Source organism: Streptomyces griseomycini (genome assembly GCF_014203535.1).
Classification (GTDB): domain Bacteria; phylum Actinomycetota; class Actinomycetes; order Streptomycetales; family Streptomycetaceae; genus Streptomyces; species Streptomyces griseomycini.
Map to the genome: position 1 here is coordinate 506051 of NZ_JACHJI010000003.1, position 115343 is coordinate 621393.

Below are 115343 nucleotides of genomic sequence, written 5' to 3' on the forward strand. Positions count from 1 at the left end.
GCCTGCTCGGCCTGCTCGGCCTGCTCGGCCTGCTCGGCCTGCTCGGCCTGCTCGGCCTGCTCGGCCTGCTCGGCCTGCTCGGCCTGCTCGGCCTGCTCGGCCTGCCCGGCCTGCCCGGCTCGCCTCGGTCCGCCCGGCCTGCCCGGCTCGTCTCGGCTCGCCCGGCCCGCTTCGGTCCGCCCGGCTCGTCCAGCCCACCCGGCCCACCCGGCCCACCGGGGCCGGGCCGGAGGCGGTCGCCGCGAGGCCCTACGACCCCGCCCGCTCCCGCCCCCTGCGCCCCAGCAGCTCCGCCAGCCCCCGCCGCGTGGCGGCCAGCACCACGCGGTCCTCGGCGTGCAGCACGTACGTGTCGGGCAGGTCCCACACCAGCCCCGACCCCGGTACCCCCTCCGCGGCGCCGGCCCTCTCCTCGTCCCGCTCCCCGCCGGAGGCGGACGCCGCCGTGTCCAGGGCCAGCACCCGCCACGCCCCGGCCCGGAACGCCTCGCCGACCGTCTTCCCCTCCAGCTGCGGATGCCCGCCCACGACCACCGCCGCGAACAGCAGCACCCGCCGCTCGACCGGGATCGCCCCCAGGATCTGCCGGCCCATCATGGCCCCGGCGAACGCGGGCGCGGCCAGGTGGGACACGCTGCGGCTCCGGGTCAGCGCGCCGGGGTGCGCGGTCCGCAGGGTGCGGTACACCGCCGTCGCGAAGTCGTCGTCGTACAGCCGCAGTACGACCCGCAGGTCGGACCGCACGGACCGGGCGTACAGCACCGCCTCGAGGTTGGTGGTGTCCACGCTGGTCAGCGCGAGCAGCACGTCCGCCCGGTGGATCTTCGCGGCCTCCAGGACTCCCTCCTGCGTGACGTCCCCGAGCACCACCGGCACCCGTAACCGCCGCGCCGTCGCCATGCCCCGCGCCTCCGGATCGGCCTCGACGCACACCACCGGGATGTGCAGCTCCCGCAGCCGCGTCAGCACCCGCGTCCCGATCTTGCCCAGCCCGAGCAGCACCACGTGCCCGCTCAGCCCGCGCGGTGGCTTCCGCAGCGCCGACGCGGTGCGGAACGTCCCCAGCGCCTCCAGCACCGCGGCCAGCAGCACCGGCAGCAACAGCAACCCGACCAGCCCCGACAGCAGTTGAAGGACCTGCCGGCCCCTGGACTCGTTGTGCGCGGGCTCGTTGATGGAGAAGAGGTCGAGCAGGGTGACGTAGGTGGCGTGCAGCGGGTGGTCCTCCGTGACCACCGTCAGCGCGACGGCGAGCGCGACCACGGCCGCCACCAGCCCCGCCAGCGACCAGCGCAGCCGCCGCGAGAACAGCGAGGCGAACGGCGGCACCCGGGCCCGTCCGGCCGGCAGCGGCGGCCCCGAGTAGGACACCTGCTCCAGCACCACCGTCCCGCGTCCCGTCGCCGCCGCCACCGCCGCCGCGTCGGGCAGCAACTGCGGTCCCTGGTCCCCGCTGTCCTCCGAACCCTCCGCACCGGCCGGGTCGTTGCTCGTGGCGGACAGCAGCGCCAGGGTGCACAGCCCGGGATCGGCCACCTCGCCCGGTCCCGGCGGCCGGCGTTCCACGGCCCGCAGCAGCAGGCCCTCGGCGTCGACGACCTTGCTGGTGCCGACGAGCGCGGTGCCGACCAGCGCGGGCGCGGCCGTGTCCGCGTCGGACAGCACGGTCGTGGAGGCGTCGACTCCCGGCCCGGTCCTCCCCTGCGCTCCGGGAACGGCCAACTCTGCTGCCTGGTCGAGCAGTTCCTCGATGTGCTGGCCCAACCGCCGGTTGTAGAGCCTCAGGACGATCCGCAGCCGGGGATTGAGCCGACGGGCGGTGAGCGCGGCGCGGATGTTGGTCTCGTCGTCGTCGTACACGAGCGCCAGCGCGGCGGCCCGTTCCACGCCCGCCTCGGCGAGCACGTCCTCGGTCGGCTCGGCGGCCTCCACCACCCGCCCGCCCGGGGCCGGGACCCCGTCGGAGCCACCGCCGCCCCCGTTCCCCCGGTTGACGGCGGTCACGACCCGGTCCAGCAGGGCCGCGGAGGCCGCGCGGGCCCGCCCGACCACCGGCTGCCGCACCTGGCGCCCGGCCGGCGGCACGACGAGCACGACCTGTTCGCGGTACACGCCCCGGAGTTCGGCGGCGAGCCGGTGCGCCAGCCCGTCGTCACCGCACACCACCATGGGCGCGGACGGATCGCTGGGCAGGGCCGGATTCGGAAGGAGGCTCACCACGGGGGAAGAGACTGCCCCATCCGCACGGGTGGTTCCAGGCATGACCGGCGGCGGGCGGCGGGCGGCGGTCCGAACGGTGAGCGGCGAGCTGAACGGCCGTACCGGTCGCGCCGTATGGAGGGGAGGGCCCGGCGGCCCCGCTTCGTCGTGCGCGCGTTCTCCGGAGGTGTACCCGGCTCGTGTCCCCCACCAAGTCGGCCCCGGACGTGTCCCCCACCAGGTCGGCCCCGGACGGGTCCCCCACCAGGTCGGCCCCGGACGGGGCGGGGCCCGCCGAGGAGCCCCGTCACCTCGACCCCTCCCTCCTGCTCGTCCTGACGCTGCTCACGGCCGTGATGCTCCAGGGCCCGATCCGCCGTGCCCTGGCCGCCCCGGTGATGCAGAGCTGGATGACGGTGTTCGTGGCGGTGGTCGTCCAGGCCCTGCCCTTCCTGGTGCTCGGCGTCCTGCTGTCGGCGGCGATCGCGGTCTTCGTCCCGCCGTCCTTCTTCGCCCGCGCGCTGCCGGAGCGCCCGGTGCTGGCGGTCCCGGTCGCGGGCGCGGCGGGCGCGGTCCTGCCCGGCTGTGAGTGCGCGTCCGTGCCGGTGGCGGGCGCACTGGTGCGCAGGGGGGTGACCCCGGCGGCGGCCCTGGCGTTCCTGCTGTCCGCCCCCGCCGTCAACCCGGTCGTGCTGACGGCCACCGCGGTCGCCTTCCCCGACGACCCGCGGATGGTCCTCGCCCGCTTCGTCGCGAGCCTGCTCGTGGCGTGCGCGATGGGCTGGCTGTGGCACCGCCTCGGCCGCGCCGACTGGCTGCGTCCCCCGTCCCGCCCGGTCCCCGGGGGCCGGGGCGGGGGCGCCGCGTTCTGGGGCTCGGTGCGGCACGACGTGATGCACGCGGGCGGCTTCCTGGTGGTCGGCGCGATGGCCGCGGCGACGCTGAAGGCGGTGGTCCCGGCCGAGTGGCTGAGTGCGGCGGCCGGGCATCCGGTGCTGTCGGTGCTGGCGCTGGCGGTGCTCGCCGTGCTGCTGTCCATCTGCTCGGAGGCGGACGCGTTCGTGGCGGCGTCGCTGACCCAGTTCTCGCTGACGGCCCGGCTCGCCTTCCTGGTCGTGGGCCCGATGGTCGACCTCAAACTCTTCGCCCTGCAGGCGGGCACGTTCGGCCGTGCCTTCGCCCTGCGCTTCGCCCCCGCGACCTTCGCGACGGCGGTGGCGGTCTCGGCCCTGACGGGAGCGGTACTGCTGTGAACCGGAGCACCCGGAGCACCCGGAACGTACGGGTGCGTCCGAACCGGCAGGCCCAGGCGGCGCTGCTGTTCCTCCTCGGCGCGACCGTGCTGCACGCCGGCTGGACCGACCTCCACCTGCGCTACGTCAAGGCCGGCCTGCGCCCGCTGCTCCTGCTGTCGGGAGCGGCACTGATCGCGACGGCGGCGGCGACGGTCTGGTACGAGCGGCGCCACGCGCCCCCGGAACACCACCCGGAGCACCACCACCCGGACGACCTCCCCGGGGACCACCATCCGGAACCCCGTGTCTCCTGGCTGCTCGCCCTCCCCCTCCTCGCCCTGATCCTGGTCGCCCCGCCGGCCCTCGGCTCCTACAGCGCCACCCACACGGGCACGGCCCTGCAGGAACCCCTCGGTTTCCCCGACCTCCCCGCCCGGGGCCCCCTGCGCCTCGGCGTGGGCGAGTACGCGGCCCGCGCGGTCTACGACGACGGCCGTCACCTCCGCGGCCGCCCCGTCACCCTCACCGGTTTCGTGGCCCTGGACGGGTCCGGCACCCCGTACCTGGTCCGCATGACCCTCAACTGCTGTGCGGCGGACGCCCAGCCGGTGAAGGTCGCCCTGACCGGCGGGGTCCCCCCGGTCCTGCAACCGGACAGCTGGCTGGAGCTCACCGGCACCTACACCCCGCGCCGCACGAAGGACCCGGTCAACGACGGCCCCGTCCCCTACTTCGAGGTCACGGCGGCCCGGCCGGTGCCGCCCCCGGCCGACCCGTACGACGACACGGGGGCCGGCTGAGGACACTCACCGCCGGTGCTGGTCCCCCTCGGACGAGGTGTCCCGGGAGACGGTCTCCCCCTGGATGACGCGCGGCGCGTCCCGCTGGTCCTGCTCCTTGGCCGCCCGGGCCTCGGCCTTCAGGATGCGGGCGGACTTGCCCGCCGACCGGGCGAGTTCCGGCAGTTTCCTGATGGCCAGGACAGCTATGACGACGATGAGGATGATCGCGAGTTCGCTCAGTCCGAACATGGGGTCCGTCCCTCTTGTGTGCCGGTGCCGGTGCCGGATGGTGGGTGCCGGTGGCGGGTACCGCCAATAGAATCTACAGCAATGTAGAGAATTTGACGGCGTCCGTTCATCTATACGATGACCGCCCGGGAAACATGCAGCGGCGGAAGGGAGACAGGCCGTGTCGGAGCACGGGCAGCGTCCCCGGCGGCGGGGACAGGGCGAGCTGGAGGCGCTGGTCCTGTCGGCGCTGCGGGAGGCGGACGGACCGGCGACGGCCGGCTGGGTCCAGGAACGCCTGGGCGGCGACCTCGCCTACACGACGGTCATCACGATCCTGACCCGGCTGCTGGCCAAGGGCGCGGTCACCCGGGAGCGGGCGGGCCGCTCCTTCGCCTGGACCCCGGCGTCGGACCACGCGGGCCTGGCGGCCCACAAGATGCGCAAGGTCCTGGACGCCGAGAACGACCGGGAGGCGGTTCTGGCCAGCTTCGTCACCGGCCTCGGCCCGGACGACGAACGGCTGCTGCGCGAACTGCTGGGCCGGTCCGGGAGCGAAGGGGAAGACTGATACCTCATGGGGGTGTTCGTCTTCCTGCCGCTGGTCCTGCCGCTGACGGCCTGGCCGGTCGCACGCCTGGCCGAACAGCATCTCCACCCGCGCACCGCGACGCGGATGCTGACCGCGGTGGCCGCGACGATGGCGACGTGCAGCACGCTCTGCCTCGGCCTGGTGATGGTGGTCGGCACCGCCCAGCTGCCCGGCAACCCGCTGCCCGACGGCTGGTCCGACCCGGAGGTGCGGGCGGCGGTCCCGTACGACGAGGTGGCGGGCAGGGCGGCGATCCCCGCCCTCTGCGCGGTCGTGCTGGCCTGCGCCCGCATCCTGTGGCGGCACGTCCGCACCCGCCGCCGCGCCCACCGCGCCCTGGCCGGCCTGCCGGACACGGAGGTGGCGGTCCTCCCCGACGGCACCCCGTACGCGTACGCGCTCCCGGGCACTGTCTCCCACCGCGACCGCGTGGTGGTCACCACCGCCCTCCTCGGCCACCTCGCCCCCGCCGAACGCCGTGCCCTGTTCGCCCACGAGCGGGCCCACCTGACCGGGCGTCACCACCGCTTCCTGCTGGCGGTCCGGCTGGCCGCCCACGCCAACCCGTTCCTGCGCCCGCTGCACACGGCGGTGTCGTACACGACGGAACGCTGGGCCGACGAGGAGGCGGCCCGCACCGTCGGCAGCCGCCGCACGGTCGCCACCGCCATCGGCCGGGCGGCCCTGGCCTCCCGCCCGGCCCCGCTGCCGACGGCCTTCGCGTCCCCGGGCCCGGTCCCGCGCCGGGTGGCCGCCCTCCTCGCACCGCCCCCGGCGCCGGGCCGCTGGCCGGCCGTGTTCACCTCGGTGGGCCTGGCGGCCTGGGGAGCGGCGGCGGGCACGGCCGTGTCGGCCATGTCCTCGGCGAACTCCGCCCTGACCCTGTTCTCGATCCTCCGCGCGGCGACGCCACTGTGAGGACCGTCCGGGCCGTCCGGGCCGTCCGGACCGCCCGGGCCGTCCGGGCCGTGCAGACCGTCCGGACCGCCCGGCCCCGAGGGCTCAGGACTGGTAGGGCTGCTGCTGGGGCTGCCCGTACCCCTGGCCGCCCGGCCCGCCGACGGCCTGCGCCTGGAGCTGCTCGGCCTGCTCCTTGGTCACGCTCTGCTCCGCGCCGCAGAAGGTGCACTGCGTCGCGTACTTCGTCGAGAACGGGAAGAGCGGCACGAAGAACAGCGTGAACTTCGTGACCCGCTTCCTGAGCGTGTGCGCGGACGGATTCCCGCACTGCCCGCACACCAGCGTCAGTATCGCCAGCTGGTACAAGTACCCCTTGGTACCAAAGATGATCATGTCGCCCATCCTTCCCGAGCCGCGGTCCACCGAACCGCCGCGCCGCGTGCCACTCCACTGAGAACCATGCCACCCGGCTGCCCGGTCGGCAGTCGGCAATGTGGCGGGCCGGAAAACTGCCGCATCCGGCACAAGCCCCCGCCCCCCGGCCGTTGACAGGATGCTGCACATGAACGACACCCGGGAAGTGATCTGCCGCCCCCGGTGGAAGGGCGCCTGGTGGTTCTTGGCCGGACTCGGGGCGATCGCGACGACCGCGGCCGTGGCGCTCTGGGCCGTTTCCGGCGTGTGCGCCTGGCTGGGCACCGGCCTGCTGTCCGTGCCGGTGGGCCTGCTGTCCCTGCACCGGGCCACCGTCCGCGTGCACGCCGACGCCCGCGGCCTGCACGTCCGCACGCTGCTGCGCCACCGGAGCCTGCCCTGGAGCGACGTCGCCGACCTGCGCGTACGCCTGAGGAACGGGAACGCCTCGCGGGGCGAGGAGAGCCGCCGCGTCATCGCGGTACTGCGCGACGGCCGCAGGCGGCGCCTGCCCCTGCCCCTGGGCTGGACCTCCCACGACCCGGACTTCGACGACACCCTGGACGCGCTGCGCACCCTGCACCGCCGCCACGGCACCCCGGTGTCGGCCCACCTCCCCGTCGTCTCGCACCGCACCGTCGGCCGCGGCTGGGCGGGCTCCCTGGCGCTGTGCGCGCTGCTGCTGGCGGGCGCGGGCCTGGCCGCGCGGTCCGTGCCGGACGCCGGGGCGACGGAGCGGGCGTGGAAGTCGGCCGTCCCGTGCACGGCCTCCACGCCCGCCGCGGACCGGTCCGAGTGCCTGACCTTCCTCCCGGCGGTGATCGAGCGCACCGAGCTCAACCGGAGCAGGCACGACAGCAGCCTGCTGTACTTCACCGACGCCCGTCCGATGAGACGGCAGGGCGTCTCCGACGAGGCCGCCCTGGAGTTCCGCCCCGGCGACCGCGTCCGGCTGACCCTGTGGCGCGGCGAGGTGCGGACGGTGGCGGGGGACCGCCACGTGTGGCACGGTCACATTCCCGGCGCCGGGGAGACGGCGGTCCTCGCGGCCGTACCGGCCCTCCTCGCGGGCTACCCCGCCGCCCGGGTGCTGATCCGCCTGCGGGGCCGCCACCGCCCCGACGACGAGGTCCTCCCGTCCGCCCTCCCCTTCGCCGCGGCCCTCACCGTGACGGGCCTGTGGCTGCTCCCCCTCTGCCACTTCTACTTCGCGGTGCCGCTCGGTCGGCCCGCGGCGCTCACCTGGGCGGCCGCGGGCACCCTGACCAGCCTGGCCCTCCTGGCCTGGGCGTGGCGCGCCACCCGCATCCGCGTGCCCGGAGCGGCGGGAGCGCCCGGAGCGGCGGGGGCAGCCGGTGGGCCGCCCGCCGCCGACGACGGGGAGGCGGATGACGGGGAGGTGTTCGTACGGGCCCGCTTCCTGGAACCCACGGACTACAACCCGCACTGCTTCGGCACCCACATCGTCCTGGGCGGCGGCGCCCCGCCGGCGGTGGCCCCGCACTCCGGTCCGGGCCGCTACGCGGCCAGGCCGATCCCGGTGGACCGCCTCACCCTGCGCGGGGTGCGCCGGGCCAGGGGCAGCGACGGCGACACGGTCCCCACGGGCTGGCACGTGGCCGAACTCGACGACGGGGGAACCCCGGTCCGCCTGGCGGCGGCCCCGGCCGACCTGACCCGCGTCCTCGACCGGCTGACGTAGCCCTCCGGAGCCGCCCGTGACGCGGGGCGGTGTCCTCGCCGTCGCGGGGATCGGCTAGGTTGCCCGGATGACCGACACGGATCCGCTGGTGACCGCCCTCGCCGGACTGGTCGTCGACGTCGTCCGGTTCCTCGACGACTGCGACGACGACGAGGTGGACCCCGACTCCGCCGTGAAGATGACGGAGAGCGTGTCCTGGGTGCTGCTGCAGCTCCCCCCGGACCAGCGCGAACGGCTCCTGCGCGTGCTCGCGGACATGGCCGGGGCGGAGCCCGATCCCGGACGGCGGGAGTTCCTGGAGTCGTTCCCCTTCACCTGCGGCCTGGTCGAGGACCGGGAGCGCTGAGCGCCCCCCACGGACCGCTGAGCGGCCCCTCACGGACCGGAGACGGCCGTGGCCCGGGGCGCCGGTCGCGTCCTGGCCGGGGGGCGCCGGACGGCACGAGCGGATGCCAGGATGCCGTCATGCATCCCCACCTCGAACGCATCGCGCTGATATCGGACGTCCACGGGAACCTGACGGCACTGGAAGCGGTGCTGGACGACATCGACGCCCGCGGGATCAGCCGGATCTACAACCTGGGCGACTACGTGGGCAAGGGACCGCGCGGCCGGGAGGTGATCGACGTGTGCCGCGAGCGCTGCGAGGTCAACATCCTGGGGAACTGGGACGACTTCCTGCCGGATCCGGACAGGACGTTCGACAGCGAGGCGCTGTCCTGGTGGCTCGGTCAACTGTCCGAGGGCCAGGGGGAGTGGCTCCGCGGCCTGCCGTTCAGCCACGACTTCCTGATCAGCGGTCGTCGGGTGCGCCTGTTCCACGCCTCTCCGACGTCGGTGCACCGAAGGGTCCGCTTCGACCACGACGAGAGCGAGTTCCTCGAGATGTTCACGAACACCCCGGCCACCGGCGACGGCCCGGTGCCCACGGTCGTGGGTTACGGGGACACGCACGACGCGTACTACGAGGTCGACCGGGAACGCCGCACGCTGTTCAACACGGGGAGCGTCGGCAACAGCATGGACGACCCGACCCCCGTGTACGTGATCGTCGAGGGAGTCCTCGACTCCACGGCCGAGGCGCCGTTCTCCCTGCAGTTCGTGCGGGTCCCGTACGACGTCGAAGCCGAGCTCGCGGTGGCCGGGGCGATGGGCATGCCGGAGTTCGCCGGCTACGCCTCCGAACTGCGCCACGGCGTCTACCGCGGCGACCTCGGGAGCGGCGAACCGCCGCGCTACCACCGCCGGAGCCCGGACGCGGCGGCGTCGTGACCGACCAGGGCGGACGAGGACGCGGACGTCCGCCGACCGGCCGGGGTCGCCGAAACCCCCTCCCCGTCCGCACGGGTCAATGGAGGGCGGGCCGGTGGACGAGCTCCTGGATGTCACCGTCGAGCGTCCGCTTCCCGACCAGCTCCAGGTCGAAGTCGGCCGCTCCCCGGAAGACCGGGTCCAGCCCGGTCCGACCGGTGATGACCGGGAAGAGCGTCACCTGCAGGCGGTCGACCAGGCCGGCGGCCATCAGCGCCCGGTTCATCGACAGGCTGCCGCGTGCGAGCGCAACGGCACCTCGGACTCCTCCTCGAGCCGGGCGACGACGTCGACGGCGTCTTCCGCAACCCTCCACTCACCCGGATCCCATCCCGACTGCCGTCGACCCGCACATCGTGGAGCGGGCGTGGTTCCTGGCGTCCAGGGGAAGCGCGCCACTGTACGAACGACCTGGACGGCCGGATCCGCGTCGACCGCCGCACGACCGGCGTCCCGGCGCGTGACGTGAAAGCCGATGAACCCCGTGAAGTTTCCGATGCTGTCCGGGCCCACCGTCAAGCACCAGGCGGGACCGGAGCGTCAGGCATCAACTGGGACCCGGCGTCCGACACCTTGGCCGGCACGGCAGAGCGTCTGCCGGTGAGGGGGTCACCTGAACAGGGCGATCAGTCCGTTCACCCAGATCCCCAGCATCACCAGGACCACCACCAGGCAGCCGGCTCCCGCCAAGAAGCCGCTGAACTTCCCGGTACCGGAGTCCGGTTCGTCGTCCGGGGCGGAAGGCATCGAGTCCCAGTCCACCGGGCGCCCCAGGGCTTCGGAGCAAGCGGTCCGTACCGCTGTCAGCTGCTCCGCGGCGAACCTGGAGTGGGCAAGGGACTCGGGGCCGCGCCACGCGAGTGCCCTCATGCGCTCCTGGGGCGTCCGGTACCTCGCCTCGAAGGCGGAGGTCTCGCCCGCGTCCCGGTCCTCCTCGAGGTACATCCAGCGCCCTGCTTCCGCGGGCTCACCGTACAGCCGGTACACCTCCGCCAGGCGACGGCGGAGCGTCAGGTCGGTGGGGTAGGAGGAGACCAGCCCGCGCAGGCGTTGACGCGCCATGGGCACGCGACCGGCTGCCAGGTCCGCGTCGACTCGGGCGAGGGTGGCTGTCAGTGGCATAGCTGCATGATCGATCAGGACGATGGGACGTCTCGACTCCTTTTCGTCGAGCGACTGGTCAGCCCCGGCTCGGTGAGGCAGGAGGGCCCGGTTGACGTGAGCGCGGAGGACGTCGACCGTTCGCTTGCCGCCCAGGCGAAGACGCTCGGCACGCGCACCCTCCGGGCGATCCACTCGTTTCGCTCGGGCCGAGGCTGTGCTGAAGGGTGCCGAGGGACCCCGGTGTGCGCGTACATCGTCGGCGCCCTGCTGACCGGTGCCCGGACCGAGGAGCTGCGGGCGCTCACCCGGGACCACGTCTTCCTCGGGGGCAAGCCGGACGCCGACCCGCCGCAGCCTCCGCACATCGCGGTGCGGCGCTCGGTCCGGCGGGACGGGAACGCCAGGACCCGGAGGTCCCGGAGCACGCTCGCTCGGCCGGCGGCAAGCGGGTGGACACTCGGGAAGCGGTAGTCGCGCAGATGGACACGCAGACGAAACGGGCCGGCCACCTACTTCACTGTCGGGGTGGCGGGATTTGAACCCACGACCTCTTCGTCCCGAACTCTCGGCTGGAGGGTCATCGAGGCTTAACGGGCTGGCCGGTCGGCCATGGACGGCTGTTGGCAGTCAGCTGCGGTCGCGGTGGTTGCTGTACTCCGCTGCTGTACAGCAACCACGGCCCGCTCACAGACGTAGAACTCCTGGGCCTGTACTTGAGGGATGTGGGTCAGCCCTGGCCTGAGGCGGAATCTTGGGCTGCGTTGAGCGTTTCTTCGATGGTGATGTCGATATACCGGTCTCGGTCGGCGCTGCTGAGCGCCTGTGGGGGTGCTTCGGATTGGTCGAGCCGGATGCGGACGTGGCGAGTGATGACGTCGCGGTGGGGGGCGGAGGTTTGCTTTTTGAGGTCGCTGTAGACCGTCCAGGCAAGACTGGCGACGCTGACGATGAGCGCACCGAGCGAGATCGGGTCCAGGTACTGCTCGGGGCGGGTGGTGCTCTGGCGGGCGTGGAGGGCTGCTTCCACGTCGCTGGCGAGGTGGGGGCTGTGCGGGGTGGTGAGGCGCTGTGCTGCAGCGCGTGCGCCTAGTTCGACCGGGTTGGCCATGCGGTTTTCCTTATGCGGATCAGACAGCGGTGGACGGGTCCGTGAGGACGTGGTGGCGTACTGCAGGCGGGAGATCATTGCCAGTGATGTTCTGCCAGGTCTCCTCGAGCGCGGCGATTCCCAGTGTGTGCGTCATGCGCTGGAGATGAGCCGGGGCTGGGCCAGTCGCCGGGTGCGGAAACTGATCAAACAACGCTACGCACTGGACTACCCATGCCAAGGCCTCTCTGGCCTGATGCCGTGCCTCAGCAAGTAGACCGAGCTGTCCATAGGTGATGGCCATGCCGGGCCGGTTGTTGAGGTCCTCGTTGATGGTGAGGGATCGGCGGTGCCAGTCCTCGGCCTCCTCCAGCCGCCCCCGGTCCCGGGCAACCCTGCCGAGCAGGTGGTAGGAGCTCGCCATGCCGGGCCGGTTGTTGAGGTCCTCGTTGATGGTGAGGGATCGGCGGTGCCAGTCCTCGGCCTCCTCCAGCCGCCCCCGGTCCCGGGCGACCATGCCGAGCTGGTTGTAGGTGATGGCCATGCCGGGCCGGTTGTTGAGGTCCTCGTTGATGGTGAGGGATCGGCGGTGCCAGTCCTCGGCCTCCTCCAGCCGCCCCCGGTCCCGGGCGACCATGCCGAGCTGGTTGTAGGTGATGGCCATGCCGGGCCGGTTGTTGAGGTCCTCGTTGATGGTGAGGGATCGGCGGTGCCAGTCCTCGGCCTCCTCCAGCCGCCCCCGGTCCCGGGCGACCATGCCGAGCTGGTTGTAGGTGATGGCCATGCCGGGCCGGTTGTTGAGATCCTCTTTGATGGTGAGGGATCGGCGGTACCAGTCCTCGGCCTCCTCCAGCCGCCCCCAGTTCTGAGCGATTATGCCGAGCTGGTGGTGGGCCGTGCCGAGATGGGCGCGTTGCTGGGGTGTGGTGGGCTGCTGTTGCAAGGCGTCGAGGATGTCGCGGTAGGTGCGCTCGGCTTGGTCTAACTGGCCCGCGCCTACTAGTCGGTTGGCTTGAGAACCGGTCAAAAACAGCCACAGGGAGCCGGCTGGAGCGTCCAGATCCGGCGGGCTACCGCCGGCGGTTTCCAGGACCAGCCGTGCCCGATCGACCCAAGCACGGGCCTCTTCCGTCAACCCCCGTGCGTCCCAGTAGTCATTCAACGGCTCTGTGATGTATTGGGCTTGGGCCCACAGGCCGTGGTCGAGGGCCTGGCCGAGCAGGCTGCCCAACGTCCGCTGCTGATAGCTGATCAATGCCATGGCGAGTTCGGCGTCACCACTGTTGATCTGTGCCATGAGCCAGTTACCGAAGGCGGCGTGGGCGTCGAGGAGGGCGCGGGTGGTGGCGGTGTGCTGGTCGCGGTAGGTCTTGGGGGCCTGGGTTTGCCAGTGGTTGGTGAGGTAGGCGGGCAGGGCCGGGTGAATGCGGTACATGCCCGCCCCCAGCGGCGTCAGCAGCCCCACATCCGCGGTCCGGTCCAGTAGATGTCTCCACTCGGCGGCCGTGCGGCCGCGAAACGGCTCGGGCACGTCCGGGTCCGCGGAGAACACGGCCAGGACGTGGGCGTCGGCGACGCCGTGGAGGAGGCTGAGCGCGGTCAGGGCCTGCTGGTCGGCGGTGGGCAGGTGGGTGAAGGAGTAGGTGATGCTGGCGGCGAGGGAGGTGGTGCGCTCGCCGGTTACGCTGTCGTACAGCGCGGTGGCGCCCTGGAGGCCAGCCAGCAGGTCCTGCGGGCTGGTGGTGTCCAGGTGGGGCAGGAGGATGCGCATGCTTAGGGGGTGCCCGTCCAGCCACTGCATCAGCTCCCCGAACGCCTTCAGTTCGCGGCGCGGCTGGGCATCGGGGTAGGGGGCCAAGAGGTGGTCGGCGTACTGGCCGGCCTCCTCGCTGTCCAGGCCGGATACCTCCACCCGGCGCGTTTGGGGGCCGAGCCAGGTTTCCGGGGTGCGGCTGGTGACGATGACCGCGCTGGTGCCGCGGGTGGCAATGCGAGTCAGGAAGTCGCGCAGCTTGTTGCGGTCCTGCTCCAGCAGGGGCGGGGTGGCCCGCGTGGGATCGGGCATGGTGTGCACGGATTCGAAGTTGTCCCACACCAGCAGCAGCCGGTGCTTTTGCAGGACCGCTTCCACTAGGGCCTGGCGCTTGCCGGGGTCGAGCCGGGCGAACTGGGTACCGAACAGGCGCAGTCCGATGCTGGTGATCACGCCGTCCAAGCCGAAGGAGGCGACGCCGGGTTCGAAGGAGTGCCAAATCACCCCGTCCGGATGATCCAGCGCCCCGGTGTCGCGCCACCATCGGCCGAACGCCTTGGCCAGCTCGGTCTTGCCCGTTCCCCCGGGCCCGTGCAGCACCACCACATGCTGCAGCCGGGCGGCTAGGTCCAGGGTGTAGAGCAGGGCGTCGCGGCCGATGAACTCCCCCACCGCTTCCAGCGCCGCCTCCGGAGGTGTCTCGCCGGTGTGGAGGCTCTCGCGGATCCGGTCCAGCATCTCCTCCAGTGACTGGCGGGCCTGGCGCTCGGTGCGCAGGCCGGGAAAGTGCACCTCGCTGCGTGCGTACAGCACTGGCACGACCCAGTCCGCCAGCGGCATCATGCCCTTTGGTGACGGTCGCAGATCCTGCTGGGCCAGGCGGCGCCGCCCGGCGGCCACCGCTTCAGTCACCCGGTCACCGGCGAACAGCCGCTCGTAGAAGGCCGCCATGAACTCCGCGGCCGCCACCGCATACACGCTGTAGGCCATGGCCACCACGACAGCGGTGCCCTCCTGCAGCAGCCGGGTGGCCACCGCTGCCTCGACTTGCGAGCCCACCACCGCTGACTGGCACGCATTGAGCACCACCACCGGCACCTGGGCCTGCTTGAGCACGCGCGCCACTTCATCCGCGGCTACCAGGTCGGATCCGCCCTCCGGCTTCTCGAACGCCAGCATCCCCTGCGGCCCTGGGCCCCGGAACATCACCGGCCGCCCCGCCCCGCCCAACGGGCCGGGCGCCTGGCCGAACACCCCGTGTCCGTCGAAGTGCACGATCTGGAACGGCTCACCCGCCTCCCGCGCCTGGGTCAGCACCTGCTGCAGGTGCTCCAGGGTCGGCGGGCGCAGCACCACCACCTCTACCTGTCCGCGCACCGCCGCCAGGCGACCCAGTAGCGGGCGGGCGATCATCTGATATCCCACATCCTGGGTGCCGCGCGGCCGGGAGATCACCATCAGCACCCGCAGCCGCGACCCCCCAACCCTGAAGACCTCCCCCAGATTCGCCGTCGGCATGGTGCGTGAGACGGTCACCCGTGTATCCAGCGCCAGCGGCGTCGGCCGCCCCGGATCCGCCATCAGCTCCCACGGCCATCCCAACGGCTCCGCCGCCCCCGACGCCACCACCAGCTCTACCCGGCCGCCCCGCGCCTCCGCCCGCGCCCGTGTCCGAAGATAAGCATCCCGGGCCGGCCCTGCGCCGAACACCGCCTCGAAGACCTGCTCGCCCCACCCCGGGAGCTGGGCCGCGACTTTTGGGCCACGCTCGCCGTACACCCCGAACGGTGCCCGCAGATATTGCTCCAGATACCAGCGCAACTCCTCCAGCACCGGCCCGTCCAACGGCCACGCCAACGTCACCGGATCACCCACTCGACTGGGATACGACTCACCCTCCGGCCACGCCAACACCGTTACCCGGCCGTCCCCGGTGATCTCCAGCAACAGACGTTCCGACACCGCCACCGCCCCCGTATCGACCTGCGGTGAGCCACCACGCCCCATCACACCAGTGACCGTAGCCATCCCGACATCCCCTCGACGGCAAACCCCCAAACCGGTGCCGAGCGCGTGCTCCTGTCACCCTCCGATAGAACACCCCCCAGCAACGGTGCGCTCGGGTACTTCCCGCCTTGCCGGTCTGACCAGTAAAGAATCCCGGGCCACCGTTCTGACAGGCTGGCCGGAGTGGGTGACGAGAATCGAACTCGCGCTCTCAGCTTGGGAAGCTAAGGACATCTAGGGCTTGCTCCAGGCCTGACCTGCGGCGGAGGGGCGCAGGCGCGCGGTACACGGTCGACTGGTCCCCGCTGTTCCCCGTGATTCCCCGTACGATCTGGCACGCGTCTGGCATGAGTCATTCGTCGTCACGGTCATTGACGGAGCAGCGCGGATTCCACTCCTAGAGCCGCTGCACCACGTCGATCGCTTCAGGCCCCACGTACAGCGCCAATGCCACGGCGCTGACGCTCAGAGTCCTGCGGAACGCGCGGGCTGCAGACTCCACGGCCTCAATCCAGGTGCCAGACCTTTCACGGACGATGATCACTTTCAGCAGGGCCGCAACCACCGCCAAACCGAGCACGCCGAGGAGGAGGACGAGTCCGGACATGAAAAGAAGCCCTTCATGTTGTCGTGAAGGGCCCTAACCCAGGCATGCCTCAGGAAGGTACCTTCACCTTCCTGATTTCCAGAGGCTGTGCTCCGAGGAGCGCAACGAGCACGACGCTACCACAGCCTGTCACTAGTTAAGTACTCGGTGTTGATGTCCCCGTTGGCTACCTGGACGGCGCTGCGAGTCGTGTTCTCGACAGACGGATGTACACGCCGAGCGTCCCCGTGGAGACACGCTCTGGGCTCTCTCTCCGCGGTCGAGCCAAGACCTGTCTTCTTGCCCTGGGTCTGGGGGGCCCGTCTTTTTGACCAGGTCAGCGGGACACGAACTCCCACTGACCTGCGAACGGTCGGTCGCCGTTGGTCGTTGTTGACCGTTGCTCGCCGCCCTCGGAGGGCCCGGAGAGGGCCCCGCAGTCGCCTCGGCCCTCAGTCAGAGTGTGACCACGGTTGGTCGCACCGTGACGGCGCTCAGAGCTTCCCGCCGATCTCGCACGCGCGGCACGGGGGCTGGCCGCAGGTGCACTGCATGAGGGCCTCGACGACCCCGCGGTCGTGGTAGAGGCACTCGTCCTTGCAGGTGTGCCGAGGAATGAACCCCGCGGGGATCTCGCCGGGCCACGGCTCGTGGCCGTCCCTGCAGCGGGCGAACCGCTCGGGATCGGTGGAGTGCAGGTCGTGCATCTTCGACCGCGCCTCGTCCTCCAGCTGCCGCACGCGCTCCGCCAGACCCTTGAGCTCGGCGGCGATGCCGGCGTAGTGGTCGGTGCCGGTCCTCACGTGTGCGGCCCGCAGCGCCATGGCGGCGTTGCCGAGAAACCTGCTCGCGTCCTGGAGGTCGGTCACGTGATGCATCTGAATGCCGTTCACGCCACGGACCCATACGGCGTCCATGCTGCTCACTGATCCACCTCCGAGAATGAAAACCTTATTTAAGGACATTAAAGAACCCGGGTTACGCCAGTCCAGGGTCTGAAGGGTGAGTCGGCTCACAGGAAGCGGGAAGCGTGGTTGAGATGGATCTTCCTCCGTTCATCATCCACTTGACACGAAGATTTACGAGACGTCTCCTGGAAGGGCAAAGGAGAGCGTCGGAGGCTGCTGATGGCAACCTATGAATATCGATGCGTCCGCTGCGGAACCTTCGATGTGAAGTTGCCGATCGGCACGGCACCCAAGACCTCGGGCTGTCCCGTTTGCGGGGGCGCCGCCCGGCGTGTGTACTCGGCCCCCTCTCTCACGCGGACCCCGAATGCGGTCGCCGCCGCCCATGCCCGCGAAGAGCAGTCACGAGAGGCCCCGGATGTGGTCTCCGAGGTGCCGCCCGGCAGGAGAGTGCGCAGGCAACCGCACCCCGCGCTCTCCAAGTTGCCCCGTCCCTGAAGGACTTGGGAGGTGCGTCCTGTGGCGAACGTGGGACTGCTCTTCGTCGGTGCGGTGCTCTTCCTGAACGGACTGCTCCTCCTCAAGAAGGTCGATCCCCGCTCGGCAGCGGTGTTCAACCTTTTCGTCGGTGCACTCCAGGTACTGACGCCGACGTACCTCATCTTCGCCGCCGGCAACGACCCCGAGAAGATTTTGGCGGCGTCCGGCATTTATCTCTTCGGATTCACCTACCTCTATGTGGGAATCTGTCTCCTGGCCGGCATCGAAACCGATGGCGTCGGCTATTACTCGCTCTTTGTGGCAGTCGCCGCCCTGGGGTATTCGTTCGTCAATTTCCACCTCGCCAAGGACAACCCGTTCGGGGTGATCTGGCTCTACTGGGCGTTCCTGTGGTTCCTGTTCTTCCTGCTGCTCGGCCTCAAGTTGGACAGGCTCGGCAGCTACGTCGGCTGGGTCACGGCGATCCAGGGCTGGGTCACCGGCGTGATCCCCGCCGCTCTGCTGCTCTCCGGCTACTGGAAACACCCCGACGAGACCGCCATCGCGCTGGGCGTCTTCGCCGTCGTCGTCTTCGCGGCGCTGTGGCCGCTCACCCGCGCATCGCGGCAACCGGCGCCCGCCACCAGGACGCCGACCGGCCCGGGCGCATCCGCGTGACCGATTCAGAAGGACCAAGGAAGCCGTCATGCCCGAAGTCAAGTTCACAGTGGACCAGAGCAAGTCCATGCGCGATCAGACCGTTCCCGGACACAACAGGTGGCATCCGGACGTCCCGGTCGCCGCCATGGTCCGCCCGGGGGACGAGTTCCGCCTCGAATGCCGCGAATGGACCGACGCGCAGATAGGCAACAACGACTCCGCCAACGACGTACGCGATGTCGACCTGAAGGCCACGCACATGCTGAGCGGGCCGATAGGCGTCGAAGGCGCGGAGCCGGGCGACCTGCTCGTCGTGGACATCCTCGACCTGGGGCCCGTACCGCAGCAGGTCGGGGCCGCACCCGGTCAGGGCTGGGGATACACCGGCGTCTTCGCCAAGGCCAACGGCGGAGGATTTCTGACCGACTACTTCCCGGACGCCTACAAGGCGATCTGGGACTTCCACGGTCAGCAGGCGGTGTCCAGGCACCTGCCCGGTGTCCGCTTCACCGGCATCACCCACCCCGGTCTCTTCGGCACCGCCCCCTCCGCGGACCTGCTGGCGAGCTGGAACAGGCGCGAGCAGGCGCTGATCGACACCGACCCCGACCGGATCCCCCCGCTGGGGCTCGCGCCCGATGCCGACGGGGGACTCGCGGGAAAGGCGACCGGATCCGATGCCCAGCGCATCCTCGGGGAGGGAGCACGCACCGTTCCCGCACGGGAGAACGGCGGCAACCACGACATCAAGAACTTCACGCGCGGCGCCCGGGTCTTCTACCCCGTACACGTCAACGACGCCAAGCTGTCGGGCGGTGACCTGCACTTCAGCCAGGGAGACGGGGAGATCACCTTCTGCGGCGCCATCGAGATGGGCGGCTACATCGACTTCCACGTCGACCTGATCAAGGGCGGCATGGAGAAGTACGGAATCAGCACCAACCCCGTCTTCATGCCGGGCAACGTCGAGCCGCGGTACTCGGAGTTCATGTCCTTCATCGGGATCTCCGTGGACCACGACACCGACACGAACTACTACATGGACGCGACGGTTGCCTTCCGCCGCGCCTGCCTCAACGCCGTCGAGTACCTGAAGAGGTTCGGCTACTCCGGAGAGCAGGCCTACCTGATCCTCGGCGCGGCCCCCATCGAGGGACGCATCAGCGGGATCGTGGACATTCCCAACGCCTGCTGCTCGCTGTACCTCCCCACCGCCATCTTCGATTTCGACGTCCGGCCCACCACCGCCGGCCCCACGACGGCCGACCGCGGCCAGTGCGCGGTCTCCACGGCCTGACCGGACACCGACGCCCGGCCGGAGGGCACTCTGATCCCAGGCCATGAAGATGCCCCTGAGCCGCGCCGTCCGCGCAGCTCAGGGGCATGATCACGAAATCTGCTTCTTCTTGCCCTGGGTCTTGCCAGGGATCTTGGTGACCTGTGTTTTCGCTGGTCAGGGGCGGTGGGCTCGCGCTCCTGGTGGTCGTCGTTGGTCGTCCTTGGCCGCTGTTGAGCGGCCTCGGACGGCCCAGGGACGGCCCAGACTCGTGCGCAGTGTCCAGCCATAGAGTGCTCAGGCCGCGTAAAGCGCCACGTCGTGCAGGAATCGGTTGTGCATCTATGCCACAAGGCTGAGTGAGCCGTACGCGATGTCGGCGAATTCATCGCGGACTGCCTGAAAACGTTCCATCAGTGGGTCTCGGATGAAGCCACCGATCATCTCGTCCCAGGACGCAACATTGTTGACCACTTCAAGTACGTGCTTGACCTGCTCCGCATCCAAGGCTTGTCTCTCCTGCAAGGTGAACTCCAAGAGGTCGAGCTTCTCCCACCGCTCCTCATTCTCCAGACGCCCCCACTCACATAAGAGTTCCCAGGCCACGTGCGCTGAGTTGTGGTGTGGGGCCTGACACCACTCGGCGTTACGAGGACACCAGGCGCTCTCCAAAGCACTGATCGCCGATCTAAGAACAGCTCTGCGGAGTGCCAACTTCTCCAACCGGGCACACTGCTTGGCCACCTTCTCCGCCTGCCCGAGAACTGGCGCCGGCCCCAGAACTGCAACTCCAGCCCGTGCCTGCACCACTGCGGTCGCCTTCTGATCGAGCAGCTCCCGCCGGGAAGCGCGAGGAATATCCGGTAGCTCGGTGACGATCCGAACGAGAAGGTCTACTGCGCTCAGAAACCCGGCATAAGCCGAGCGACGTGCACTCTCTAGCGACTGCTCGCGTACGGCGCGCTCCTGGAGTTGGGCAGCCGCCACTGCGGCCTGAGATTGATCAATGCCTGCCACCATCGTGGCATCAGCGGCCCTGTCTGCGCTGCGTCTGTTCCAGTGGGCAGCGAGCAGTGTGACCGGCACGGTGATGAGGGTGGTTAGGGCGCTCGTTGCCGCTACAGCTTGTTCTAGTTGCACGAGACGCATAGTGGTGCCAGAGCCTGTCCGCCAGGGCAAAAAAAGGGTCTGCCGCACGATCGGGTGACATCTGAACTGGCTTGCCCTGTGGGGCGGGTGGGAAGGATGTCGCTGTGCCCAAGCCTTATCCGGAAGAGTTCCGCCAGGACGTCGTGCGGGTCGCGAGGAACCGCGGGCCGGGTGTGACGGTCGAGCAGGTGGCCACCGACTTCGGAGTCCATCCGATGACATTGTGGAAGTGGATGCGACGGGCGGACATCGACGACGGGACCAAGCCCGGGGTGACCAGCCAGGAGAGCGCCGAGCTTCGGAAAGCGCGTCGGCGGATCAAGCTGCTGGAGCAGGAGAACGAGGTCCTGCGGCGGGCCGCGGCCTGTCTGTCGCAGGCGCATCTGCCGGGAAAAGGATCTACCCGCTCGTGAAGGAGCTGGCCGGGGACGGTGTGCCCGTCACGGTTGCGTGCCGGGTGCTCGAGCTCGCCAGACAGCCCTACTACCGCTGGCTGGACCAGCCGGTGACCGACGCCACGCTGGAGGAGGCGTATCGCGCGAACGCGCTGTTCGACGCGCACCGTGACGACCCGGAGTTCGGCTACCGCTTCCTGGCCGACGAAGCACGCGGCGCCGGGGCCGTGATGGCGGACCGGACTGCATGGCGGATCTGCCGGGACAACCGCTGGTGGAACGTGTTCGGCAAGAAGCGCGGCAAGGGCAAGAGGGCCGGCCCGCCAGTGCGCGACGACCTGGTCCGCCGTGACTTTACTGCGACCTGCGCGAACCGGTTGTGGCTCGCCGACATCACCGAGCACGCCACTGGCGAAGGCAAGCTCTACCTCTGCGCGATCAAGGACGCCTTCAGCAACAGGATCGTGGGCTACTCCATCGATGCGCGGATGAAGTCCCGCCTGGCCGTGGCCGCCCTGGACAACGCAGTGGCCCGGCGTGGAGACGTCGACGGGTGCATTCTGCACAGTGATCGCGGATCGCAGTTCCGCTCCCGGAAGTTCGTCCGGGCACTCGACCGCCACCGGATGGCCGGATCGATAGGGAGGGCCGGAGCTGCCGGCGACAACGCGGCCATGGAGTCCTTCTTCAGCCTGCTGCAGAAGAACGTCCTCGACCGCCGTGTCTGGACCACCCGCGAAGAACTCCGGATCGCGATCGTGACCTGGATCGAGCGGACCTACCACCGACGCCGCAGACAAGCCTCACTCGGCCGGCTGACTCCCGTCGAATTCGAGACCGCCATGACCACGCCGACCCTCCAGGCCGCGTGACCGAAACCTGTCACCCGAACCTGCATCAGACCCTTATCCCTCGGCGCTCGCAAGCTCCGCGACCTGAGCGCGGAGGACGTAGACCGCTGGCTGGCCGCCAAGGCGAAGACGCTCAGCACGCGCACCCTCCAGGCGATCCACGCGTGCCTCAACCGCGCGGTCAAGCGGGCCATGGCCCGGGACAAGGTGAAGCGCAACGTCGTCGAGCTGTGCTCGGTGCCCCAGGGACAAGCCGGGCGCCCCTCCAAGGCGCTCACCTTCGCTCAGGCTGAGGCCGTGCTCAAGGGGGCCGAGGGGACCTCGATGTACGCGTACATCGTCGTCGCCCTGCTGACCGGTGCCCGTACCGAGGAACTGCGGGCGCTCACCTGGGACCACGTCTTCCTCAAGGGCAAGCCGGATGCTGACCCGCCGCAGCCTCCGCACATCGCGGTGTGGCGCTCGGTCCGGCGGGGCGGGGACACCAAGACCGGGAAGTCCCGGCGCACGCTCGCTCTGCCGGGGCGCTGTGTCGAAGCGCTCTGGCAGCAGTTCGAAGACCAGGGATGGGATCGGCTGGCGGCCGGCGACAAGTGGGAGGAACACGGGCTCGTCTTCTCCTCGGCCGTGGGCAAGCCACTGGACGCGGCCAACGTCCGCCGCGCCTTCCGCCAGGCGCTCAAGGGCATCGACGGGATCAACGCCGATGAGTGGACGCCCCGGGAGCTGCGGCACAGCTTCGTGTCCCTGCTGTCCGACCGTGGCGTCCCGCTGGAAGTGATCTCCCGGCTCGTCGGGCACTCCGGGACGGCCGTGACCGAGGAGATCTACCGCAAGCAGATCAGGCCCGTGATCCAGACGGGCGCCGTGGTCATGGACGGGATCTTCGGCGCTGATCCGCAACGGCCGTAGACACGCGGGAACCGGTAGTCACGCAGATAGACACGCAAACGAAGCAGGTCGTCAACCTACTCACGTGAGTAGGTTGACGACCTGCTGTTTCTCTGTCGGGGTGGCGGGATTTGAACCCACGACCTCTTCGTCCCGAACGAAGCGCGCTGCCAAGCTGCGCTACACCCCGATCGTCGCTGCTGTCGCGGCGACGACGTTTACTTTAGCCCACTGGTGGCCGGAGACGAAATCCGGTTTCTCAGCGGCGGAGGACCGGCTTCGGGCGGGTGTGGTCCAGGGCCACCAGGAGGACGGCGGCGGCGTAGAGGGAGAGGCCCAGGAGGAGGGCGTTGGCGAGGACGCTCCTGTAGCCGTGGTGGGCGACGTCCAGGAAGGGGTAGAGGTAGCGGTCCGGGGAGCCGGCGAGGAGTTCGCCGCGGACCAGGGAGAAGAGCAGGTAGGCCAGGGGGTACAGCAGCCAGGGGGCGGCCTGGCGGAGGTGCGTGCGGGCCGGTGGGGACAGGAGGAGCCAGTCCAGGAGCGCGGCGACGGGGATCACCGTGTGCAGGAGGTGGGCGGTGAGTGTCGCCGGCCACGAGGACGCCCCGCCCGTCACCGAGAAGTGAGGGGCCGCGTCCGACAGCAGTACGTGGTGGACCAGGGAGGCCGTCGTCACGTACAGCAGGGCCGCGCCCGTCAGGGCGCCCGGGAGGGGGTGGCGGGGCGTCCGGGCGCGGCGGGCCGAGGCGAGGGTGACCAGGGCCAGCAGGATCGTGCTCTGGACCGTGAAGTGGCTCAGGACCCGGGCCGGACCGCCGAGGAGTACCGCGGCGGTCACCGCCGCCGTCGCCGTCAGCGCCAGGAGCAGGCGGTACGCCGCTGTGAGCGGGCGGCGCACCGGCGGGACCACGGCTCGGGCGGGGGCGGGGGAGGACAGCAGGGCGGGCGTCGTCCCCGGAGGGTCGGGGAGGGCGGGGAGGCCCGGGATGTCCCTGGGTATCGGGGCGGTCATGCCCTCATCGTGGGCGGGTGTCCCGTTCGGGGCCACGTGGGTGGGCCATGCGGGTCATGCGGCGGTCCGGGGGCGCCGCATCGGCCGCGTCCGCCGCGCCCCGGCACCGGCCCGGCGGTCCGCCGCCCGCGGTCCGCCGCCCGTGTCCCGCTAGTCCCGGCCCACGAGCGTCAGCAGCGTCGCCTCCGGGGGGCAGGCGAAGCGGACCGGGGTGTACCTGTTCGTGCCGCAGCCCGCCGACACGTGCAGGTACGAGGTACGGCCCTCCGAGGTGTGCGTGGACAGGCCCTTCACGCGGTCCGTGTCCAGGTCGCAGTTGGTGACCAGGGCGCCGTAGAAGGGGATGCAGAGCTGGCCGCCGTGGGTGTGGCCGGCCAGGACCAGGGGGTATCCGTCGGCCGTGAAGGAGTCCAGGACGCGCAGGTAGGGGGCGTGGACGACGCCCATCGAGAAGTCCGCCGAGCCCGACGGGCCGCCCGCCACCTCCGCGTACCGGTCCCGCTTGATGTGCGGGTCGTCCAGGCCGGTCAGCTCGATCGACGTGCCCTCGATCTTCAGCGTGCCCCTGGTGTTCGTCAGGTTCAGCCAGCCCGCCGCGTCGAAACCGTCCCGCAGGTCCTCCCACGGGTTGTGGATCGCGCCGACGGCCGGGGGGTTGCCGTTCAGGCCGTGGCGGCCCTGGATCCTCTCGACCAGGTAGCGGGCGGGGTTGCGCAGCTTGGGGCCGTAGTAGTCGTTGGAGCCGAAGACGTAGGCGCCCGGGAACTCCATCAGCGGGCCCAGCGCGTCCAGGACCTCCGGTACGCCCTCGGGGTCGGACAGGTTGTCGCCCGTGTTGATCACGAAGTCGGGGCGCAGGCCCGCCAGGGAACGCAGCCAGCGCTGCTTCTTGCGCTGGCCGCCGACCATGTGGATGTCGGAGACCTGGAGCACGCGCAGGGGACGCATCCCGGAGGGCAGGACGGGGACGGTCACCCGCCGGAGGCGGAAGGAGCGGGCCTCGAAGCCCGCCGCGTACAGCAGTCCGGCGGCACCGGCCGCCGTGATTCCCAGGGGGATTCCGTATCGCGCGCGCATGCGTCCATCGTGTCAGACCCGCGGGGTCGGCCGTGCTCCGCGGTCGTCTCCGCGCACCGGGCGGTGCGGCCGTCGGGGGGACGTGAACGGCCCCTGGAACGCGGGCCCTTAAATCAGCAGGCGTCCCTCCTTCCGCACCTGCGACAATCAAGCCATGACCACGCTCAAGTCGAAGCTGCAGGATGACCTCAACGCCGCGATCAAGGAGCGCGACGAGCTCCGCTCCTCGACGCTCCGGCTGACGCTCGCCGCGATCACCAAGGAGGAGGTCGCGGGGAAGGAGAAGCGCGAGCTCTCCGACGACGAGGTGCAGAAGGTGATCACCCGGGAGGCGAAGAAGCGCCGTGAGGCGGCGGAGGCCTTCGCGCAGGGTGGTCGTCCCGAGCAGGCCGAGCGGGAGAAGGCGGAGGGCGAGGTGCTGGCCGCGTACCTGCCCAAGCAGCTGTCCGACGAGGAGCTGAACGCGATCGTCGCCCAGGCGGTGGAGGAGGCCAGGGCGGCCGGTGCCGAGGGGCCGCGGGCCATGGGTGCCGTGATGAAGATCGTGAACCCGAAGGTGGCCGGGCAGGCCGAGGGCGGCCGGGTCGCGGCCGCGGTGAAGAAGCTGCTGGCGGGCTGAGAGCGGCCGGCCGACCGGGGCTTCCGGTGGGCCGGGGGCTGCCGGCGGGCTGAGGCCGCGGTCCCGGTGCCGCGTACGCCGTGCGCCGCGTATGCCGTGTACGGCCGGGTGGCTCCGGACCCCCTCGCCCACGACAGCGAACGGCCCCTTCCTCCCGCGTACGGGGAGGAAGGGGCCGATGTCGTGTCCGGGCCGGGCGGTGGGCCCGTGGTCAGCGGCGTCCTTCGGGGCCGTTCCCCGGACCCTGGACGAAGCCCCCCGGGAGGGTGAACCCCGGGTCCGGCTCGGTGCCTCCCGTGCTGCCGCCGACGTCGCCGCCGCCACCGTTGCCGCCGACGTCGCCGCCGCCACCACCGTTGCCGTTGCCGCCGCCGATCAGGCCGCCGATGAGACCGCCGCCGTTGTCGCCGTCACCGCCTTGGTCCCCCCCGTTGCCACCGCCGTCGCCGTCGCCGTCGCCGTCGCCGTCACCGCGCTCGCGGTCTTCCGGGATGTGCACGAAGTTGAAGGGCGGGGCCTCCTTGCCCGCCAGGGCGCCGGTCATGGCGTCGCGCCAGATCGGGCCCGGGACTCCGCCGCCGTAGACCAGGGGGTGGTACTGGCCGCCGATCGTGATGTTCTTCATCTCGACCTTCTGCGAGGCGCTGCCCACCCAGACGGCTCCCGACAGGTTCGGCGTGTAGCCGACGAACCAGGCGTTCTTGCGCTCGTCCGTCGTACCCGTCTTGCCGGCGTTGGCGCGGTCCGTGAGGCCGGACTCCCGGCCCGTACCGGAGTCGACCACCCCCTGCAGCAGGGTGTTCACCGTGTCCGCGGTCTGCTCGCTCATCGCCCGCGAGCACGTCGACTTCGGCACCTCCAGCGACTTCCGCTGGTTGCCGATCTTCTGGGTGATCGATTCGATGGCGATCGGCGTGCAGTACATGCCCCGGGAGGCGAAGGCGGCGTACGCGCTCGCCATCGTCAGCGGGGAGACGCCCTTGGAACCGAGGGAGACGGCGGGCACCTCCGGGAGCTTCTCGCCGTTGCCCTGCACGACGTGCAGGGCGTCCGTCATCTTCATCACCGGGCACAGGCCTATGTCGGAGATCATCTGCACGAAGTAGGTGTTGACCGACAGCTCCATGGCCTTCCGCAGCCGGTACGGACCGACCTCCGACTCGGTCTCGTTCTCCAGCCTCTCGCCGCGCGTGTTGACCCACGGCTTGCCGTCACACGTCTGGACCGGGCTCGGGTACTCCATCTCGTACGGCGACGAGTACTCCTGCGTCGGCGGGCGGCCCTCCTCCAGCGCGGCCGCCGCCACGAACGGCTTGAACGTCGAACCGGTCGGGAAGCCGAAGTTGGATCCGCCCTTGTCGCTGCCGACCGAGTAGTTGATCTCGGTCTCGTTCTTGCCGTAGCCGTACGGCTTCGACTGGCCCATCGCGACGATCTTGCCGGTGCCGGGCTCGACCAGCGTGGACGCCGCGGCGACCGAGTCCGACTGGTGGACGTGGTCCTTCAGCGACTTCTGCACCGACTCCTGCGCCTGCGGGTCGAGCGTCGTACGGATCGTCAGGCCGCCCTGGTTCCAGATCTTCGCCCGGTCGGCCTTGGTCTTGCCGAAGACCGGGTCGCTCAGGAACACCTCGCGCACGTAGTCGCAGAAGAAGGACGCGCCGTCGACCGCCGTGATGCAGCCGTTCTTCGGCTTGCTGACGTTCAGCCCCAGCGGGGACCTCGCCGCCTCGTCGGCCTGCTCCCGGGAGATGTCGCCGACCTCGGCCATCCGCCGGAGGACGACGTTGCGCCGCTTCTTCGCCTCCGTCTCGTCGTTGACCGGGTCGTAGCGGCTCGGGGACTGGACGAGGCCGGCGAGGAGGGCGGACTCCTGGAGGTTGAGGTCCTTGGCCGACTTCGAGAAGTAGCGCCGGGCGGCGGCCTCCACGCCGTAGGCCTGCTGACCGAAGAACGTGATGTTCAGGTAGTTCTCGAGGATCTTCTTCTTGCCCAGCTCCTCCTCGACCTGGATCGCGTACTTCAGTTCGCGGATCTTGCGGCCGATCGTCTGCTGGGTGGCCTGCGCGACCTTCGTGGGGTCGTCGCCGGCCTCCTCGACGAAGACGTTCTTGACGTACTGCTGCGTGAGCGTGGACGCGCCCTCGGAGACCTCGCCGCTGCGCGCGTTCTTGTTGAGCGCGCGCAGCACGCCCTTCAGGTCGACCGCGCCGTGCTCGTAGAACCGCGAGTCCTCGATCGCGACGATCGCCTTCTGCAGGTACGGCGAGATGTCCTTGAGGTCGACCACCGTGCGGTCACGCGAGTAGACGGTGGCGATCTGGCCGCCGTCGGCGTCCAGGATCGTGGTGCGCTGGCTCAGCGGCGGGGTCTTGAGGTTGGCCGGGAGCTCGTCGAAGCTCTCGACCGATCCCTTGGCCGCCAGCCCCAGCGCGCCCACGGCGGGCAGCGCGATGCCGGCCATGACGGCTCCCGCGAGGACACTGACACCGAGGAACTTGGCGGCCTGTTGCGTTGGCGACAGACCACCGCCCGAGCGCTTCTTTGGCATGGGAGCAGCCTACGTTCTCATTCGCCGGACAAGCGTATATGCCTTGGCCTAAGCTGCTCTCAACTGTCACAGCGGTGAGGCCACGTATCAATACGTCCGGCGACCCCGAATCGTTCCGGATCTTCTCGACTTTCTTGGTCGGGCGTGATGGGTGCGTGTCCGGATCCGCCTCGTGTGTCACGCGGTGCCCGTTGTGGCGCAGCTGGACTGACCCCAAATGCCGGGATCGCCGCGCATGTCGCCACCTCACTCCCCCGGGTGATCTGCCGCTTACCCATAGTCCGTTCGGACCATTCAAGATTGGGCCCGCTGGGGGTGTTGCGCCGTGCCCACCTTCCGTAACGTCCTCAACTGGCGGCGGTGAATATGCCGCTGCCGCCGTGGGGGAGCCTCGATTCGGGAGAGGACGGCGCCGGTATGGGCTGGGTTACCGACTGGAGTGCGCAGGCTGCCTGCCGCACTACCGATCCGGATGAACTGTTCGTTCAGGGAGCAGCGCAGAACAGGGCCAAGGCGGTGTGCACCGGATGTCCGGTACGCACTGAATGTCTGGCCGACGCGCTGGACAACCGCGTCGAGTTCGGCGTGTGGGGAGGCATGACGGAGCGTGAGCGCCGCGCACTGCTGCGCCGGCGGCCGACCGTGACCTCCTGGCGCAGGCTGCTGGAGACCGCGCGCTCGGAGTACGAGCGGGGGACGGGTGTGGTGCCCCTCGACGACGAGGTGTACGAGAGCTACGCGGCGGTGAGCTGAGGGGCTTCGGGGTCTCGGTCCCGCCGCCGGGGTTTCCCGGCGCCGGGTGTCGCGTCCCGGACGGACGCCCCGGTCGTTCCGGGCGCTCAGGACGCTTCGGGTGCTCAGGACGCCTCGGATGTGTCGGGTGCTTCGGACGGGTCGGGCAGCTCCGGCCGGTTGGTCGCGAGCCGGTCGCCGACGTCCCGCAGCCCCGCCAGGTCGTGCACGTCACCGGGCAGCGCGGCCACTTCCGTCACCGCCACCTCGGGGTGGAGCGCGGTGAAGCGGTCACGCGTGCGCTGCTCGCGTGCGAGCAGCTGCATCCGCTCGGCGTGCAGCCTCAACAGGCCCGCGGTGAGCCGGTCGACGGACCGCTCCGCGTCCGCTTCCGTGTCCTCGGCGTCGTCCGCGGTGGCGGGGGAGCCTCCGTCGGGAACGCTCCGATCCGGTGTCCCGGAAGCGGGAGGTTCTGAACTGCCGTACGTATCGGGAGAGTTACGAAGTCCAGCTTTCCCGTCCTCCTGATCCACAATGCGGGAGTCCTCAAGATTTTCCGCGGCGGCGAGTGCCCGCTCGGCCGACAGCCGGTCCGCGCCGCTGCCGTGGACCCGGTTGAGCACCAGACCGGCCAGCGGCATGTCCTCCGCGGCCAGCCGTTCCACGAAGTACGCGGCCTCGCGCAGCGCGTCCCGCTCCGGTGCCGCCACCACCAGGAACGCGGTCCCGGGCGCCTGGAGCAGCTGGTACGTGGCGTCCGCGCGCGTACGGAACCCGCCGAACATCGAGTCCATCGCGGCCACGAACGTCTGCACGTCCTTCAGCAACTGCCCGCCGAGCAGCTTGCCCAGGACGCCGGTCATCATCGACATGCCGACGTTCAGGAACTTCATCCCCGCGCGGCCGCCGACCTTCGCCGGCGCCAGCAGAACGCGGATGAGCTTGCCGTCGAGGAAGGACCCGAGCCGCTTGGGGGCGTCCAGGAAGTCCAGCGCGGAGCGGGAGGGCGGGGTGTCGACGACGATGAGGTCCCACTCGTCCCGGGACCGCAGCTGGCCCAGCTTCTCCATCGCCATGTACTCCTGCGTGCCCGCGAAGCCCGCCGAGAGCGACTGGTAGAAGGGGTTGCCCAGGATCGCGGCGGCCCGCTCGGGATCCGCGTGCGCCTCGACGATCTCGTCGAAGGTGCGCTTCATGTCGAGCATCATCGCGTGCAGCTCGCCGCCCGCGGAGTCGTCGATGCCCTTCACCCGGCGCGGGACGTTGTCGAGCGAGTCGATGCCCATGGACTGGGCGAGCCGGCGGGCCGGGTCGATGGTGAGGACGACCACCTTGCGCCCCCGCTCGGCCGCGCGCAGGCCCAGCGCCGCGGCGGTGGTCGTCTTGCCGACCCCGCCCGAGCCGCAGCACACCACGATCCGGATGTCCGGATCGTCGATCAGCGGGTCGACGTCGAGCATGCGTGTCGGGGAGAGGCGGTGACGGGCGGCCGGGTCGTGCGCCTGCGCCGGTTCCGGACGACGACTCATGACATCCTCTGCTTCCCCTGTTTCCGGTGCTGACGGCTTGTGACGGGGCTGGTACGGCGACTCGGAGCGGGACCGGTGCGGCGGTGCGGGGCGGGACGGGGCCCGAGCGTCGCGCCGCCGGACGAGGCGGCGGGACGGGGCCCGCGCGTCGTGACGGGCCGGACGGGCCGGGCGGGGCGGAGGGAGCGTTTCCCGGCCGTGCGGGCGCAGGCCGTCATGACACGCCCTGTTCGCGGAGCTCCTTGGCCAGTTCGTACAGACCGGCCAGGTCCATGCCCTCCGTGAGCAGCGGGAGTTCGTGCAGCGGCAGGTCGAGGTCCGTCAGCACGGCGCGCTGCTCGGTCTCCAGCGCGTGCCGCTCGACGTACTCCTCGGCCTGCGCGAGCAGCGGGTCCACCAGCCGCTCGGCGTGTCCGCCGCGCCGCGCCCCGCCGAGACCGGCGGACGACAGTGCCCGCGCGACGGAAGAACGCGGGACCGTCCCCAGGAGTTCCAGGTCGGCCGCGTCCAGCACCCCGGGCCGCACCATGTTCACGATGACCCGCCCCACCGGCAGCCGTGCCGCGCGCAGCTCGGCGATGCCGTCCGCGGTCTCCTGGACCGGCATCTCCTCCAGCAGGGTCACCAGGTGCACGGCCGTCTCCGGCGACTTCAGCACCCGCATCACGGCCTGCGCCTGATTGTGTATCGGTCCGATCTTGGCGAGCCCGGCGACCTCGTCGTTGACGTTCAGGAAGCGGGTGATGCGGCCGGTCGGCGGGGCGTCCATCACGACGTAGTCGTAGACGAACCGCCCGTCCCGCTCCTTGCGCCGTACCGCCTCGCACGCCTTGCCGGTCAGCAGGACGTCCCGCAGGCCGGGCGCGATGGTGGTGGCGAAGTCGATCGCGCCGAGCTTGCGCAGGGCCCGTCCGGCGCCCCCCAGCTTGTAGAACATCTGGAGGTAGTCCAGAAGGGCCAGTTCGGGGTCGATGGCGAGGGCGTACACCTCGCCGCCGCCCGGTGCGATGGCGATCTTCCGCTCTTCGTACGGCAGCGCCTCCGTCTCGAAGAGCTGTGCGATGCCCTGGCGGCCCTCGACCTCGACGAGGAGCGTCCGCTTCCCCTCCGTGGCCAGGGCCAGCGCGAGGGCCGCGGCCACCGTGGTCTTGCCGGTTCCGCCCTTGCCGCTGACGACCTGGAGCCTGCTCACGTCATCGAGCCTAATTCCTTCCCGCGCACCCCGTCGGCTCCGGGTGGCGGTTCCCGGGATCCGCGCCCCGTGTGCGGCGGGCGGACCACGTGGCCGCGGCCGGTCGCGGTCGCCGCCGGGACCGGCCGCGGCAGCGGCTAGAGTCGGCCACATGACCAAGTGGGAATACGCGACTGTGCCACTGCTCGTCCACGCCACGAAGCAGATCCTGGACACCTGGGGCGAGGACGGCTGGGAGCTCGTCCAGGTCGTGCCCGGGCCGAACAACCCCGAGCAGCTGGTGGCCTACCTGAAGCGGGAGAAGCAGGGATGAGCGCCGTCGAGGCGAAGCTGGCCGAGCTGGGCCTGAGCCTGCCCGAGGTCGTCCCGCCGCTGGCCGCGTACCAGCCGGCCGTGCGGTCGGGGCAGTACGTCTACACCGCCGGCCAGCTCCCCATGGTGGACGGCAAGCTTCCGATGACCGGCAAGGTCGGCGCGGAGGTCACGGCGGAGGAGGCGAAGGAGCTGGCGCGCACCTGTGCGCTGAACGCCCTCGCCGCGGTCAAGTCCGTCGCCGGTGACCTGGACCGCGTCGCGCGCGTGGTGAAGGTCGTCGGCTTCGTCGCCTCCGCCGCGGACTTCACGGGCCAGCCGGGTGTCCTCAACGGCGCGAGCGAGCTGCTGGGCGAGGTCCTCGGCGACAGGGGCGTCCACGCGCGCAGCGCGGTGGGCGTCGCGGTGCTGCCGCTGGACGCGCCGGTCGAGGTCGAGATCCAGGTGGAGCTCACGGAGGCGTAGGCCTCCGGTGGCCGGGCGCCGCCCCGCCCCGCCCTGCCGGAGGGTCCGTCGCTCCGTCACCGGCCCCGTCGGCCTGCTGCCGGGGCCGTCGGCCCGCCACCGGGGCCGTCGCCCGTCGGCGTCGGGCCCGTCGCGTCGGCGTCCGGGCATGCCGGCGTGCGCGTGGTGGCCCCGTCGCGGGTCCCCGCCGCCCGGGCGGGTCCCGCCGGCGTCCGGCGTGAGTGCGCCGTACCGTCCCGCCGCCGCCCGGCGTGAGCGCCCTGCCGCTCCGTCGCCCTGCCGCCCGGCGTGAACGCCCTGCCGCTCCGTCGCCCTGCCGCCCGCCGGTGCCGCGCCGCCGAGGCGACGGGGCCCGCCCGGCCCTCCCGCCGACGCGCCGCCCGGAGTGCCGGGGCGGCGGTTCCCGCCGCTTCCGTCCCGGCGGGCACTCGAACATCCGCCCGTCACGGGATAGCCTCCGGCCATGGCGAATGCGCAGGCTGGCGGGCAGTGGTACCCGCCGGAATGGCCGGACCGGATCCGTGCGCTCGCGGACGGCACGCTCACGCCGGTCGCGCCGAAGCGCGCGGCCACCGTCATGCTGCTCAAGGACACCGGTGACGAGCCCGCCGTGCACATGCTGCGCCGACGCGCCTCCATGGCCTTCGCCGGCGGCGCGTACGCCTATCCCGGCGGTGGCGTCGACCCGCGTGACGACGACCGGAGCGTCCGCTGGGCGGGCCCCACGCGCGCCTGGTGGGCGGACCGGCTCGGCGTCGACGAGTCGGTGGCCCAGGCGATCGTCTGCGCGGCCGTACGGGAGACGTACGAGGAGGCCGGCGTCCTGCTCGCCGGTCCGACACCCGACTCCGTGGTCGGCGACACCACGGGGGAGGACTGGGAGGCGGACCGTGCCGCGCTCGTCGCGCGGGAGACCTCCTTCGCGGAGTTCCTCGACCGCCGCGGACTGGTCCTGCGCTCGGACCTGCTCGGTGCCTGGACGCGCTGGATCACCCCCGAGTTCGAGCCGCGCCGCTACGACACCTGGTTCTTCGTCGCCGCGCTCCCCGAGGGGCAGCGCACCCGCAACGCCTCCACGGAGGCCGACCGCACCGTGTGGATCACCCCGCGCGAGGCCGCCGCCGCGTACGACCGCGGTGAGCTGCTGATGATGCCGCCGACCATCGCGACCCTGCGCCAGCTGACGGCGTACGGGACGGCGGCCCAGGCGCTCGACGCGGCGACCGCGCGCGATCTCACGCCGGTGCTGGCCACCGCGCGCCTGGAGGGCGGCGGGATCGTGCTCTCCTGGCCGGGACACGACGAGTTCACCCAGCACATCCCGACCGGTGGAGCCCCCGCATGACGGACGCAAGCGCCCTTCCCGGCCAGCCGCGCGGCGGAGCCCTCTCCGGCCGCGCCACCCCGCGCGCCGTCAACGTCCTGGCCCCCAACGCCTCGGCGATGACCCTGGACGGCACCAACACCTGGATCCTGGCGGAACCGGGCTCCGGCCTCGCGGTCGTGGTCGACCCCGGCCCGCTGGACGAGGGACACCTGCGGAACGTCGTCGACACGGCCGAGCGGGCCGGACAGCGCGTCGCCCTCACCCTGCTGACGCACGGTCACCCCGACCACGCCGAGGGCGCCGCCCGGTTCGCCGAGCTGACCGGCACGAAGGTGCGGGCCCTGGACCCGGCGCTGCGGCTCGGGGACGAGGGACTGGCCGCCGGTGACGTCGTCACCGTCGGCGGCCTGGAGCTGAGGGTCGTACCGACCCCCGGCCACACCGCCGACTCCCTCTCCTTCCACCTCCCGGCCGACCGAGCGGTCCTGACCGGCGACACCGTCCTGGGCCGCGGCACGACCGTGGTGGCCCATCCCGACGGGCGCCTCGGCGACTACCTGGACTCGCTGCGCCGGCTGCGTTCCCTCGCGGTCGACGACGGCGTCCGCACGGTCCTGCCCGGCCACGGACCCGTCCTGGAGGACGCCCAGGGCGCCGTCGAGTACTACCTCGCCCACCGCGCCCACCGGCTCGCCCAGGTCGAGACGGCCGTCGAGGACGGCTACCGCACCCCGTCCGAGGTCGTCGCCCACGTCTACGCGGACGTCGACCGCTCCCTGTGGCCCGCCGCGGAACTGTCCGTACGGGCCCAGATGGAGTACCTGCAGGAGCACGGGCTGATCTAGGGCCCCGGGGCCCGTCCGGCGGAGGTCCGGACACGACGGAGCCCCGCCTCCCGGGGCGGGGCTCGTGGGCGCGATGCGTCGCGCCGGGTGTCAGCGGGAGCGCTTCGCGAGGCGCTCGACGTCCAGGAGGATCACCGCGCGGGCCTCCAGCCGGAGCCAGCCGCGCTGGGCGAAGTCCGCCAGGGCCTTGTTGACCGTCTCACGGGACGCGCCGACCAGCTGGGCCAGCTCCTCCTGAGTGAGGTCGTGCACGACGTGGATGCCCTCCTCCGACTGCACGCCGAAGCGGCGGGAGAGGTCGAGCAGGGCGCGCGCGACACGGCCCGGGACGTCCGAGAAGACCAGGTCCGACATGGCGTCGTTGGTCTTGCGCAGCCGGCGTGCCACCGCCCGCAGCAGCGCCGTGGCCACCTCGGGGCGGGCGTTCAGCCAGGGCTGGAGGTCGCCGTGGCCGAGGCCGAGCAGCTTCACCTCGGTGAGGGCCGTGGCGGTCGCGGTGCGCGGACCCGGGTCGAAGAGCGACAGCTCGCCGATCAGTTCGCCGGGGCCGACGACGGCGAGCATGTTCTCGCGGCCGTCGGGGGACGTGCGGTGGAGCTTGACCTTGCCCTCGGTGACCACGTAGAGGCGGTCGCCGGGGTCGCCCTCGTGGAACAGGGAGTCGCCCCGTGCCAGGGTCACCTCACTCATGGAGGCGCGAAGCTCCGCGGCCTGCTCGTCATCGAGCGCCGCGAAGAGCGGGTTCCGCCGCAGAACGTCGTCCACGAGTTCTCTCCTTGTCGACCTGCTCAGGGGAGCTTGCTCCCCCACGTACCAGGGGACCGTGGTGCCCATTTTGCCGGACGGTCCAAACAGTGTGATCTGTCACAAGGATGCCGCACGGGCCTGCCGGGGTACGCGGCAGGGGTCCAATTGGACGCCGATCTTCGGGGTCCGGGGCGGATGTCGGTGCCGGGTCGTAGGCTGGCCGGGTGTCCAAATCGCCGGTGAGAGCACAGGCCGAGGAGGCTGAGCGGGTGGTGGTACGTCGCGATTCCGCTGTGGGCGAACAGGACTCCGATGGCGGTAGGGAAACGGCGAAAGCGGCAAAGAGGGCTTCGGTGGAAGAGGAACCGACGGCAGGTACGAGCGGCGCGGCCGAGGAGAGGCCCGCACCGCCGGGGAACGCCGCCGGGGAGGCCGTGCCCGCCGGGGGGTCGGCGTCCGCGGACGAGGCGGCCGCACCGCAGACGCCCGAACGGAAGGCGTCCGCGCGGAAGGCGTCCGCGCGGAAGGCGCCCGCCGAGAAGTCCGCCCCCGCCGGAAAGGCCCCGGCCGCCGGGAGGCCCCTCGTCGCACCCGGGAAAGCCACCGCCGCGCTGAAGGGCGCTCCGGTGAAGAGCGTCGTCGAGCCGGCCAAGGGGGAGTCGCGCATCGCGCTCGTCCGCCGCGCGCGCCGCATCAACCGCGAGCTCGCCGAGGTGTTCCCGTACGCGCACCCCGAGCTGGACTTCGAGAACCCCTTCCAACTCCTCGTCGCCACGGTGCTCTCGGCCCAGACCACCGACCTGCGCGTCAACCAGACGACCCCCGCCCTCTTCGCGCAGTACCCCACCCCCGAGGACCTGGCCGCCGCCGACCCCGAGGAGGTGGAGGAGATCCTGCGCCCGTGCGGCTTCTTCCGCGCCAAGACCCGCTCGGTGATGGGGCTTTCCAAGGTGCTCGCGGAGGACTTCGGCGGCGAGGTGCCGGGCCGGCTCGAGGATCTCGTGAAGCTGCCCGGCGTCGGCCGCAAGACCGCCTTCGTCGTGCTCGGCAACGCCTTCGGCCGCCCCGGGATCACCGTGGACACCCACTTCCAGCGCCTGGTCCGCCGCTGGCGGTGGACGGACGAGACCGACCCGGACAAGATCGAGGCCGCCGTCGGCGCGCTCTTCCCCAAGAGTGACTGGACCGACCTCTCGCACCACGTGATCTGGCACGGCCGCCGCATCTGCCACGCCCGCAAGCCGGCCTGCGGCGCCTGCCCCATCGCCCCGCTCTGCCCGGCGTACGGCGAGGGCGAGACGGACCCGGAGAAGGCGAGGAAGCTGCTGAAGTACGAGAAGGGCGGCCTCCCCGGCCAGCGCCTGAAGCCGCCGCAGGCCTACCTGGACGCGGGTGGCCGGCCGGCCCCGCCGCTGAGGGCCGGATGACGGGGTGGCGCAGGCGCCCGCGACGGCCCGCGGAACGACCGGAACGATCTCGGGTACGCCGGGCGTTGGACCCGTGGGACGTGGCGCGCGACGGGACGTGGGACGGGACAGGACGGCGGGGTGGCGATGACGCGTGCGAGTGATACCCAGGACGGCCGGGTGACGCTCGACAAGGAGGGCCTGCCCGCCTGGCTGGACCCGGTGGTCCACGCGGCGGAGACGGTCGCGCCGGGGCAGCTGAGCCGTTTCCTGCCCCCGGAGGACGGCGCGGGGCGCCAGTCCGCCGTCCTCGTCCTGTTCGGCGAGGGCGAGCGCGGCCCGGAGCTGCTGCTCATGGAGCGGGCGAGCTCGCTGCGCTCGCACGCCGGCCAGCCGTCCTTCCCCGGCGGCGCCCTCGACCCCGAGGACGGCGATCCGCAGGGCGACGGGCCGCTGCGGGCCGCCCTGCGCGAGGCCGAGGAGGAGACCGGGCTCGACCCGTCCGGGGTCCAGCTCTTCGGCGTCCTGCCGAAGCTCTACATCCCGGTCAGCGGCTTCGTCGTCACACCCGTGCTGGGCTGGTGGCGCGTGCCCAGCCCGGTCGGTGTCGTGGACCCGAAGGAGACCGCCCGGGTCTTCACGGTCCCCGTGGCGGATCTCACCCACCCGGACAACCGTGCGACGGCGGTCCACCCCCGCGGCCATCGCGGTCCGGCATTCCTGGTCGAATCGGCCCTGGTGTGGGGCTTCACGGCCGGGGTCATCGACCGACTGCTGCATTTCGCCGGGTGGGAGCGCCCCTGGGACCGGGACAAGCAGGTCCCGCTGGACTGGCGGGCGTGACAGGGTGGGCGCCGTGCCGTGCGCTCCGGGGGCCGGTGGCGACGGCGGTTCGCGCCGTGTGTCCCCGGGGCCCGGCCGAGCGGGAGCGACCGGAACGACGAGGCGAGGCGTGAAGCGGTGAACGTGCTGGACATCCTGTTGCTGGTCGCCGCCGTCTGGTTCGCGGTCGTCGGCTACCGCCAGGGGTTCGTCGTCGGCATCCTGTCGGTGATCGGGTTCCTGGGCGGTGGTCTCGCCGCCGTGTACGTGCTGCCCGTCGTCTGGGACGTCCTGACGGACGGCTCCGAGGTCAGCACGGCCGCCGCCGTCGTCGCGGTCATCGTGGTCATCGTCTGCGCCTCCGTCGGCCAGGCCCTGACCACCCACCTCGGCAACAAACTGCGCCGCTACATCACCTGGTCCCCGGCCCGCGCGCTGGACGCCACCGGCGGCGCCCTGGTCAACGTCGTCGCCATGCTCCTGGTCGCCTGGCTGATCGGCTCGGCCCTCGCCGGTACGACCCTGCCGACGCTCGGCAAGGAGGTCCGCAGCTCCAAGGTGCTGCTCGGGGTCTCCCGGGCGCTGCCCGACCGGGCCGACACCTGGTTCGCCGACTTCTCCTCCGCCCTCGCGCAGAACGGCTTCCCGCAGGTCTTCAGCCCGTTCGCCAGCGAGCCGATCACCGACGTCCGGCCCCCGGACCCGGCCCTCGCGAACAGCGCCGTGGCCGCCCGCGCCCAGCGTTCCATCGTCAAGGTCACGGGCACCGCCACCGGCTGCGGCAAGGTCCTGGAGGGCACCGGCTTCGTCTTCGACGACCGCCGCGTGATGACCAACGCGCACGTCGTGGGCGGCGTCGACGAGCCGGTCGTGCAGATAGGCGGCGAGGGCAGGAAGTACGACGCGACGGTCGTCCTCTACGACTGGAGGCGCGACATCGCCGTCCTCGACGTGCCGGACCTGAAGGCGCCCGCGCTGCGCTTCACCACCGAGGACGCGAGCAGCGGCGACAGCGCGATCGTCGCCGGCTTCCCGGAGAACGGGGCGTACGACGTCCGTTCCGCGCGCGTGCGGGGGCGCATCACGGCCAACGGCCCGGACATCTACCACCGGGACACGGTCCGCCGCGACGTGTACTCCCTGTACGCGACCGTCCGTCAGGGCAACTCCGGCGGCCCGCTGCTGACCCCCGAGGGCAGGGTCTACGGCGTGGTCTTCGCGAAGTCCCTGGACGACGCGGAGACCGGGTACGCGCTCACCGTGGACGAGATCCAGGAGGACATCGCCAAGGGCCGTACCGCGAACCAGCAGGTGGACAGCGACAGCTGCGCGCTCTAGGAGGGGCTGCGGGCCGCCCTGCCGTACGGGAGGGGACCGTACGGGCCGTCAGCCGCGCGGGTGGCGCAGACGTACCGAGACCCAGCGGGCCCGGCGGCGGAGGATGCGCGGAATTCCCACCCTGGGGTCCGTACCTGCCATCTGCGGTGCACCGCCTCGCTGGTGGGAACCCATACCGCCCGCCGAGCGGCGAGTGCGGCTTGCGTCACTGTAGTCGTGCGTCCAGCCCATACCCCGACCTCTGCCCCCACCTCATGGTCGATAACCGCCTCGCGGGCTCCCAATTGGCCTATGCGCCGGGCAAATGGCCGTTCGGGGGACGGGCGTTCAGGCGCGTGTACCGGGAGCGTCCGTCCGGTCACCGATCCGGTTCGGGATCCTTCAGCCAGTTGACCAGTTCGGTCGAGAAGGCGACCGGGTCCTCCTCGTGCGGGAAGTGCCCGAGCCCGTCGAACAGGCGCCAGCGGTACGGCGCTTCGACGTACTGACCGGACCCGGCGGCGCTGCGCGTGCGCACCACGGGGTCCAGCGAGCCGTGCAGGTGCAGCGTCGGCACCCGCACCGGCCGCTTCATCCGGCGGTTGAACTGGAAACCGTCCGGACGGGCCAGGGAGCGCACCATCCAGCGGTACGGCTCGATCGAGCAGTGCGCCGTGGACGGGACGCACATGGCGCGCCGGTAGACGGCCAGCTCCTCCTCCTCCGGTTGCCGCGGCCCGGACCAGTCCCGGATGAGCCTGGCCACCAGCGCCCCGTCGTCCGCGGTGAGCCGGCGCTCCGGGATCCAGGGCCGCTGGAACCCCCAGATGTGCGACATGGCGGCGGACTGCCGGGCGTCGGAGAGCATCGCCGACCGCCAGCGCCGCGGATGCGGCATGGACGCGACCGCCAGCCGCCGTACGAGCTTGGGGCGCATCGCCGCCGCCGTCCACGCCAGGTATCCGCCCAGGTCGTGGCCGACCAGCGCGGCGTCCGGCTCGCCGAGGGAGCGGACCACCCCGGTGATGTCCAGCGCGAGGTTGGCCGGGTCGTAACCGCGCGGGGTGCGGTCGCTGCCGCCGACGCCCCGCAGGTCCATGGCGACGGCCCGGAACCCGGCGTCGGCGAGCGCCGTCAGCTGGTGCCGCCAGGTCCACCAGAACTGCGGGAAGCCGTGCAGCAGCAGCACCAGCGGACCGTCGCCCAGTTCCGCGATGTGGAAGCGGGCGCCGTTGGCGGCGACGTCCCGGTGGATCACCTCGGCGCCGCCGGGGACGTCGAGGCGTACGGCCGAGGTGGGGTGCGCCGGGGGGGATTGCCCCGAAGGGATGGAGGAGCCCGTCATGAGGACGAGCGTGCCACAGCCTCGATGGCCTGGGGGACCCGGTCCTCCGGCAGCTCGGGACGGGGGTGCGGCTTGGCCTTCTGCAGCACGCCCGCCGTCTCCTTCACCGAGGCGGCGACCTTCTGCGGACCCCGGCCCTTCTTGGCCTTCTTCGCGAAGACGACGCCGATCAGCGCGAGGGCCAGGGCGATCAGGACGTTCGCCGCGAAGGACAGCAGGAAGCAGAGCGCGAGGTTCCAGTCGCTCCAGGTGTGGATGCCGTAGGCCAGGGCGAAGTTCAGCATCGGCAGGGAGAACAGGAGCAGCACGCCCGCCGCCATGAACGCGCCACCGCTGGTCGCGCCCCGCTTGACGTCCTGCTTGAGCTGCGCCTTCGCCAGCGCGATCTCGTCGTGCACCAGCGCCGACATGTCCGCCGTCGCCGAGGCGAACAGCTGGCCGATGCTGCGTTCGGCGCCGACCGGGCTGCCGTCGGGTGCGCTCATCGCGGTCTCCCTCTTCTGCGTACTTCTGCGTGCCTGCGCGTACGGTTCAGTCTGCCGTCTGACGGCCCGTGTACGACTGCCCGTGAGCGGGCGGTTCGTGCCCGCCCGCTCGCGTCCGACCGCCACGGTGCCGTCTTTTGTACCGTCTCGTCAGATCATGCCGGACCGTCGTGGTCCTCGCCTGCCCTGCCCGTCACTTCGGCAAGCCCGTCCCGCTCGGCGGCCTTCTCCCGGGCGAGTCGCCGGTGCTCGGCGGCCTTGCGCTCGTGGATCTCCGCCATGCGCAGGTGGTACGCCGGGTCGTCCTGCTCGTAGACGTCCGGTACGCCGCTGAGGTCCTCGTCGCGCTCCTCGTCCTCGGTCAGCCTGCGGTACTTGGCGTTCCGTACCTTCAGCAGCACCGTCGCGAGGGCGGTGGCGATCAGCGAGCCGGTCAGCACGGCGGCCTTGCCGCTGTCGGTCATGGCCGCGTCGCCCTCGAAGGCGAGTTCGTCGATGAGCAGCGAGACGGTGAAGCCGATCCCGGCGAGGGTCGCCACCGCGAACACGTCCGCCCAGGCGAGGTCGTCGCTGAGCGAGGCCCGGGTGAAACGGGCCGTCAGCCAGGTGCCGCCGAAGATGCCGACCGTCTTGCCGACGACGAGTCCGAGCACGATGCCGAGCGCCTCGGGCCGGGTGAACACCTCCGCGAGCGCGCTGCCGGAGACGGCCACGCCCGCGCTGAACAGGGCGAACAGCGGGACCGCGAGACCCGCCGAGAGCGGCCGGACGAGGTGCTCGATGTGTTCGCCGGGGGACTGCTCCTCACCCTCGTGGCGGTGGCAGCGCAGCATCAGGCCCATGGCCACGCCGGCGATGGTGGCGTGGATGCCGCTGTTGTACATCAGCCCCCACACGACGAGCGCGAGCGGGACGTACACGTACCAGCCGCGTACGCCCTTGCGCAGCAGTACCCAGAAGACGGCCAGGCCCGCGACCGCGCCGCCGAGCGCGGCGAAGTCCAGGTCGTCGGTGAAGAAGACCGCGATGATCAGGATCGCGAACAGGTCGTCGACGACGGCGAGGGTGAGCAGGAAGGCGCGCAGCGCACTCGGCAGGGAGGTGCCGATGACGGCGAGCACGGCGAGCGCGAAGGCGATGTCGGTGGCGGTGGGCACGGCCCAGCCGGCCAGCGAACCGCCGCCGACGACGTTGGTGAGGGTGTAGACGAGCGCCGGTACGGCCATGCCGCACAGGGCCGCGACCACGGGCAGCGCGGCTGCCTTGGGGTCCTTGAGGTCACCGGCGACGAGTTCGCGCTTGAGCTCGATCCCGGCCACGAAGAAGAAGACCGCGAGCAGTCCGTCGGCCGCCCAGTGCGCCACGGACAGGTTCAGGCCGAGGGCCTCGGGGCCGAAGTGGAAGTGGCTGACGCTCTCGTAGCTGTCGTGCAGCGCGGGCACGTTCGCCCAGACCAGCGCGGCGACGGCGGCGAGGAGGAGCAGGACACCGCCGACGGTCTCGGTGCGCAGCGCGTCCGTGACGAACGTCCGCTCGGGCAGGGAGAGGCGCCCGAAGACCTTGCGGGGGGTGGGGGTGGAGGTGCGGGGGGCGTTCACGGGTGGATCCTCTGGTCGGCGGGGCAGCACGAATCGCGTGCCGACCAGACTTCCCGGCGCTCCATGAGACAGCTTTTACCTTTAGCCTACCTAACGTGCTCCTGGGGCGCACCAGGAGCGTTCCCGGTGCGCACCGGGAGCACGCCGGGCGGGGCACCCGGTGTGTGCCGGGTGCCCCGCCCGGCGGTGATCAGCCGGGTGCCCCGTCCGGTGGTGATCAGCCGGGTGATCAGCCGGGTGACCGGCCCGTGCCGCTCAGTCCTCGCTGGGCGCCTGGGGCAGCTTGGCCTGGATGAGATCCATGACCGTGGAGTCCGTCAGCGTGGTGACGTCCCCGAGCTGGCGGTTCTCCGCCACGTCCCGCAGCAGACGGCGCATGATCTTGCCGGAGCGGGTCTTCGGCAGCTCGGCCACCGGCAGGATCCGCTTGGGCTTGGCGATCGGGCCGAGGGTGGCGCCCACGTGGTTGCGGAGGTCGGCGACCAGGTCCTCGGTCTCCGCCGCCGTACCGCGCAGGATCACGAAGGCGACGATCGCCTGGCCGGTGGTCTCGTCCGCCGCGCCGACCACGGCCGCCTCGGCGACCGACGGGTGGGAGACGAGCGCGGACTCGACCTCGGTGGTGGAGATGTTGTGCCCGGACACGAGCATGACGTCGTCGACCCGGCCGAGCAGCCAGATGTCGCCGTCGTCGTCCTTCTTGGCGCCGTCACCGGCGAAGTACTTGCCCTCGAAGCGCGACCAGTAGGTGTCGATGAACCGCTGGTCGTCGCCCCAGATGGTGCGCAGCATCGACGGCCACGGCTCGGTGAGCACCAGGTAGCCACCGCCGCCGTTGGGCACCTCGTTGGCCTCGTCGTCGACGACGGTCGCCGAGATGCCGGGCAGCGGGGTCTGGGCGGAGCCCGGCTTGGCGTCGGTCACGCCCGGCAGGGGGGAGATCATGATGCCGCCGGTCTCGGTCTGCCACCAGGTGTCCACCACCGGGGTGCGGTCCGCGCCGATGTTCTTGCGGTACCAGATCCACGCCTCGGGGTTGATCGGCTCGCCGACGGAACCGAGCACCCGCAGGGAGGACAGGTCGAACTTCGCGGGGATGTCGTCGCCCCACTTCATGAACGTGCGGATCGCGGTGGGCGCCGTGTAGAGGATGGTCACGCCGTACTTCTGCACGATCTCCCAGAAGCGGCCCTGGTGCGGGGTGTCGGGCGTGCCCTCGTACATGACCTGGGTGGCGCCGTTGGCGAGCGGACCGTAGACGATGTACGAGTGCCCGGTGACCCAGCCGACGTCGGCCGTGCACCAGTACACGTCGGTCTCCGGCTTGAGGTCGAAGACGGCCCAGTGCGTGTACGCCGTCTGGGTGAGGTAGCCGCCGGAGGTGTGCAGGATGCCCTTCGGCTTACCCGTCGTGCCCGAGGTGTAGAGGATGAACAGCGGGTGCTCGGCCCCGAACGCCTCCGGGGTGTGCTCGGCGCTCTGCCGCTCGACCAGGTCGTGCCACCACACGTCGCGGCCCTCGGTCCAGGCGACGTCCTGGCCGGTGCGGCGGACGACGAGGACGTGCTCGACGTTCTCCACGCGGCCGACGGCCTCGTCCACGGCCGGCTTGAGCGCGGAGGGCTTGCCGCGCCGGTAGCCGCCGTCTGCGGTGATGACGACCTTGGCGTCGGCGTCCTGGATGCGGGTCGCGAGCGCGTCCGCGGAGAAGCCGCCGAAGACGACGGAGTGCGTGGCGCCGACGCGGGCGCAGGCCAGCATCGCGATCGCCGTCTCCGGGATCATCGGCATGTAGACGGCGACCCGGTCGCCCTTGCGGACCCCCAGCTCGAGCAGGGCGTTGGCGGCCTTGGAGACCTCGTCCTTGAGCTGGGCGTAGGTGAGGGCGCGGCTGTCGCCCGGCTCGCCCTCGAAGTGGATGGCGACCCGGTCGCCGTGGCCGGCCTCCACGTGCCGGTCGACGCAGTTGTAGGCGACGTTGAGCTCGCCGTCCTGGAACCACTTGGCGAACGGCGGGTTCGACCAGTCGAGGGTCTCCGTGGGCTCCTTGGCCCAGGTCAGCCGGCGGGCCTGCTCGGCCCAGAAGCCGAGCCTGTCAGCCTTGGCCTGTTCATACGCCTCTGCCGTGACGTTGGCGTTCGCGGCCAGGTCGGCGGGGGGCGTGAAGCGACGCTCCTCCTTCAGAAGGTTGGCCAGGCTTTCGTTGCTCACGGCATCTGCCTTTCCCGGGGTGTCCGTTGTGTCCCAGGCCACAGCTCATCAGACCTGGGGGTGCGCTGACAAGGGTTGACGGCGAATTGGTTTAGACCTGTTGGTGGATGATCTGGGTCACCGTCGTCCCGGTCATCCGTTCCCACGGACCCCGGGGCAAGCCGGTTCAAGGGGTGTAACGCCTCTCACACCCGGACGGGCCCCTCACACCGCCAGGTCCACCGCCCGCACCCGGTCGAACACGCCCTCCCCGTCCCGCTCCGTGAGGAGGTACGCCTGGGCCTCGCCCACGTGGAAGTAGAGGCCGTGCAGCTCCAGGGTCCCGCCCTCCAGGGCCCGGGCCACCGAGGGGTGGGCGCGCAGGTGCTCCAGCTGCTGGACCACGTTCGTCAGGCACAGCTGCTCGACCGCGTCGGCGGGTGCCCGTCCGGCCAGTCGCGCCCGGGACCCGCTCGCGTCGCCCATGCGCTCCAGGCTCGGCAGCCCGTGCCGCAGCCACCGGCTCAGCGGTGTGTCGGCGTCGCCCGGCTCCGAGTCGAGCAGCGCCTGCATCGCACCGCACCCCGAGTGACCGCACACGGTGATCGACCGCACCGCCAGCACCTCCACGGCGTACTCGATGGCGGCCGCCACCGAGTCGTCGCCGCTCTCCTCGCCGGGGGGCGGCACGAGGTTGCCGACGTTGCGCACCACGAACAGGTCCCCCGGACCGCTGGACGTGATCATCGAGGTGACCAGCCGGGAGTCGGCGCAGGTCAGGAACAGCTGCGCGGGCTGCTGTCCCTCGCGCGCCAGCCGGGCCAGCTCACCGCGCACCAGGGGAGCGGTGTTGCGCTGGAACGCGCTGATGCCCCGCACCAGTTCGTGCCCACCGGTGCCGGACGGATCCGGTTCGCCTCCGTCGGGCACGCCCGCGCCTTCGTCCTTGCCGGGCACGGGCTGCGGACGCTCGCACTGGTGGTTGCGCCAGGCCGTCCAGGGCCGGCAGCGGCAGTCGGCGCCGGACACGTCGGCCTCCTCGTCCCCGTCCGCCGGATGGTGGCCGGTGAGGACCGCGGGCTCGGCGATCCGGACCCCGGCACGACGGCCGGTGATCTCCACGGTGCCGCCCCGCGCGGTGTGCGTGCTCTGCCAGTCCTGCAGCGCCTCGTACGCCGCGTGGTCCATGAACGACCCGTCCAGCGCCACCACGGCATCGGTTCCATGGGGCACGAGGTGCAGGGCGCGGCTGAGCCGCGGCACCGCGAGGAACGTCAACTGTCCTCGCACGCGGACGTGATGGACTCCCTCCTTCTCCTCGTGCGTGATGCGGGTGCGGGTGAGGCGGTGCAGGGCCACGCCGACGGCCGCGGCGATGCCCAGCGCCACGCCCTCCAGGACGCCGAGGGACACCACGCCGAGGGTGGTCACGGCGTAGACCAGGACTTCCCGGTGGCGGGTCACCGTGCGGATGTGGTGCAGGGACACCATCTGGATGCCGACGGCCATCACCAGGGCGGCGAGCGAGGCGAGCGGGATGAGCTCCAGGAGCGGGACCATCAGCAGCGCGGCGATCACTACGAGAACGCCGTGCAGCATCGTGGAGTTCCGGCTCACGGCACCCGCGTGCACATTCGCGGAACTGCGGACGGCCACTCCGGCCACGGGCAGTCCGCCGAGGGAGCCGGAGGCGATGTTGGCCGCCCCCTGCCCGAGCAGTTCGCGGTCCAGGTCGGACCGCCCGACGCGGGCGGGACCGGGGCGGCCGGACGCCAGCTTGTCCACGGCGACCGCGCCGAGCAGCGACTGCACGCTGCACACCAGCGTCGTCGTGAGCACGGCGGCGGCGAGGCCGAGCACCGGACCGTCGGGCAGGCCGGCCAGGGCGTGGCTGCGCCAGGACGGCAGGTCCACCTTGGGCAGGACGAGGCCGACCGCGGCGGCCACCGCGGTGGCTCCGGCGACGGCGACGAGCGCGGCCGGGACCGTGCGGGCGACGCGTCCGACCCGGCCGGGCAGCCGGGGCCAGAGCAGCAGCAGCGCCAGCGTCAGCACGCTCACCGACAGGGCCGCGGGGTGCAGGTTCGCCAACTGGGCGGGAAGCGCGCGGAGGTTGTCGGGGACGGAGCTCTGCGGGGTGCCGCCGAGGACGATGTGCAGCTGGGCGACGGCGATGGTGATGCCGATGCCGGCGAGCATGCCGTGCACGATCGCGGGGCTGACGGCGAGCGCGCCGCGCGCCACCCGCAGACAGCCCAGGCCGAGCTGGGCGAGCCCGGCGAGGACGGTGACGGCACAGGTCGTCCGCCAGCCGTACTGCTGGATGATGTCGGCGGTGACGACGGTGAGTCCGGCGGCCGGGCCGCTGACCTGGAGGGGTGAGCCGCCGAGCCGTCCGGCGACGAGTCCGCCCACGGCGGCGGCGACCAGTCCGGCCTGGAGCGGCGCGCCGGTGGCGAGGGCGATGCCGAGGGACAGGGGGAGGGCGATCAGGAAGACCGCGATCGAGGCCGACAGATCGGCGCCCGCGATGCGGAAGCGCCGCGGCCCGGTCGGCGGCGGGCTGTGGGGCGGATGGGCGCGCTCGGTCCGATCCGAGTCGGCGGCGCGGGCGGGAACGCAGGCTGACATGGTCTCCCGTCTCCTCCGGGTCTGCGCGGTCGCGGAAAGGGTGGGGCCCGCACGGTGGCGGGGCGGTCGCGGCCATGGGGCGCGGCATGAAAAACGGCGGGATGTATCAACAATCAGTAAACGGATCGTAATTCAGAGTAAAGGGCAAGCATAGACTTTCCGGGCAAATGGGGGAATCAATCATCCTCTTGGGTGAAGAGGTCATTTCATCGGCTTGTCGTACTTATTCCTTCTCGCTTCCGTGCGACGTTGGCGGCGCTGTCGGCCCGGACCGGCACAGCACCAGACATCGCCCCGTCGGGGCCGGCCCGAGGGAAGTCGGGGTCGGCCCGAGAGAAGGAAGAAGGTGGGCGGATGGCCGCCACCCACAGGATCACCGCGGGCGCCGTGATCGCCGCGGTCTGCATCGCCCCGCTCGCCAGCTGCGGGACCGGCACCGACGGCACCACCGAGGGGAAAAGGGACCAGGAGAAGGCCGAACCGGCTCCCGCGCCGAAGAACGTCGTCCGGTTGATCGGCGACGGCTCCACCGCGTACACCGGGGCGCAGCCGCGCCTGCTCCGGCCCGAGCGGCTGAAGCCGGGTGAGAAGCCCCCGCAGTTCGTCGTCTTCTCCTGGGACGGGGCGGGCGAAGACGGCCAGAAGCTCTTCTCCCGCTTCCGCAAGGTCGCCAAGGAGAACGACGCGACCATGACGTACTTCCTGAGCGGCGTGTACCTGCTCCCGGAGAGGAAACGCGACCTGTACCACCCGCCGCAGCACTCCCCCGGCCGCTCCGACATCGGCTTCAACGACCGGCGGGGCATCGCCGACACCGTGAAGCAGCTGCGCCTGGCCTGGCTGGAGGGCAACGAGATCGGCACCCACTTCAACGGGCACTTCTGCGGCAGCGGCGGCGGGGTCGGCGAGTGGTCGGTGGCGGAGTGGAAGGACGAGATCGCCCAGGCCAAGCGCTTCGTGAAGACCTGGAAGACCAACGCCGGCATGAAGAACGCGGCCCCGCTGCCCTTCGACTACGACAAGGAGCTCATCGGCGCCCGCACCCCGTGTCTGGAGGGGCGGAAGAACTTCCTGAAGGCCGCTCGCGACCTGGGCTTCCGCTACGACACCAGCGGCGTCAACAACCAGGTGTGGCCGAAGAAGAAGCGCGGCCTGTGGGACCTGTCGATGCAGCTCGTGCCCTTCCCCGGGCACTCCTTCGAACAGCTCGCCATGGACTACAACTTCATGGTCAACCAGTCCGGCACCACCACCCAGGGCGACCCGGCCAAGCACGAGCTGTGGGGCGACCAGATGCGGGACGGTCTGCTCAAGGGGTTCAAGCGGGCCTACAAGGGCAACCGTGCGCCCCTGATCATCGGCAACCACTTCGAGTCCTGGAACGGCGGCACCTACATGCGCGCCGTCGAGGAGGTCATCGAGGCGGTGTGCACCAAGTCCGGGGTGCGCTGTGTCTCCTTCCGGCAGCTCGTGGACTGGCTGGACGCCCAGGACCCGAAGACGCTGGCGAAGCTGCGCACCCTGGACGTCGGCGAGGCCCCGGAGCAGGGCTGGAAGTCCTTCCTGGCCGCCGCCCCCGCCCCGGCCCCCAAGGGCGTGCCCGGGGCGCCGGCGGCGAAGCGGTGAGCGTCAGGCGGACGCCGTGACCCTCTCGGTCCCCTCGATCCTCTCGCCGAGCACGAAGCCCGGGTCGACCTGCGCCGCCAGGTCGGTCCCGGTGCGCTCGTCGCCCCACGACCGGGCGTTCTTCAGGTGGAAGTGCACCATCTGGCGGGTGTAGCGCTCCGCGTCGCGGAGGGGGTACGTCGCATCGGCGGCCCTGTGCAGCAGGCGCAGGGCGTGGCGGTTCGGCTCCTCCAGGAGCGCGAACCGGGGCGGTCGGCCCTTCTCCATGGCCCGGACCCAGTCCGAGTGCCCCACCGTCACGAGCAGGTCGTCCCCGACCTCCGCGCGGAGGAAGTCGAGGTCGTCCGGCCCCTGCACCTTGTTGCCGACGACCTTCAGAGTGACGCCGAAGTCGCGGGCGTACTCCTTGTACTGGCGGTAGACGGAGACCCCCTTCCGGGTCGGCTCGGCCACGAGGAACGTGATGTCGAAGCGGGTGAACATGCCGGAGGCGAAGGAGTCCGAGCCGGCCGTCATGTCCACCACGACGTACTCGCCGGGGCCGTCCACCAGGTGGTTCAGGCACAGCTCCACCGCTCCGGTCTTGGAGTGGTAGCAGGCGACCCCCAGGTCGGCGTCCGTGAAGGGGCCGGTGACCATCAAACGGACGGCCCCGCCGTCGAGTTCCACCGGCCGTGCGCAGGCGTCGTAGAGCGGGTTGTCCTCGCACACCCGCAGCAGCCGGGAGCCCGCACCGGGCGGCGTCGTCTTGATCATCGTCTCGGCGGACGCGATGCGCGGGTTGGTGCCGCGCAGGTAGTCCTTGATCAACGGGAGGTGCTCGCCCATCGAGGGCAGCGCGGCCGCCTCCGCCTCGTCGAGCCCCAGCGCGGCTCCCAGGTGCTGGTTGATGTCGGCGTCGACCGCGACGACCGGGGCGCCCTCGGCCGCGAGGTGACGGATGAACAAGGAGGACAGGGTCGTCTTTCCGCTGCCGCCCTTCCCCACGAAAGCAATTTTCATGTTCACCAAGCGTAGTGGCCTGATAGCTGTAGGTGGCAGCGGGGCGTGAAGAAGACCACTCCTTCGTGGGTGCGGGGCCCGGGGTGCGTAGTGTCGTACTCATGAGTACGACAGGCGCGACCGCCGATCCCCTTGCGGCCCTGGGCTCCCTGCCCGGAGTGGCCGACTCCGTGGAGTCCGTGCGCAAGGCCGTGGACCGGGTCTACGGACACCGGGTCATGCGTCGGCGCAGCAACGAGATCACCTCCGAGGCGGCGCTGCGCGGCGCCCGCGGCTCGGCGGCGCTCTCGGGCGCGGACTGGGCCCTGGAGGAGGTGCGCCGGCGCAGCGACTTCGGCAGCGACGCCGAGGCGCGCACGATGGGCGCGGCCCTGCGCCTGACCGCCGAGGCGGGCCAGCTGCTGTCCATCTGGCGGCAGTCGCCCCTGAGGGTGCTGGCCAGGCTGCACCTGGTGGCGGCGGCCGACAAGGCCGAGCAGGTCGGGCGGCCCCGGCAGGAGGGCGAGCAGGTCGACGAGCCCCTGATCGGGCTCGGGGTGCCGAGTGCCGCGGAGGCGCACGGCCGGCTGGAGGGGCTGTCCGAGCTGATCGTCGCGGGCGGTTCCGCCCCGGCGCTGGTGACGGCCGCCGTCGTCCACGGAGAGCTCCTCGCCCTGCGCCCCTTCGTCTCCCACAACGGCCTGGTCGCGCGGGCCGCCGAGCGGATCGTCCTGATCGGCAGCGGTCTCGACCCGAAGTCGGTCTGTCCTGCCGAGGTGGGGCACGCCGAACTGGGGCACGAGGCCTACCTGGCGGCCCTGGAGGGCTATGTATCCGGTACGCCCGAGGGCGTGGCCGCCTGGATCGCCCACTGCGGGCGGGCGATCGAACTCGGGGCGCGCGAGTCGACGGCGGTGTGCGAGGCGCTCCAGCGCGGGGCGGCGTGACGCGCGCGTGGCGTGACGCGCGCGGTGTGAGAAGCGGCGTGGGAAAGAAAAGGGCCCCTTGAGGGGGCCGGGCAGAGATGCGGCGGTACGAGAACTCGTACCGCCGCTGGCATGGCCACCGGGTTACCAAGCGTCCTCGATACATGCCCATCAGGTCGGGGACTTTGCCCGTCACCTGGTGCGGCTGGCCCGTAATCGACGGGTCGACGTCGCGTGGGTGCCCGGTGTTCATGCGCGGTCCGTGGGGCCAAATGCGTTGTGAAGGTGATCCTCTCGGATGTCCTTGGTCTCGCGGGCCGTTGAGTCCTTTGTACTCCAGGAATGAAGCAAGCGGAAGTCCCGGACCTGCTTCTTTACTTTTAGGTTCAAATACGCGTCAAACGGGCAGCGGTGCGCGCGACGGCGGCCGGTGGCGGGTGGAACGTTTTCCGAGGTGCGGTCAGGCCACCGTCGCGCGGCGCCGGCTGGCGTACCAGACGAGGCCCGCGGTGGCCGCCGCGGCCCCTATGGCGGCTGCCGCGACCAGGGCGGGGCGCGGCGGCACGGAGAACGCGGGGAAGCGCTGCTTGAGCCGGACGGGCCGGTGGAAGTCCAGGATCGGCCACTCGCGCGCGAGGGCCTCCCGGCGCAGCGCGCGGTCCGGGTTCACGGCGTGCGGGTGGCCCACGGACTCCAGCATCGGCACATCGGTCACCGAATCGCTGTAGGCGTAGCAACGGGCCAGGTCGTAGCCCTCGGACTCGGCCAGCTCCCTGATCGCCTCGGCCTTCGTCGGGCCGTACGCGTAGTACTCCACCTCGCCGGTGAAGCACCCGTCGTCGCCCACGACCATCCGGGTGGCGACGACCCGGTCGGCGCCGAGCAGCTCGCCGATCGGCTCGACGACCTCGGCGCCGGAGGTGGACACGATCACGACGTCCCGGCCGGCGGTGTGGTGCTCCTCGATCAGGGTGGCGGCCTCGTCGTAGATGATCGGGTCGATCAGGTCGTGCAGCGTCTCGGCGACGATCTCCTTGACCTGCTGCACGTTCCAGCCGCGGCACAGTGCGGACAGGTACTTGCGCATCCGCTCCATCTGCTCGTGGTCGGCGCCGCCGGCCAGGAAGACGAACTGGGAGTACGCGGTACGCAGGACCGCTCTGCGGTTGATCAGACCGCCTTGGTAGAACGACTTGCTGAACGTGAGTGTGCTCGACTTCGCAATGACCGTCTTGTCCAGGTCAAAGAAGGCGGCTGTGCGGGGCGACGAGTGGTTTTCCACGCCCTTGAGCATAGGCGCAGCCCATTCGGCGTAAGGTGGGGCGTGTGGGTTTGCCTGAGAGGGCTCTCGGGTACACCATGGAAGTCACGGATCGTTCGCGACCGTGCTAACCCGGTCCGACTCCTCCCCCCCCGAGTCGGCCGTGGGGACGACCCCCGCTCTCCCCCCCGGCGGGGGTCGTCGCATGTCCGGGTGGGTTTTTCCCCTCTCTCCGTGACCGGAGCGCCGTTGGGGTGCCGCAGGCGAGAGATGATTGTCATGTTCATGAACTGTAACCGTGGGTAGCTGTCGGACTGCTCTGCGGAAGTCGTACAGGAGATGTGCGGGGCTCGCCGGTATGGGTGACGGCGATATTCACAACGGCCGTGGCATCCACAGTTTTCGACCAAGATCCACGCGATTTTCCCGAGCGCTGCACCGTGATTCCAGCGCGTCCCGCTCGCCGCGAGTTCACTCCCGGTTTGCCGTTTGTCGGGTCGCGCACGGCCGGTTTCCGTCTGCCTTCCGCAGGGAGACCGCTTGCCGGCACTTCACACCTGGGAATCGCGGGGCCCTCGCGGCTGCGCGGGAGACACAGCAAAGGGGACGAACATGGCCGGGACCGTCACGCGCGATCCGCTGCCCGACGCCGGAGGTGGCCGGCAGGGCGCACCGCTGATCGTCACCGAGGACGCCGGACTCCTCGACGATCTGCTGCGCCTGTGCGCGGCGGCCGGCGCCACACCGGAGGTCCATCACGGGGTTCCGGAGCCGAGGGGCGGTTGGGAGGCCGCGCCGCTCGTCCTCGTCGGCGACGACGCCGCGCGGCGCGTGCGCGGGGCTCCGCGACGGCGAGGAGTGGTGCTGGTCGGCCGCGACCAGGACGATCCGGGGGTCTGGCGGCGGGCCGTCGAGATCGGCGCCGACCACGTGCTGATGCTGCCCGACGGCGAACAGTGGCTGGTGGACCGCATCGCCGACGTGGCGGAGGGCGTCGGACGGCCCGCCCTGACGGTCGGCGTCATCGGGGGCCGGGGCGGGGCGGGAGCGTCCACGCTCGCGTGCGCGCTCGCCGTCACCTCCGCGCGGGAGGGTCTGCGCACGCTCCTCGTGGACGCGGATCCGCTGGGCGGCGGACTCGACGTGGTGCTCGGCGGCGAGACGGCCGAGGGACTGCGCTGGCCCGCGTTCGCCGCCTCACGCGGGCGGGTCGGCGGTGGAGCCCTGGAGGAGTCGCTGCCCGAACTGCACTCCCTGCGGGTGCTCAGCTGGGACCGCGGCGACTGCGTCGCCGTACCGCCCCAGGCCGTCCGCGCGGTGCTCGCCGCGGCGCGGCGCGGCGGCGGCGCGGTCGTGGTCGACCTGCCGCGCCGCGTCGACGACGGGGTCGCCGAGGTCCTCGCCCAGCTCGACCTCGGACTCCTCGTGGTCCCCGCGGAACTGCGCGCCGTCGCGGCGGCGGGGCGTGTCGCCTCCGCCGTGGGCATGGTCCTGCGCGACCTGCGGGTGGCGGTCCGCGGGCCGTACGCGCCCGGCCTGGACGACCGCGAGGTGGCCCGGCTGCTCGGGCTCCCCCTGGCAGGAGACGTGCCCGTCGAACCCGCTCTGCAGCGCCCGCACGGGACGGGGCAGCCACCCGGGGCGTCGGGCCGGGGCCCCCTGGCCCGCTTCTGCAAGGAGTTCTGGGAGCGGGCGCTGGTGGAGGCGAGGGCGGCATGAGGAGGCCGACGGTGACCGGAGCGGGGATGCCGCCCGCTCTGCTCGACGGAGTGCGGCGGTGGCTGGCCGAGAGCGGGGCCGAACCGACGCCCGCGCGGGTGGCGCAGGCGTTGCGGGACCAGGGGCGGGTGCTCGGGGACGCCGAAGTGCTGGGAGCCGCCCAGCAACTGCGGTCCGAGTTGGTCGGCAGCGGACCGCTGGACCGGCTCCTCGCCGACACGTCGGTGACGGACGTGCTGGTGTCCGCGCCGGACCGGGTCTGGGTGGACCGGGGCGGAGGACTGGAACTCACCGACGTCTCCTTCCCCGACGCGATGGCCGTCCGGCGCCTCGCACAGCGGCTGGCGGCCGTGGCCGGCCGGCGCCTGGACGACGCCCGGCCCTGGGTCGACGCGCGCCTCCCCGACGGGACACGGCTGCACGCGGTGCTGCCCCCGGTGGCCGTCGGCTGTGCCTGTCTGTCGCTGCGGGTGGTGCGGCCCCGCGCCTTCACGCTCGACGAACTGGTGGCGGCCGGAACGGTGCCGCCGGGCGGGGACCGCGTGCTGCGGGCGCTGCTGGACGCCCGGTTGTCGTTCCTCGTCAGCGGGGGCACCGGCAGCGGCAAGACGACCCTCCTGAGCGCTCTGCTGGGGCTGGTCGGGCCGGACGAGCGGATCGTGCTGGCCGAGGACTCGGCGGAACTGCGGCCCGACCACCCGCACGTCGTGCGCCTGGAGACCAGACCCGCCAACCAGGAGGGTGCGGGGCTCGTCACCCTCGAGGACCTGGTGCGGCAGGCGCTGCGGATGCGGCCGGACCGGCTGGTCGTGGGCGAGGCGCGCGGCTCGGAGGTGGTCCATCTGCTGGCCGCCCTCAACACGGGGCACGAAGGCGGCTCCGGGACGGTCCACGCCAACGCCGCCGCCGACGTTCCGGCCCGGTTGGAGGCGCTCGGTACGGCCGCCGGACTCGACCGGCTCGCGCTGCACAGCCAGCTGGCGGCCGCCCTCTCGGTGGTGCTGCACCTCGTGCGCGACCGGACCGGACGGCGGCGGATCGCGGAGGTGCACGTGCTGGAACGGGACCCGTCGGGGCTGGTGCGGACGGTGCCGGCACTGCGGTGGGGGCCGGAGACCTTCGTGTACGAGCGGGGATGGGAGCGGCTGCGGGGGCTGCTGCGGGCCCCGGACCGCGGCAGGGGACTGCGAGAAGGGGCCGGGGGATGAGCGGGGTGATCGGGATGACGGCCGAGGTGACCGAGACGGTGAACGGGATGTCGATGGGCGCGGCCGTGGCGTGTCTGGGGACAGCGGCCTGGCTGCTGGGCGGCGGGCGGGCCGGGGCCAGGCGGGCGCGGTTGCTGCTGGCCGGTGGGGCAGCGGCCGGGAGCGGGCCACCGGGACGGCCCCGCGTGACCCTCGGGTGGCGGTGGATCCGCGAGCGGCTGCACGCGGAGTGGTGGTCGCCGGCCGCCGGGATGGTGCTGGCGGTGCTGGGTTCGTCGGTGCTGCCCGTCGTCGCGGGGGCGGCCGGGGTGCCCCTGCTGCGGCGGGCGCGGCTGGCCGCCCGGGAGCGCCGGGTGCGCGAGAGCCGGGGGGACGCGGTGATCGGGTTGTGCGGCGCGCTCGCCGGGGAGGTGCGTGCGGGACGACAGCCGGGTGCGGCGCTGCTGACGGCCGCGCGGGACTCCGGCGGGCTCGGCGACGCACAGGCGGCCGTGCTGGCGGCGGCGCGCTTCGGCGGGGACGTTCCGGAGGCGCTCGCGGCGGCGGCGGGACAACCGGGCGCCGAGGGGCTGCGAGGACTCGCCGCGTGCTGGCGGGTGGCCGTGGACCAGGGCGCCGGGCTCGCGGACGGGCTCGACCGGCTGGAAGCGGCGCTGCGGGCCGAACGTGACCAGCGCGCCGACCTGCGCGCCCAGTTGGCCGGTGCCCGCGCCACGGCGGTGATGCTCGCCGGACTCCCGGCGGTGGGCCTCGCGCTCGGCACCGCCCTCGGCGCCGACCCGTTGCACATCCTGCTGCACACACCGTCGGGGCTGGGCTGTCTGGCGGCCGGCGGGGTGCTGGAGGGACTGGGGCTGTGGTGGGCGCTGCGGATCGTGCGGGGCGCCGAGGAGGTGGCGGGGTGAACGGGGACGTCGTCCACAGGCTGGGGGCAGTGGTGGGGGTGGTCTCGGCGCTGGTGTGGCTGGTGCGGTGGGGGGACCGGACGCGACAGGCACGGAGGACGCGGCGGCGGCTGGCCGGGGCACTGGCTCCGCGGCCGACGGCGGCCGCCCCACGCCTCCCGGTGCCGAGCGCCGCGCGGAACTGGCTGCCGCACGCGTGTGTGGCGTGTGCCGGGTGGGCGCTGGTGGGCGGCCTCACCGGAGTCGTTGTGGGGCTGATCGCCGCAGCCGGACTGTGGCGGTGGCGGGCGGCGGAGGACCCGCGCCGGCGCGAGCGTGAGCGCCTCGCGGCCGGGGTGACGCGTCAGCTGCCCCTCGCCGCCGATCTGCTGTCCGCCTGCATCGCGGCGGGCGCCGGTCCGGTGACGGCCGCGCAGGCGGTCGGAGACGCCCTGGGCGGGCCGGTCGGGGAAGCGCTGGCGCGGGGCGCGGCGGAGGTACGGCTCGGTGGTGAACCGGGTGCGGCCTGGCAGCGGCTGGCTTCGGTCCCGGGCACCGTGGCTCTCGCCCGGCTGCTGGAACGGGCCGACGCGTCCGGGCTCCCCCTGTCCGTCCCCGTGGCCCGGCTCGCCGCCGAGGCCCGCGCTGAATGGGCCCGCGCGGCGACGGCGCGGGCCCGGCGGGCGGCCGTCATGGTCAGCGCGCCGGTGGGTCTGTGCTTCCTGCCCGCGTTCGTCGCGGTCGGCGTGCTGCCCGTGGTGATCGGGCTCGCGGGCGGGGTGCTGGGAGGGGGCGGTGGTGCCTGACGGACGGTGACCGGACGGGCGGCCGGTGAGCGGGCCGTGCAGACGAGTGGTGTTTCACGCGGTGTTCCAACAGGACCTTTCCTCATGGGGGTTGTGATGTATCAGGCGGTACGGGCACGGCTGCGTGCCCTGGTGTGCAGGGTGCGTGCGGTACGGAGGGACGCGGGAATGGTGACCTCCGAGTACGCGATGGGGATCGTGGCGGCGGTGGCGTTCGCCGTGGTGCTCTACAAGGTGGTCACGAGCGGGCCGGTCAGCACGGCCCTGCGCAACATCGTGCAGCAGGCACTCGATGGCCGGATGTGAGCGGGGCGGCGACCGGGGGTTCGTGACGGCGGAGTCGGCCATGGTGCTGCCCGTGCTGGTGATGTTCGCGACGGCGCTGGTCTACGGGCTGCTGGTGGTGGCGGCACAGATCCAGTGCGTGGACGCGGCACGCACGGGCGCTCGCGCGGCGGCCCGCCAGGACCCGCCCGACGCGGTCGTCGAGGTGACCCGCGGAGCTGCGCCGCCCGGCGCGGAGGTCAGGGTGAGCAGGGAGGCCGAGCACGTCCGGGTGGTCGTCGTGGCCAGGCCCCCACTGCTGGACGGGTTGCCCTTCGACGTACGGGAGGAGGCCGTGGCAGCGGTGGAGGAGACGGTGACGGTGGGGGCGGAGGCATGAGGTCCGGACACGGGGCGCGGCGGCCCGGGGCCGGCCCGGGGTGCGTCGGTCCGCGGGCCCGCGGCAGGGGGCCTTCAGGGCCGGGACCCGTCGGTCGGGGGCCTTCAGGGTCGGGACCCGCCGGCCGAGGAGCCGGCGAGCCGGATTCCGGCGGCTTCGGGGCCGCCGACCGGAGACCTGCCGACCGGGGATCCGCCGACCGGGGATCCGCCGACCGGGGATCCGCCGACCGGAGAGCCGTCACCCGCGACTCCGCCGACAGGGGGTCCGCGACCGTCTGGAGCGTCGGGGCGGTCGCGGTGCTGTGTGTCGTCTTCGGCGCCGTCCTGGCCCTCGGGCACGCGGTGGTGGTCCGGCACCGCGCGGCCGGGGGCGCGGACCTCGCGGCGCTCGCGGCGGCGGACCACTGGACGCAGGGCGGCACGGCCGCCTGTGCCCGGGCGGAGCGGGTGGCCCGGGCACAGGGCGCGCGGCTGGTGCGGTGCGCGGTCGTCGGCGAGGTCTCGGACGTGTCGGTGGCGTCGGGCCGGGGGCCGTTCACGGCGGAGGTCAGGGCGCGGGCGGGACCTCCGGGTCCGGCGGAGTCCCCGCCCCCGGTCCCGAACCGGCTCCCGGAGCCGGGTCCGTCCCCGGCCACCGGTCCGGGGCCGCCTCCACTCCCTCCGGCCGCTGGTCCGGTGCCCCCTCCAGCAGCACCGTGAGCAGCCGCACCGCGCCCCGTTTGTGCAGGGGGTCGTTGCCGTTGCCGCACTTGGGGGACTGGATGCAGGACGGGCAGCCGGCCTCGCACTCGCAGGAGGCGATGGCCCGACGGGTGGCGGTGAGCCAGGCACGGGCGGTGTGGAAGGCGCGTTCCGCGAAGCCCGCGCCGCCCGGGTGGCCGTCGTAGACGAAGACGGTGGGCAGCAGGGTGTCGGGGTGGAGGGGGACCGAGACGCCGCCGATGTCCCAGCGGTCGCAGGTCGCGAAGAGCGGCAGCATGCCGATCGACGCGTGCTCGGCGGCGTGCAGGGCGCCGCCGAGGATCTCCGGACCGATCCGGGCCCGGTCCAGCTGGTCCTCGGTGACCGTCCACCACACCGCGCGGGTGCGCAGCGTACGGGGAGGAAGGTCGAGCTTCGTCTCGCCCAGCACCTCACCGGTCATGACGCGCCGGCGCAGGAAGGAGACCACTTGGTTGGTGACCTCGACGGAGCCGAAGCACAGGCGGCCGTCGCCCCACGGGATCTCGGTGTCCGTCTCCAGCACGGAGATCGACGTCGTGTCACGGGCGACCGTCGTGTACGTCGGGTTCGCCTGCTCGACCAGGGCGACGGAGTCCTCCAGGTCGAGGGAGCGGACGAGATACGTGCGGCCCTGGTGCAGGTGGACCGCGCCCTCGTGGACGCTCGTGTGGGCGGCGCCCGCGTCGACCGTGCCGAGCAGCCTGCCGGTACCGGCCTCGACGACCTGGACCGGTCGGCCGCCCTCCCCGCGGATGTCGGCGAGGTCGGCGGCCCGCTCCCGGCGGGTCCAGTGCCAGGCCTTCGTCCGGCGGCGGAGCAGCTTCGCGGCCTCCAGCTGCGGGAGGAGTTCCCCGGCGGCCGGGCCGAACAGGTCGAGGTCCCCGTCCGTCAGGGGCAGTTCCTCGGCCGCCGCGCACAGGTGCGGGGCGAGCACGTAGGGATTGTCGGGGTCGAGGACGGTGGACTCCACGGGCTGGTCGAACAGGGCCTCGGGGTGGTGGACGAGGAAGGTGTCCAGCGGGTCGTCGCGGGCGACCAGGACGGCGAGGGCGCCCCGCCCGGACCGTCCCGCGCGGCCGGCCTGCTGCCACAGGGAGGCCCGGGTGCCCGGGTAGCCGGCGATCACCACGGCGTCCAGGCCGGAGATGTCCACGCCGAGCTCCAGCGCGTTGGTCGCGGCCAGGCCGAGGAGTTCGCCGGAGTGCAGGGCCCGTTCCAGAGCACGGCGCTCCTCGGGGAGGTAGCCGCCCCGGTACGCCGCGACCCGCCGGGCCAGTGAACGGTCGACCTCGGCGAGGCGCTCCTGGGCGATCACGGAGATCAGCTCGGCGCCGCGCCGGGAGCGTACGAAGGTGACCGAGCGGACGCCCTGCACGGTGAGGTCGGTCAGCAGGTCGGCGGCCTCGGCGGTGGCGGTACGGCGGACGGGCGCGCCCTTCTCGCCGTGCAGCTCGGTCAGGGGCGGCTCCCAGAGGGCGAACACCAGTTCACCGCGCGGTGAGGCGTCGTCGGCGACCTCCACCACCGGCAGGCCGGTGAGACGGCGGGCGGCGACCGCGGGCTCGGCGGCGGTCGCGGAGGCCAGCAGGAACACCGGCGAGGCCCCGTAGCGCGCGCACAGCCGGCGCAGCCGGCGCAGCACCTGGGCGACGTGCGAGCCGAAGACACCCCGGTAGGTGTGGCACTCGTCGATGACGACGTACTTCAGTGCCTTGAGGAAGGAGGACCAGCGGGCGTGGGACGGCAGGACGCCCCGGTGCAGCATGTCCGGGTTGGTCAGCACGTAATTGGCGTACTGGCGGATCCACTCGCGTTCCTCGAACGGCGTGTCGCCGTCGTAGACCGCCGCACGCACCGAATGGCCCAAAGGATGTGAAAGTTCCTTCACGGACCGGCACTGGTCCGCCGCGAGGGCCTTGGTGGGGGCGAGGTAGAGGGCGGTCGCGCCGCGGCCGTTCGGTGCCTCGGCACCGTCCAGGAGGGTCGACAGGACCGGTGCGAGGTACGCCAGGGACTTGCCGGAGGCCGTGCCGGTGGCGACCACGACCGACTCGCCGTCCAGGGCGTGTTCGGCGGCGCGTGCCTGGTGGGCCCAGGGATGATCGACGCCCGCGGCCCGCACGGCGGCGACGACCTCCGCGCGGATCCGGTCCGGCCAGACGGCATGGCGACCCGCGCGCGGGGGCAAGTGCTCCGTATGAGTAATGCGCGAAGCCCGGCTCGGTCCGGACGCGAGCCGGTCCAGGACCGCGCCCGGCACGGACCCGGACGCGGTGTCCGCCGGGGGTCGATCGGATCGGTGATTCTTGGCCATCGGCACCGAGTGTGTCACTGGAGTGACGGACAATGGGGTCAAGGCGTCGTGCACGCCTGCCGGTAAGTGATTGAATGCCATCGCGGCTGGCGAACCGTCCCGGGGGCTGAGCCGAGATGCCCCAAGGGCGACCGCTCGATAGCTAGGTGCTGGAGGATCCGTGGACCTGTCCCTGTCGACCGAGACCATGGGCGATCGCACGATCGTCAGGGTCGGTGGCGAAATCGACGTATATACCGCGCCCAAGCTGCGCGAGCAGCTGGTCGAGCTGGTGAACGACGGCAGTTTCCACCTTGTCGTCGACATGGAGGGTGTGGACTTCCTCGACTCCACCGGACTCGGCGTGCTGGTCGGCGGCCTGAAGCGCGTCCGTGCCCATGAGGGCTCGTTGCGCCTGGTCTGCAACCAGGAGCGCATTCTCAAGATCTTCCGTATCACCGGCCTCACCAAGGTGTTCCCGATCCACACCTCGGTCGAGGAAGCGGTGGCGGCCACCGACTGACAAGCGGCTCCGGGCCGGTGCGCCCGGGCGGCAGAAGTGAAGCACGAGGGGGGCCGCGCTCTTCGGCGGCTCGGCCCCTCCACAGCACGCCCGTAGTTGCGAGGGGGATGCATGGCCACCGTCGAACTCCGCTTCAGCGCGCTGCCCGAACACGTGAGGACCGCCCGGCTCGTGGCGGCGGCGGTGGCGCGCAGGGCCGGAGTGGACGAGGCCGTCCTCGACGAGGTCAGGCTCGCCGTCGGCGAGGCGTGCACGCGAGCCGTGGGGCTGCACCGGAACGGCGGCATCACGGCGCCCGTGAAAGTGCTGCTGATCGAGGAGGAGAAACAGTTCTCCATCGAGGTCGGCGACGAGGTGCCCCACGCGGTCCCCGGCGGGCACCCGCCCGGTGACGGGGCCGGCGACGCCGACGTCGAGACCGAGGAGGACGAGATGGGCCTCGCGGTCATCAGCGGCCTCGTCGACGACGTCGAGGTCAGTGCCGGGGCACACGGCGGATCGATCCGCATGAGGTGGCCCACCACGCCGCCGACCACCCTCCCGGTCTGAGCCGGTTCACCCGAACAGCGACTCTTTCAGACGAAGGGCCCCACACGTGGGGCCCTTCGTCATGTGCGGCCGTCAGTGCCCGCGCTTACAGTGGTCTCGTGCGGTTGATCGCGTGAATTCATTCACGATCAATTGCATCATTGAAGTGCGATCAAGTGAATGCGGCAAAGGCATTACCGATTTCGGACCCCTGGCCACCCGGAGATCATTGGGTGAAGGGCGCGTGCAGGCCATTTGTATTTCGCGTGCTCTGTTTTGATCGGGTTCCGGTACCTACAATCCCGTCCACATCTTGAGCTCAGCCCAAGCGTCAAGGAGGACGAATGGCGGGGCTTTCCATCTCATACGGGTCGGGCCGACCCACATCCCTCGCAGCCGCTGTGCTGACCGACGACAACCGCCTGCTCGTGGTGGTCATCGGCATCGTCGCGCTGGCGGCGCTCGTGGTCGCGGGAGTCCTGGTGCGCCAGGTGCTCGCGGCCGGCGAGGGCACCGACAGCATGAAGAAGATCGCCGCTGCGGTCCAGGAGGGCGCGAACGCCTATCTGGCCCGTCAGTTGCGCACGCTCGGCGTATTCGCCGTGGTCGTGTTCTTCCTGCTCATGCTGCTGCCCGCGGACGACTGGAATCAGCGTGCCGGACGGTCGGTGTTCTTCTTGATCGGAGCGGCGTTCTCGGCGGCCACCGGCTATATCGGCATGTGGCTCGCCGTGCGCAGCAATGTGCGGGTCGCGGCGGCGGCGCGCGAAGCCACTCCGGCGGAGGGCGAGCCGGAAAAGGATCTCACCGCGGTCTCGCACAAAGCGATGAAGATCGCTTTCCGTACGGGGGGCGTCGTCGGCATGTTCACCGTCGGCCTCGGCCTGCTGGGCGCCTCCTGCGTGGTGCTGGTGTACGCGGCCGACGCGCCGAAGGTGCTCGAGGGATTCGGTCTCGGGGCCGCGCTGATCGCGATGTTCATGCGGGTCGGCGGCGGCATCTTCACCAAGGCCGCCGACGTCGGCGCCGACCTGGTCGGCAAGGTCGAGCAGGGCATTCCGGAGGACGATCCGCGCAATGCCGCGACCATCGCCGACAACGTGGGCGACAACGTCGGCGACTGCGCGGGCATGGCGGCCGACCTCTTCGAGTCGTACGCCGTGACCCTGGTGGCCGCGCTGATCCTGGGCTCGGCGGCGTTCGGCGACGCGGGGCTCGCCTTCCCGTTGCTGGTGCCGGCGATCGGTGTCCTCACCGCGATGATCGGCATCTTCGCGGTGGCCCCGAGGCGCGCCGACCGCAGCGGCATGAGCGCGATCAACCGGGGGTTCTTCATCTCCGCGGTGATCTCGCTGGCGCTGGTCGCGGTCGCGGTGTTCACCTACCTGCCGTCGTCCTACGCCGACCTCGACGGCGTCACCGACGCGGTGATCCGGGGCAAGGACGGCGATCCGCGGATCCTGGCACTCGTCGCGGTGGCCATCGGCATCGTGCTCGCCGCCCTCATCCAGCAACTCACCGGCTACTTCACCGAGACGACCCGGCGCCCCGTGAAGGACATCGGCAGGACCTCGCTCACCGGACCGGCCACCGTCGTCCTCGCGGGCATCTCCATCGGTCTCGAATCCGCCGTCTACACCGCCCTGTTGATCGGACTCGGTGTCTACGGGGCGTTCCTGCTCGGCGGTACGTCGATCATGCTGGCGCTGTTCGCGGTGGCACTGGCCGGCACCGGCCTGCTCACCACGGTCGGTGTGATCGTCGCGATGGACACCTTCGGTCCCGTCTCCGACAACGCGCAGGGCATCGCGGAGATGTCCGGCGACGTCGAGGGCGCGGGCGCCCAGGTGCTCACCAACCTGGACGCGGTCGGCAACACCACCAAGGCCATCACCAAGGGCATCGCCATCGCCACGGCCGTGCTCGCCGCGGCGGCGCTGTTCGGCTCGTACCGGGACGCCATCACCACCGGCGCGCGGGACGTGGGCGAGAAGCTCAGCGGCGAGGGTGCGCCGATGAGCCTGATGATGGACATCTCGCAGCCCAACAACCTCGTCGGACTCGTCGCGGGCGCGGCGGTCGTCTTCCTGTTCTCCGGGCTGGCGATCAACGCGGTGTCGCGGTCGGCGGGTTCGGTGGTCTTCGAGGTGCGGCGGCAGTTCCGCGAGCGGCCCGGGATCATGGACCACAGCGAGAAACCGGAGTACGGCAAGGTCGTCGACATCTGCACCAGGGACGCCCTGCGGGAGCTCGCCACACCCGGCCTGCTCGCCGTGATGGCGCCCATCTTCATCGGGTTCACGCTCGGCGTCGGCGCCCTGGGGGCGTTCCTCGCGGGCGCGATCGGCGCGGGCACGCTGATGGCGGTGTTCCTCGCCAACTCCGGTGGCGCCTGGGACAACGCGAAGAAACTCGTCGAGGACGGGCACCACGGCGGCAAGGGCAGCGAGGCCCACGCGGCCACCGTGATCGGCGACACCGTCGGCGACCCCTTCAAGGACACCGCCGGCCCCGCGATCAACCCCCTGCTGAAGGTGATGAACCTGGTGGCGCTGCTCATCGCGCCCGCGGTCATCAAGTTCTCCTACGGCGCCGACGAGAGCGTCGGGATGCGGGTGCTGATCGCGGTTCTCGCACTGGTGGTGATCGTCAGTGCGGTGTACGTGTCCAAGCGGCGCGGTATCGCCGTGGGGGACGAGGGCGACTCCGAACCGAAGCCCAAGTCGGCCGATCCGGCGGTGGTTTCCTAGGCAGGACACCACGGCTGCGTGGTGAGGGCCGGACCAACGACCGGGCGGGCGGCGCGGATTGACGCGTCGTCCGCCCGTTTCCCGTGGTGCGCCCCTGCGAGTGAGCCTTCTCTCGCTTGGTGCAAATGGCTTCAAAAGTCTCTTAACGGACGTCCGGCGGGTGGGCGTAGCCCATCTGGCGTGTATGTTCCGGGGCCGAGAGCCATGGAAGGGACCAATCCGGTGAACAAGAAGCTCGCGGCCGCACTGTCCGGCGGTGCGGTACTGGTACTGGCGCTGACGGGATGCGGCGGCGACGACGGCAACGAGAAGCTGGACGCCTGGGCGAAGGAGGTCTGCGACGCGGTGCAGCCGCAGGCCAGGAAGATCGAGGCGGCCAACGCCTCGATCCAGAAGGAGACCTCGGACAACAGCACTCCGAAGGAGGTCCAGGAGGCCGACTCGAAGGCCTTCCAGGACATGTCCGAGGCCTACAAGGCGATCGGTACCGCCGTGAGCAAGGCCGGGGCACCGGACGTCGAGAACGGCGAGGAGAAGCTGACGAACGCGGTGAAGGAGCTCAACGGGATCTCCGCGTCGTACGCCTCCCTGAAGAAGCAGGTCGACGGTCTCGACACCGACGACCAGGCGAAGTTCGCCGACGGCCTGAAGGACATCGCCGCCGAGCTGGACAAGCTGAGCAAGAGCGGCAACGACGCCCTCAACGAACTGGAGGAGGGCGAGGTCGGCGAGGCGATGGCCCGGCAGGCCAGCTGCAAGACGGCCACCGCGTCGGTGCCGGCCGCGAAGAGCTGACGCCGCGGCGGGAGCGGCCGCGGCACGCGCGGACCGAGGGCGGCGGCCACAATGGGGAGCGTGAGTAACACCGGCCTGTCGCCCCTGCCCTCGTCCGACCGCCCCGACGCCGCCGCCCGGCTGCGGGACGCGCTGCTCGGAGCCTCCTTCACCGCCGACGGACTGCTCGAGCTGCTCGGCGCCCCCGCGTACGCGGCGCTGGCCCGCAGCGAGACCGTGCCCGCCCTCCGGGCGACCCGCGGGGACACGGCGCTGGAGGCGCTCGTACGACTGTTCCTGCTGCAGCAGCCCGTCCCGCACGCGCGGGTGGCGGACGTGCTGCCCGTGGACACCTGCCTGGAGAGCGGGTGGCTGGTGCGCGCCGGCGCGGACGACCTCGCCGCGACCGTGGACGTGCGGCCGTACGGCGGGCCGGCCGGCGAGGACTGGTTCATCGTCTCCGACCTGGGATGCGCGGTCGGCGGCGCCGGGGGCATCGGCAGCCGCGACGAAGAAGTCGTCCTCGGCGTCGGCGGGGCGTCCACGACCCTGGCCGGCATCACCGTCCGTACGCCCGTCTCCTCCGCGCTCGACCTCGGCACCGGCTCCGGCATCCAGGCGCTGCACGCCACCCGGCACGCCACCCGCGTGACGGCCACCGACGTCAACCCGCGCGCACTGCACATCACCGCGCTCACCCTGGCCCTCTCCGGGGCCCCGGCCGCCGATCTGCGCGAGGGGTCGCTGTTCACGCCGGTCCGGGACGACGAGACGTACGACCTGATCGTGTCCAACCCGCCCTTCGTGATCTCGCCGGGCGCCCGGCTCACCTACCGCGACGGCGGCATGGGCGGGGACGATCTGTGCCGGACGCTCGTTCAACAGGCGGGGGACCGCTTGAACGAGGGCGGGTTCGCGCAGTTCCTCGCCAACTGGCAGCACGTCGAGGGGGAGGACTGGCAGGACAGACTCAGGTCGTGGGTGCCTCGCGGATGCGACGCCTGGATCGTGCAGCGCGAGGTGCAGGACGTCACCCAGTACGCCGAGCTGTGGTTGCGGGACGCGGGCGACCACCGCGGGGACGAGGCCGAGTACCGGGCGCGGTACGACGCGTGGCTGGACGAGTTCGAGGCGCGCAAGGTCAAGGCGGTCGGCTTCGGCTGGATCACCCTGCGCAGGTCGGGCTCCGCCGCGCCGTCGATCACGGTGGAGGAGTGGCCGCACCCGGTCGAGCAGCCGCTCGGCGAGACGGTCCGGGCGCATTTCGACCGGCTCGGCCATCTGCGTGCGCACGACGACGCGGCGCTGCTCGAGACGCGCTTCAGGCTGGTCCCCGAGGTCGTGCAGGAGCAGGTCGGACTGCCCGGTGCCGAGGACCCGGAGCACGTCGTGCTGCGCCAGAACCGCGGGATGCGCCGGGCCACCAAGGTGGACACGGTCGGCGCGGGCTTCGCGGGGGTGTGCGACGGCACGATGAGCGCGGGGCGCATCCTGGACGCCATCGCCCAGCTCCTCGGCGAGGACCCCGTGCTGCTCCGCGACCGCACGCCCGCGCAGATCCGGTTGCTGGTGGAGCAGGGCTTCCTGGAGCCGGCCGACTGATCGGGGCGCGGACGACGGGACGCGGGCCGTGATGCGCGGGTGCGGCGGGACGCGAGCGCAGGACGCGGGTGTGAGCTGTGAGGCGCAAGGCGTGAGGCGCGGGGCGTGAGGGCGGGCGTGCGGGGGTGACGCGTGGGTCGCGGGGGGCGGCCGCTCCCGCCCCCGCGACCGTGTCGTTTCACGCCGATCCGGAATCTTTTCGACGGACCCCGTGACGGGCCGGCCCCGGCTCGCACCGACCCGTCGCCTCCGCGTTCACCTCAGGTTCGCCTGCGTGCCGTCCGGGCGTGGCAGCGTCCTTCCCGGACCGGTGTCAGCGGACGGGGAAGAGGGGCTCGCGGGACGATGGAGAGCGGACCGGGGATCTTCGCGGGGTTGGTGTTCTGCCTGTTCGGAGGCGGGCTGCTGGCCTGGACCGCGACCCGCGCACGGCAGCGTCGCCCCGTCGCCCACGGTGTGAGCCCCGTCGCATCGGCCGCCGTCGCCGGACTCGCCTCGATGATCTTCCTGGTCCTCGGCGCATGGTGCTTCACCCGCCTGTGAGGAGCGGATAGCCGCCCCGGTTCCGGGTAACCGATAAGTCGCGCTCCGCATGAGGGCGGGCAGGGACTGGACAGTCCGGGCGGCAGGAACGGTGGTAGTCGGGTTACCGTTCGAGTGGCCGTTGCGGGCTTTTCCCGTTTGACACGGGGGCGGGATGTACCGTCACACTCCGCAGCGTCACCATGACCCGACCCCGGGAGGACCGCCTGGGGAGGCCCCAGCGTCGACCGGAGAGAAGAGCGAAGTTGTCCCCGACCAGCGAGACCGCGAAGGGCGGCCGCCGACTCGTCATCGTCGAGTCGCCTGCCAAGGCGAAGACGATCAAGGGCTATCTCGGCCCTGGCTACACCGTCGAGGCGAGCGTCGGGCACATTCGCGATCTTCCCAACGGTGCCGCGGAGGTGCCGGAGAAGTACACCGGTGAGGTCCGCCGCCTCGGTGTGGACGTCGACCACGACTTCCAGCCGATCTATGTGGTCAACGCGGACAAGCGGGCCCAGGTCAAGAAGCTCAAGGACCTGCTGAAGGAGTCCGACGAGCTCTTCCTCGCCACCGATGAGGACCGCGAGGGCGAGGCCATCGCCTGGCACCTGCAGGAAGTGCTCAAGCCGAAGATCCCGGTCAAGCGGATGGTCTTCCACGAGATCACCAAGGACGCGATCCGCGAGGCCGTGGCCAATCCGCGCGAGCTCAACCAGAAGCTCGTCGACGCCCAGGAGACCCGCCGCATCCTCGACCGCCTCTACGGCTACGAGGTCTCGCCGGTCCTCTGGAAGAAGGTCATGCCGAAGCTGTCGGCCGGCCGCGTCCAGTCCGTCGCGACGCGGCTCGTGGTGGAGCGGGAGCGCGAGCGCATGGCGTTCCGCTCCGCCGAGTACTGGGACCTGACCGGCACCTTCGCGACCGGCCGCGCGGGGGACGCGAGCGACCCGTCGTCCCTGGTCGCCCGCCTGCAGACCGTCGACGGCAGGCGCGTCGCGCAGGGCCGCGACTTCGACTCCCTGGGGCAGCTCAAGAGCGCGAACACCCTCCACCTCGACGAGGCGAACGCCCGCGCCCTGGCCGCAGCCCTGGAGCACGCGCGGTTCGCCGTGCGCTCCGTGGAGTCCAAGCCGTACCGCCGCTCGCCGTACGCCCCGTTCCGTACGACGACGCTGCAGCAGGAGGCGAGCCGCAAGCTCGGCTTCGGCGCGAAGGCCACCATGCAGATCGCGCAGAAGCTGTACGAGAACGGCTACATCACCTACATGCGTACGGACTCGACGACGCTGAGCGAGACGGCGATCTCCGCCGCGCGCGCCCAGGTCACGCAGCTGTACGGTTCCGACTACCTGCCCCCGCAGCCGCGCACCTACGCGGGCAAGGTCAAGAACGCGCAGGAGGCGCACGAGGCGATCCGCCCCTCGGGCGACCGCTTCCGCACGCCCGCCGAGACCGGTCTGACCGGCGACCAGTTCAAGCTGTACGAGCTGATCTGGAAGCGGACCGTCGCCTCGCAGATGAAGGACGCCACCGGCAACTCCGTCACCGTGAAGATCGGCGGCACGGCGGCCGACGGCCGGGACGTCGAGTTCAGCGCCTCCGGCAAGACGATCACCTTCCACGGCTTCCTCAAGGCGTACGTCGAGGGTGCCGACGACCCGAACGCCGAGCTCGACGACCGCGAGCGCCGGCTGCCGCAGGTCGCCGAGGGCGACGCCCTCAGCGCCGAGGAGATCACGGTCGACGGGCACGCCACCAAGCCCCCGGCCCGCTACACCGAGGCGTCGCTGGTCAAGGAGCTGGAGGAGCGGGAGATCGGCCGCCCGTCGACGTACGCGTCGATCATCGGCACGATCCTCGACCGCGGCTACGTGTTCAAGAAGGGCACGGCCCTGGTGCCGTCCTTCCTCTCCTTCGCCGTGGTCAACCTGCTGGAGAAGCACTTCGGCCGGCTCGTCGACTACGACTTCACCGCCAGGATGGAGGACGACCTCGACCGCATCGCGCGGGGCGAGGCGAAGGCCGTGCCGTGGCTGAAGCGGTTCTACTTCGGCGAGGGCACCCACAACGGCGGCGCGGCCGAGGCGGGCAACGGCGACGGGGACCACCTCGGCGGCCTCAAGGAGCTGGTGACCGACCTGGGCGCGATCGACGCGCGCGAGGTGTCGTCGTTCCCGGTGGGCAACGACATCGTGCTGCGGGTGGGACGCTACGGCCCGTACATCGAGCGCGGGGAGAAGGACTCCGAGCAGCATCAGCGCGCGGACATCCCGGCGGACCTGGCGCCGGACGAGCTGACCGTCGAGCTCGCCGAGGAACTGCTCGCCAAGCCGAGCGGCGACTTCGAGCTGGGCACCGACCCGGCGACCGGCCACACGATCGTCGCCAAGGACGGCCGCTACGGCCCCTACGTCACGGAGATCCTGCCCGAGGGCACGCCGAGGACCGGCAAGAACGCGGTCAAGCCGCGCACGGCCTCCCTCTTCAAGTCGATGTCCCTGGACACGGTGACCCTGGACGACGCGCTGAAGCTGATGTCGCTGCCGCGCGTCGTCGGCACCGACGCCGAGGGCCAGGAGATCACCGCGCAGAACGGCCGCTACGGGCCGTACCTGAAGAAGGGCACCGACTCGCGGTCGCTGCAGTCCGAGGAGCAGCTCTTCACGATCACGCTGGAGGAGGCGCTGGCGATCTACGCCCAGCCCAAGCAGCGTGGCCGGGCGGCGGCCAAGCCGCCGCTGAAGGAGCTGGGCGAGGACCCGGTCAGCGGGAAGCCGGTCGTGGTGAAGGACGGCCGCTTCGGCCCGTACGTCACCGACGGCGAGACCAACGCGACCCTGCGCTCCGGCGACAGCGTCGAGGCGATCACGCCGGAGCGCGGGTTCGAGCTGCTCGCCGAGAAGCGCGCCAAGGGCCCCGCCAAGAAGACCGCGAAGAAGGCCACCGCGAAGAAGGCCACCGCCAAGAAGGCCCCGGCGAAGAAGACGGCGGCCGCCAAGAAGACCGCGGCGAAGAAGACCACGACCGCGAAGAAGACGGCGACGGCGAAGAAGGCCACCGCCGGGAGGGCGACCGCCTCGAACGCGGCGGAGGACTGACGCGTCGGAGGACCGGGGACTCCCCGGAGTCCTCGTCCGGGATCCTCTCCGGAGGCCTCCGCCCGGGATCTCCTCCGGAGGTCTTCGCCCCGGGTTCGGAATGCGAACGCCCCGGTACCGCTTCAGTGCCGGGGCGTGTGCATGTCAGGCGCGTCGCCCCGTGCTGTCGCCACGGGCCGATAGGCTGAACGCATGACGCGAGCCGAGCAGCCAACGGCCCACCGACCGGCCCCCGACGACGCCCTGGTCGCGGACTCCCGCGAGCGCGCCGTCCGTGCCCTGCTGCGCCGACCGCAGCTGAAACGGTTGTGGAGCGCGCAGCTCGTGGGCGGGGTCGGTGACGTCCTCGCCCTCCTCGTGCTGGTCCTCCTCGCCCTCCAGGCGGCGATCGCCGGGGGCTCCTTCGGCGGTGGCTACCGGGGCGCGGCGTTCGCAGTGGCGATCGTTTTCGGGGTGCGCGTCCTGGCGACCCTGCTGTTCGGCGCCGTCCTGCTCGGCCCGCTCACCGCGCTCACCTCGCAGGACGGCCCGCTGGACCGCCGTTGGACCATGGTCGGCGCGGACGCGCTGCGGGCCGCGCTGCTCATCGTGGCGCCGCTGTGGATCGACTGGACGCCCGACAACGCCCTGGCCGTCCTCCTCGTCACCGCCTTCGTGGCATCGGTCGCCGAGCGGTTCTGGACCGTGTGCCGGGAGAGCGCGGCGCCCGCGCTGCTGCCCGCGCCGCCCCCGGAGGGCGCGACGGTACGGCCGCTGCCCGACCGCATGGACGCGCTGCGCCGCCTGTCGCTGCGCACCGGCTTCGTGGCGATACCGCTCGCGGCCGTCACGCTCGTCGTCGCGGCCCTGTTCAACAACCTGCTGGGCACGGGGATCGACTGGTTCGCCGAGCATCAGGCGGCCCTCGCGTCGTACGTCGCGGCCGGGCTGTTCGCCGCGTCGCTGTCCGTGCTGACCTTCCTGGAGCTGCCCGACACGCGCACCCCCCGCGCGCGGTCGCCGCTGGAGGGGCTGCGCCGTCCGAAGAGCGCCGCCGGCGCCGACAAGGGCCGCACCGGCGCGCTGCCGCTGCTGGTGCTCGCGTCCGCGTCCGTCGCCGCCGCGGTGGCGGCCGCGGTCGCCGTGTCGGTGCTGCACGCCAAGGACCTCGGCGGCGGACCCGTGCTCTACGGCCTGCTGGTGGGCGCGCTGACCGGCGGTGTCGTCGTCGGCATCCGCACGGCGCCCTCCCTGCTGCCGGCGCTGTCCCGGCGCCGGCTGCTCGCGCTGGCGCTCGCCGCCACCGGTGTCGCGCTGCTGGCGGCCGGACTGGTGCCGGACGTCACCAGCGTCCTCCTGCTCGCCCTGCTGGCCGGTGTCGGCGCGGGCATCGCCGCCAACACCGGGCACGCGCTGCTCGACCAGGAGACCGAGGAGCAGCGCCGGGCCCGCACGACGGAACACCTGCACGCGGTGGTCCGGGTCTTCGTGGCGCTCGGCGCACTGATCGCCCCGGTGGTGGCCGCGGGCATCGGCCCGCACCGGCTGGAGAACGGCCGGTTCGTGTTCGCGCACGGCGGCGCCGCGTTCACGCTGATGCTGGTGGGCGCGTTGCTGCTGCCGGTGGCCGCGCTGGTGCTGGCCAAGGTCGACGACCGTTCCGGGGTGCCGCTGCGGCAGGACCTGCGCGACGCGCTGCTCGGCGGCGACGACCCCGAGCAGACGCCCGCCGCCTCCGGCTTCTTCATCGCCCTGGAGGGCGGCGACGGGGCCGGGAAGTCCACCCAGGCCGAGGCGCTCGCCGAGTGGATCCGGGACAAGGGCCACGAGGTCGTGCTCACCCGCGAGCCCGGGGCGACACCGGTCGGCAAGCGGCTGCGCTCCATCCTGCTGGACGTCTCCAGCGCCGGCCTGTCGCACCGCGCGGAGGCGCTGCTGTACGCGGCGGACCGGGCCGAGCACATCGACACCGTCGTACGGCCCGCCCTGGAGCGGGGCGCGGTCGTCATCTCCGACCGGTACATCGACTCCTCCGTGGCCTACCAGGGGGCCGGACGCGATCTGTCGCCGACCGAGATCGCCCGCATCAACCGCTGGGCGACCGACGGGCTGGTCCCGCACCTGACGGTGCTGCTGGACGTGGCGCCGGAGACCGCGCGGGAGCGGTTCACCGAGGCGCCGGACCGGCTGGAGTCGGAGCCCGCGGAGTTCCACGCGCGCGTGCGGGCCGGTTTCCTCACCCTGGCCGCGGCCGACCCGGGCCGGTACCTGGTGGTCGACGCCGGGCAGGAGCCGGAGGCCGTCACCACGGTGATCCGGCACCGGCTGGACCAGGTGCTGCCGCTGTCCGAGGCCGAGATCGAAGCCCGTGAGGAAGCGCGCCGCAAGGCCGAGGAGGAGGCCCGCCGCAAGGCGGAGGAGGAAGCGGCCCGCAAGGCCGAGGAGGAGCGCCTGGAGCGCGAGCGCCAGGAACAGCTGGCGCGGCTGCGCGCCGAGGAGGAGGAGCGCAAGCGGCGCGAGCTGGAGGAGGCGCAGCGGCGCGAGGCGGAACGGCAGGCGGAGGAGGCCCGGCAGCGCGCCGAGGAGGCCCGTCGGCGCGCCGAGGAGGAGCGGCAGCGGCTGCTCGCCGAGGAGAAGGCGCGCGCCGAGGAGGAGGCCCGCCGCAGGGCCGAGGAGGAACGCCGCCGCAAGCAGGCCGAGGAGGAGGCCCGGCTGCGCGCCGAGGCCGAGGCACTGCGCCTGGAGAAGCAGCGCAAGGCCGAGGAGGCCCTGCTGCGGGCCGAGGAGGCCCGGCGGGTCGCGGAACGGGCGGCGGCCGCGGCGGAGGCGGGACCGAAGGTCACGGCCGCCCCCGAGGCCCCGCGTCCCTCCGCACCCCGGGCCTCCCGGCCGGCGGCCGGGGACGCGGCGACCGTGCCGACGCCGATCGTGACGCCGACGAACGCGTCGGGCGGGCCGGTGGACGAGACGGCGGTGCTGCCCCGGGTGCCGGGCGAGGACGCGGACGGACAGGGGTCCGGCCGGTCCGGGGTCTCCGACTCCGAGGTGACGGCCGAGCTGCCGGTGCCGCCGGTTCCGCCGGGCGCGGCCGACGACACCGCGGTCCTGCCGCCCGTACCGCCGGGCGCGGCGGACGAGACGGCGGTGCTCCCTCCGGTGCGGGGGGAGGAGCAGGGGGACGCGGGCCGGGTGCCGCCCGGTTACTTCCGGGACGAGCGGCCGGCGGGCGGGTCCGGTCCGGCGGGCGGATCCGACGGCCCCGAGGACCGCACGCGCGAGCTGCCGCAGATCGACCCCGAGGGCACGCCCCGCCGACGCCGGCAGCGCTCCGACTGGGCCGAGGAGACCCCGCTGGACGACCTGCCGACGCTGGCGGACGAACTGCTCGGTCCGCACGGGGACGAGCAGCACGACGACGAGGGCGGCCGGGGCCGCCGGCGCTGACCCGGTCCGGCGTTGTCGGTGCCCACCCCCACAATGGATCCCGCAAGCCGAACGTGACGGAAGGGCGGCGTGACCCGTGACCGTGTGGGACGACCTCGTCGGGCAGGAGCGGGTGAGCGAACAGCTCACCGCGGCCGCCCGGGACGCCGACGCGCTCGTCACCGCGGCGGCGGCCGACGCGCCCCCGCCCGAGGCGTCCAGGATGACGCACGCCTGGCTGTTCACGGGTCCGCCCGGCGCGGGGCGCGACCAGGCGGCGCGGGCCTTCGCCGCCGCGCTGCAGTGCGTCAGTCCCGACCGCGCGCTCGGCGGGGCCCCCGGCTGCGGGTTCTGCGACGGCTGCCACACCGCGCTGATCGGCACCCACGCCGACGTCACCACGGTCGCCGCCGTCGGCTCGGAGATCCTCGTCAAGGACATGCGCGACACCGTGCGCAAGTCCTTCACCGCCCCGGCGAACGGACGCTGGCAGATCATCCTCGTCGAGGACGCCGAGCGGCTGAACGAGAAGTCCGCCAACGCCGTCCTCAAGGCCGTCGAGGAGCCCGCCCCCCGCACGGTCTGGTTGCTGTGCGCCCCCTCCCTCGAGGACGTGCTGCCGACGATCCGCTCCCGCTGCCGCCACCTCAACCTGAGCACGCCCTCCGTGGACGCCGTCGCCGACATGCTCGTACGGCGCGAGGGCGTCGAGCCGGACGTCGCCGCGGCGGTGGCCCGCGCCACCCAGGGCCACGTCGACCGCGCGCGCCGCCTGGCCACCGACCCGGCGGCCCGCGAGCGCCGTGCCGCCGTGCTGAAGCTGCCGCTGCGGGTCGAGGACATCGGCGGGGCGCTCAAGGCCGCCCAGGAACTCGTCGACGCGGCCGCCGAGGACGCCAAGCAGCTCGCCGAGGAGATGGACACCAAGGAGACCGAGGAGCTGAAGGCGGCGCTCGGCGCGGTCCAGGGCGGCCGGATGCCGCGCGGCACGGCCGGCGTGGTCAAGGATCTGGAGGACATGCAGAAACGCCGCAGAACGCGGACGCAGCGCGACAGCCTCGACCTCGCCCTGACCGACCTGACCAGCTTCTACCGCGACGTCCTCGCCCTCCAGCTCGGCTCCCGCATCGCCATCGCCAACACGGACTCCGAGGACGCGCTCGAGCGGCTGGCCCGCGGCAGCTCACCGGAGTCCACGCTCCGCCGCATCGAGGCGATCGCCGCCTGTCGCAAGGCCCTCGACCGCAACGTGGCCCCGCTCCTCGCGGTGGAGGCGATGACGATGGCCCTCAGGGCGGGCTGACGGCGTGGGGTGACGGCGCGGACCGACGGCGCCCCGACCGACGGCTGACGGCCGCTCGGCGGCTCGACGCGGTAACTCGTACGGGGCACGGCGTGCGCGGAGAGCACTCATCCCCTCTCCCAGAGTTACGCTCGCAGCATGCACACAAGGCGCACCCCCCGTAGGACCCGCACCGCGGCCTGCCTGCTCGCCGTCGCCGCGCTGCTGGCATCCGGCTGCTCCTCCGGGAGCACGCCGGGCACCGCCAGTTCGGCGGCGGAGGAGAAGGCACCGGCGCTGGCCGCGCTGCCCCGCTCCACGCCGGCGGCGCTCACGCCGTACTACGAGCAGAAGCCGTCCTGGCGCGACTGCGGAGTCCCCGGCTTCCAGTGCACCACGGTGGAGGCCCCGCTCGACTACGCCGATCCGTCCGCCGGCGACGTCCGTCTCGCCGTGGCCCGCAAGAAGGCCACCGGTCCGGGGAAGCGGCTGGGTTCGCTGCTGGTGAACCCCGGTGGCCCCGGCGGCTCGGCGATCGGCTACCTCCAGGCGTACGCGGGCATCGGCTACCCGGCCGAGGTGCGCGCCCGCTACGACATGGTGGCCGTCGACCCGAGGGGCGTGGCCCGCAGCGAACCCGTCGAGTGCCTGGACGGGCCCGAGATGGACGCGTACACGCAGACCGACGTCACACCGGACGACGCGAAGGAGGCGGACGCGCTGGTCGCGGCGTACCGGAAGTTCGCCGAGGGCTGCGGAGCGGACGCGCCGAAGCTGCTGCGCCACGTGTCGACCGTCGAGGCGGCCCGTGACATGGACATCGTGCGGGCCGTGCTGGGCGACGAGAAGCTGAACTACGTCGGCGCCTCGTACGGCACCTTCCTGGGGGCGACCTACGCCGGACTGTTCCCCGACCGCGCGGGCCGTCTCGTCCTGGACGGCGCGATGGACCCCTCGCTGCCCGCGCGGCGGCTCAACCTCGAGCAGACGGCCGGTTTCGACACGGCGTTCACCGCCTTCGCGAAGGACTGCGTCCGGCAGAGCGACTGCCCGCTCGGCGGCCGGGGCACCGGACCCGAGCAGGCGGGGAAGAACCTCAAGGCGTTCTTCACCGGCCTCGACGCCCGGCCGGTCCCCACCGGTGACGCCGACGGCCGCAGGCTCACCGAGTCGCTGGCGACCATGGGCGTGGTCGCGGCGATGTACGACGAGGGCGCCTGGCAGCGGCTGCGCGAGGCGCTGACGGCGGCGATGAAGGAGAACGACGGCGCCGGACTCCTCGCCCTGGCCGACAGCTACTACGAACGCGACGCCGACGGCGAGTACGCCAACCTGATGTCCGCCAACGCGGCCGTGAACTGCCTGGACCTCCCGCCCGCCTTCGACTCCCCGGACGAGGTGCGGGCGGCGCTCCCCGACTTCGAGGAGGCGTCCCCGGTCTTCGGCGAGGGCTTCGCGTGGATGGCGCTGAACTGCGCGTACTGGCCGGTGCGGGCCACGGGCGAGCCGCAGCGCATCGAGGCGGAGGGCGCGGCCCCGATCGTCGTCGTCGGCACCACCCGCGACCCGGCGACCCCGTACCGCTGGGCCGAGGCCCTGGCCGGCCAGCTGTCCTCGGCCCGTCTCCTCACCTACGAGGGCGACGGCCACACCGCCTACGGCAGGGGCAGCGACTGCATCGACTCCGCGATCAACACCTACCTGCTCCGCGGCACCCCGCCCGCGGAAGGAAAGCGCTGCTCGTAGTCGGTGCCGCCCCTCCGGGGGCGGGCCCTGCGGCCCGCCCCCGGGGCAGGTGCGAAGCACCCCGGGAAACTGTGTAGACTTACCGACGTTGCCGATCGCACCATGATGCGGGCAGCACGCCGCCTTAGCTCAGATGGCCAGAGCAACGCACTCGTAATGCGTAGGTCTCGGGTTCGAATCCCGAAGGCGGCTCCAGTCGAACGGCCGGCCAGGACCTCTCCTGGCCGGCCGTTCGCCGTTCAGCGGCGCGGTGGTGGCGCAGTGGGCTCCCGCCCCCGGCACCTGCGCCTCCCTCCTCGGCCGGGTCCACGACGAGCCGCACCGCCCGGACCGGGCCGTGAAGGCGGACCCGAAGGGTCCCGGACACCTCGCCGAGCCGGTCGAGCTGATCGCGGCACTCGACGCGGAGCTCGGCGGCGGCCAGTCCTCCGAGAACCCGAGGAGGCACCGGCACGCGCTGGTCGGCACCCGCGACGGGATCAACACGTGGATGCGGGGCCATCCCGCCGACTACCGCTGAACACCCGCTCCACTCCTCCCGTACGGAAGGGCGCGCCCGGCGACGCGACGCGCGGGAGGCCGTGCGGCCTCCCGCGGGAGGCCGCGGCGTGAACGGCTAGCATCGCGGGCACAGTCGTCGGCCGGGACGGTGAGGTGAGGACATGGAACCGCCGAGGATCGCCGTCGCCGTGGTGACCATGGGGAACCGGCCCGCCGAGGTGGACGCGCTGCTGGAGTCCGTGGCCAAGCAGGACGTGCCGCCCGCGAGGATCGTGATCGTGGGCAACGGCTGCCCGCTGCCCGAGTTCGCCCGGCGGCTGTCCCTGCCCGGCGAGGTCACCACCGTCGAGCTGGACGAGAACCTCGGCTGTCCGGGCGGGCGGAACGCGGCGATCGCGCGGCTGCGGGAGTTCGGGGACGTGGACGTCGTCGTCGAACTGGACGACGACGGTCTGCTCGTCGACGCCGATGTGCTGCGCCGGGTGGGGGAGCTGTACGCCGCCGACGGGCGGCTCGGGATCGTCGGTTTCCGGATCGCCGACGAGACGGGGGAGACGCAGCAGCGGCACGTGCCCCGGGTCGGGCGGTCGGATCCCCTGCGGGGCGGGTACGTCACCGGGTTCCTCGGCGGCGGGCACGCCCTGCGGATGGCGATGCTCGACGAGATCGGCGACTGGCCCGCCGCGTTCTTCTTCGCGCACGAGGAGACCGACCTCGCCTGGCGCGCGGCCGACGCCGGATGGCGGATCCTGTACGCGCCCGAGCTGCTGCTCCGGCACCCGAGGACCTCGCCCGCCCGGCACGCCATCTACTACCGGGTGAACGCCCGCAACCGCGTCTGGCTGGCCCGTCGGCGGCTGCCGCTCGCGCTCGTCCCCGTGCACCTGGGGGTGTGGGTGCTGCTCACCCTGGTGCGGAACCGGTCGGCGAGCGGGCTGCGGGCCTGGTTCGCCGGGTTCGCGGAAGGGGTGCGGGAGCCGGCCGGGGAGCGGCGGGCCATGCGCTGGCGGACGGTGTGGCGGCTGACCCGGCTGGGACGGCCGCCGGTCATCTGATCCGGGGGGCAAAAAACGAGGGTCCCGGCCGTTCACCTCTGCCGACCGGGGGCCCTCGTGTGCGGATCGGGCCGCGGCGGCGGCACTCCCCCGAGCTGCGCGTTCTACGCGCGCGCCGTCGGGCCGGATCCGATGTAGTGATCACATCAGATGTTGCCAACGGATCGCTAACATGTGGCCCGTGGATCCCCATTGAGTCATCCGGGACCGGTGGTGGCCGGCGACCGGGCGGGCGCCGGGGGTCCGTCGCGCCCGGAGCGGGTCCGGGACTTGGGCGGAAGGCAGTGGTGCGGCGTGACACGGCGCGAGCTGCGGTTCGGCCTGCTGGGGGCACCGGTTCTCTACGACGGCGACCCGGAGGGCGGGGGCCGGTCCGTGCGGTCCATCGGAAGCCCCAAGCTGCGCGTCCTGCTCGCCGCGCTGCTGCTGGACGCAGGGCGCGTCGTCTCCGTCGAGGCGCTGAAGGACGCGATGTGGGGCGCGGCACCGCCCCCCTCCGCGCAGCCCTCGCTGCACAATCACGTGGCCCGGCTGCGGCGGCTGCTCGACGACCCCGAGCGGCTGGTCACCGTGCCGACCGGGTACCTGCTGCGCGTCGGGGAGGGGGAGCTGGACGTCCACGCGTTCGACGCCCATGCCGCCGCGGCCCGCGTCGCGCACGCCGGGCGGGACTGGAGGCGCGTGGTGCGCGAGTGCACGGCCGCGCTCGCGCTGTGGCGGGGGGCTCCACTGGCCGGGCTGCCGCCCGAGGTGGGCGGGTACGCCTTCGTGCGGCGGCTGAACGAGGCGCGGCTGCTGCTCCTGGAGCGGCGGTACGACGCCGAGCTCGCCCTCGGCGGGGGACGCCTGGCCGGGCTCGTGCCCGAGCTGACGGCGCTGGCCGCCGAGCACCCGCTGCGGGAGGCGTACCACCGTCAGCTCATGCTCGCCCTCCACCGCACCGGCCGCCGGGCCGAGGCGCTGGCCGTCCACCGCGATCTGCGGGCCCGCCTGGTGGAGGAGCTCGGCGTCGAGCCGGGGGCGGCGGTGCGGGAGGCCCACGTGGAGGTGCTGCGCGGGACCACCGGGCCGGGCCGGTCCGCCGAGTCGGCACGGTCGGCCGAGCCCGTGGCGCCCGCTGACGAGCCCGCGGGGCCCGGAGCGCCGACGGGGGCGGCGGGACCCGGTGCCGCCGCCGCGCCCGCGCGGCACGACGCGCCGGCGCACGCCGTGCGGTCGCCCGGCATCGCGCCCACGGCACTCCGGCCCGCCCAACTACCGCCCCCGCCCGCTCACTTCACCGGCCGCACCGACGTACGGGACGAGCTGCACCGGGTGCTGATCCCCCGTTCGGGCCCGGTCGGACCCGCCGTCGCCGTCGTCAGCGGTATGGCCGGCGTCGGCAAGAGCGCGCTCGCGCTCCATGTCGCCCATGCGCTGGCGGAACGTTTCAGCGATGGTCAGCTCTACGTCCACCTGCACGGCGCGACTCCCGGCATGGCCCCCCTCACCCCCGCCCAGGCCCTCAGCGCGCTCCTGCGCGACCTCGGCACCGACCCCCGCGGGGTCCCCGAGGCGCCGGACGCCGCGGCGGCGCTGCTGCGCTCCCTGCTCGCACCGACCCGCACCCTCCTGGTGCTGGACGACGCGGCGAACGCCGCACAGGTGCGGCCGCTGCTGCCGGCCGGTCCCGGCTGCGCGGTGATCGTCACCAGTCGTTCACCGCTCACCGCGCTCGACGGGGCCGCCCGGTTCCCGCTCACCCCGCTGACCGACGAGGACAGCGCCGCCCTGCTGCGCACGGTCTCCGGCCGCGACGGCCTCGGCGCCGGCCACCCCCTCGTCACGCTCACCGGCCGCCTTCCCCTGGCCCTGCGGGTCGTCGCGGCCCGGCTCGCCGCGCGGCGGGTCCTCACCCCGGACGCGCTCGCCGGCCAACTGTCGGCCACGGACAGCCGGTTGCCCCACCTGGAGTACGACGACCTCAGCGTCCGCCGCTCGCTGGCCGTCGCGTACGACGCGCTCGCCGCCTCCGAGCGCGAGGCCGACCGGGACGCGGCCCTCGCCCTGCGCCGCATCGGGGCGCTCGACCTGCCCGGGTACGGCGCGCCCCTGCTGGCCCGCCTCACCGGTACCGGCGAGCGCCGGGCCGAGGCCGCGCTGGACCGGCTCGTCGACGTGGCCCTGCTGGAGGAGACGGCGTACGGCCGCTACGCGCCCCACGACCTGGTCCGCGACTTCGCCCGGGAACTCGCCGGTGCCGACGGCGGAACGGACCGGGACGCCGAGGTGCGGGACGGCGAGGGACGGGAGACCGAGGGGCGGGACGCCACCGGGACCGCGCTGCGCTGGTACGCCGCCGTCGCCGGACGCGCCCTCGCCGCGATCGTCGAACCCGGCCTCGACCAGGACGACCGCCGCCGCCCCACCTCCTCCCAGCCGCCCGGGCACGCGGCCGACGTCGAGGCCGTTCCCCCGTTCGCCGACGCCGAGGAGGCCTTCGCCTGGGGCGACCGGGAACTGGAGAACATCGTCACCCTGGTCGAGCCGTACGCCGACGACGCGGCCGGCGGTGAAGAGGGCGGCCGGAGCGCCCACGCCGCCCACCTCTCCGTCCTGCTCCGCCTCCTGTGCCCCTACCTCCAGCGCCGCGGCCGGGTCGCCGAGTGGGACGTGCTGGGCCGGGCCGCTCTCCGGGTGGCGCGGAGGCTGGGGGACGAGGCCGCCGAGGGATACGCGCTGACCGACCTCGCGGGGCTGTACTTCCTGACCGGCCGGCACAACGACGCCCTCGCCCTCACCGACCGCGCACTGGAGATCTGGCGGCGGCTCGACGTCGTCTCCTGGATCCGGCGCTGCCTCAACAACCGCGGGCTGCTGCTCCAGGAGCTCGGCCGGCACGCGGAGTCGGGACAGGCGCTGCGGCAGAGCCTCACCTACTCGCAGCAGTTGAACGATCCCTACGGCGAGGCCGTCACCTACAGCCACCTGGGCAACCTGTACGAGCACTCCGACCCGCGCGCCGCCATCGAGCAGCACCGGCGCTCGCTCGCCATGGGGCACGAGATCGGCGCCGTCATCGTGCAGCACTCCGCGCACTGCAACATCGGGTACGCCCACCTCCGCCTCGGCGAACCGGCCGCGGCCCTGCCGCACTTCGAGGAGAGCCTGCGCATCCTCGGCGGGCACGACAACTGGCACGGCGAGTCCCAGACCCGGCTCGGCCTGGTCCGCGCCCTGCGGCTGCTGGGGCGCACCGAGCAGGCCGTCGGCGAGTGCGGGGAACTGCTCGGCCGCGCCGACGCCCGCGCCGACCGCTACACCGGTGGTCTGGCCCGCCACCAGTACGGCCTGCTGCTGCGCGAGCGGGGGCGTACGGGGGAGGCGTACGAGCAGTGGCGGTCGGCGCTCGCCGCTCTGGACGGGACGGACGGGCAGGCGGTGGTGGGGGAGCTGAGGGAACTGCTGGCGGGCGACACCGGGAACACCACCGGGGGCGACACGAACGCCACCCGCTGATCACTTGGCGTCCGCATAGCACTCCACCACCGCCGTCGTGAACGGGAAACGGACCGGTGTCCGCCCGAAGGTCAGCCGGCCCGCCAGGTCCGCGGCCTCCCGGATCGCCGCCACCACCGCCCCGGCCTCCTCCTCGGGGCAGTGCACGATCACCTCGTCGTGCTGGAAGAAGACCAGCTCGGCCGCCATGTCCGCCAGGGTCTGCCGCAGCGCGGCGAGCAGCAGCAGGGCCCAGTCGGCGGCGCTGCCCTGGACGACGAAGTTGCGGGCGAAGCGCCCGCGGGCGCGGGCGTCGGTCGAGGCGTAGCCCGGCACCCACGGCCGGCCGCCGCCGGTCTCCTCCCCGGCGGCACCGGAGCCCCCGGCGGCCTCGGCGACCGGGATGCCCGCCTCCTCCACCGCGTCGTCCGTCGCACGGGCGGCCGGCGGGCAGGTGCGGCCCAGCCAGGTCCGTACGAGCCGGCCCTCCTCGCCCGCGCGGGCGGCCTCGTCGACGTAGGCCACCGCCCGGGGGAAGCGGCGTCTGAGCGCGGCGAGGTTCTTCAGGCCGTCACCCGAGGTCTGGCCGTAGACCGCGCCGAGGACGGCGATCTTGGCCCGGTCGCGGTCGCCGGAGAACGCGTGCTCGGACACCGACTGGTACAGGTCGCCCTCCCGGCCGGCCACCTCCATCAGCCCGGGGTCGCGGGAGATCGCCGCCAGCACGCGCGGCTCCATCTGGTCGGCGTCGGCGACGACGAGCCGCCAGCCCGGGTCGGCGACGGCCGCGCGGCGGATCACCTTGGGGATCTGCAGGGCGCCCCCGCCGTTGGTCACCCAGCGGCCGGTCACGGTCCCGCCCGCGTGGAACTCGGGCCGGAACCGGCCGTCGCGCACCCAGTCCTGGAGCCAGGACCAGCCGTGGGCGACCCAGATGCGGTAGAGCTTCTTGTACTCGAGCAGCGGCTTCACGGCCGGGTGGTCGACGGACTCGATCTCCCAGCGGCGGGTCGAGGAGACCTTGACGCCGGCCTGCGCGAAGGCCTTGACGACATCGGCCGGCAGGTCGGGCCGCACCCGGCGGCCGAAGGCGGCGGACACCTCGTCGGCGAGCTCGGCCAGCCGGCGCGGCTCGCCACCGCCCGCGTACCGCTCGCCGAGCAGGTCGTGCAGCACCGCGCGGTGCACGTCCGCCCGCCAGGGCAGCCCCGCGCGGTTCATCTCGGCGGCCACCAGCGTCCCCGCCGACTCGGCGGCCGTCAGCAGCCGCATCCGGTCCGGGTGCGCGGTCCGGCCGGTCCGCCGCTGCTGCTCGGCGTAGACCGCGAGGAGGTCCGTCAGCGGCAGGGGGGTGCCCGTGGGTTCGAAGAGGGGTGACTGCGCGCCCGGCTCGGCCGGGCGCTGCGGCGGGTCGGGCGGCACGGGGCCGCCGCGCAGCCGGGCCAGGGCGGCCGCGGCCGAACGGGGCTCCCCGTACCGCCCCTCGTGGCCGAGCAGGAGCGTCTCGGCGGCCTCGACGTCGTGGCACCGCTCCACTCGCACCCCCGTGGCGAGCAGGCGCGGGTAGACCTCGGCGGTGGACCGCCACACCCACCGCGTGACGCCGGGACGGCTCCGGACGGCCTCGGCGGGATCCGCCTCCCGACGCACCGGGCCGGCGGGCAGCCCGTCCGGACCGAGGGGGGCGACGTCCACGCCACCGTCCTCGGCCGGGGCGAGCGCCCACCGGTCGGCCATGTACGCGAGTGTGGCAGGGGGGTCTGACAACGACCCCGGATCAGCCTTCCCGCGAGGGTCCGGGCTCCTCCCCGTCCTCCTTCCGCGTCTCGACGAACTGCGCGAGCTTCTCGCCGACGTACCGCTCGGTGGCCGCCTTGTCGATGCCCAGGCCGCTGAGGACGCCCTCGCCGTTCTCGTGCTCCAGGAGGGCGAGCAGGAGGTGCTCGGTGCCGATGTAGTTGTGGCCGAGGCGGAGGGCCTCGCGGAAGGTGAGTTCCAGGACCTTCTTGGCCGCCGGGCCGTACGGCACCAGTTCGGGGGCGTCCTCGACGGCCGGCGGGAGCGCCGCGCGCGCGGCCTCGCGGACCGCGTCCACGGTGACGCCCTGCTCGGTGATCGCCTGCACGGCGAGGCCCTGCGGCTCGGCCAGCAGGCCGAGGATCAGGTGCTCGGGCAGGCCCTCGGCGTTGCGCGCGGCCTGCGCCGCGTTGTGCGCGGCCATGACCGTGTTGCGCGCGCGGGGCGTGTAGCGGCTGAAGCCCTGACCGGGGTCGAGGTCGGTGCCCTCCTTCGGCACGAAGCGCTTCTGGGCCGCCTGCCGGGTGACGCCCATGCTCTTCCCGATGTCCGTCCAGGAGGCGCCCGAACGCCGGGCCTGGTCCACGAAGTGGCCGATCAGGTGGTCGGCCACGTCGCCGAGGTGCTCACCGGCGAGCACCGCGTCCTGAAGCTGTTCGAGGGGCTCCTCGTGGACCTTCTTGATGGCCGCGATGAGGTCGTCGAGACGCACGGATGACTTGATGGCGGGGTTCGTCGTCATGTGTCAACCGTAAGTTGACAGCCGAGGGGTGTCAACCCGAAGTTGACACCTACGGGTGAATTCCCGGGGCATGGCACGATCGGTCCGTGAGCACGTCCAGCACCGTCGACCGCGCCTTCCGGGCCGCCCTCTACGACACCGGCGACGCCGCCCTCGACACCGGCGCCTCCCTGCTCGCCGCCGACCCGGCGGCCGACGCCGAACTCGACCGGCGGGGCGAGGAGTTCGTGGCGACGGCCTGGCGGCGCGGCTGGCAGCCCGCCGATGTCGTACGGATCGTCCGGCGCGAGCTGGACGACGTGCACGTACGGCTCGTCTCCGCGCTGATCCGCGCCCAGGCGCCGCATGACGACCGGCCGCGCGGGCCCCGCTGGAACGCCCAGCTCGACGAGGTGACGGCGGACCCCGCGCCCCGCGCCGACCGCTTCTCGCACGCCACGGCCGTGCTGGAGCTGTACCGGCTGCTGCTGCGCCTGCCCGCCCTCGAACCCCTCGAGGAGGCGGCCGCACCGGGCCCGCGGGACCGGCGGCCGGAGTCCCGCGTGCTCGGCCGCATCCGCGCGCTGCTGGCGAAGGCGGAGGCGACCGGCTTCCCGGAGGAGGCGGAGGCGCTCAGCGCCAAGGCGCAGGAGCTGATGGCGCGGCACAGCGTCGACGAGGCGCTGCTCGCGGCGCAGGCGCCCTCGGGCGAGGCGCCGGGCGCCTGCCGGATCGGGGTGGAGCCGCCGTACGAGCAGGCCAAGGCGGTGCTGCTGGACGCGGTCGCCGGCGCGAACCACTGCCGGGCGGTGTGGAACGAACCCCTCGGCTTCTCCACCGTCGTCGGCTTCGCCTCCGACCTGGAGGCGGTCGAGCTCCTCTACACCTCACTGCTCGTGCAGGCGACCACGGCGATGACGAAGGCGGAGGCCGCACAGAGGGCGGGCGGACGGAAGCGGACCAAGACCTTCCGGCAGTCCTTCCTCGCGGCCTACGCCCACCGCGTGGGGACGCGCCTCGCGGCCGCCGCCGAGAGCCAGGTGGGCGACGACCTGCTGCCGGTCCTCGCCTCCCGGGAGGTCGCGGTCGCCGACCGGACGGACCGTCTGTTCCCGGAGACGACGACCACCCGGCTGCGCGGGGTGAGCGACGCGGCGGGCTGGGAGGAGGGCGCGCGGGCGGCGGACGACGCACGGGTCGGGGCCCGCCCGCGGCTTCCCCGGAACGGGTGAGGTTCAGTCGCCCGCCCGCTGGTAGGCGCTCACGGAGACCTCGTGGTCGCCCTGGCCGCCGCCCGCGACCGGGCCGTACGACCAGCGGAAGAGGCGGGAGCGGGTGCGGTCGGCGTCGCCGGGCAGCCGGACCCGCAGGTTCTCGGCGTCGAAGGCGCCGCCGCGGGGCGTGCCGCGTTCGTAGGCCACGGTGAAGGACGCGGAGCCGCCCTTCGCCAGGGTCAGCTTCTGCGCCTCGGCGCCTTCGGCCGGCGGCACGTCGACGGCGGGCGAATCGCCGGCACCGACCAGTGTCACCTCGGGAAAGCCGTCCAGGGTGCAGGCCGCGCCCCGGTTGGTGAGGCTGACCGGGACCTCGCCGGTGTCCCCGGCGGCCGGCGCGATGCTCGCGGGACCGACCTCGATGCTCACCTCGTGGACGGAGCAGGCGGCGCCCTCCCGCTTCCCGTCGCCGTCCTCGTCACCGCCCGCGCTGTCGCAGGCGGCCAGCAGGAGGAGTGCGGCGAGGGTGGCGGGGACGGCGATCGGCGTGGCGCGCATGAGTGATCCTCTGGGTTCGTGGAGGTGCCCACCGGCCATCATCACGCACGAGCCGCCGACCGGCCCCGCCGACCGGTCCGTCTACGACCCCGAACCCGCCGTCGGCAGCCCCGTCGGAAGGGCGCCGCCCTCGGCCTTGGTGTACGTCTCGGTGCCGAGGGCGCCCTCCCAGGTGACCTTCAGGGAGGTCCTGCCGACGGATTCGACCGTGCCGTTCGCCCGGTCCTCGGTGCCGTCGGTGCACTTCAGACGGATCGCGTGGGTCCCGGCGCCCTCCCGCGCGGTGCCGCTGCACACGGTGCCGCCCGTGGCGAAGAGGGCGGCCTCCTCACCGTTGACCATCAGGGCCACGGCCTTGCCGTCGGCCGTGGCGAGCCAGCTGCCCTCCAACTCGCTCGCCGGGCCCTCGCTCGCGTCGGAGCCCCCCGTGCCGCCACCGGAGTCCGCGGTCGCCGTGGCGGACGGGGCGGGGGTGGCCGTGGAGTCGCCGGAGTCGTCGGAACCGGCCCCGCTGCACGCCGTCAGCGCGAGTGCGCCGGCCAGCCCCGCGGCCGCGGCCGCGACGCGTACGCGCCGGGAGCGCGATGCCGGCGATGCGGGCGAGTACGTCACCGAAGCCTCCGAGGTCACTGCGATCCCCCCAGCTGTGGCCGGCCCCGTCGGCCGGACGACCGCAGTCAGCTAACAGGACCCGACCGGCACCCCACCAGCCCCCGTGACACACCTCGCACCGTCCCTCCCCCCGGACGACGCACCGGCACCTTCACCAGGACGCCTTGCGCACCCCCGGCAAGTACCCCGCGTGCGCCTGCTCCCGCAGACTCACGCGGGAGAGGCCGAACGCCCGGACGTACCCGCGCGGACGCCCGTCCGTCTGGTCCCGGTTGCGCACGCGCGTGGCGCTCGCGTCGTGCGGCTGCCGCCTCAACTCGCGCTGCGCCGCGGCCCGTTCCTCCTCGGTGGACGACGGCCGCCGGACGGCCTCCTTCAGCTCGGCCCGCCGGGCGGCGTACCGCGCGACGGTCGCCCGTCGCCGCTCGTTCTTCGCGATCGTGCTCTTCTTCGCCATCAGACCCTCTCCCCCCGGGCGCGGATGCGGGCCACGGCCGCCTCGACGCCGATCGCGTCGACGGTCCTGATCGCCCTGGCGCTCAGCCGCAGCCGTACGTGACGCCCCTCGCTCGGCAGCCGGTAGCGCCTGGTCTGGATGTTCGGGTCGAACCGGCGGGAGGTGCGCCGGTGGGAGTGGGAGACGCGGTTGCCGAAGCCGGGCTGTGCGCCGGTCGGCATGCAGTGGGCGGACACGGTGACGTACCTCTCCTCAGCCATAGATGTTAATGAAATTCATTTTCAGTAAGGTGGTGGCATGGCACGCAACGAACTCCGCCCGGTCGTCAGGCTCCGGTCCACCGCCGGCACCGGCTTCACCTACGTCACCCGCAAGAACCGCCGCAACGATCCGGACCGGCTGACCCTGCGCAAGTACGACCCGGTCGCCGGCCGTCACGTCGACTTCCGAGAGGAGCGCTGAACAGCCGCCATGCACAAGGGAACCCACCCGCCCCACGGCCCCGTCGCCCTCCGTGGCCGAGCCGCCGGCCACCCCTTCCGCACCGGCACCGCACGCGTCCCGGACGCCGCGGGCCGCAGGGAGCGCCTCGGGCGCCGGTACGACGAGCGGGAGGCGTCGTGACGCTGTCGGTGGTGATCGTCGGCGGACTGCACGCCGACGCCCGCAGGGCCGCCATCGCGCGGCTGCTCGCCGACGTGCCCGGCGGCGTCGTGCTCCACCACGACCTGGAGACGGCCGCCGCGGGCACGGTCGTGCGGACCGTCCGGGACGCCTCCGGCCTCCGGTCCGCCGGTGAGGCCCCGCTCGTCGACGGCTGCGCCTGCTGCGCCCTGCGCGAGGACCTCGTCCCGGAACTCGAGCGGCTCGCGGACGCCGGGGACACCCCGCTCGCGATCGTCGAACTGTGGGACTCCGTCGAGCCGAAGGCCGTGGCGGAGGTGATCGCCGGGGGCGGCCTCACCGTCACCGGGGTGATCACCGCCGTCGACCCGGCGCTGGTGCTGCCGTACCTGGCCAACGGCGACGACCTCGCCGACGGCGGGCTCGCCACCGCGCCGACCGATCGGCGCACGGTCGCCGACACCTTCGCGCGCCAGCTGGAGTACGCGCCCGTCCTGGCCGTCGCCGACTCCCCGGAGGCCGACGACCAGGACCGCGAGCTGCTCGCCCAGCTGCATCCCACCGCCCGCCGGATCGCGGTCACCGGCCCGGCCGGCGGCGGGTCCCCCCTCGCGGGCGCGGCGCTCGCCGGGTTCGACGCGGAGGCCGCCGCCGCGGCCCAGCACCCCGCGTGCGCGCTGCTGCCCGCCGAGGCCGACGCGCACGGTGTCTCCACCCTCGTCTGGCGCAGGCGCCGCCCCTTCCACCCCGAGCGGCTGTACGCCGCGCTGGAGGACCTGGCCTGTGCGGCGGTCCGCAGCCGGGGACGGTTCTGGCTCGCCGACAAACCGGACACGCTGTTCCACTGGGACGCGGCGGGCGGCGCCCTGTGCGTCGAGGGCGCGGGGCCGTGGCTGGGATCGCTGCCGGACGCGGCCTGGGAGCTGGTGCCGCCCGTTCGCCGGGCCGCCGCCGCGCTGGACTGGCATCCCGAGCACGGCGACCGCTGCCAGCACCTGGTCTTCACGTCCCCCGGACTCGACCGCGACGGACTCCGGCAGCTCCTGGAGTCCTGCCTGCTGACCGACGCCGAGTACGCCGCCGGGCGCGACGCCTGGCAGCGGCTGCCGCACTCCTTCGACACCTTCCTGGAGGTCTGACCGCCGTGCCCCGCACACCCGGGCGCGGGCCCGCCACGTCGCGCCCCAACCCCCTGGACCGGGCCGGGATCACCCACATCGACTACAAGGACACCGATCTGCTGCGGAAGTTCGCCTCCGACCGGGAAGGATCCGCAGCCGTCGCGTCACCCGCGTGACCGCCCGGCGGCAGCGGCAGTTGGCCCGGGCGGTCAAGAACGCACGCGAGATGGCGCTGCTGCCCCGCTCGACCCGCTGAGGCGGAGAAGCCGGAGAAGCCGGAGAAGGCGGAGAAGGCGGAGAAAACCCGCGCTTGTCGGCATGAGGAGGACACGCGGGGAAAGACGAGGGAACACGACGGCCCCCGTATGCGTCTCTAGGAGGAGCGGGGGCAGGTAAAGCGTCCCTCGAACCGGTCGCCGCACGACCGACGGGGCTGTAACCGCGGCACCACCCCGCGTGCACGTGCATCTGCTCATGCATCAGCACATGAACAAAGCTATGATCCGGGTCAGTTGACCACTGCATCAATGGCCACACCAGCCAGTGCACCAGCGGGGAGCGACCTGTGGACCACGACGTGTACGACGGTGACGGGTACGACGGTGCCGACGCGTCCGGCGTGTACAACGGCATGGCGGCCACCAGGCTGGACGGCGTGGCCTGGCAGAAGAGCCGGCACAGCAACTCGCAGGGGTCCTGCGTGGAGTTCGCCCGGCTGCCCGGCGGAGAGGTGGCCGTGCGCAACTCCCGCTTCCCCGACGGTCCCGCGCTGGTCTACACCCGCGCGGAGATCGAGGCCATGCTGCTGGGTGTGAAGGACGGCGAGTTCGACCACCTCGTCGCCGGCTGACGGGCCCCGGAGCGGACGTCCGCCCCCGATCCGGGGTGCTCTCCGCGGTGGCCGGGAGCGCGACGGACGGGGGCGGTCACGCGTGCGGGGGCGCGGTGACGCGCGGGGGGACGCGGCGCCGGGAGGCGCCGCGTCCCCTCAGACGTCGGTGCGGACGTGTCCGGCGGGGTGCCGGAGCCGGAACATCGCCCAGACCACCTTGCCGCTGAGCGCGCCCGCCATGGGGTACCAGCCCCAGCCGTCGCTGAAGGAGTCGACCAGGAACAGTCCGCGGCCCGACTCGGCGGCGAAGTCGTCCGGGTCGCGGGTGACGGGGCTGTCGTCGCTGGGGTCGCGCACCGCGCACACCAGTCGCTCGGTCCACCGCATCAGGTGCAGCCGTACCGGCGGGTCCTGTTCCCGCAGTCGCGGGGTGTCGGCCGGCAGGGCGTGCCGCAGGGCGTTGGTGACCAGTTCGGACACCACCAGGCACACGTCGTCGAAACGGTCGCCCAGGTCCCACGGGCCGAGGGTCTTGCGGGTGAACTGCCGTGCTTCGCGCACCGCTTCGTAGCGGGCGGGGAGGGCGCAGGAGGCGGCGTCGGACGCGGCCGCGAGGTTCAGCGGCGGAGGGCCCTGCCGTAACGGCTCGAGCATGGTCGATCCATTCGTCCCCATGCGAGGCACTCCCGGGATTCGCGGTCGTAGCGATGCGGCGGTGGTGCGAAGGCCATGGTTTCGGATGCGTACGGCAGATGCAAGGGCAGATGCACGTGCAGCTGACCGAAATCGACCTTCCCGTACCGGTTGTTGGTCAATTTTTCCGTCATCTTCGTGTCCCCTTCCGGCTGCCCTCTTGCCTCCTCCCTGCTCCTCGCTCGCCCTTCCGCATCCCTTCCGCGCCCCTTCCGTGTCCCTTTCCGACCGGGTTCCTCGGCCGGATTCCGTTTCCGTAACCGGGCGAGTACTGCTCGAAGTGTTTTAGTGGCAGACTGCGGGCCCTGAAGACGTTGGGGAGGCTGGCGAACGTGAGCGCGGGAGAGCCGGGATCGGTGGTGCGGCGCATGCTGCTCGGATCACAACTCAGGCGACTGCGTGAGGCGCGGGGGATCACGCGTGAGGCGGCGGGCTACTCGATCCGCGCCTCGGAATCGAAGATCAGCCGGATGGAGCTGGGCCGGGTGAGCTTCAAGACCAGGGATGTCGAGGACCTGCTGACGCTGTACGGCATCACGGACGAGCAGGAGCGCGCCTCGCTGCTCTCCCTCGCCAAGGAGGCCAACGTCGCGGGCTGGTGGCACAGTTACTCGGACGTGCTGCCCAGCTGGTTCCCCACCTACGTGGGCCTGGAGGGCGCGGCCTCGCTGATCCGGGCGTACGAGGTGCAGTTCGTGCACGGCCTGCTGCAGACCGAGGAGTACGCCCGCGCGGTCGTGCGGCGCGGCATGAAGGGCGCGAGCGAGGACGACGTCGAACGGCGGGTGGCGCTGCGCCTGGAGCGGCAGAAGTACCTGGTCTCGGAGAACGCCCCCGAGTTCCACGTCGTCCTCGACGAGGCCGCCCTGCGCCGGCCGTACGGCGACCGCGAGGTGATGCGCGGCCAGCTCCAGCACCTGATCGAGATCTCCGAGCGGCCCAACGTCCGGTTGCAGGTCATGCCGTTCAGCTTCGGCGGCCACTCCGGCGAGTCCGGCGCGTTCACCCTCCTCAGCTTCCCCGAGTCCGACCTGTCGGACGTCGTCTACCTGGAGCAGCTCACCAGCGCGCTGTACCTCGACAAGGCCGAGGACGTCGCCCAGTACGAGAGCGCGCTCAAGGAGCTCCAGCACGACAGCCCGGGTCCGTCGGAGAGCCGGGACCTCCTCCGGGGACTTCTCCAACTCTCCTGAGGTCACTCTCAACTCCCTTGAAACACAAGTACGATGACGTTCGATCAGGCAACGAAGTCGATCAGTGCTCTGCTGGTGCAGCAAGGGATTGAGGGATCACATGTCGTCGTACTTCACCGACCTCGCTCAGCAGTACATCGACGGTGAGTGGCGCCCGGGAACCGGCTCCTGGGACATCATCGACTTCAACCCGTACGACGACGAGAAGCTCGCGTCGATCACCATCGCCACGGTCGACGAGATCGATCAGGCGTACCGGGCGGCCGCCCGCGCCCAGAAGGAGTGGGCGGCGACCAACCCGTACGCCCGCCGCGCGGTGTTCGAGAAGGCGCTGAGGCTGGTCGAGGAGCGCGAGGAGGAGATATCCGAGGCGATCGTCGCCGAGCTCGGCGGCACGCGCCTGAAGGCCGCCTTCGAGCTCCACCTCGCCAAGGAGTTCCTGCGCGAGGCGGTCCACCTGGCGCTGCGCCCCGAGGGCCGGATCATCCCCTCGCCGGTGGACGGCAAGGAGAACCGCGTCTACCGCGTCCCCGTCGGGGTCGTCGGCGTGATCAGCCCCTTCAACTTCCCCTTCCTGCTCTCGCTGAAGTCGGTCGCCCCGGCCCTCGCGCTCGGCAACGGCGTGGTGCTCAAGCCGCACCAGAACACACCGGTCGTCGGCGGCTCGCTGGTCGCGAAGATCTTCGAGGACGCGGGCCTGCCCGGCGGCCTGCTGAACGTCGTCATCACCGACATCGCGGAGATCGGCGACGCCTTCCTGGAGCACCCGGTCCCGAAGGTCATCTCCTTCACCGGCTCCGACAAGGTCGGCCGCCACGTCGCCACCGTGTGCGCCTCCCTCTTCAAGCGGTCCGTCCTCGAACTGGGCGGCAACAGCGCCCTGGTGGTCCTCGACGACGCCGACCTCGACTACGCCGTCGACGCGGCCGTGTTCAGCCGTTACGTCCACCAGGGCCAGGTCTGCATGGCCGCCAACCGCGTGCTGGTCGACCGTTCGGTGGCCGACGCGTTCACCGAGAAGTTCGTCGCCAAGGTGAAGTCCCTCAAGGCAGGCGACCCGCGCGACCCCGCCACCGTCATCGGCCCGGTGATCAACTCCCAGCAGGCGGACGCCCTGGCCGGCGTCGTCGAGCAGGCGCTCGCCGAGGGCGCGACCGCCCTGGTGCGCGGCGACCGCACCGACAACCTGGTCGAACCGTCCGTGCTGACCGGCCTGTCCGCCGACTCGGCCCTGCTGAAGCAGGAGGTCTTCGGCCCGGTCGTCTTCCTCGTCCCGTTCGACGGCGAGGAGGAGGCCGTGCGCATCGTCAACGACACCCCGTACGGCCTGAGCGGCGCCGTCCACACCGGTGACGTGGAGCGGGGCGTGAACTTCGCCAAGCAGATCGACACCGGCATGTTCCACGTGAACGACGGCACCGTGCACGACGAGCCGATCGTCCCCTTCGGCGGCGAGAAGCACTCGGGCATCGGCCGGCTGAACGGCGACACCATGCTGGACGCCTTCACCACGGTGAAGTGGATCTCGGTCCAGCACGGCCGGAGCGGCTTCCCGTTCTAGACCCCCGCTCCGGATTTCCGTCCCTCCGCCGGGCCATCGAGGACAGGACCTGACCTCGATGGCCCGTAGCGTCGTCGGTGTCAGGAAGAGGGCCCCGAAGGGGCGACCCGGCGAAAGGCGACGGTCATGGTCACTCACGTTCCCGCGGAAGCGCACGGCGACGAGCGCGGCGCGCTGCTCGCCTTCATCGCCGAGCAGCGCGGCGGCATCCGGCGGGCACTGCTCGGCCTCACGGACGAGCAGGCGTCCTCCCGCCCCAGCGCCAGCGAGCTGTCCCTGGCCGGGCTGCTCAAGCACGTCGCCGAGGTCGAGCAGGGCTGGATCGCCCGTGCCAAGGGCGAGGAGCCGGCCGTCCACCGGGACGAGTCGAACTGGCACGAGTGCTTCCGTCTGGTCGGCGACGAGACCGTGGAGTCCGCCCTCGCGTACTACGAGGAGGTGGCCGCCGAGACGGAGTCGTTCATCCGCGCGGTGCCCAGCCTCGACGACACCTTCCTGCTGGCGAAGACGTCCTGGAACCCGAAGGACGAGTGGCTCTCGATGCGCTGGCTGTGCCTGCACCTGATCCGCGAGACCGCCCGGCACGCGGGCCACGCCGACATCATCCGGGAGTCCCTGGACGGCGCCACCGCCTTCGAACTGGTCGCGAAGGAGCAGGGCAGCTCCTGGGGGTGACCACCCGCGGCCTACCCTGGACCGCATGTCAGTGATGCGTCTCCTCGTGCTCGGCGCGGTGCGCCAGCACGGGCGGGCCCACGGCTACCAGGTGCGCAACGACCTGGAGTACTGGGGCGCGCACGAGTGGTCCAACGCCAAGCCCGGCTCGATCTACCACGCCCTGAAGCAGATGGCCAAGCAGGGACTGCTGCACGCGCACGAGATCGCCCCCTCCACGGCCGGGGGCCCGCCGCGGACCGAGTACGAGATCACCGAGCAGGGCACCGAGGAGTACTTCCGGCTGCTCCGGGAGGCGCTGACCTCCTACGACCAGAAGCCGGACGTGCTCTCGGCCGGGCTCGGCCTCATGGTCGACCTCGACCGGGAGGAGGCCCTCGCCCTCCTGGAACAGCGGATGCGTTCCATCGGGGAGTGGCGCAAGGCCGTCACCGAGTACTACACGCCCGAGGACGGCCCCGGCCGGCTGGGCCACATCGGGGAGATCATGGACTTCTGGGTCCACTCGGCCGACACCGGCGCCGAGTGGACCCGCGGTCTCATCGAGCGCATCCGGGGCGGCGCCTACACCTTCGCCGGGGAGGGGGAGCCGTTCGTCGGCGTCCTGGCCGAGGGCGAGGAGAACCCGTACGCGACGGGGGAGCGGCATCCCGGGGACGCCCACTAATCAAGTTTGACCAATGCGCGGCGAGGGCATACCCTCGAGCGAGTAGTCAACTTTGACTAGAGAAGGAGTCCCCTTGGCCGACGCGGCGATCATCGTCGAGGAAGCACGCAAGACGTACGGCGGAAGCAGCCGGAGGAGCGGCAGGCCCGCACTGGACGGGCTCGACCTGACGGTCGCGCGCGGCACGGTGCACGGGGTGCTCGGCCCGAACGGCGCGGGCAAGACCACCCTGGTCCGGATCCTGGCCACCCTGCTGCGGCCCGACGCGGGCCGGATCGAGGTGGCGGGGCACGACGTGGTGCGCGAGGCGTACGCCGTGCGCCTGCGCATCGGCCTGCTCGGCCAGCACGCGGCGCTCGACGAGGAACTCGGCGGCCGGCAGAACCTGGAGCTGTTCGGCCGCCTGCACCACCTGGGCGCGCGGCGCGCACGCGCGCGTGCCGACGAACTCCTGGAGCGCTTCGAGCTCACCGGCACCGGGCGCAAGGCGGTGAAGCAGTACAGCGGCGGCATGCGGCGCCGCCTGGACCTCGCCGCCTCACTGATCACGGAACCGGAGGTGCTCTTCCTGGACGAGCCGACCACCGGCCTCGACCCGCGCGGCCGCGCGGAGGTGTGGGAGTCGGTCCGCTCCCTGGTCGGCGGCGGTACGACGGTCCTGCTCACCACCCAGTACCTGGAGGAGGCCGACCAGCTCGCCGACCGCATCTCGGTGGTGGACGCCGGCCGGGTCATCGCCGACGGCACGGCGGACGAGCTGAAGGCGGCGGTCGGCGGCGACCGCATCGACGTCGTCCTGCGCGACGCCGGGCAGCTGGGCACGGCCGTCGCCCTGCTCCCCGTACCGAAGGACGCGGTCACGGTGGACACCGACCGGCGGTTGCTGAGCGCCCCGGTCACCGACCGCATGGCGGCCCTGGCCGGGGTCGTCCGCGCGCTGGAGGACGCGGGCGTCGAGGCCGAGGACATCGCCCTGCGCAGGCCCACGCTCGACGAGGTGTTCCTGCACCTGACCGGGGACGACGACCGAGTGAAGGAGGCCGCGTGACCACCTACGCGCTGACCGACTCCTGGACCATGACCCGCCGTGAACTCGCCCGCTGGGGGCGGCAGCCGGTCACGGTGGTGGTGAACCTGGTCTTCCCGGTGATGCTGCTGCTGATGTTCGGCTACCTGGTCGGCGGCGGCCGGGGGGTGAGCGGGGAGTACCTCGACTTCCTGGTCCCCGGCATGCTCGCGCTCACCATGGCCTTCGGACTGGAGGGCACGATGGTCGCCGTCACCCAGGACCTGGGCAAGGGCGTCGTCGACCGCTTCCGCTCGATGCCCATGGCCGACGGCGCGGTCCTCGTGGGCCGTTCGGCCGCCGACATGATCCAGTCGGTGCTCGGCCTGGCGGTGCTGCTCGCCGTCGCCGCCGCGCTCGGCTGGCGCGCCCACGGCGGCCCGGCCGGCTTCCTGGGCGCCGTGGGGCTGCTCCTGCTGTTCCGCTTCGCCATGCTGTGGATCGGCATCCACCTGGCGCTGGTGGCCGGGAAGCCCGAGATGGTGTCGGCCGTGCAGATCCTGGTCTGGCCGGTCGGCTTCCTGTCCAACGCCTTCGCCGCGCCCGAGTCCATGCCCGACTGGCTGGGCACGGTCGTCCAGTGGAACCCCATGTCCCACACGGCCACGGCCGTGCGCGACCTGTTCGGCGGCCCCGGCGGGGAACCGGGCCACGTCTGGGCGGCCGTCGTGTGGCCCCTGGCCCTGCTCGCGGTCTTCTTCCCGCTGGCGGTACGGAGGTTCGCGCGGCTGAGCCGCTAGCGGGCCCTAGGGTCCTTCGTTTGGATCGGGCCGGATCAGGGAGCGGGGTCCGGTGCCGTGCATCGCGAGGCGGAGGAGGGCGGCAGGGCGGAGCCCTGCCGACCGACGACAACGCGGCGAGGCACGGTGCCGGGGCCCGCGAGCCCGGCCTGACCCGAACGAAAGACCCTAGTGGTGGAAGCCGGTGGCCGCGTCCCGGTCGCGGGTGAGGGGGTGCGGCTGCCGGCGCAGCTCCGGCAGCAGCCGGGCCAGGTCCTCGGCGAACAGGTCGGCGAGGTCCTCGGAGAAGCCGTTGCGGCACACCACCCGCAGCACCGACAGGTCCTGGCGGTTCGCCGGGAAGGCGTACGCGGGCACCAGCCAGCCGTGCTCCCGCATCCGTCGGGAGACGTCGAACACGTCGTACGCCGTCACGTCGTCGGCGGTCGTGAACGCGAACACCGGCAGCCGGTCGCCCCGGGTCAGCAGCCGGAAGCCGCCGAGCGCCTCGATCCGCGCGGCGAGGCCCCCGGCCACGTCCCGCGCGGCCTGCTGCACGGCCCGGTAGCCCTCGCGGCCCAGCCGCAGGAACGTGTAGTACTGCGCCACGACCTGCGCGCCCGGCCGGGAGAAGTTCAGCGCGAAGGTCGGCATGTCACCGCCCAGGTAGTTCACCCGGAAGACCAGTTCCTCCGGCAGCGCGTCCGCGTCCCGCCACAGCGCCCAGCCGACGCCCGGGTAGACCAGCCCGTACTTGTGCCCCGAGGTGTTGATCGACGCCACGCGCGGGAGGCGGAAGTCCCACACCAGGTCCTCGTCGAGGAAGGGCGCGACCATCGCGCCGGACGCCCCGTCGACGTGCACCGGGACGTCGAGACCGGTGCGCTCCTGGAGCTCGTCCAGCGCCGCGCACACCTCCGCGACCGGCTCGTACGACCCGTCGAAGGTGGAGCCCAGGACGGTGACGACCCCGATGGTGTTCTCGTCGCACAGCTCGGCGGCGGCCCGCGGGTCGAGGTGGAACCGCTCGCCCTCCATGGGGACCTGACGGGCCTCCACCTCCCAGTAGGTGCAGAACTTCTCCCAGCAGACCTGCACGTTGACGCCCATGACGAGGTTCGGCCGGGTGTCCCGCGACGGGTACCGGTCGGCGTTCCCGAGCGCCCAGCGCCGCTTCAGCGCCATCCCCGCGAGCATGCACGCCTCGCTCGACCCGGTCGTCGAGCAGCCCACGGCCGCCGACGGGTCGGGCGCGTGCCACAGGTCCGCGAGCATCGCCACACAGCGCCGCTCCAGCTCGGCGGTGCGCGGGTACTCGTCCTTGTCGATCATGTTCTTGTCCCGGCACTCCGCCATCAGCGCACCGGCCTCCGGCTCCATCCAGGTGGTGACGAAGGTGGCCAGGTTCAGCCGCGCGTTGCCGTCCAGCATCAGCTCGTCGTGCACCAGCTGATACGCCGTCGAGGGCGCCACGGGCGTGGCGGGCAGCCGGTGCCTGGGCGGTGCCTCGGTCATGTCCCCGACCGGGTTGGCCGGTCCGAGGAAGGGGTTGACGGACAGGTGCTGCCCGTCGTGCTGCGGGCCTTCGTGGAGCGGCACGGACGCCTCCGGGTCTCGGGATCGGGTGGGGGAACGAGGGCGGGAGCGGGACGGCGGTCACCGGACCGCCGTCCCGTCCGCCCGCAGCTGCATCTGCGGGCGTCCGGTGACCAGCAGCCAGGCCGGCAGGGAGGCGAGGCACAGGAGCGTGAGGATCCCCGGCGAGGCGACCAGGACGGCGGCGACGAACAGGCTCACCCAGCCCTGCCGGGTGATGGCCAGCAGGATCCCCAGCACCCCCGCCGACACGCCCACCGCCGGGTGCACCCCGGACACGAGCGCGTGCGCGCACAGCCCGAGCGCCGTGCCGACGAACACCGCCGGGAAGATCCGCCCGCCCCGGAAGCCGCAGGAGGCGGCGACGAGCAGCGCCGCCAGCTTCACCACCGTCATCGTGGCGAACTCGCCGGCCGACCACCCCTCGGGATCGTGCGCCAGCTCCGCGATCTCGTCGAGCCCCTTGAACAGCGTCAGGTGTCCGCCCAGGGCCGCCAGGGCGCCCAGCACCACCCCGCCGGCCGGGAGCAGCAGCATCGGGTGCCGCAGCCGCCGGAACGCCCCGTGGACGTACGGGAAGGCGTACACGGCGCACATGCCGAGCAGCGCGCCCACCGGGGCGATCACGAGCGCCGCCAGCAGGTCGCCCCAGCCGGGCCGGCCGAACGACGGGAGGTGCAGGTCGAAGTTCGGCCGCGACACCAGCGCGGTGGTGAGCGCGCCGGCCCCCGCGGCGGCCAGCGGCGCGAAGAGGCTGTCCCACAGCCGTCCCTCGATCCGCTGCCCGGCCAGCGCCTCGGAGATGACCAGCGCCGCGGCCACCGGCGTACCGAACAGCGCGCCGATCGTCGCCGCCTCCGCCAGCGCCACCCAGCCGCGTTCCGGGGCCCGGGGGACCGCCTTCGCGCCCAGCCAGACCGCCAGGGAGACGTTCACGGTGATGATCGGGTTCTCCGGCCCGAGGCTCGGCCCGCCGGCCAGCACGAACGCGGTCGCCAGCAGCAGCCCCGGCAGCACCGCGGGCGGCAGCACGGGGGCGTCGAGACCGGTGGTCGCCGGGTCGGGGCCGGCGTGCCCCGGAACCTTCCACACCACCAGCCCGACCGCGATCCCGGTGGCGACGAGCATCACGGACATCCACAGCACGGAGTACCGGCCGACCCCCAGGGCGTCCGGCAGGTCCCGCCACAGCACGTCCTGCAGCTCCTCGGCCGCGGTGCTCACCCCCAGCAGGACCAGGCTCGCCACCACGCCCACGAGCAGCGCCGGGACGACGGTCGGCAGCAGGGCGCGTGCCTCGGCCGCCGGGGCGGTGGAGGGTGACTGGTGTGCGCTGTCCTGGGCCACGCGCACACGTTAAACGGACCAAAGGGGCAAACCCGGCGCAACATTCGAGCGGAACCGGCTTGCACCTCACGTGGCGTGAGGACCCAGGGTGGAGTGCGTACCGAGAAGGGAGCGGAAGTGAGCTACTCCGTGGGACAGGTGGCCGGCTTCGCCGGGGTCACGGTGCGCACCCTGCACCACTACGACGACATCGGCCTGCTCGTCCCGAGCGAGCGCAGCCGCGCGGGCCACCGGCGTTACGGCGACGCCGACCTCGACCGGCTGCAGCAGATCCTGTTCTACCGGGAGCTCGGCTTCCCGCTCGACGAGGTCGCCGCCCTGCTCGACGACCCGGACGCGGACCCGCGCGCGCACCTGCGCCGCCAGCACGAACTGCTGACCGGCCGGATCGAGAAGCTGCAGAAGATGGTGGCGGCCGTCGAACACGCCATGGAGGCACGCAACATGGGCATCAACCTCACCCCCGAGGAGAAGTTCGAGGTCTTCGGGGACTTCGACCCCGACCAGTACCAGGAGGAGGTCCAGGAACGCTGGGGCGACACCGACGCCTACCGCCAGTCGCAGCAGCGGGCCGCCTCGTACACCAAGGAGGACTGGCAGCGCATCCAGGACGAGGCCGACGAGCTCACCCGGCGCTTCGTCGCCCTCATGGAGGCCGGTGAGCCCGCCGACTCCGAGGCGGCCATGGACGCCGCCGAGGACCACCGGCAGGGCATCGCCCGCAACCACTACGACTGCGGGTACGAGATGCACACCTGCCTGGGCGAGATGTACGTCTCGGACGAGCGCTTCACGCGGAACATCGACGCCGCCAAGCCGGGCCTCGCCGCCTACATGCGCGACGCGATCCTCGCGAACGCCGTCCGGCACACCGCGTGACGTCCCGGCCCGGCCGCTCCCGGGCAGGGGCCGCCGCCCCTCCCGGGGCGGTGCCGACGCCCCCTCCGGGCCAGGGCCGCCGCCCGTGATCCGCCACGGCCGGCGGCCCACGGCTTTGTCCGGGGCGGGGGACAGGGCATGCTGGGTACCCCACGGAACCTGGGCCCGAGTGGCCGCGTTCATAATTTGGGCAGCCAGGCCCAGCCCCTACCCCCCAGCAGCAGGAGCCACATCCCCGTGACCACGCTTGCGCTCGGCCCCGAGTGGCTGAGCCCGGACTACCTGATCGAGACCTTCAGCCTCCCCGGCATCCTGCTGATCGTCTTCGCGGAATCCGGACTCTTCGCGTTCCTGCCCGGTGACTCCCTGCTGTTCACGGCGGGGCTCTTCGTGGCCGAGGGCAACTACATCAGCCAGCCGCTGTGGCTGGTGTGCACGCTGATCGTGATCGCCGCCGTCACCGGCGACCAGGTCGGCTACACGATCGGCAAGTTCTTCGGGCCCAGGCTGTTCAACCGGCCGAACTCCAAGCTCTTCAAACAGGAGAACCTGGAGAAGGCCCACGAGTTCATGGAGAAGTACGGCCCCAAGGCGATCGTCCTGGCCCGCTTCGTCCCGATCGTGCGCACCTTCGCCCCCATCGTGGCCGGCGCCGGCCGCATGAAGTACCGCACGTTCCTCGTGTACAACGTCGTCGGCGGCATCGCCTGGGGAACCGGCGTCACCGTCGCCGGGTACTGGCTCGGCCAGATCGAGTTCATCAAGACCAACGTCGAGGCGATCCTCATCCTGATCGTCTTCCTCTCCGTGGTCCCGATCATCGTCGAGTACCTGCGCGAACGCGGCAAGAAGAAGCGCGCCGCCGCCGAGGCACCGGTCGCCCCGCAGCAGCCGCGGTACGCACAGCACCCCCAGGCCCCCGTCATGGACGACGCCACGACCCAGCTGCGCCGCATCACCCCCGACCCGCAGCCGCCCCAGCAGGCCGTCCACCAGCCCTACGGCGACCAGGGCTACCCGCAGCAGCACCCCCGGCCCCAGCAGGCGCCCCAGCAGCCGTACGGCTACGGCCAGTACCCGCAGCAGGGCCCGGGCCAGGGGCAGAACCAGGGCTACAACCAGCAGCAGCCGTACAACGGCGGTTACTGAACCGGAACCGGCCGGACGCGGGGCGGTCAGAAGCCCCGCGTCCGCTTCGCCGCCCGGCGCTTCTCCGCGGAGCCGATCCGCAGGAACAGGCGCGAGATCTCCGACCCGAGGTTCACCCCGATCGCGATGGCCATGGCCAGCGCCACGGCCTTGGTGAGGGACACCAGCCCCGAGTCGACCTCGCTCTGGGCGATGCCCAGCAGGCCGAAGTACGTGGCGGAACCGGGCAGCAGCGGTCCGATCGCCGCCGTGGTGTACGGCAGCGCGGAGGCGAACCGGTACCGGGCCAGCAGCTGCCCGAACAGGCCCACCACACCCGCCGCCACGGCCGTGGACGCCACCGGCGAGATGCCGCCCGCGTAGTGCATCGCCCCGTACACCACCCACGCGACCCCGCCGTTCAGGGTCACCATCAGCACGGTGGACCGTTCCTGCTGGAGCAGCACCGCGAAGGTCAGCGACAGCAGCATCGACGCGGTGATCTGCCACACCGGCCGCTCGGAGACGCCGAGTTCCGCGTCCGGGTTCAGCTTGGCGCCCAGCTGCACGCCGAAGTACAGCACCGTCAGCACCCCGACCACGATGCCCACGAAGAAGTACAGGACCTCCAGCAGACGCGCGGACGCGGTGATGTAGAAGCCGGTCAGACCGTCCTGCACGCCCGCCACCAGCGCCCGTCCGGGCAGCAGCGCGAACAGCCCACCGGTGATCACCGCGGACGCCTTCACGTCCGCGTGCGCCAGCGTCAGCATCACCCCGATCGCGGCCGGCGGCATCGCGGCCACCGTGAACTGGTAGAACTCCGGCAGCCCGCGCCCCGCGCACAGCCAGGCCAGCCGGTCGCCGAGCATCGCGCCGACCGCGGCGGCCACGAACACCGGGAAGCCACCGCCGACGAGCACCGAGGCGGCCCCCGCGAGCAGCCCGCTCGCCCCGGTCAGCACCCAGCCGGGGTACGGGTGCCGGTTGCGGCGCATCTCCGCCAGCCGCCGGTAGGCCTCCTCCAGGGAGACGTGCGTCTCGCCGTCGCTGAGGTCGTCCACCAGCCGGTACACGGCCGCCAGCCGGGTGTAGTCGGGGCTGCGGCGGCGCACCGTGCGGGAGGCGGTCACCGGGTCGTCGACCAGGGACGGCTGGTAGGAGATCGACAGCAGGGTGAAGGTGACGTTGGGCTCGCAGCGGTCCAGGCCGTAGGAGCGGCACACGGCGAACATCGCCGCCTCCACGTCCTCGGCGCCCTCACCGCCGGCCAGCAGCAGCTCCCCGATCCGCAGGGTCAGGTCGAGGACGCGCGGCACCGCCGGCCCGGCCTCGTCGTGCCGCTGCACGGGCTCCGGCGCCGGCCGCTCGGCCACCGGCATGCGCAGCATCGTGCGCATCCGGTCCTGCCAGGGCACGTCCTTGGTCAGGCTGACGAGCGGTATCCCGCTCGGCGGGGTGAACGCCGGCGGCGGCTGCTTCGCGCTGTAGGTGCTCGGCGGGCTGAACGCCGACCCCTCCGTCTCGGCCGGCTGCGGCGGGGCCACGTCCAGCCCCTTCGGAAGGGCGAACTCGGAGGTCGTCTCGGAGTCCGGACCGGTCTTCGGGACGGCCAGCCCCTCGGGAACCGCGAACTCGGACGTCGTCGCCGACTCGGCCTCGGCCGGTGCCGCCAGACCCGCGGGAGGCGCGAAGGCACTCCTCGCCTCGTCCGACTGCGGCTTGCGGTCCTCCGCGTCCGTCACTTGCCTTGCGCTCCCTGTACGACGTACCGCACCGTCCGTAAGCCTGCCCCGTATCGCCTCAGTATGCGCACGGACAGCGGGACGGGCCGCACGCGTGCGCGTGCGGCCCGTCCCGCTGTCCGTGCGGGGCGGCGGCTCAGTGGCCGCCCTGCTCCTCGAAGCGCTTGTAGGACCGCTCGATCTCGGCCTCGGCGTCCACCCGGCCCACCCAGTTGGCGCCCTCGACCGACTTGCCCGGCTCCAGGTCCTTGTAGACCTCGAAGAAGTGCTGGATCTCCAGGCGGTCGAACTCGGACACGTGGTGGATGTCCCGCAGGTGCTCCACGCGCGGGTCGGTCGCCGGGACGCACAGCAGCTTGTCGTCGCCGCCGGCCTCGTCCGTCATGCGGAACATGCCGATCGCGCGGCAGCGGATCAGGCAGCCGGGGAACGTCGGCTCGTCCAGGATGACCAGCGCGTCCAGCGGGTCGCCGTCCTCGCCGAGGGTGTTCTCGACGAAGCCGTAGTCGGTCGGGTAGGCGGTCGAGGTGAAGAGTCGACGGTCCAGGCGGATCCGACCCGTCTCGTGGTCCACCTCGTACTTGTTCCGCGAACCCTTCGGGATCTCGATCGTGACGTCGAACTCCACCGGTGGCTCCTCCATGATCAGCACATAGTTCTGGTGGTTAAGTGTCCCTCACGCAGGTGTGTGTTCGCGAAAGGGGCTGGTGGTCGTGCCGGAGCTGAGGCCGTGGCGGGCCGCGGGACCGCACGTGGTGCGGATCGCGGACGCCGTGCGACCGCGTCTCGCCCGGGCCGCGGAGACCGTACGACCGCGCCTCGCGCGCGTCGCCGCGGCCGCCGGGCCGCGGTCCGCGCGGCCGGACCGGCCGGGGTCACCGCGGGTCCCGCGGGTCGTACGGCCGAAGACCTGGCAGTTCACCGCGACCGCCGCCACCGCCGGTCTGGCGCTGGCCGCGGGTGTGGTGACCGCCGCCGGTCCCTGGGACTCCACCGGTCAGCGTACGGCCGAGCGGGACCGGGCCGTGGCCCTGGAAGCCGCGCGTGGCGCAGATCACGGTCGCGCCCGTGCCCACGCCGGCACGCCGCCCCGCGGGCCCCGGACCGCCCCGCCGGCCGCCTCCGTGCTCACCGGCCTCGGCGGCACCGCCACCGCCGTGCGGACGGCGCCCGGCGGCAAGGCGCTCACCGACGTCCTGGGCCCGCTGCTGAAGACCCCGGCGCTCGGCCGCCACTCCGCCGCGGTGGTCGACGTGACCACCGGGAAGCGGCTGTACGGCACCGGCGCCGGCGACGCGCTCGTCCCCGCCTCGACCACGAAGATCGCCACCGGCGTCGCCGCGCTCTCCGCGATGGGCGCCGACCACCGCCTCACCACCCGCGCCGTCTACGAACCCGACACCGGGGAGGTCGTCCTGGTCGGCGGCGGCGACCCCACCCTCACCGCCCGCAAGGAGACCGGCGACCTCGCCGGCCTGCGCGACCTCGCCGGGCGCACCGCCGCCGCCCTGGCCAAGCGGGGCGTGCGCGAGGTGACCCTCTCCTACGACACGACCCTCTACCGGGGCACCACGGTCCACCCGATCGGGGTCAACCCCAACCTCGCCGCCGTCACCCCCCTGATGGTCGACGAGGCCCGCACCGACGACTCCACCAGCGGCCCCGCCCCGCGCGTCGCCGACCCGGCGGCCGACGCCGCACGCAAGTTCGGCGGGTTCCTCGGGGAGCACGGCATCAAGGCCACGCCCCCCGGCCCGTCGAAGGCCACCACCCGCGCCGGCACCCTCGCCACGGTCTCCTCGCCGCCGCTGGCCGTCCTCGTCGAACGGATGCTGACCCACAGCGACAACGACCTCGCCGAGGCCCTCGCCCGCCACACCGCCCTCGCGACCGGCAGGAACGCCGACTTCGCCGGCGCCGGCGCGGCCGTCACCGCCCAGCTGAAGAAGCTCGGCCTCCCCGTGAAGGGCGCCGTCTTCAAGGACGGCAGCGGCCTCGACCGGGGCGACCGGCTCACCGCCGACCTCCTCACCGCCCTGCTCGTGAAGGCCGGTGACCCCGCCCACCCCGAGCTGCGCCCCGTCCTCACCGGGCTGCCCGTGGCCGGCTTCACCGGCACCCTCGCCGGCCGCTACGCCGACGGGGCGGCCGGTGTCGTACGCGCCAAGACCGGCACGCTCACCGGCGTCAACTCCCTGGCGGGCACCGTCGTCGACAAGGACGGCCGGCTGCTGGCCTTCGCCTTCCTGGCGAACGGCACCACCGGTCCGGCGGCGGCCCAGTCCGCCCTGGACGGAGCGGCCACGGCACTGGCGGCGTGCGGCTGCCGGTGACCGCCCGCCCCGGCTGCCTCGCCGCCCTGCCCCAACCCCGGGCACTCACGTACCGTTGACGCATGACGAGCATCGGTGGTGCTGCCTCTTCCGGGATGGTCGACTGGAATCTCGCGGTCGCGACCGCGACCCGGCTCATGCGGCCGGGCCCCGACGTGAGCCGCGACGAGGCCCGGGCCGTCGTCGCGGAGCTGCGCCGGCACGCGAAGGCCTCGGAGGAGCACGTCCGGGGCTTCACCCGCCTGGGCACCGAGGAGACCCACGACACGCCCGTCCTCGTCGTCGACCGCCCCGGCTGGGTCCGGGCCAACGTCGCGGGCTTCCGCGAACTGCTCAAACCGCTCCTCGACAAGATGCAGGAGCGCCGCGGCAACAGCCCCGGCAACGCGGTCCTCGGCGCCGTCGGCGGCAAGGTCACCGGCGTGGAGCTGGGCATGCTGCTGTCCTTCCTCGCCTCCCGCGTCCTCGGCCAGTACGAGACCTTCGCCCCCGCCACCCGCGACCTCCCCGCGGGGGAGAACGGCGGCGGACGGCTGCTGCTCGTCGCGCCCAACATCGTCCACGTCGAACGCGAACTCGACGTGGAACCGCACGACTTCCGTCTGTGGGTGACCCTGCACGAGGAGACCCACCGCACCCAGTTCACCGCCGTGCCCTGGCTGCGGGACCACCTGGAGGGCGAGGTCCAGTCGTTCCTGGGGGAGACCGACGTCGACCCCATGACCGTCCTGGAACGCGTCCGCGAAGCCGCCCAGTCCCTCGTCGGCGGCCGTCCCGAGGGCGAGGAGGGCGACGACGGGCGCTCCCTCGTCGAGCTCGTGCAGACCCCCGCCCAGCGCGAGATCCTCGGCCGCCTCACCGCCGTGATGTCCCTGCTGGAGGGCCACGCCGACTTCGTGATGGACGGCGTCGGCCCCGAGGTGGTGCCGAGCGTCGCCGAGATCCGCGAGAAGTTCCAGCAGCGCCGCGCCAAGGGCGCCTCCCGCCTGGACCTGGCCCTGCGCAAGCTGCTCGGCCTGGACGCCAAGCTCCGCCAGTACCGCGACGGCGAACGCTTCGTGCGCGCCGTCGTGGAGGAGGTCGGCATGGACGGCTTCAACCGGGTGTGGACCTCGCCGAACACGCTCCCCACCAAGGCGGAGATCGCCAAACCGGCGGACTGGATCACACGGGTGCACCGCAAGCCCGACGCGTGAGACCCGCGCACCCCGCGAAGCGAAACAGGCCGACGGCATGCGGACGTCCCTTCAATCACCCGTCCGAGGGACCGTGAGTCACGGGTAGGCGTGCAATGCTCGAGGAACGGCCCGGTTCTGTCACCATCTACACACTCTGAGTGACCGGCATCGGGTTCACCCCCCGAAAACTTCATGAAGGGAACCGGACATGGGTCCCCATCCTGCGGTCGCGGCGATACGCCTGGCGGTCCGCCGCGTCCTGAACGACATCCTCGACGACCACGGCCGGACCCCCGGCCAAGCCCCGGACGAGCGTCCCCCCTCCCCGCTCGTGCTCGTGGCCTGCTCCGGCGGCGCCGACTCCATGGCCCTCGCCTCCGCCCTCGCCTTCGAGGCCCCCCGGCTCGGCGTCCGTGCCGGCGGTGTCACCGTCGACCACGGCCTCCAGGCCGGCTCCGACCTGCGCGCCGCCGAGGTCGTCCAGCGCCTGCGCGAACTCGGCCTGGACCCCGTCGAGTCCGCCGCCGTCAGCGTCGGCCGCGAGGGCGGGCCCGAGGCCGCCGCCCGGGACGCCCGCTACGCCGCCCTCGACGCCGCCGCCGAACGGCACGGCGCCGCCGCCGTCCTGCTCGGCCACACCCGGGACGACCAGGCCGAGACCGTCCTGCTGGGGCTCGCCCGCGGCTCCGGCATCCGCTCCCTGTCCGGAATGGCCGCGGTCTCGGGGGCCGGCGGCCGTTACCGGCGCCCCTTCCTCCAGCTCGACCGGCAGACCGCCCGCACGGCCTGCATGGCCCAGTCCCTCCCCGTCTGGGACGACCCGCACAACGCCGACCCGGCCTACACCCGCTCCCGCCTGCGCCACGAGGGCCTGCCCGCCCTGGAGAAGGCCCTCGGCAAGGGGGTCGTCGAGGCCCTCGCCCGTACGGCCCAGCTCTCCCGCGACGACGCCGACGCCCTCGACGCCTGGGCCGGCCGGGCGGTGGCCGGCGTCCGCGACGCCGACGGCCGCCTGGAGTGCGCCGGACTCCACGCCCTGCCGCCCGCCGTGCGCCGCCGCGTGCTGCGCCGCGCCGCCATCGAGGCCGGCGCCCCGGCCGGCTCGCTGTTCGCCCGCCACATCGAGGAAGTGGACCGGCTGATCACCGGCTGGCGCGGACAGGGGGCCATCAACCTCCCCGGCAAAGTCGTCGTCCGGCGCCAGGGTGGCAGACTGGTGATTCGGCAAGGCTGAATCCTCACCCCCGGCAGCGTCGCGGACGTACGGGGCAGCCGGTGGGACGACCGAAAGTGATGCGGGTGGACGCGAAAGACATGGGTGCCGACCTCGAGAAGGTGCTCATCACCAAGGAAGAGATCGACGCCAAGCTGGCGGAGCTGGCCGCGAAGATCGACGCGGAGTACGCGGGCAAGGACCTGCTGCTCGTCGGCGTCCTCAAGGGCGCGGTGATGGTCATGGCCGACCTCGCCCGGGCGCTGTCCACCCCCGTCACCATGGACTGGATGGCCGTATCCTCGTACGGGGCGGGCACCCAGTCCTCCGGTGTGGTGCGGATCCTCAAGGACCTCGACACCGACATCAAGGGCAAGCACGTCCTCATCGTCGAGGACATCATCGACTCCGGCCTGACCCTGTCCTGGCTGATCTCCAACCTCGGCTCGCGCGAGCCCGCCTCCCTCAAGGTGTGCACGCTGCTGCGCAAGCCCGAGGCCGCCAAGGTCGCCATCGACGTGGAATGGGCCGGGTTCGACATCCCCAACGAGTTCGTCGTCGGCTACGGCCTCGACTACGCCGAGAAGTACCGCAACCTCCCGTTCGTCGGTACGCTCGCGCCCCACGTCTACGGCGGCTGAGTCCCGGGACCCGTCCGCCGTACGGTGATCGGGAACCCCAGCGGGCTCGGCGGCGTTGGAGCATGCGTAGACGCGTTTGCCGGCCGTCCCACGCAGCTTCGGGGGACAATGCTGGGGTACCGTCCGAAGAACAGCCTTTATCAAACTCACTATGGCAGGAGGGACGGGGCGGCACCGCTCCGTATGGATGGACGTGAAGCGATACTTCCGTGGGCCGGTCATGTGGATCGTGCTGGCCGTCCTTGCCGTGGTCGTGTTGATGCAGGTCGTCGGCTCGTCCGGCGGCTACAAGACGGTGGACACGGGCCAGGTCGTCCAGGCGATCAATGAGAACAAGGTCGAGTCGGCCAAGCTGACCACCGGTGACGAGCAGACCATCAAGGTCCAGCTCAAGGACGGCGTCAAGGTCGAGGACAGCTCGAAGATCCAGGCGAGCTACATCGGTGACCAGGGCGTCACCATCGCCAACACGCTGCAGGACAAGTTCCAGAACGAGCAGATCCCGGACGGCTACACGGTCTCGCCGTCCAAGCAGAACCCGTTCGTGAGCATTCTGCTGTCGCTGCTGCCGTTCGTCCTGATCGTGGTCGTCTTCCTGTTCCTGATGAACCAGATGCAGGGCGGCGGCTCCCGCGTCATGAACTTCGGCAAGTCCAAGGCGAAGCTCATCACCAAGGACACCCCGAAGACGACGTTCGCCGACGTCGCGGGCTCGGACGAGGCGGTCGAGGAACTCCACGAGATCAAGGAGTTCCTGCAGGAGCCGGCGAAGTTCCAGGCCGTCGGCGCCAAGATCCCCAAGGGCGTGCTGCTCTACGGCCCGCCCGGCACCGGCAAGACCCTGCTCGCGCGTGCCGTCGCGGGCGAGGCCGGTGTCCCCTTCTACTCGATCTCCGGTTCCGACTTCGTCGAGATGTTCGTCGGTGTCGGTGCCTCCCGGGTCCGTGACCTGTTCGAGCAGGCCAAGGCCAACGCGCCCGCGATCGTCTTCGTCGACGAGATCGACGCGGTCGGCCGCCACCGCGGCGCCGGCCTCGGCGGTGGTCACGACGAGCGCGAGCAGACCCTGAACCAGCTCCTCGTCGAGATGGACGGCTTCGACGTGAAGGGCGGCGTGATCCTCATCGCCGCCACGAACCGCCCGGACATCCTCGACCCGGCCCTCCTGCGCCCCGGCCGCTTCGACCGCCAGATCGCGGTCGACCGTCCCGACATGCAGGGCCGCCTGGAGATCCTCAAGGTCCACCAGAAGGGCAAGCCGGTCGCCCCGGACGTCGACCTGTCGGCCGTCGCCCGCCGCACCCCCGGCATGACCGGTGCGGACCTGGCCAACGTGCTGAACGAGGCCGCGCTCCTGACCGCCCGCAGCGACCAGAAGCTGATCGACAACAAGATGCTGGACGAGGCGATCGACCGCGTGGTCGCGGGCCCGCAGAAGCGGACCCGGATCATGTCGGACAAGGAGAAGAAGATCACCGCGTACCACGAGGGCGGTCACGCCCTGGTCGCGGCGGCCTCCCCGAACTCCGACCCCGTCCACAAGATCACCATCCTGTCCCGGGGCCGCGCCCTCGGCTACACGATGGTGCTGCCGGACGAGGACAAGTACTCCACGACCCGCAACGAGATGCTGGACCAGCTCGCCTACATGCTGGGCGGCCGCGCGGCCGAGGAGCTCGTCTTCCACGACCCGACCACCGGTGCCGCCAACGACATCGAGAAGGCCACCGGACTGGCCCGCGCGATGGTCACGCAGTACGGCATGACCGAGCGTCTCGGCGCGATCAAGTTCGGCGGCGACAACACCGAGCCCTTCCTCGGACGTGAGATGGCTCACCAGCGCGACTACTCGGAAGAGGTCGCCGCGCTGGTCGACGAGGAGGTCAAGAAGCTCATCGAGACCGCGCACAACGAGGCGTGGGAGATCCTCGTCGAGAACCGCGACGTCCTCGACAACCTCGTCCTGGCCCTCCTGGAGCGGGAGACCCTGGGCAAGGAGGAGATCGCCGAGATCTTCGCCCCGATCGTCAAGCGCCCGCCGCGGCCCGCGTGGACCGGTTCCTCGCGCCGTACGCCGTCCACCCGTCCGCCGGTGCTCTCCCCCAAGGAGCTGGCCCTGACGAACGGCGCGAACGGCGCGACGCCGGCGATCACCACCGCCAAGAGCACCGCGGCGGAACCCGCCCCGGCGCCCGAGCGGGCCACGGAGGACCGCCCCGAGAGCTGATCCGGAGCTCCCGCCGGCCCCACCGGGGCCGGAATGACTGCCGCGCCCCCCTGGTTCTAGCCTGGGGGGCGCGGCATGTGCGTACCCGTAGTTGAGACGCGTGCCCCCTCACGTACGAAGGCACAGGAACGAGGCACCCCATGACCGACCCCGTGACGCTGGACGGCGCAGTCCCCCTCGGCGAGTTCGACGAGAAGCGGGCCGAGAACGCCGTACGCGAACTCCTGATCGCGGTCGGCGAGGACCCCGACCGCGAGGGACTTCAGGAGACACCGGCGCGGGTGGCGCGGGCGTACAGGGAGATATTCGCCGGTCTGTGGCAGAAGCCCGAGGACGTGCTGACGACCACGTTCGACATCGGCCACGACGAGATGGTGCTCGTGAAGGACATCGAGGTGTACTCGACCTGTGAGCACCACCTGGTGCCGTTCCGGGGCGTGGCGCACGTCGGGTACATCCCGGCCACCAGCGGGAAGATCACGGGCCTGTCCAAGCTGGCCCGGCTCGTGGACGTCTACGCCCGGCGTCCGCAGGTGCAGGAACGGCTCACCACGCAGATCGCGGACTCCCTGATGGAGATCCTGGAGCCGCGCGGAGTGATCGTGGTCGTGGAGTGCGAGCACATGTGCATGTCGATGCGCGGTATCCGCAAGCCCGGTGCCAAGACCCTCACCTCTGCGGTGCGCGGCCAGCTGCGGGACGCGGCGACGCGCAACGAGGCGATGAGCCTGATCATGGCGCGCTGACGGTCGCCTCCGACCGTCTCACCCGGCCGGGGCGGCCCCCGCCCCGTCGTTCTCGTCGTCCTCCGGGAGCTTGCAGACGCGCTCCAGGAAGATGGCCGCCGCTATGACGGCGATGCCCGCCAGGACCGAGAAGCCGGCGTAGACGGCCTGGTCGCGGCGGGCGGGGATGTCCAGGGACTCCAGGAGGAAGACGCCCGTGCCGCCGTACATGCCGGCGACGAGGGCGGCGACCAGGGCGCTGGCCTGGCCGAAGACGACCGCGCGGGCCGCCATCAGCGGGTCCACGCCCTTGGCCTCGGGCCGCCGCTCGCGCTGGTCCTTGAGGCGGGCGCGCAGCGAGAGCGCCGTGGCCGCGAGGACCACGGCGATCAGCGCCAGGACGATGGGCGCGGCCACGGGCACGCTCGGCAGGGTCCCGAAGGAGTTCCAGAGGCGGGCGCCGGCCCAGGACAGGATCCCGGCGACGGCGAAGACGCCGGCCAGCACCCTGATGCGCAGCTGTTTCACGGTGTCCCTTCGGATTCCCCGGTGCCCCGGAATGTGGTCGTGTCGACCTTAACGGCTACTCGGGCAGCCGGAGTTCCAGGTCCTCGCGGAGAGTCACGCCCTCGCGGGTGACCGCGTCGAGGAGTTCGCCGACCGGCCCGCGGCCGGGGAGCTCCGCCCCGGGGTCGACGTCGTGCCAGGGCGCGAGCACGAAGGCGCGTTCGTGGGCGCGGGGGTGGGGGAGCGTGAGGTGCGGGTCGTCGGAGCGGACGTCCGCGTAGGAGACGATGTCCACGTCGAGGGTGCGGGGGCCCCAGCGCTCGTCCCGGACCCGGCGGAAGGCCTCCTCGACGGCGTGCGCCCGCTCCAGCAGGGAGGACGGGGGCAGGGTGGTCCTCAGCACCACGACCGCGTTGAAGTACGAGGGCTGGCTGCCGGGCTCGACGCCCCACGGCTCCGTCTCGTACACCGGTGAGACGGCCTTGACGCGGACGCCCGGGGTGTCCTCCAGGGCGTCGACGGCCCCCTGGAGGGTCTCCAGGCGGTTGCCGAGGTTGGCGCCGAGGGAGACCACGGCCCGTTTCGGGTTCTGCAGGGTGGTGTCGGCGGCGTCGACCTGCTCGACCACGGAGGCGGGGACGGGCTGAACGGTCGGGTCGGTGGGGCCCTCGGTGAACGGCCTGGTCATACGCGGCTCCGGGTGATGGTGACGGTCACGTCGTCGAAGGGCACGGTGATCGGCGCGTCCGGTTTGTGGACGCAGACCTCGACCTCCTGGACCCCGTCGTGCTTCAGACAGACCTGGGCGATGTGCTCGGCGAGGGTCTCGATGAGGTTGACGGGCTCGCCCTCGACGACCGCCACGACCTCCTCCGCGACGATGCCGTAGTGCACGGTCCTGGTCAGGTCGTCGTCGGCCGCGGCCGGCCGGGTGTCCAGGCCGAGGACGAGGTCCACGATGAAGGTCTGGCCCTCCTCGCGTTCCTTCGGGAACACACCGTGGTACCCGCGGGCCTTCAGGCCGCGCAGCGCGACACGATCCACACGAATCACTCCTGCAGTCGTCGGTCCGGCCGGTCGGTGCCGTGTGCGGGCGGCACACCGGCCCGAGGTCGAGGCTACCCGGGAGCACCGACGGAGCCGGGGCGCCGGGGGCGCCTCGTCCTTGCCGGGGGTCCTTGTTCTCGAGGTGTTCCCCTGATTCCCCCTACCCGTTCAGGCGGGGGTGTCGTCGTCCTCCGCCTCGTCGTTCTCGGCGAGGACCGGGGAGGCGTGGTGGGACCAGAGCTTCCAGCCGTCGGAGGTGCGCCGGAACACATTGGTGGCGACGACGATCTGCCCGACCAGGGGGCCGAGCTCCTCGCCGGCCTCGGGGGCGGGACCGCCGCTGAGGATGTTCTCGGTGCAGGTGACCAGGGCGGTGTCGCCGGTGACCGAGACGTGCACGTCGGTGAGGAAGAACTGGATGTAGTCGGTGTTCGCCATGATCAGGGCGTACGACCTCAGGACCTCGCCGCGTCCGGTGAGCACGGGCCAGCCGGGGTGCACGCAGGAGACCACACCGGTGTCCGCCGGGTCGTGGTACGTCTCGTCGACGCCGAGGTCGGCCGGGGTGAGCCAGAGTGACGCCACCTCCTCGAAGTCACCCCGCTCGAGTGCCTCGTAGAAGGCGGTGTTGGCGGCTTCGACCTGCTCGACGTCGGTGTGGGGGGCGCTCACCGGGCTCCTTCTGCGCCGTGGGCGCCGGGCGCGGGGGGAGTGCCGTCCGGTGTGCGCGCCTGCTCGACGGCGCGCACGACGCGCACGGCGTCGGCGGTCGCGCGGACCTCGTGCACGCGGACCGCCCACGCGCCGGCCTGCGCGGAGAGGGCGGAGACGGCGGCGGTGGCGGCGTCGCGTTCCCGGGCGGGCGGGAGCGCGCTGTCCGGGTCGGCCAGGACGCGGCCGAGGAACCGCTTGCGGGAGGCGGCGACGAGCAGCGGGTGGCCGAGGCCCAGGAGCCGGTCGAGGCGGGCCAGGAGGGCGAGGTCGTGGTCGGCGTCCTTGGAGAAGCCGAGGCCGGGGTCGACGATCACGCGGTCGGCGGCGATGCCGCCCTCCAGAACGGCCTCCACGCGTGCGCGCAGCTCGTCCACGACCTCGGTGACGACGTCCGTGTAGGCGCCCCGGACGTTGCCGCCCTCCAGGAAGCCGCGCCAGTGCATGACGACGAAGGGGGCGCCGGCGGCGGCGACGACGCCGATCATGGCGGGGTCGGCGAGGCCGCCGCTGACGTCGTTGACGAGGGCGGCGCCGGCCGCGAGGGACTGTTCGGCGACGGACGCGCGCATGGTGTCGACGGAGATCGTGACGCCCTCGGCGGCGAGGCCGCGGACCACGGGGATGACGCGCTTGAGCTCCTCGGCCTCGTCGACGCGGGTGGCGCCGGGGCGGGTGGACTCGCCGCCCACGTCGATCAGGTCCGCGCCCTGGCTGACCAGGTCGAGGCCGTGCTTCACGGCGGTCGTCGTGTCGAACCAGCGGCCGCCGTCGGAGAAGGAGTCGGGGGTCACGTTCACGACCCCCATGACCGCGCAGCGGTCCCAGTGAGGAAGGCCCGCGACCCGGGGGCGTCCGCTGTGGTTGCTCATATGTTCAGCGTAGGCCCAGGGCGGTGCGCGGGTGCCCCCAGGCCGGACGGGCGGTTCCCCCGGGCCGTGCGGACGGTGCTCCCCGCCGTGCCGCGGGAGCGTGTCGCCGCCGTCCGGTGGCCGGCGGACCGGTGGACGGCCCGGTGGGCGCAGGGGCGCGGGACCGCCCGGAGCGCGGCCGCGGTCAGCAACTCGTCCCTCCCCGGCCCGGCACCGGCCTTGTGCGCGGTGGCGACGACGCGGTCGCCGCGGGCCGGGTCGCCGAGGCGGCCCGGTGGATCCGGTCCGGCTCGGCCCCGCCGAGGTCACGGACGCGTCGTACCCGGGTCGCGCGACCGGTCCGCTCGATGCGCGCGACCGTCTGGCGCACCTTGCGCACCGCGCGGCCGGTGGGGGAGGAACCCCCGACGTCCACGACCGCCCCGTCGCCGGGTTCCAGGGCGTCGAGTCCGGTCTCCCGGGCCCACACCTCGCCGCCGGTCCCGGAGCAGCCCATGACCGCGGGCGTCCGGGAGTGGGCCCTGGCCTCGTCCATGAAGCGCTCGATGGCGCCGGGCCAGGCCGCGACGTCGCCGATCGGGTCGCCGTCGGCGATCATCACCCCGCCGACCACGCGGTAGGTGACCGCCGCCCTGCCGCTGGGGGAGAAGACGACGGCCTTGTCGCGGCGCAGTGCGGAGCGGCCCGGGGAGGGCCGGCCGCCGTGCCGGGCGAGCAGGGCGCGCAGCCGCTTCTCGTCCTCCTCGGTGAGCCGGGCGGCCGGGTGCTCGGGCCGGAGGGCCAGGAAGACGGTGGTGACGGCGGTGAGCAGGCCGAGCGCGCCGAGGCAGAAGGCGACCGTCCAGGAGGTGTCGCCCCGGTAGTCGACCGGGCCCTCGAGGCCGAACAGGCCGTACAGCACGTGGGCGAGGCGGTCGGCCAGGCTCGGGTCGCCGACCAGGCTGCCGGGGTGGGCGCTGACGACGACCAGTCCCAGCAGCAGCGAACCGGCCCCCATGAGGACGAGGTTGGCGAGCGCGCGCCACCTGCTGCGCGGGTCGGGCAGGGCCGCGAACCGGTCCCGGTGGAGCAGCAGGGGAGCGAGCAGCGCGAGCGGGACCAGGACGCCCAGGAGGGAGTGGCGGTAGGCGAACTGGGCGACCGCGCCGACCGGCAGCAGGACGACGGCGGCCCGCCAGGCCCGGCGCTCGCCCCGTTCGAGTCCGCGCGCGAGCAGCAGCAACAGCACCCCGGCACCGAGCGAGAGGGCGGCCGCGAACGGGCCGAGCGCGCCGGGCAGTCCTTCGGCGGCGTGCACGCGGTCGTGCCGGAAGCGGGGGAGGGTGCCCGCGGCGACGTCCAGGAGGCCCGCCAGGGCGCAGGCCCGGCCGACGAGGACGGGGAAACCGTCCCGCGGCCGGTCCGTGGGCCGCGGGACCCGGCCCGGCGTTTCCTCGTCCGTCCTGACAGACATCGCATCCCGTGGTTCCGCGAGAGACCTTGGATCCGGTGCCGATTCGGGCATCCGGCGACATTGCGCCCTCTAGGACGGCGTCTCCGGGGGAGAGGTTCACTTCGCCGGGGCGGAGCCGTTTTCGAAGCCGAGGACACGTCGGAGAAAAAATGATCTTGATAAT

At 72.4% G+C, this 115343-nt stretch carries 99 protein-coding genes, 2 tRNA genes and 6 pseudogenes; 64 read left to right on the plus strand and 43 right to left on the minus strand.

What is annotated here, in order from left to right; genetic code table 11:
* Positions 1-249 precede the first annotated feature (249 nt).
* Complete coding sequence (locus FHS37_RS11160) at positions 250-2169, minus strand: NAD-binding protein (RefSeq protein WP_184820030.1); 1920 nt, start codon at positions 2167-2169, stop codon at positions 250-252.
* A gap of 257 nt (positions 2170-2426) precedes the next feature.
* On the opposite strand from FHS37_RS11160, the gene FHS37_RS11165 reads away from it, so the two are divergent.
* Complete coding sequence (locus tag FHS37_RS11165; protein ID WP_184820032.1) at positions 2427-3452, plus strand: permease; 1026 nt, start codon at positions 2427-2429, stop codon at positions 3450-3452.
* Positions 3449-4234, plus strand: coding sequence for a TIGR03943 family putative permease subunit (locus FHS37_RS11170; protein ID WP_229890222.1), 786 nt, complete (start codon positions 3449-3451; stop codon positions 4232-4234). The genes FHS37_RS11165 and FHS37_RS11170 overlap by 4 nt, the downstream gene beginning before the upstream one ends.
* A gap of 6 nt (positions 4235-4240) precedes the next feature.
* On the opposite strand, the gene FHS37_RS11175 is transcribed toward FHS37_RS11170, so the two are convergent.
* The gene (locus FHS37_RS11175) at positions 4241-4465 is read right to left on the minus strand and encodes a twin-arginine translocase TatA/TatE family subunit (protein ID WP_184819625.1); all 225 of its coding nucleotides are present in this window, start codon (positions 4463-4465) and stop codon (positions 4241-4243) included.
* Between the two features lie 160 nt (positions 4466-4625).
* Between FHS37_RS11175 and FHS37_RS11180 the strand changes: the two genes are divergently transcribed.
* Together FHS37_RS11180 and FHS37_RS11185 are read left to right on the plus strand one after the other, a co-directional pair.
* Positions 4626-5015 carry a BlaI/MecI/CopY family transcriptional regulator gene (locus tag FHS37_RS11180; protein WP_184819627.1) on the plus strand — a complete coding sequence of 130 codons (390 nt, stop codon included), beginning with the start codon at positions 4626-4628 and terminating at the stop codon, positions 5013-5015.
* A 6-nt stretch (positions 5016-5021) separates the two neighbouring features.
* Positions 5022-5954 (plus strand): M56 family metallopeptidase, encoded by a 933-nt coding sequence (locus FHS37_RS11185; RefSeq protein ID WP_184819629.1) that lies wholly within the window; start codon positions 5022-5024, stop codon positions 5952-5954.
* Positions 5955-6038: 84 nt separating this feature from the next.
* On the opposite strand, the gene FHS37_RS11190 is transcribed toward FHS37_RS11185, so the two are convergent.
* Entirely contained in the window at positions 6039-6329 is a 291-nt protein-coding gene (locus tag FHS37_RS11190) for a zinc-ribbon domain-containing protein (RefSeq protein WP_184819631.1), read from the minus strand.
* A 169-nt stretch (positions 6330-6498) separates the two neighbouring features.
* Here FHS37_RS11190 and FHS37_RS11195 point away from each other — a divergent pair, with 169 nt between their 5' ends.
* The 3 genes from FHS37_RS11195 to FHS37_RS11205 all read left to right on the plus strand — a co-directional run bounded on the left by FHS37_RS11195 (position 6499) and on the right by FHS37_RS11205 (position 9324).
* Positions 6499-8052 (plus strand): PH domain-containing protein, encoded by a 1554-nt coding sequence (locus tag FHS37_RS11195; protein WP_184819633.1) that lies wholly within the window; start codon positions 6499-6501, stop codon positions 8050-8052.
* Between the two features lie 67 nt (positions 8053-8119).
* A complete protein-coding gene (locus FHS37_RS11200) occupies positions 8120-8398 on the plus strand; it encodes a hypothetical protein (protein ID WP_184819635.1) in 279 nt (92 codons plus the stop codon).
* A gap of 119 nt (positions 8399-8517) precedes the next feature.
* Positions 8518-9324, plus strand: coding sequence for a metallophosphoesterase family protein (locus FHS37_RS11205; protein WP_184819637.1), 807 nt, complete (start codon positions 8518-8520; stop codon positions 9322-9324).
* A 76-nt stretch (positions 9325-9400) separates the two neighbouring features.
* Here FHS37_RS11205 and FHS37_RS11210 read toward each other — a convergent pair.
* Both FHS37_RS11210 and FHS37_RS11215 read right to left on the minus strand, forming a co-directional pair.
* Positions 9401-9672 (minus strand): annotated as a pseudogene (locus tag FHS37_RS11210) (dihydrofolate reductase family protein); the annotation flags it as partial.
* A gap of 300 nt (positions 9673-9972) precedes the next feature.
* Entirely contained in the window at positions 9973-10485 is a 513-nt protein-coding gene (locus FHS37_RS11215; RefSeq protein ID WP_184819639.1) for a DUF6584 family protein, read from the minus strand.
* Between the two features lie 93 nt (positions 10486-10578).
* Between FHS37_RS11215 and FHS37_RS40990 the strand changes: the two are divergent.
* A pseudogene (locus tag FHS37_RS40990) lies at positions 10579-10908 on the plus strand (site-specific integrase); the annotation flags it as partial.
* Between the two features lie 286 nt (positions 10909-11194).
* Here FHS37_RS40990 and FHS37_RS11220 read toward each other — a convergent pair.
* From FHS37_RS11220 to FHS37_RS11235, 4 genes are all read right to left on the minus strand, one after another.
* A complete protein-coding gene (locus tag FHS37_RS11220; RefSeq protein ID WP_184819641.1) occupies positions 11195-11575 on the minus strand; it encodes a hypothetical protein in 381 nt (126 codons plus the stop codon).
* A gap of 19 nt (positions 11576-11594) precedes the next feature.
* Complete coding sequence (locus tag FHS37_RS11225; protein ID WP_184819643.1) at positions 11595-15335, minus strand: CHAT domain-containing tetratricopeptide repeat protein; 3741 nt, start codon at positions 15333-15335, stop codon at positions 11595-11597.
* 376 nt (positions 15336-15711) lie between these two features.
* Entirely contained in the window at positions 15712-15921 is a 210-nt protein-coding gene (locus tag FHS37_RS11230) for a hypothetical protein (RefSeq protein WP_184819645.1), read from the minus strand.
* A 473-nt stretch (positions 15922-16394) separates the two neighbouring features.
* Complete coding sequence (locus FHS37_RS11235; protein ID WP_184820036.1) at positions 16395-16817, minus strand: hypothetical protein; 423 nt, start codon at positions 16815-16817, stop codon at positions 16395-16397.
* Positions 16818-17027: 210 nt separating this feature from the next.
* Between FHS37_RS11235 and FHS37_RS40995 the strand changes: the two genes are divergently transcribed.
* From FHS37_RS40995 to fmdA, 3 genes are read left to right on the plus strand one after another with little or no spacing between them, the layout of a single operon-like run.
* On the plus strand, positions 17028-17306 hold the full coding sequence (locus tag FHS37_RS40995; protein WP_184819647.1) for an FmdB family zinc ribbon protein: 279 nt from the start codon (positions 17028-17030) through the stop codon (positions 17304-17306).
* Positions 17307-17327: 21 nt separating this feature from the next.
* A complete protein-coding gene (locus FHS37_RS11245) occupies positions 17328-17966 on the plus strand; it encodes an AmiS/UreI family transporter (RefSeq protein ID WP_184819649.1) in 639 nt (212 codons plus the stop codon).
* Between the two features lie 28 nt (positions 17967-17994).
* A complete protein-coding gene (fmdA, locus tag FHS37_RS11250; protein WP_184819650.1) occupies positions 17995-19245 on the plus strand; it encodes a formamidase in 1251 nt (416 codons plus the stop codon).
* Between the two features lie 321 nt (positions 19246-19566).
* On the opposite strand, the gene FHS37_RS11255 is transcribed toward fmdA, so the two are convergent.
* Complete coding sequence (locus FHS37_RS11255) at positions 19567-20310, minus strand: hypothetical protein (RefSeq protein WP_184819652.1); 744 nt, start codon at positions 20308-20310, stop codon at positions 19567-19569.
* A 167-nt stretch (positions 20311-20477) separates the two neighbouring features.
* Here FHS37_RS11255 and FHS37_RS11260 point away from each other — a divergent pair.
* Positions 20478-21640, plus strand: a protein-coding gene (locus tag FHS37_RS11260; RefSeq protein WP_184819654.1) for an IS3 family transposase whose coding sequence is annotated in 2 segments (ribosomal slippage) — positions 20478-20762 and positions 20765-21640 — 1161 coding nt in all. Because the reading frame shifts where the segments join, the coding sequence is not laid out codon by codon here.
* 36 nt (positions 21641-21676) lie between these two features.
* Positions 21677-22531 (plus strand): annotated as a pseudogene (locus tag FHS37_RS11265) (tyrosine-type recombinase/integrase); the annotation flags it as partial.
* 95 nt (positions 22532-22626) lie between these two features.
* Here the strand turns inward: FHS37_RS11265 and FHS37_RS11270 are convergent.
* The 3 genes from FHS37_RS11270 to FHS37_RS11280 all read right to left on the minus strand — a co-directional run bounded on the left by FHS37_RS11270 (position 22627) and on the right by FHS37_RS11280 (position 24599).
* Positions 22627-22700 (minus strand) — tRNA-Pro (locus tag FHS37_RS11270).
* Between the two features lie 69 nt (positions 22701-22769).
* Complete coding sequence (locus FHS37_RS11275) at positions 22770-23522, minus strand: Pr6Pr family membrane protein (RefSeq protein ID WP_184819656.1); 753 nt, start codon at positions 23520-23522, stop codon at positions 22770-22772.
* A gap of 150 nt (positions 23523-23672) precedes the next feature.
* Positions 23673-24599, minus strand: a complete 927-nt coding sequence (locus FHS37_RS11280; protein WP_184819658.1) for a metallophosphoesterase — start codon at positions 24597-24599, stop codon at positions 23673-23675.
* Between the two features lie 154 nt (positions 24600-24753).
* Here FHS37_RS11280 and FHS37_RS11285 point away from each other — a divergent pair, with 154 nt between their 5' ends.
* Complete coding sequence (locus tag FHS37_RS11285; RefSeq protein WP_184819660.1) at positions 24754-25218, plus strand: GatB/YqeY domain-containing protein; 465 nt, start codon at positions 24754-24756, stop codon at positions 25216-25218.
* 211 nt (positions 25219-25429) lie between these two features.
* Here FHS37_RS11285 and FHS37_RS11290 read toward each other — a convergent pair whose 3' ends face one another.
* Positions 25430-27769 (minus strand): transglycosylase domain-containing protein, encoded by a 2340-nt coding sequence (locus FHS37_RS11290; RefSeq protein WP_184819667.1) that lies wholly within the window; start codon positions 27767-27769, stop codon positions 25430-25432.
* A 417-nt stretch (positions 27770-28186) separates the two neighbouring features.
* Here FHS37_RS11290 and wblA point away from each other — a divergent pair, with 417 nt between their 5' ends.
* On the plus strand, positions 28187-28522 hold the full coding sequence (gene wblA / locus FHS37_RS11295) for a transcriptional regulator WblA (protein ID WP_184820048.1): 336 nt from the start codon (positions 28187-28189) through the stop codon (positions 28520-28522).
* A 104-nt stretch (positions 28523-28626) separates the two neighbouring features.
* Here wblA and bagB read toward each other — a convergent pair whose 3' ends face one another.
* The gene (bagB, locus tag FHS37_RS11300; RefSeq protein WP_184819669.1) at positions 28627-30030 is read right to left on the minus strand and encodes an ATPase BagB; all 1404 of its coding nucleotides are present in this window, start codon (positions 30028-30030) and stop codon (positions 28627-28629) included.
* A gap of 214 nt (positions 30031-30244) precedes the next feature.
* Positions 30245-31222 carry an ATPase BagA gene (bagA, locus tag FHS37_RS11305; RefSeq protein ID WP_184819671.1) on the minus strand — a complete coding sequence of 326 codons (978 nt, stop codon included), beginning with the start codon at positions 31220-31222 and terminating at the stop codon, positions 30245-30247.
* Between the two features lie 151 nt (positions 31223-31373).
* Here bagA and sp36 point away from each other — a divergent pair, with 151 nt between their 5' ends.
* The 4 genes from sp36 (at position 31374) to FHS37_RS11325 (ending at position 34171) form a co-directional block, all read left to right on the plus strand.
* Positions 31374-31535, plus strand: a complete 162-nt coding sequence (sp36, locus tag FHS37_RS11310) for a Sp36 family protein (protein ID WP_142194045.1) — start codon at positions 31374-31376, stop codon at positions 31533-31535.
* On the plus strand, positions 31532-31999 hold the full coding sequence (locus FHS37_RS11315) for a RidA family protein (protein ID WP_184819673.1): 468 nt from the start codon (positions 31532-31534) through the stop codon (positions 31997-31999). The genes sp36 and FHS37_RS11315 overlap by 4 nt, the downstream gene beginning before the upstream one ends.
* 463 nt (positions 32000-32462) lie before the next feature.
* Positions 32463-33344 carry an NUDIX hydrolase gene (locus FHS37_RS11320; RefSeq protein WP_184819674.1) on the plus strand — a complete coding sequence of 294 codons (882 nt, stop codon included), beginning with the start codon at positions 32463-32465 and terminating at the stop codon, positions 33342-33344.
* Positions 33341-34171 (plus strand): MBL fold metallo-hydrolase, encoded by an 831-nt coding sequence (locus FHS37_RS11325; protein WP_184819676.1) that lies wholly within the window; start codon positions 33341-33343, stop codon positions 34169-34171. The genes FHS37_RS11320 and FHS37_RS11325 overlap by 4 nt, the downstream gene beginning before the upstream one ends.
* A gap of 90 nt (positions 34172-34261) precedes the next feature.
* Here the strand turns inward: FHS37_RS11325 and FHS37_RS11330 are convergent, their stop codons facing one another.
* Positions 34262-34936, minus strand: a complete 675-nt coding sequence (locus tag FHS37_RS11330; RefSeq protein ID WP_010031945.1) for a Crp/Fnr family transcriptional regulator — start codon at positions 34934-34936, stop codon at positions 34262-34264.
* A gap of 335 nt (positions 34937-35271) precedes the next feature.
* Between FHS37_RS11330 and nth the strand changes: the two genes are divergently transcribed.
* The 3 genes from nth to FHS37_RS11345 all read left to right on the plus strand — a co-directional run bounded on the left by nth (position 35272) and on the right by FHS37_RS11345 (position 38484).
* Positions 35272-36345 (plus strand): endonuclease III, encoded by a 1074-nt coding sequence (nth, locus tag FHS37_RS11335; protein WP_229890133.1) that lies wholly within the window; start codon positions 35272-35274, stop codon positions 36343-36345.
* A gap of 126 nt (positions 36346-36471) precedes the next feature.
* Positions 36472-37167 (plus strand): NUDIX hydrolase, encoded by a 696-nt coding sequence (locus FHS37_RS11340; protein ID WP_184819680.1) that lies wholly within the window; start codon positions 36472-36474, stop codon positions 37165-37167.
* A 117-nt stretch (positions 37168-37284) separates the two neighbouring features.
* Positions 37285-38484, plus strand: a complete 1200-nt coding sequence (locus FHS37_RS11345) for a MarP family serine protease (protein WP_184819688.1) — start codon at positions 37285-37287, stop codon at positions 38482-38484.
* 48 nt (positions 38485-38532) lie between these two features.
* Here the strand turns inward: FHS37_RS11345 and FHS37_RS39270 are convergent, their stop codons facing one another.
* The 6 genes from FHS37_RS39270 to FHS37_RS11370 form a co-directional block, all read right to left on the minus strand.
* Positions 38533-38715 carry a hypothetical protein gene (locus tag FHS37_RS39270; protein ID WP_229890132.1) on the minus strand — a complete coding sequence of 61 codons (183 nt, stop codon included), beginning with the start codon at positions 38713-38715 and terminating at the stop codon, positions 38533-38535.
* Positions 38716-38842: 127 nt separating this feature from the next.
* Positions 38843-39808, minus strand: a complete 966-nt coding sequence (locus FHS37_RS11350) for an alpha/beta fold hydrolase (protein ID WP_184819690.1) — start codon at positions 39806-39808, stop codon at positions 38843-38845.
* Positions 39805-40293 (minus strand): phage holin family protein, encoded by a 489-nt coding sequence (locus tag FHS37_RS11355; RefSeq protein ID WP_184819693.1) that lies wholly within the window; start codon positions 40291-40293, stop codon positions 39805-39807. Before FHS37_RS11355 ends, FHS37_RS11350 begins: the two co-directional genes overlap by 4 nt.
* A gap of 155 nt (positions 40294-40448) precedes the next feature.
* Positions 40449-41891 (minus strand): Na+/H+ antiporter NhaA, encoded by a 1443-nt coding sequence (gene nhaA / locus FHS37_RS11360; RefSeq protein ID WP_184819695.1) that lies wholly within the window; start codon positions 41889-41891, stop codon positions 40449-40451.
* Positions 41892-42146: 255 nt separating this feature from the next.
* Entirely contained in the window at positions 42147-44102 is a 1956-nt protein-coding gene (gene acs, locus FHS37_RS11365; RefSeq protein WP_184819697.1) for an acetate--CoA ligase, read from the minus strand.
* 204 nt (positions 44103-44306) lie between these two features.
* Positions 44307-46712, minus strand: a complete 2406-nt coding sequence (locus tag FHS37_RS11370; protein ID WP_184819699.1) for a bifunctional SulP family inorganic anion transporter/carbonic anhydrase — start codon at positions 46710-46712, stop codon at positions 44307-44309.
* Between the two features lie 354 nt (positions 46713-47066).
* Between FHS37_RS11370 and FHS37_RS11375 the strand changes: the two genes are divergently transcribed.
* On the plus strand, positions 47067-48338 hold the full coding sequence (locus FHS37_RS11375) for a polysaccharide deacetylase family protein (RefSeq protein WP_184819701.1): 1272 nt from the start codon (positions 47067-47069) through the stop codon (positions 48336-48338).
* A 3-nt stretch (positions 48339-48341) separates the two neighbouring features.
* On the opposite strand, the gene FHS37_RS11380 is transcribed toward FHS37_RS11375, so the two are convergent.
* Positions 48342-49340 carry an ATP-binding protein gene (locus tag FHS37_RS11380; protein ID WP_184819703.1) on the minus strand — a complete coding sequence of 333 codons (999 nt, stop codon included), beginning with the start codon at positions 49338-49340 and terminating at the stop codon, positions 48342-48344.
* 101 nt (positions 49341-49441) lie between these two features.
* Here FHS37_RS11380 and FHS37_RS11385 point away from each other — a divergent pair, with 101 nt between their 5' ends.
* Positions 49442-50266 carry a Fic family protein gene (locus FHS37_RS11385; protein WP_184819705.1) on the plus strand — a complete coding sequence of 275 codons (825 nt, stop codon included), beginning with the start codon at positions 49442-49444 and terminating at the stop codon, positions 50264-50266.
* 439 nt (positions 50267-50705) lie between these two features.
* Here FHS37_RS11385 and FHS37_RS11390 read toward each other — a convergent pair whose 3' ends face one another.
* Positions 50706-51539 (minus strand): HAD family hydrolase, encoded by an 834-nt coding sequence (locus tag FHS37_RS11390; protein ID WP_184819707.1) that lies wholly within the window; start codon positions 51537-51539, stop codon positions 50706-50708.
* Positions 51540-52118: 579 nt separating this feature from the next.
* On the opposite strand from FHS37_RS11390, the gene ssd reads away from it, so the two are divergent.
* From ssd to FHS37_RS11425, 7 genes and pseudogenes are all read left to right on the plus strand, one after another.
* Positions 52119-53225, plus strand: a complete 1107-nt coding sequence (gene ssd, locus FHS37_RS11395; protein ID WP_184819709.1) for a septum site-determining protein Ssd — start codon at positions 52119-52121, stop codon at positions 53223-53225.
* Positions 53222-54433 (plus strand): TadA family conjugal transfer-associated ATPase, encoded by a 1212-nt coding sequence (locus FHS37_RS11400; RefSeq protein ID WP_184819711.1) that lies wholly within the window; start codon positions 53222-53224, stop codon positions 54431-54433. Before ssd ends, FHS37_RS11400 begins: the two co-directional genes overlap by 4 nt.
* 53 nt (positions 54434-54486) lie before the next feature.
* Positions 54487-55338, plus strand: coding sequence for a type II secretion system F family protein (locus FHS37_RS11405; protein ID WP_373304300.1), 852 nt, complete (start codon positions 54487-54489; stop codon positions 55336-55338).
* The gene (locus tag FHS37_RS11410; protein WP_184819726.1) at positions 55335-56123 is read left to right on the plus strand and encodes a type II secretion system F family protein; all 789 of its coding nucleotides are present in this window, start codon (positions 55335-55337) and stop codon (positions 56121-56123) included. Before FHS37_RS11405 ends, FHS37_RS11410 begins: the two co-directional genes overlap by 4 nt.
* Positions 56124-56219: 96 nt before the next feature.
* A complete protein-coding gene (locus FHS37_RS11415) occupies positions 56220-56429 on the plus strand; it encodes a DUF4244 domain-containing protein (protein ID WP_184820050.1) in 210 nt (69 codons plus the stop codon).
* Positions 56416-56787 (plus strand): TadE family type IV pilus minor pilin, encoded by a 372-nt coding sequence (locus FHS37_RS11420; protein ID WP_184819729.1) that lies wholly within the window; start codon positions 56416-56418, stop codon positions 56785-56787. Before FHS37_RS11415 ends, FHS37_RS11420 begins: the two co-directional genes overlap by 14 nt.
* A 245-nt stretch (positions 56788-57032) precedes the next feature.
* Positions 57033-57389 (plus strand): annotated as a pseudogene (locus FHS37_RS11425) (Rv3654c family TadE-like protein); the annotation flags it as partial.
* On the opposite strand, the gene sftH reads toward FHS37_RS11425, so the two are convergent.
* Positions 57337-59907 (minus strand): DNA 3'-5' helicase SftH, encoded by a 2571-nt coding sequence (gene sftH / locus FHS37_RS11430; protein WP_229890130.1) that lies wholly within the window; start codon positions 59905-59907, stop codon positions 57337-57339. The pseudogene FHS37_RS11425 and the gene sftH overlap by 53 nt on opposite strands.
* 79 nt (positions 59908-59986) lie before the next feature.
* Here sftH and bldG point away from each other — a divergent pair, with 79 nt between their 5' ends.
* The 14 genes from bldG (at position 59987) to FHS37_RS11500 (ending at position 81089) form a co-directional block, all read left to right on the plus strand.
* Positions 59987-60328 (plus strand): anti-sigma factor antagonist BldG, encoded by a 342-nt coding sequence (bldG, locus tag FHS37_RS11435; protein WP_003991900.1) that lies wholly within the window; start codon positions 59987-59989, stop codon positions 60326-60328.
* Positions 60329-60439: 111 nt separating this feature from the next.
* On the plus strand, positions 60440-60877 hold the full coding sequence (locus FHS37_RS11440; protein WP_184819734.1) for an ATP-binding protein: 438 nt from the start codon (positions 60440-60442) through the stop codon (positions 60875-60877).
* Positions 60878-61200: 323 nt separating this feature from the next.
* Entirely contained in the window at positions 61201-63606 is a 2406-nt protein-coding gene (locus FHS37_RS11445; RefSeq protein WP_184819736.1) for a sodium-translocating pyrophosphatase, read from the plus strand.
* A 204-nt stretch (positions 63607-63810) separates the two neighbouring features.
* The gene (locus FHS37_RS11450) at positions 63811-64401 is read left to right on the plus strand and encodes a small secreted protein (protein ID WP_184819738.1); all 591 of its coding nucleotides are present in this window, start codon (positions 63811-63813) and stop codon (positions 64399-64401) included.
* A 60-nt stretch (positions 64402-64461) separates the two neighbouring features.
* The gene (locus FHS37_RS11455; RefSeq protein ID WP_446001693.1) at positions 64462-65982 is read left to right on the plus strand and encodes a DUF7059 domain-containing protein; all 1521 of its coding nucleotides are present in this window, start codon (positions 64462-64464) and stop codon (positions 65980-65982) included.
* 345 nt (positions 65983-66327) lie between these two features.
* The gene (locus FHS37_RS11460; RefSeq protein WP_184819742.1) at positions 66328-66525 is read left to right on the plus strand and encodes a hypothetical protein; all 198 of its coding nucleotides are present in this window, start codon (positions 66328-66330) and stop codon (positions 66523-66525) included.
* Between the two features lie 245 nt (positions 66526-66770).
* Positions 66771-69605 (plus strand): type I DNA topoisomerase, encoded by a 2835-nt coding sequence (gene topA / locus FHS37_RS11465; RefSeq protein ID WP_184819743.1) that lies wholly within the window; start codon positions 66771-66773, stop codon positions 69603-69605.
* Between the two features lie 192 nt (positions 69606-69797).
* Positions 69798-73028 (plus strand): dTMP kinase, encoded by a 3231-nt coding sequence (gene tmk, locus FHS37_RS11470; RefSeq protein WP_184819746.1) that lies wholly within the window; start codon positions 69798-69800, stop codon positions 73026-73028.
* A gap of 76 nt (positions 73029-73104) precedes the next feature.
* Positions 73105-74310 carry a DNA polymerase III subunit delta' gene (locus FHS37_RS11475; protein WP_184819748.1) on the plus strand — a complete coding sequence of 402 codons (1206 nt, stop codon included), beginning with the start codon at positions 73105-73107 and terminating at the stop codon, positions 74308-74310.
* Positions 74311-74448: 138 nt separating this feature from the next.
* Positions 74449-76035: an alpha/beta hydrolase gene (locus tag FHS37_RS11480; protein ID WP_184819756.1), complete on the plus strand. Its 1587-nt coding sequence runs from the start codon at positions 74449-74451 to the stop codon at positions 76033-76035.
* Between the two features lie 118 nt (positions 76036-76153).
* Positions 76154-76230 (plus strand) — tRNA-Thr (locus FHS37_RS11485).
* A gap of 55 nt (positions 76231-76285) precedes the next feature.
* Positions 76286-76555, plus strand: a complete 270-nt coding sequence (locus FHS37_RS11490) for a hypothetical protein (protein WP_184819758.1) — start codon at positions 76286-76288, stop codon at positions 76553-76555.
* A 142-nt stretch (positions 76556-76697) separates the two neighbouring features.
* Complete coding sequence (locus FHS37_RS11495) at positions 76698-77591, plus strand: glycosyltransferase family 2 protein (RefSeq protein WP_184819760.1); 894 nt, start codon at positions 76698-76700, stop codon at positions 77589-77591.
* Between the two features lie 294 nt (positions 77592-77885).
* A complete protein-coding gene (locus FHS37_RS11500) occupies positions 77886-81089 on the plus strand; it encodes an AfsR/SARP family transcriptional regulator (RefSeq protein WP_184819761.1) in 3204 nt (1067 codons plus the stop codon).
* Here the strand turns inward: FHS37_RS11500 and FHS37_RS11505 are convergent, their stop codons facing one another.
* Together FHS37_RS11505 and FHS37_RS11510 are read right to left on the minus strand one after the other, a co-directional pair.
* Positions 81090-82805, minus strand: coding sequence for a bifunctional 3'-5' exonuclease/DNA polymerase (locus FHS37_RS11505; RefSeq protein WP_184819763.1), 1716 nt, complete (start codon positions 82803-82805; stop codon positions 81090-81092).
* Positions 82806-82845: 40 nt separating this feature from the next.
* Positions 82846-83607, minus strand: a complete 762-nt coding sequence (locus FHS37_RS11510) for a Clp protease N-terminal domain-containing protein (protein WP_184819765.1) — start codon at positions 83605-83607, stop codon at positions 82846-82848.
* An 86-nt stretch (positions 83608-83693) separates the two neighbouring features.
* On the opposite strand from FHS37_RS11510, the gene FHS37_RS11515 reads away from it, so the two are divergent.
* Positions 83694-84818, plus strand: a complete 1125-nt coding sequence (locus FHS37_RS11515; protein WP_184819767.1) for a DUF2786 domain-containing protein — start codon at positions 83694-83696, stop codon at positions 84816-84818.
* A 3-nt stretch (positions 84819-84821) separates the two neighbouring features.
* On the opposite strand, the gene FHS37_RS11520 is transcribed toward FHS37_RS11515, so the two are convergent.
* The 4 genes from FHS37_RS11520 to rpmB all read right to left on the minus strand — a co-directional run bounded on the left by FHS37_RS11520 (position 84822) and on the right by rpmB (position 86663).
* Positions 84822-85358, minus strand: a complete 537-nt coding sequence (locus tag FHS37_RS11520; RefSeq protein ID WP_184819769.1) for a DUF4232 domain-containing protein — start codon at positions 85356-85358, stop codon at positions 84822-84824.
* An 81-nt stretch (positions 85359-85439) separates the two neighbouring features.
* A complete protein-coding gene (locus tag FHS37_RS11525; protein ID WP_229890128.1) occupies positions 85440-85970 on the minus strand; it encodes a hypothetical protein in 531 nt (176 codons plus the stop codon).
* Between the two features lie 151 nt (positions 85971-86121).
* Positions 86122-86427 (minus strand): 30S ribosomal protein S14, encoded by a 306-nt coding sequence (rpsN, locus tag FHS37_RS11530; RefSeq protein ID WP_184819778.1) that lies wholly within the window; start codon positions 86425-86427, stop codon positions 86122-86124.
* Positions 86427-86663: a 50S ribosomal protein L28 gene (gene rpmB, locus FHS37_RS11535; RefSeq protein WP_184820052.1), complete on the minus strand. Its 237-nt coding sequence runs from the start codon at positions 86661-86663 to the stop codon at positions 86427-86429. Before rpmB ends, rpsN begins: the two co-directional genes overlap by 1 nt.
* Positions 86664-86724: 61 nt before the next feature.
* Between rpmB and rpmG the strand changes: the two genes are divergently transcribed.
* The 4 genes and pseudogenes from rpmG (at position 86725) to FHS37_RS11560 (ending at position 89022) form a co-directional block, all read left to right on the plus strand.
* A complete protein-coding gene (gene rpmG / locus FHS37_RS11540) occupies positions 86725-86889 on the plus strand; it encodes a 50S ribosomal protein L33 (protein ID WP_184819780.1) in 165 nt (54 codons plus the stop codon).
* Between the two features lie 158 nt (positions 86890-87047).
* On the plus strand, positions 87048-88190 hold the full coding sequence (locus FHS37_RS11550) for a CobW family GTP-binding protein (RefSeq protein ID WP_184819784.1): 1143 nt from the start codon (positions 87048-87050) through the stop codon (positions 88188-88190).
* A gap of 5 nt (positions 88191-88195) precedes the next feature.
* Positions 88196-88428 (plus strand): annotated as a pseudogene (gene rpsR, locus FHS37_RS11555) (30S ribosomal protein S18).
* Between the two features lie 309 nt (positions 88429-88737).
* Entirely contained in the window at positions 88738-89022 is a 285-nt protein-coding gene (locus FHS37_RS11560; RefSeq protein WP_184819786.1) for a DUF397 domain-containing protein, read from the plus strand.
* 138 nt (positions 89023-89160) lie between these two features.
* Here FHS37_RS11560 and FHS37_RS11565 read toward each other — a convergent pair whose 3' ends face one another.
* Positions 89161-89658 (minus strand): ATP-binding protein, encoded by a 498-nt coding sequence (locus tag FHS37_RS11565; protein ID WP_229890127.1) that lies wholly within the window; start codon positions 89656-89658, stop codon positions 89161-89163.
* Between the two features lie 395 nt (positions 89659-90053).
* On the opposite strand from FHS37_RS11565, the gene FHS37_RS11570 reads away from it, so the two are divergent.
* The 6 genes from FHS37_RS11570 (at position 90054) to FHS37_RS11595 (ending at position 95599) form a co-directional block, all read left to right on the plus strand.
* Entirely contained in the window at positions 90054-90890 is an 837-nt protein-coding gene (locus FHS37_RS11570; RefSeq protein WP_494518275.1) for a Sco1979 family transcriptional regulator, read from the plus strand.
* 100 nt (positions 90891-90990) lie between these two features.
* The gene (locus FHS37_RS11575; RefSeq protein ID WP_184819790.1) at positions 90991-92451 is read left to right on the plus strand and encodes an aldehyde dehydrogenase family protein; all 1461 of its coding nucleotides are present in this window, start codon (positions 90991-90993) and stop codon (positions 92449-92451) included.
* A gap of 126 nt (positions 92452-92577) precedes the next feature.
* Entirely contained in the window at positions 92578-93126 is a 549-nt protein-coding gene (locus FHS37_RS11580) for a DinB family protein (RefSeq protein ID WP_184819792.1), read from the plus strand.
* 25 nt (positions 93127-93151) lie between these two features.
* Positions 93152-93793, plus strand: a complete 642-nt coding sequence (locus tag FHS37_RS11585) for a PadR family transcriptional regulator (RefSeq protein WP_184819794.1) — start codon at positions 93152-93154, stop codon at positions 93791-93793.
* A gap of 73 nt (positions 93794-93866) precedes the next feature.
* Positions 93867-94841 (plus strand): ATP-binding cassette domain-containing protein, encoded by a 975-nt coding sequence (locus FHS37_RS11590; protein ID WP_184819802.1) that lies wholly within the window; start codon positions 93867-93869, stop codon positions 94839-94841.
* The gene (locus tag FHS37_RS11595; protein WP_184819804.1) at positions 94838-95599 is read left to right on the plus strand and encodes an ABC transporter permease; all 762 of its coding nucleotides are present in this window, start codon (positions 94838-94840) and stop codon (positions 95597-95599) included. Before FHS37_RS11590 ends, FHS37_RS11595 begins: the two co-directional genes overlap by 4 nt.
* Positions 95600-95767: 168 nt before the next feature.
* Here the strand turns inward: FHS37_RS11595 and gad are convergent, their stop codons facing one another.
* The gene (gad, locus tag FHS37_RS11600; RefSeq protein WP_184819806.1) at positions 95768-97177 is read right to left on the minus strand and encodes a glutamate decarboxylase; all 1410 of its coding nucleotides are present in this window, start codon (positions 97175-97177) and stop codon (positions 95768-95770) included.
* A 57-nt stretch (positions 97178-97234) separates the two neighbouring features.
* Positions 97235-98521 (minus strand): ion channel protein, encoded by a 1287-nt coding sequence (locus tag FHS37_RS11605; protein WP_184819808.1) that lies wholly within the window; start codon positions 98519-98521, stop codon positions 97235-97237.
* Positions 98522-98638: 117 nt separating this feature from the next.
* Here FHS37_RS11605 and FHS37_RS11610 point away from each other — a divergent pair, with 117 nt between their 5' ends.
* Positions 98639-99400, plus strand: a complete 762-nt coding sequence (locus FHS37_RS11610; protein ID WP_184819810.1) for a MerR family transcriptional regulator — start codon at positions 98639-98641, stop codon at positions 99398-99400.
* A gap of 237 nt (positions 99401-99637) precedes the next feature.
* Positions 99638-100549 (plus strand): DedA family protein, encoded by a 912-nt coding sequence (locus FHS37_RS11615; RefSeq protein ID WP_184819812.1) that lies wholly within the window; start codon positions 99638-99640, stop codon positions 100547-100549.
* 26 nt (positions 100550-100575) lie between these two features.
* Here FHS37_RS11615 and FHS37_RS11620 read toward each other — a convergent pair whose 3' ends face one another.
* Complete coding sequence (locus FHS37_RS11620; protein ID WP_184819814.1) at positions 100576-102273, minus strand: threonine/serine exporter family protein; 1698 nt, start codon at positions 102271-102273, stop codon at positions 100576-100578.
* 136 nt (positions 102274-102409) lie between these two features.
* A complete protein-coding gene (locus FHS37_RS11625; protein WP_159538844.1) occupies positions 102410-102901 on the minus strand; it encodes an inorganic diphosphatase in 492 nt (163 codons plus the stop codon).
* A 79-nt stretch (positions 102902-102980) separates the two neighbouring features.
* On the opposite strand from FHS37_RS11625, the gene dacB reads away from it, so the two are divergent.
* The 6 genes from dacB (at position 102981) to folE (ending at position 110611) form a co-directional block, all read left to right on the plus strand.
* Positions 102981-104606 carry a D-alanyl-D-alanine carboxypeptidase/D-alanyl-D-alanine endopeptidase gene (dacB, locus tag FHS37_RS11630; RefSeq protein ID WP_184819816.1) on the plus strand — a complete coding sequence of 542 codons (1626 nt, stop codon included), beginning with the start codon at positions 102981-102983 and terminating at the stop codon, positions 104604-104606.
* Between the two features lie 62 nt (positions 104607-104668).
* The gene (locus FHS37_RS11635) at positions 104669-105802 is read left to right on the plus strand and encodes an Rv3626c family coenzyme F420 biosynthesis-associated protein (RefSeq protein ID WP_184819818.1); all 1134 of its coding nucleotides are present in this window, start codon (positions 104669-104671) and stop codon (positions 105800-105802) included.
* 190 nt (positions 105803-105992) lie between these two features.
* Positions 105993-107018 carry a tRNA lysidine(34) synthetase TilS gene (tilS, locus tag FHS37_RS11640; protein ID WP_184819825.1) on the plus strand — a complete coding sequence of 342 codons (1026 nt, stop codon included), beginning with the start codon at positions 105993-105995 and terminating at the stop codon, positions 107016-107018.
* 59 nt (positions 107019-107077) lie between these two features.
* Positions 107078-107638 carry a hypoxanthine phosphoribosyltransferase gene (gene hpt, locus FHS37_RS11645; RefSeq protein ID WP_184820056.1) on the plus strand — a complete coding sequence of 187 codons (561 nt, stop codon included), beginning with the start codon at positions 107078-107080 and terminating at the stop codon, positions 107636-107638.
* Positions 107639-107825: 187 nt separating this feature from the next.
* Positions 107826-109865: an ATP-dependent zinc metalloprotease FtsH gene (gene ftsH / locus FHS37_RS11650; protein ID WP_184819827.1), complete on the plus strand. Its 2040-nt coding sequence runs from the start codon at positions 107826-107828 to the stop codon at positions 109863-109865.
* Positions 109866-110005: 140 nt separating this feature from the next.
* Positions 110006-110611 (plus strand): GTP cyclohydrolase I FolE, encoded by a 606-nt coding sequence (folE, locus tag FHS37_RS11655; protein ID WP_184819829.1) that lies wholly within the window; start codon positions 110006-110008, stop codon positions 110609-110611.
* An 18-nt stretch (positions 110612-110629) separates the two neighbouring features.
* On the opposite strand, the gene FHS37_RS11660 is transcribed toward folE, so the two are convergent.
* The 6 genes and pseudogenes from FHS37_RS11660 to FHS37_RS11685 all read right to left on the minus strand — a co-directional run.
* Positions 110630-111118, minus strand: coding sequence for a DUF3180 domain-containing protein (locus tag FHS37_RS11660; protein WP_184819831.1), 489 nt, complete (start codon positions 111116-111118; stop codon positions 110630-110632).
* Positions 111119-111173: 55 nt separating this feature from the next.
* Complete coding sequence (gene folK, locus FHS37_RS11665; protein WP_184819833.1) at positions 111174-111785, minus strand: 2-amino-4-hydroxy-6-hydroxymethyldihydropteridine diphosphokinase; 612 nt, start codon at positions 111783-111785, stop codon at positions 111174-111176.
* Positions 111782-112141 carry a dihydroneopterin aldolase gene (gene folB, locus FHS37_RS11670; RefSeq protein ID WP_184819835.1) on the minus strand — a complete coding sequence of 120 codons (360 nt, stop codon included), beginning with the start codon at positions 112139-112141 and terminating at the stop codon, positions 111782-111784. Before folB ends, folK begins: the two co-directional genes overlap by 4 nt.
* Positions 112142-112312: 171 nt before the next feature.
* Positions 112313-112816: a nuclear transport factor 2 family protein gene (locus FHS37_RS11675; protein ID WP_184819838.1), complete on the minus strand. Its 504-nt coding sequence runs from the start codon at positions 112814-112816 to the stop codon at positions 112313-112315.
* On the minus strand, positions 112813-113727 hold the full coding sequence (folP, locus tag FHS37_RS11680) for a dihydropteroate synthase (RefSeq protein ID WP_184819840.1): 915 nt from the start codon (positions 113725-113727) through the stop codon (positions 112813-112815). Before folP ends, FHS37_RS11675 begins: the two co-directional genes overlap by 4 nt.
* 56 nt (positions 113728-113783) lie before the next feature.
* Positions 113784-115317, minus strand: a pseudogene (locus FHS37_RS11685) (phosphatidylglycerol lysyltransferase domain-containing protein); the annotation flags it as partial.
* Between the last annotated feature and the right edge of the window lie 26 nt (positions 115318-115343).

Bases quoted from the DNA above. Each gene is read 5' to 3' on its own strand.
- FHS37_RS11195 (WP_184819633.1), top strand. From the start codon at position 6,499: ATGAACGACACCCGGGAAGTGATCTGCCGCCCCCGGTGGAAGGGCGCC.
- bagB (WP_184819669.1), bottom strand. From the start codon at position 30,030: ATGAGTCGTCGTCCGGAACCGGCGCAGGCGCACGACCCGGCCGCCCGT.
- FHS37_RS11380 (WP_184819703.1), bottom strand. From the start codon at position 49,340: ATGAAAATTGCTTTCGTGGGGAAGGGCGGCAGCGGAAAGACGACCCTG.
- FHS37_RS11400 (WP_184819711.1), top strand. From the start codon at position 53,222: ATGAGGAGGCCGACGGTGACCGGAGCGGGGATGCCGCCCGCTCTGCTC.
- FHS37_RS11325 (WP_184819676.1), top strand. From the start codon at position 33,341: ATGACGGACGCAAGCGCCCTTCCCGGCCAGCCGCGCGGCGGAGCCCTC.
- FHS37_RS11175 (WP_184819625.1), bottom strand. From the start codon at position 4,465: ATGTTCGGACTGAGCGAACTCGCGATCATCCTCATCGTCGTCATAGCT.
- FHS37_RS11200 (WP_184819635.1), top strand. From the start codon at position 8,120: ATGACCGACACGGATCCGCTGGTGACCGCCCTCGCCGGACTGGTCGTC.
- tilS (WP_184819825.1), top strand. From the start codon at position 105,993: ATGGGTCCCCATCCTGCGGTCGCGGCGATACGCCTGGCGGTCCGCCGC.
- FHS37_RS11445 (WP_184819736.1), top strand. From the start codon at position 61,201: ATGGCGGGGCTTTCCATCTCATACGGGTCGGGCCGACCCACATCCCTC.
- sp36 (WP_142194045.1), top strand. From the start codon at position 31,374: ATGACCAAGTGGGAATACGCGACTGTGCCACTGCTCGTCCACGCCACG.
- rpsN (WP_184819778.1), bottom strand. From the start codon at position 86,427: ATGGCGAAGAAGAGCACGATCGCGAAGAACGAGCGGCGACGGGCGACC.
- FHS37_RS11280 (WP_184819658.1), bottom strand. From the start codon at position 24,599: ATGCGCGCGCGATACGGAATCCCCCTGGGAATCACGGCGGCCGGTGCC.
- FHS37_RS11635 (WP_184819818.1), top strand. From the start codon at position 104,669: ATGACGAGCATCGGTGGTGCTGCCTCTTCCGGGATGGTCGACTGGAAT.
- fmdA (WP_184819650.1), top strand. From the start codon at position 17,995: ATGCCCGAAGTCAAGTTCACAGTGGACCAGAGCAAGTCCATGCGCGAT.
- FHS37_RS11320 (WP_184819674.1), top strand. From the start codon at position 32,463: ATGGCGAATGCGCAGGCTGGCGGGCAGTGGTACCCGCCGGAATGGCCG.
- FHS37_RS11440 (WP_184819734.1), top strand. From the start codon at position 60,440: ATGGCCACCGTCGAACTCCGCTTCAGCGCGCTGCCCGAACACGTGAGG.
- tmk (WP_184819746.1), top strand. From the start codon at position 69,798: ATGACGCGAGCCGAGCAGCCAACGGCCCACCGACCGGCCCCCGACGAC.
- FHS37_RS11450 (WP_184819738.1), top strand. From the start codon at position 63,811: ATGGAAGGGACCAATCCGGTGAACAAGAAGCTCGCGGCCGCACTGTCC.
- FHS37_RS11190 (WP_184819631.1), bottom strand. From the start codon at position 6,329: ATGATCATCTTTGGTACCAAGGGGTACTTGTACCAGCTGGCGATACTG.
- FHS37_RS11285 (WP_184819660.1), top strand. From the start codon at position 24,754: ATGACCACGCTCAAGTCGAAGCTGCAGGATGACCTCAACGCCGCGATC.
- FHS37_RS11160 (WP_184820030.1), bottom strand. From the start codon at position 2,169: ATGGTGGTGTGCGGTGACGACGGGCTGGCGCACCGGCTCGCCGCCGAA.
- FHS37_RS11520 (WP_184819769.1), bottom strand. From the start codon at position 85,358: ATGCGCGCCACGCCGATCGCCGTCCCCGCCACCCTCGCCGCACTCCTC.
- FHS37_RS11235 (WP_184820036.1), bottom strand. From the start codon at position 16,817: ATGGACGCCGTATGGGTCCGTGGCGTGAACGGCATTCAGATGCATCAC.
- FHS37_RS11225 (WP_184819643.1), bottom strand. From the start codon at position 15,335: ATGGCTACGGTCACTGGTGTGATGGGGCGTGGTGGCTCACCGCAGGTC.
- FHS37_RS11420 (WP_184819729.1), top strand. From the start codon at position 56,416: ATGGCCGGATGTGAGCGGGGCGGCGACCGGGGGTTCGTGACGGCGGAG.
- FHS37_RS11215 (WP_184819639.1), bottom strand. From the start codon at position 10,485: ATGCCACTGACAGCCACCCTCGCCCGAGTCGACGCGGACCTGGCAGCC.
- folK (WP_184819833.1), bottom strand. From the start codon at position 111,785: ATGACCAGGCCGTTCACCGAGGGCCCCACCGACCCGACCGTTCAGCCC.
- FHS37_RS11185 (WP_184819629.1), top strand. From the start codon at position 5,022: ATGGGGGTGTTCGTCTTCCTGCCGCTGGTCCTGCCGCTGACGGCCTGG.
- folE (WP_184819829.1), top strand. From the start codon at position 110,006: ATGACCGACCCCGTGACGCTGGACGGCGCAGTCCCCCTCGGCGAGTTC.
- FHS37_RS11565 (WP_229890127.1), bottom strand. From the start codon at position 89,658: ATGCTCGAGCCGTTACGGCAGGGCCCTCCGCCGCTGAACCTCGCGGCC.
- FHS37_RS11390 (WP_184819707.1), bottom strand. From the start codon at position 51,539: ATGCTCAAGGGCGTGGAAAACCACTCGTCGCCCCGCACAGCCGCCTTC.
- FHS37_RS11375 (WP_184819701.1), top strand. From the start codon at position 47,067: ATGGCCGCCACCCACAGGATCACCGCGGGCGCCGTGATCGCCGCGGTC.
- FHS37_RS11370 (WP_184819699.1), bottom strand. From the start codon at position 46,712: ATGTCAGCCTGCGTTCCCGCCCGCGCCGCCGACTCGGATCGGACCGAG.
- rpmG (WP_184819780.1), top strand. From the start codon at position 86,725: ATGGCACGCAACGAACTCCGCCCGGTCGTCAGGCTCCGGTCCACCGCC.
- FHS37_RS11580 (WP_184819792.1), top strand. From the start codon at position 92,578: ATGGTCACTCACGTTCCCGCGGAAGCGCACGGCGACGAGCGCGGCGCG.
- FHS37_RS11355 (WP_184819693.1), bottom strand. From the start codon at position 40,293: ATGAGCGCACCCGACGGCAGCCCGGTCGGCGCCGAACGCAGCATCGGC.
- FHS37_RS11405 (WP_373304300.1), top strand. From the start codon at position 54,487: ATGGGCGCGGCCGTGGCGTGTCTGGGGACAGCGGCCTGGCTGCTGGGC.
- wblA (WP_184820048.1), top strand. From the start codon at position 28,187: ATGGGCTGGGTTACCGACTGGAGTGCGCAGGCTGCCTGCCGCACTACC.
- ftsH (WP_184819827.1), top strand. From the start codon at position 107,826: ATGGACGTGAAGCGATACTTCCGTGGGCCGGTCATGTGGATCGTGCTG.
- FHS37_RS11585 (WP_184819794.1), top strand. From the start codon at position 93,152: ATGTCAGTGATGCGTCTCCTCGTGCTCGGCGCGGTGCGCCAGCACGGG.
- hpt (WP_184820056.1), top strand. From the start codon at position 107,078: ATGCGGGTGGACGCGAAAGACATGGGTGCCGACCTCGAGAAGGTGCTC.
- FHS37_RS11385 (WP_184819705.1), top strand. From the start codon at position 49,442: ATGAGTACGACAGGCGCGACCGCCGATCCCCTTGCGGCCCTGGGCTCC.
- FHS37_RS11415 (WP_184820050.1), top strand. From the start codon at position 56,220: ATGTATCAGGCGGTACGGGCACGGCTGCGTGCCCTGGTGTGCAGGGTG.
- FHS37_RS11220 (WP_184819641.1), bottom strand. From the start codon at position 11,575: ATGGCCAACCCGGTCGAACTAGGCGCACGCGCTGCAGCACAGCGCCTC.
- FHS37_RS11495 (WP_184819760.1), top strand. From the start codon at position 76,698: ATGGAACCGCCGAGGATCGCCGTCGCCGTGGTGACCATGGGGAACCGG.
- FHS37_RS11575 (WP_184819790.1), top strand. From the start codon at position 90,991: ATGTCGTCGTACTTCACCGACCTCGCTCAGCAGTACATCGACGGTGAG.
- FHS37_RS11205 (WP_184819637.1), top strand. From the start codon at position 8,518: ATGCATCCCCACCTCGAACGCATCGCGCTGATATCGGACGTCCACGGG.
- ssd (WP_184819709.1), top strand. From the start codon at position 52,119: ATGGCCGGGACCGTCACGCGCGATCCGCTGCCCGACGCCGGAGGTGGC.
- FHS37_RS40995 (WP_184819647.1), top strand. From the start codon at position 17,028: ATGGCAACCTATGAATATCGATGCGTCCGCTGCGGAACCTTCGATGTG.
- FHS37_RS39270 (WP_229890132.1), bottom strand. From the start codon at position 38,715: ATGGGCTGGACGCACGACTACAGTGACGCAAGCCGCACTCGCCGCTCG.
- FHS37_RS11480 (WP_184819756.1), top strand. From the start codon at position 74,449: ATGCACACAAGGCGCACCCCCCGTAGGACCCGCACCGCGGCCTGCCTG.
- FHS37_RS11510 (WP_184819765.1), bottom strand. From the start codon at position 83,607: ATGACGACGAACCCCGCCATCAAGTCATCCGTGCGTCTCGACGACCTC.
- FHS37_RS11350 (WP_184819690.1), bottom strand. From the start codon at position 39,808: ATGACGGGCTCCTCCATCCCTTCGGGGCAATCCCCCCCGGCGCACCCC.
- FHS37_RS11505 (WP_184819763.1), bottom strand. From the start codon at position 82,805: ATGGCCGACCGGTGGGCGCTCGCCCCGGCCGAGGACGGTGGCGTGGAC.
- FHS37_RS11290 (WP_184819667.1), bottom strand. From the start codon at position 27,769: ATGCCAAAGAAGCGCTCGGGCGGTGGTCTGTCGCCAACGCAACAGGCC.
- FHS37_RS11340 (WP_184819680.1), top strand. From the start codon at position 36,472: ATGACGCGTGCGAGTGATACCCAGGACGGCCGGGTGACGCTCGACAAG.
- FHS37_RS11460 (WP_184819742.1), top strand. From the start codon at position 66,328: ATGGAGAGCGGACCGGGGATCTTCGCGGGGTTGGTGTTCTGCCTGTTC.
- FHS37_RS11275 (WP_184819656.1), bottom strand. From the start codon at position 23,522: ATGACCGCCCCGATACCCAGGGACATCCCGGGCCTCCCCGCCCTCCCC.
- FHS37_RS11230 (WP_184819645.1), bottom strand. From the start codon at position 15,921: ATGTCCGGACTCGTCCTCCTCCTCGGCGTGCTCGGTTTGGCGGTGGTT.
- sftH (WP_229890130.1), bottom strand. From the start codon at position 59,907: ATGGCATTCAATCACTTACCGGCAGGCGTGCACGACGCCTTGACCCCA.
- FHS37_RS11315 (WP_184819673.1), top strand. From the start codon at position 31,532: ATGAGCGCCGTCGAGGCGAAGCTGGCCGAGCTGGGCCTGAGCCTGCCC.
- folP (WP_184819840.1), bottom strand. From the start codon at position 113,727: ATGAGCAACCACAGCGGACGCCCCCGGGTCGCGGGCCTTCCTCACTGG.